The organism is Roseiconus lacunae (genome assembly GCF_008312935.1).
GTDB lineage: Bacteria > Planctomycetota > Planctomycetia > Pirellulales > Pirellulaceae > Stieleria > Stieleria lacunae.
Map to the genome: position 1 here is coordinate 1 of NZ_VSZO01000009.1, position 115,343 is coordinate 115,343.

Consider the following 115,343-nt stretch of genomic DNA (forward strand, 5'->3'; position numbering starts at 1 on the left):
GCAGTCTACGAAAAGCTAAAACTTGTGTAGATACCAATGCCCAGTGGGAGAGTGAAATGACTTAAGCCGAATCTTTCGTGTTCAACTGCTTAGCCCCTATCTTTGGGTTCAATAACTTTTGAGCCGACGGGCGTTTGCCTCGGTGATTGAACGGAATCCATGGCAAATGCCATTCGGCTATTCCAATTCCTGAGATTGCCGGAACACTCGCGCCGGGCCTTTCGTTTGCGATGCAAACTTACTCCTTGTTGCCGACACAATACAGCGTTGACTTGCTGCGTAAGATCATCTGATCGTCAACGACTGCAGGCGATGCCATGTAACCATCGCCGAGTTCGGACTGCGAAACTAAGTCGTACTCGCGTCCCGGTTTGAAGACAAAAATCTCGCCGTCGGTATTGAACGCATAGATGCGCCCATCGGCGAATACCGGTGACGCCGCGAACGCCCCGCCGGCTCGTTTTTGCCACAAGATCTTTCCGGTGTACGCTTCACGCGCCGAAAGGATGCCGTCATCACTGGTCATATACAACAGCCCGTCAATCAGGAGCGGCGAGGATTTCTTTGCGATTGATTTCCGCGAAGCCCATTCAATTTGGGTATCGGTGATATTTCCGGTCCCTTTCGGATGAACAGCCACCATCGATCCCATTCCATTGGTGATGAAAACCAAGCCATCACCGTAAACCGGTCTTGCCGAAGCGTTCATCCCCGCGTGATAAACCGTCCAAAGCGAGTCCCCAGTCTGTGGATCGTAGGCGACGGTAGCAATCGCACTGGGATAAACCAATTGAACCTGCCCGTCGACGTCGATGATCTGGCCGGTGCCATATGCCTTTTTCAAATCGCCGTTATCGGTGCCATACTCGATCGCGCGATCTTGTATCCAAACGGTCTTTCCGGTGTCCTTGTCGAACGCGACGACATACTGCACGTCAAAGCCATCGTAAGCCACGATCAGCTTTCCGTCGTATAGGATTGGAGAGGACGCGGGACCACGATGATGATCGCACTGAAGATCCTTGCGGGCCCATCGGACTTCTGCCGTTTCGGTGTCCAAACAAGCGGTCAAATAGGCACCAAAGTGGACATAGACACGCCCCTTCTCGATCACCGGAGTAGGCGACGCGTAACTGTTCATTGGATGGCAGAACGCAGGTGATTCGTTCTCGAGCAACTTGACGTCGTGCACGATTTTTCCGCTGTCGCGATCAACGCAAATCACGGACATCGAGGTTCCGTCCTCGGTCGCGGTGGTCAGCCAGATCTGATTGCCCCAGACAACGGGCGACGACCAGCCTTTGCCGTGAATCGGCGTACTCCACCGGACCACCGACGTATCAATCCGTTCGGGCAAGTTTTCCGCATCTGCGATCCCATTGCCTTGGGGGCCACGAAACTCAGGCCAGAAATCATCCGCGCGAGCGGTCGTGGCGTGCGCCGTGATCGAGGCGACGACAATCATCAAAAATGCAGAAGTCGATCGAAAAGATCGTGCGTGGCAATCAAGGTGTGGCATGGTGGGCAGTGAACGGCGAGGTGAGGAATTCAAGCACTCGCCATTCTATCCCTTTCATCAATCGTTTGCTGGACCGAATCGATGTCGGTCCTGCCGTGCCGCTTGCAACGATTCGACCGTGTCTTGTTCGGCACCGGGGTCGCCTTGGCCTTTCATCCAGCGTTCGAGTTCCGCTGAAAGCGACGACCGCACCTCGGCAAGCCCCGCTTGTCCGGCCAAGTTGTTCATTTCGTAGGGGTCAGCTTCGAGGTCGTACAGCTCTTCTGCCGGTCGACGCATGTAACGTTGGATCAATCGGTATGCATTCGGGTTGTCAAACGAGTTGTACACCCACGTTTGCCAGTACTTGTTATTCAGCTTGCCATCACCTTTGATCCCCATCAGATGTTTTTCGATATAGAGGTTCTCGTTGGTCAAGTTACGAATGTAGTGATACTTGCCGTCACTGATCGAACGCACCGGATAGGAGGGTCCCTCGGGGACATTGTTGTGAACCCCATAGACATAGTCGCGGTGTTCGTTGAGCTGTCCTTTTAACACCCCCGCGAAACTTTGCCCATCAAACGCATCGCGTTCATAGGGGAGTTCTGCCATCTCCATCATCGTTGGCAAAACATCGGCATACTGCACCAGTGCGTCGGTTCGCCGGCCGGCTGGCACAACGTTCGGAAATCGGGCGATCAGTGCGGTGTGAACGCCGGTGTTGTAATTCGTCCATTTGTTTCCAGGGAACTGAGACCCTTGTTCGGACGAAAACAGTACCAACGTGTCGTCGGAGTGACCCGCCGAATCCAGTGCTTCCAAGATCTCGCCGACTTGTGAATCCATATAAGTGATTTCAGCTAGGTAGCGTCCGAAAGCACGGCGGGTTTCAGGGGTGTCGGCAATGTTGGGCGGCAACTCGATCGACTTCGGCGGGTATTGACTCGCATCGCCCATCACCCAAGGCACGTGAGGCTCGACCAAGGCGATCACCAAACAGAACGGTTCGGCATCGCGGGTCATAAATTCTAGAGCCGACTGAAGCCGGTGCGGTTGCGTCGGATCACGAACGCAGTTTTTGTCAAACCCATCGACGGATTCAAAAGGAAACGCTTGCCGCGGTTGCACATGAACTTTGCCTGCCAAGCCAACGCGATACCCTTCCGCACCGAGGTGTTGTGGCATCGAGCGAATATCCGATCGGCTGGCTGAGTGATTCCAAGCGCAGCCGTTGCTCATCGGATACAACCCCGAATAAAGTTCGGCGCGACAGGGTTGGCAAATCGCCTCGGCAAGAAAAGCTCGATCGAAAACCAATCCTTGCGACGCCAAACGATCCAGATTCGGCGTCTTCGCATTTCGGCCGCCATACACCGGCAAGTCGTTGTGCGTGCAATCGTCCGCCAAGACGATCAAGAAGTTTGGCTTGGATTCTGCGCGAGCCGCATCGGCGAACAAACACGAGACGGTGAAGATCGTCACCGCAGCCATCAATTTCGATGCGAGTTTCATTAAGGTGCTCGGCAGAATGTTATGCAAGTTATGCGATGATTTCGTGAATCGGTTCGACGTGTTCAACGCCGACCAATTTTTGATCCAATCCGCCGTAAAAGTACGACAGATGGTTGGGGTCGAGTCCGAGCAGTTGCAGCGTGGTCGCGTGCATGTTTTTGACATGAAGCGGATTCTCGACCGCGGCGGCGCCCAGTTCATCGGTCGTGCCATACGAGACTCCGCCCTTAATTCCCCCTCCGGCCATCCACATCGTGAACCCAAAGGAATTGTGATCGCGACCGGAGCCTTTGGCGTATTCTGCCGTCGGCTGCCGCCCGAATTCGCCACCCCAAACGACCAATGTTTCATCCAACATGCCACGTTGCTTTAAATCGGCGAGCAATCCGGCGATTGGCAAGTCCGTGCGTCCGGCGTGTCGATTGTGGTTGAGCTCCAAATCGCCGTGGGCATCCCAGTTATCGTCGTTGTGAGCTCCGCCGCTATAAAGCTGAACAAACCGGACTCCACGATCGACCAACCGTCTTGCGATCAGACAGCGGGTGCCAAAGTCATTTGTCTCGTCATGATTGACGCCATACATTTCGAGCGTCCGCTCGTCTTCGTCAGCAAGATCCACCGCTTCAGGCGCCGCGGATTGCATCTTGTAAGCAAGTTCATAGCTGGAGATTCGTGATGCCAAATCATCGTTGTCTTGGCGTCCTACCAAGTGTCGTTCGTTAGCCGCTTGGATCGAATCGATCATCTCGCGTTGCACGGCTTCGCTCATGCCATCGGGTCGGTCCAAATTCAAGATCGGCGCGCCTTTGCTACGGAAGACGGTTCCGGCATACGTAGCCGGCATGTAGCCGCTACTCCAGTTCTTCGCACCACTGATCGGCCCGGCCTTGGGATCAAGCATGACGACATAGCCGGGCAAGTTCTCGTTGACCGATCCCAAACCGTAGTTCACCCATGACCCCATCGCGGGACTGCCCGAAAGAATTTTCCCACTGTTCATCATCAGCATCGCGGACCCGTGGATCGGCGAATCGGCGGTCATCGAGTGCAGGAACGCAATGTCATCGACATGTTTGGCGACGTTCGGAAACAGCGTGCTAACCCATTTTCCGCACTGGCCATGCTGGGCGAAGTCCCAACGTGGTTCAACAATTCGCCCGCCGTCTTTTCGACCGCCACGCCCAAACGTTTTCACATCGACGGTCTTGCCGTCCATGCCTTTCATCTTCGGCTTGTAATCGAAGGTATCGATATGGCTTGGCCCGCCATACATAAACAGGAAGATGACGCTCTTCGCCTTTGGGGCAAAGTGAGGCGGTTTGGCCGCCAGCGGGTTCAAACTCCCGGCGCCGGAACTACCGGCGGCTGATAAAAAACCATCTTGAGTCAGCATCGACGTCAGCGCGGCGGCACCGAAACCAGCGCCGGATTGCCAAAGGAATTCCCGTCGTGTTCGACCACAAAAGTTTCGTTGTTTCATCTCTAGTACTCCTTGTCTCGGTCCACGAAAGGTCAGTCCACGAACAGAAATTCGTTCCAATTCAAAACGCTCAAGCAATACAAGCGTTTGGATTCATCGTCGCTCAACCCATGTTTTTCGGCCAAACTTTGCATCAAACGAACGCCGTCACCGATTTCTGCGTCCGTTGCCGATCGCAGCAAAACGCGTGGGATCACGGCTCGCACGAGATCTTCATGGCTGAGGTCGTTCGCCCGGACCGATTCGGCGAGTTGCTTCGCTTGTTGGCCGGCAAAATCACCGTTGAGCAACGACAACGCCTGGGCAGGTTGCAACGTCATAAACCGAGCTTCGCAGGTCAGGTCGGGGTCTGGAAAATCAAAAGCTGACAACATCGGTGTAAGCAGTGAGCGTTTCACATAGATATAGACGCTGCGGCGATTCTGATCGGTGATGCTGGACTTGCCCCAACCATCGCCGGGCTTTGATTGACCGGCAAGGACTTCGGGCGAAAGTTCAGGGTAAATACTTGGCCCATAGGTCTTTCGATTGAGTGACCCGGTCGCTGCCAAGATTGAGTCTCGAATTTCTTCGGCACTCAGACGCCGGGGATCGAATCGCCAAAACAACTCGTTATCAGGGTCGATCCCTAGGGCCTTCTTGTCACCCTCGGACGACATCTGATAAGCCTGACTGGACAGGATCAAACGGTGCATCTGTTTGACGCTCCACCCTTCTTCGACAAATTTGTTGGCCAAATAATCAAGCAATTTTGGATGGGTCGGAGGTGTACCAAGCATTCCAAAGTTGTTGGTGCTGCGGACGATCCCGCGTCCGAAATGGTATTGCCAAATTCGATTGACCATCACCCGAGCGGTCATCATGTTGTCGGGGCTAGCGATCCAATCGGCTAGCACACGTCGACGTCCCGAGGAACGATCTTCACTCGGTTCGACGTCCGGGATCGCCGGCGGATCAATATCGAAAAGCGTAGGAAAAACCGGACCGACTTCGTCACTCGGCGAGTGGGCGTTGCCGCGGAACAGGACGTACGTGGGCTTGTCCACTTTGCGATACTTTGCCAACCCCATCACGCGTTCACGCTTGGGGAGGTTTTTCAACTCTTCTCGATTAGCTTCAAGGTCTCGTTTAAGCGACTCGTACTTCGCCCAGTCGGCGTCACTGAGGTGTTGACGAAGTTTCGCTTTAAGGACCCGGTTGCGATCACGGCGTGCCCCCTCGGTGGCCCGTTGATCGGGGGCCGACATTTTGACAATGCCAGACTGCTCCAGATCGTGCATTGCCTTTTCGATTTCGCGGCGTTTTTGATCATTCTCTGCATAGCGATCTTTCAGCGATTGCGAACTGACGTCCACTTGGCTGTAGATCGATAGATCACCGCGTCGTGCGTACGGGGTTAGGTCTTCGAAAAACGATAACATTCCGTAGTAATCCGTCTGCGGAATTGGATCGATCTTGTGGTCGTGGCAACGAGCACAGTTCATCGTTAGTCCGAGAAACACCTGCCCGGTCGTCAGGATGATGTCGTCCAAGGCGTCAAAGCGTGCTTGCAGTTCATCGGCAGGTTCGTCATCCCAAATCCCGAGCCGATAGTACCCCGTAGCGGTCATCGACTCTTTCGTGACCTCATCCAATTCATCACCGGCAAGCTGCTCGCGAATAAACTGATCGTACGGCTTGTCTTCGTTGAACGATCGGATGACATAGTCTCTGTATTTCCAAGCGTTCGCTTTCGGCCCATCACGTTCGAACGAGTTAGTTTCGGCGAATCGCACCAAGTCCAACCAATGCCGCCCCCAGCGTTCGCCATAATGCGGCGAGGCAAGCAATTCTTCGGTCAAATTCTTAAATGCGTCAGGCGACTGATCGGCGACAAACGCATCGACTTCGCCCTTGCTTGGTGGAAGTCCGGTGAGATCGTAGTAGACGCGTTTGACGAGGTCTCGTTTCGTCGCCGGTTCATTTGGTGTTAAACCTTTGGAAGCGACCGCGTCGTAGATAAACGCATCGATCGGGTTGGCTTGCCAACGAGCGTTATCGACGGTCGGCACTTCAGGGTGAGCCACCGGCTCAAACGCCCAGTGCTTCTCCCACTTCGCACCTTCTTTGATCCAGGTTTCGATCAACGCGATTTCTTCGTCGCTGACCGGATCGCCTTCCGGCGGCATTCGCTCCCATTCGTCTTCGGTTCGCATTCGTGCGATCATCACGCTGGCTTCGATATCACCCGGCACAATCGCGTGTTCGCCTGAATCGGTCTCGGCGAATGCCTCGTCTTGGCTCGCGAAGCTCAAACTGCTCTCTGCTTCGTCGGGGCCGTGGCATGAAAAGCACTTCTTTGCCAAAATAGGCTGAATCTGCTTTTGAAAGTCGACTGTCGAATCAGCGGCTTTGAGTACGGAATTTGCCGTGAAGCCGATTCCAAGCAGAGCGGCAGTTGCGATCAACGTTGTTCTTAAACGGAACCGATCAATCATTTCGGTATTCATCTCGGAGAGCAGTCGCCACGGCGGATTGGCTCCGTCCGAGCTTCGACGCGGCGTTAAGGCGGGGATCAGTGTGAATTCTGACGCCTTTATTGTCACACATCGAGGGCTGGATTCCAATGAGAATCGGGCCAATTTGGATAAGCAATGTTTCGCCGCGACGTTAAAGCAGCAATCCCGCCACCGCGCCGGTCATGCAACAGGCTAACAAGCCACCGAACATCGCTCGCAGCCCCAGTTCGGCGAGATCTTTGCGGCGACCGGGTTCTAAGCCACCAATCCCCCCCACTTGAATTCCGATCGCACCGAAATTGCTAAACCCGGCGAGCGCGTAGGTCAAAATCACAATGGACCGCTCCGAGAGCATGCTTTCGGACGACGTTGCCGCTTCGCCGAGCGCTTGATACGCGATGAACTCATTCGCAACTGTCTTTAGGCCGATCAAACGTCCCGCCTCGAGACACTCCGCCGCCGGGATCCCCAACAGCCACGCGATCGGCCAACAGCCATAGCCAAGCAAAATCCCCAGCGACAAAATGGGATCGCCAGCACCATCGATCCAGCCGACGGTCAAGCAAAGTTGGCCGAGCAACACATCGACCAAATTTAGAATCGCCAAAAATGCGATCAGCATCGCCCCAACATTCATCGCCAATTTCAGTCCATCGCTTGCACCGGCAACCGCGGCGGCGACCACGTTGACGTGACGTAATTCCGGTCCCTCATTAGGGGCGAGATCGTTTTCATTTGTTTCGCCTTCTGGGATCTGGCTTGTCTTCGGTTGAAACGCTAGTTCGGTTGAAACGACCGCATCGGGCTGCTCGGGCTGCATGACTTTCGCGATCAACAGCGCCGCGGGGGCACTGATGACGGACGCTGTCAACAAATGAGCGACGTCGATCCCCATCCCCGCGTACGCACCTAGTAATCCGCCGGTGACGGTTGCGAAACCTCCCGTCATCATCGCATTGAGTTCACTGCGAGTCATCTTGGCGAGGTAAGGCCGCACGACGAGCGGAGCTTCGGTGTGCCCGACAAAGACGTTCGCCGCAGCCGCCAAAGTTTCCGGACCGCTTGTTTTCAACGTGAACTGCATCACCCAAGCGAGCGCCCAAACGATCCACTGCATCACGCCAATGTGGTACAGAATGCTCATCAATGACGAAAAGAATATCACCGTCGGAAGCACACCAAAGGCAAACGTCGCGACAATCGATTCGCTAAACGGTTCACTCAGATGTGATGAAAATAAGAAACCGCTGCCCGCGTTAACGCTTTCCATCACCAGTGTGAACGCGTCACCGATCCAAGCGAAAAATTCCCTACCATAGCTGGTCCTCAAAACCAAAAACGCGAGCACTAGCTGCAGCAACAAGCCGCCAACAACCACTCGGACCGGGAATCGTTTGCGATCGCTACTGACCAGCCAAGCTAAACCGATGAACGCTACGATCCCGACGAGACAGAGAATTCGTTCCATCACCAGTAGGGCTCCGTCTAGATCAAGTGTTTGAGTACGGCTGATCAGCCGACGGGCGTTCGCCCCGGTTATTGCAACGAAACCGTGGCGAACGCCAAGCGGCTAATCCTAATCTCAGATGTTGACGAATCACTAGCCATGCTGGGGTGTATCAAAGATGCGATCACCGGCATCCCCAAGTCCCGGCACGATGTAGGACTGGTCGTTCAGCTCTGGGTCGATCGCCGCCACGTAAACTTTCACGTCCGGAAAGTCCCGCTCCACTCGATCGATTCCCGGCTGCGACGCGATCAAGGACATCACTCGAATCTCGTTGACACCCCACTGCTGCAATCGACGAATCACCAAGTCGATACTGCCTCCGGTCGCCAACATTGGATCAACGACCAAAGCGACGTTCGGTGCGTTTTCAAGCGGCAACTTGTCGTAGTAACCAACCGGTTCGGCCGTCTCTTCGTTTCGATACAACCCCAGATGCCAGACGGCCGCTTCCGGCAATAGTTCTAAGATGGGATCGACCATCCCCAAGCCGGCACGCAAAATCGGAACGATTCCGACATGGACCGAAATCTCTTTCCCGGTCGCATCACAGATTGGAGTCGCGACCAAACGGGGTTTCGTTGGTAAATCTTGCGTCGCATAAACCCCCAAGATCATCGACAAACGCTGGACCGCGCTACGAAATTCCCCCGGACGCGTCGTCTTGTCGCGAATGGCACACAGGTGGTGTTCGATCAGTGGGTGCTCAACACGATGAACCAAACTCACGGTGACATCTCCCCTCGTCGTTTCCGCTGCGTTAGCGCCGCTGCGACGCTCCCTTCGTTTTTGCGTACGCCAGTTTATAAACCGCAGCAGCGTTGAGATGAAGGACACGCGATCGACGAGGCAGACAACGCCCGGAAAAACTTCCAAACATTGTTCAGCTCGTCGAAAAACAAGCACTTCGTTTCATATGCGGGAGCGGCGGACGTACAAACGACCGGGAAGAGTGCCATTTCCGGGCCTGAAAGCCCGACTTTCCCGATGGGCAAGTACAATGACTTAAGCCGAATGATTCGTATTCAACTGCTTAGCGACCTTTCATTCGGTGCGGTTTGTCGGTTCGCATCGTTGGCGCGTGAATCTTGAGATGCGGCAACGACTCTTTGTCAATCGGTTGGTCGCCATCTACTTCCTGGTCTCCCCCCGGCGATGTCGGCGGGTCGTCGCTGCCTTCCTGATAGATCGCGACCGCATCACGTGAGTTCACACCATCGGGTGCATCTCCGGGGCTCGACGGCGAATCGATATCGGCAGGCAATTGACCGAAGGGCTCTTCTCCCGGCTGAGGCGTGCTGTCGCTGGCACCCACCCGAGGCTTGAAGAACTTTCCTAGCGGCCCGGCTAACAACGCCGGCAACAAGATCAAGTCACCAATCAATGCGGCGAACAGCAAGATCAACATCAGCGTGCCAAATCGCTGTGTCGGCGTGAAGGTAGACAAAGCGAAGACGAACAAACCTAAACCGCCGACGATGGTGGTCTGCGTCATTGCCGGTCCCACCCGCCGGTACGTCATCTCGACTGCTTTCAAACGATCGTAGCCCTTATCAAGAAAAGCTCGGAACCAGCTCAGGAAGTGGATCGTGTCATCAACAGCGACCCCCATCGCAACCGACGCCGTCATCATGGTTCCGATGTCAACCAAGCTGCCAAGGTGCCCCATGCATCCGAAAATCAAGAGAACCGGGAACATATTCGGAATCATGGAGATCGCACCGGACATGAATCCGCTGAACGCATTGCGAGGCCGGAGGAACCGCACGGGGTCACTCGCCGGATTGAGCAGAACGACCATCACGATCGCAATTAACACGAACGCCATCGCGATCGACTCGACTAAGCTGCCCAATAGAGTTCGTTGGGCCTTGTAGACGACTGGGACGACGCCGGTGTAAATCACTTCCATCGCCCCGGCACCTTCGCTGGCCGGAATCCGATCGTCAACTAACCCGTGCGTGATTGTCTTGTGAAAAATTTCGCTTCCATCGACCAGCGCATCTGCATTGGAAAGCTCTGCCGTGGGCGCGTCTGCTTCGCCGACCCAGACCATCACGTCCGAGATACCGACGACCTTATCCCATAGCTCTCCGCCGATTTCGATCGGTTTTTCACTCGAATTCGGGTCGAACCACTTTGGCTCTGGGATCCGCTCGCCTCGCAATAGCTCTTCGAGTACCGAAAGGTAGATCTGGTGCGTTAGGATTTTTGTTCGCGATTCACCAGTCTCATCATTCGGTTCTTGCTCGATCATGGTCGTCTGGTTCAGGGGAGCCGGTTTGGCTGCTCCCATCATGACAACAATCGGCTTTTTCTTGTTGCTAACCTGTCCGGATTCGATCGCCGCGAGAATCGCATCACGGGTATCGTAAGCCCTCAAAACCGGTTCGACCGATGTGCGCAACGTTTCGATGAATTGACCATAGTCGACATCGGAAAGGGCACTGACGCGTAAACTAATCCGCCACAGTTCGCTGCCTTCCATCGGGCCGTACTGCTCAAGGCGAACGTAATCGTTGGCCAACAACTCATCGCGCCCGGCGGTCAGTTCTTTGACAAACTGTGACCGCACCGGGCTCCAACTATTCGTGACATCCGGCAGCGGCTTGAGAAACGTGTTTACCGCCGTCGCCGAACCGACGATTCCCATTCCGGGTTCGCCCAAGGTCTGATGAACGACATGATTGATTCGCGCGACCGCTTCGACGCGTTCCAAAATATCAAGCGGAACCGAAGTGGCTTCACCGGGAGCCTCCGCGACTTCGGTTGCCTTTCCATCGACCGATGCGAGTTGCGATTGATGCGACGGTGGGACTCGAAGCACGAGTTCCATCGGAACAAGCTTGCCAAAGTTCTTTTCCAACCAAGCGTAATCTCGAATGATCCGAGCGTCCTCGTCGAACAGCTTTAACAACTGCACCGATGTTTTAATCTTTGACAAGCCAAGCGAAGCGCCGCCCAAGACCAACAAGCAAGCGGCGGTGACCCACCAATGCCGTCGGCAAATCCAAGCACCGACCGCGGCCCATTGATCGGACAACCACGATTCGCCGGACTCGGTTTGCTTGGGCTGTGACCTAGGTGCCTTTGATTCCGTCACAAAGGTCTGCAAGGCGGCCGGAAGGTACGTGAACAAAATCGCCAACGTCGCGATCACACCGATCGCTGCGTAGAAACCAAAGTTACTGATCGGCGCGAGATTACTTGTGTAAAGCGACCCCAAACCGATCGCCGTCGTCAGTGCGGCCAACGTACACGGGAACGCGGCGTGGCGGATCGCTCTGCCGGCGGCCCCGCGTCGGCCCCCGCTGCGAACCTCATCACGATAATAGTTGACCACGTGAATCGCGCCGGAGAGCCCAAGTACATACACCAGCGACGGCATACTCATCAGGACCGCATCGACACGCCCCCCAGTCCAACCGACGAACGCCATACTCAGCATCGCGGCGGCCCCACCGACGATGAACACCATCAGTGTGATTTTGAAGCTGGTGAAACAAAGGTACGACAACAAGACACCCACAAAGATGCTGTAGCCGACCAATCGGACCAACGTAATGGTGCCCTCTTCGTCGATCGCGATGTTGTCGACCGGCGGGCCACCGAGCCGCAGCGGTGGCAACCCGGCGACCGATTCGACCTCGGGCTGATTGAACGGAGGAGGCGCGACCGAAGGCGGCGACGCAGCTTTGACGCCGGAGTCTTCAGCCAATTGCAACAACCGACCACGTGGGCCACCCAACACTCCGCGTCCTAACGCATAGGCGAGGTTGTCCTGGGCCGCATCGGTCAGCGTGATCAACAAACACGTTTGCCGAGGCGGCGGGGGTAGTTCGGCGGCGTCAAAAACGGCATACCAAGCGTCCGTCTGGACATTAGTTTCCGCCTTGGCGAGTTGATCAAGATCGCCGCCGAATCGTTGGTCCGCGAAATCTTTCAATGTGGTTTCGACAACCGTCGCAAAATTTTCCGGGATCGCGTCCTGTTGGTCATCTGCGATGACACGACGAAATTCCTCGGCCGTCCAAGTAAATCCTTCCGGAACGGCGGGCGCAAAGAGCGAACCGGTTAATCGCTCCATCGCCCGTCGCCGAGCGACAATTGGGCGACGCGATGGATCGGTCAGATCAACCGGCCATAGCAAACCACCTTCCTTTGACAGTTCTTTGACCAGCGACACGCCTGTCTGGACGGTCCGGAACATCGGCGCGCAAACCAACGTCGGATCATTGTGGAACGGATTCGCGTGATCGTCTTTCGTCTCGGCCCCGAATGCGGCGATGAATGTCCCGCTAAGCTCGAATTGATTCAGCGTACGCTTGATTTCGCGTCCAAGTGCTGCGGGTCCGTTAGATGCTTCGTCCCAGCGAAACAGCCGGCCATCGGGGGTGATGTAATAATGTTTTCCATCGGCAGTGACGAGCCACTTTTCGTTCTTGCCACCCCAGTTGTTCAACTCGCGAGACGCGGGCAGTAACCCCAAGCGAACGCCAAGTTCCTTCGCACGCCGATAATCTTCGGCAAGCTTTGGATCCTTGATATGCTCGGCCGGATCGCTTTGACTGCTCTCGCGTTCTAGCTTTGACGCCAACAAGCGCAGTCGCTGGTCATCTTCGGTACATCCAGGCCACGTCGCAATGACAAAGCTCTCGCCAATGAAATGCTTGGCGAACCACGACAACTCGGACGTTTCGACGAAGTCAGATGGTAGCCAATCCTTGACGTCGTTTTCCTTCGATTTCAGACTCAATCGTGCCGATCGGAACGCGAACGGCATCATGAAGAAGAACAAAAACAAAATCACCAGCGACCACGATAGGCCGAGGATTGATCGGCGTTCCAGCAACGGCGGTTCCGCCTGGCCGCGCTTACGCTGGGAGGTTTGCATGCTGATTCAACGCGAAGGATGGATGATAAATAAGGCGTAGTGCCATTGTTTGTCCGACTTTGTGCCCGATCCACGCACAGCAATTGCGATGCCAGATCCGACGGCAGCAACACCGCCCCGTTTGTCCCGATCGCCCCGTTAACTCGGAAGCATCCGCCGACGCAAACCACAGAACGCATCGAAGGTAGCCTGAGATGCTCCCGGAGGCAGACAAACGACCGTGTTCACGATCGAATGCGATTGATGACACAGAACGAACTGAACGGTGGGCTATTTGAACGCAAAAATACAGGCCCAGCCGCCAGAGGTCTACTTCAAAGCCGACTCATTCGCATAGACGCGGCGCTATAAATGGACACAAAGTCGGGTGGGGAAAGCTTTTCGGTCACCGCGGACGGCTTGATCCGGACCGCACTGCCCCCCTCCAGAGAGCAGACTCAGGATGCGAGCGCGGAACCCAGCGGTCGCGAATCGTCGGCAACCAGTCGTTTCGTCATGCCCTGTCGCTGCTTCTGGGCCTCGACCAACTGAAACACTGCGGGAACAAAACACAATGCCAGTAACGTCGCGCCGCTGACCCCGCCGGCGATTGCGATTGCGAGCGGAGGCCAGAATTCTCCCCCATCGACAATCAGCGGCATGAATCCGGCGATCGTGGTCAACGTCGTCGCGACGACGTGACGGGTACAATGCATCACGACGTCGACCGTCTTTCCGACCGTCAACCAGCCCTCTTGCGATGCCTGTTGCAGGGCCGCCAAGACCACGATCGAATCATTGATCGCGACGCCGACCAGCCCCATGATGCCGATGATCGCCATGAAGCCAAACGGATAACCCCCGCCCCACAAACCAATCATCCCCAAGCCGCAACTGAAGACGGCTACCGCCAAGATCGTCGCCGCATACCGAAACGATCCGAACGAAAGCACTAGCGAAGCAACCATCAAAACGATCAACACTCCCGTGTTCGCCATCAGTTGCCCGACCGCGTCATTACGCTGAGATGCTTCTCCACCATATTCGATTGAATACCCCGCAGGCAGCTCAAACCCCACTTGTTTCAAGTTGTCCTGAAAACGCTCCAACGAAACCGACGGAAGCGTCCCGGCCCTTAAAAATCCGGAGATCAAGTTCATCCGCCTCCGGTTCATGCGTGGAATCACCGCGACCTCGTTTGCAAGCGAAACGTCGACGACGCTTTCGATCGGAATGCGTTCCCCGCCGGTGGTGCCAAGTTGAAGCGAATGAATCGCTTGAAGCCGACTTCGATCTTGTTCACGTACACGAACCACCACAGGAATCCGCTCGGTGTCTTCAAGGACCGATCCCGCTTCGACCCCTTCGAGCAAACCGAACAACTGCCGAGAAATCCCTTCCGGCCCAAGCCCCGCCAAACGAGCTTCCGTCTGCCGTACGTCGAATGAGACCGTCGCCAAGGTTTCGTTCAACTGAGCCTTCGTATGAATCACGTCAGGTGCGCGGGCGAGTGCAAGGCGGACCTCATCCCCCAATTCAGCCAAACGCTCCAAATCTGGACCGAACAATCGAATTTCGATCGGAGCATCGAAGGGTGGACCTTGCTCAAGCTGACGCACCAGCACACGAGCCTCGGGAAGCAAGCGATCTGCGCGAGCCTGCAGGGTCTGCAATACTTCGCGCATCCCTTCGATCGATTCCATCCGAACGATCGCGTTGGCAAAATTAGGTACCCCACGGCGATTCCCAATGACGTTGTAATAAAATGTTGGGGCGCTTTCGCCGAAGTACCAACTGACATGCAATGCACCGGCTTGCCTCAACAATTCGCTTAAGCGATCGGCTGCACGTTCGGTCGCTGCGAGCGATGCGTCGACAGGTAATTCGAGTTGGATATGAAACTGATCGCGGTCGGCTGGAGGAAAGAATTGCTCCGGCAACCGAGTCGCGACGTAAAACCCAATCACCGGCAACACCAAACTGACCAATAAAGCACGCGTCGGTTTGGTGAGCAGCCAATCAAGCACTTGGCGATAGCGATGCGCCATCCGGCGACTAGTGAAACCATAGCGAACCCACCGCCGTAGCGTTCCGACCGGCTGCGTCGATTCCCCGACCGAGAAGGCTGCGAAACGAGCCGCGAATACGGGGATAATGGTCAACGCGAAAAACAGCGATGCCGTGATCGCCAAAATAACACTGACGGCGATCGACCCGACGAACTCGCCGGCGTTCCCAGGCATCATCGCCAACGGGGCGAACGCCAGCATCGTCGTCACCGTCGAACCGGTCAAAGGCAATGCTAAATGCCGTACCATCTCGCCGACCGCACGAATGCGTGACTTGCCGGACTTGATCGCCGCGGTGACCTCGTCGACCGCGACGATCGCATTGTCGATTAACAATCCCAGGGCAATAATCAACCCCGTTACCGACATTTGGTGAATCGGTATTTCGAGGACTCGTAATCCGAACAACACCGTCAACATCGAAAGCGGCAAAGCGGCGGCGACGACGATCGCACTGCGCCATCCCATTAAGAAAAACACGACGGCCATCACCGCGATGACACCGATCACCAAATTTGTCGTCAGTGACCCAAGTCGCGCCGACACGTACCGGCTTTGATCCAACGAGATCGACACGCCAATTCCGGCGGGCAACTCCTGTTGAAAGGCGGCAATGACCTGCTCGGCTTTCGGACGCCAAATATCCAGTCGCTCTAGCGGTCGCACCATCACTCCCAAGCTGACGGCGGGCTTGCCATCGACCTTCGCCATCCGTGACAGCGGACTCGGTACGCCCCTGGTGATTGTCGCCAAATCAGACAATCGAATGAGCTCGCCGTCCGCCCCGACTCGGACCATCGTCTCGCCAATCCGATCGCTCTGCTCAAACTGATTCGCCATTTCCAACACGACGTTTTGATCGCCGGTTCGCAGGACCCCGGCGGCATTTTTCGCGTCAAACTGCCCCAACGCAACCGCAACGTCGCGGGCGTCCAGGCCCAGATCAGCGACCAAATCCGGATCAAGCTCAATCGTGATTTGCTCACCCGGATCGGCAAAGCGGTCGACGATCTCAGTCCCCTTCACTGCTTGCAACCCATCTTCGAGGTGTTTGGCATACCGCCGAAGCACACTCCAAGGCGGCGGCTCGGTGCGTTCCCAACACACTTCAATGATCATCGCATACGCTCGAACCTTTAGCTCATCGAACACCGGACGCTGAGATTCGACAGGTAGTGCAGGTAACACATCGTTGACCTTCGATCGCACCTCGCTCCACACTTCGTCCGTCTCGATCACCTCCTCACGAAGTTCGATCTGAATCGTGCTGATTCCAGGGCGACTTTCGCTGGTGATCTTTTTGATCTCTTCCACCTCCTGTAGCCTGTCTTCGATCGGCTCGGTTAGCAGTACCTCCACGCGTTTGGCATCCGCTCCCGGCATACGTGTGGAAATCAATGCCGCCCGCTGCCCGATGACGGGATCTTCCATCCGCGGCAATATCGCGTAGGAAGTCAGTCCGGCAACAACGACCAAACCGATCACGAGCATCAATGCACGCGGATGTCGATAAAACAAAGTTGTGATACGCCCCGGACGCCCCGATCGACTCATCGTTAGATCTCCTCGACCGAACGATACCTGTGCGATGCACCTTCATCGCGTCCACTGAACTCGGCGTTCAAATCCGAAAGACCGTTCAGCTCGGTTTCTTGAACGACGGGCAACACTTTTAAACCCGGGACGATCCGATGAAGCCCCTCGGAGACGACGCCATCGCCCGGGCGAATCATGCCTTGCACCAAAACGTAGGCGCCGTCGGTTTTCAATACTTCCACCGCACGCCGCTCGCACACAATCCCGGGATCGCCGTTTTCGTTCGAACCAGCAATTGTGTTTTGACGTCCCGAATGGTCCTCGGCTGTGGCCTCATCATGTCCCCGCTCGGCAAGCGTAGATACCTTCGATGCCCGCATCTCCAGTTCGCTTCGACCGACCAACTGATCTGCCGGAATCACAATCGCCATCCAAAGCCCACGCGTGCCTCGGACCAAAGCCGAAGTGGGCAACCATAAACCGTCGCTACTGGAGTCGCCCAGAAATCCCATCTGGCTCGATCGTTCGATCGCGTCTCGCTTCCCCGCGAGCTGATTTCCTCCCGATTTCCGCGACACCTCTCGTTCCGGCGGAATTAACTCGACGACTTCGCCGGCGACCCAACCGTGTGACTTCAGTTGCTCCCATGCGATCTCTTGGGCTTCGCCCTCTACTCGTTTCGATGGCGGCAACAACAACGATGCATAGACGACGCGGGTCCGAGTGTCGCGGCGTACATTCGGTTCAACGCGTTTAATAACAGCCGCTCTGGTCTCGCCGGCCAGTCGCAACTTGACCGGATCATCGGGACGTAAGAAAGCGGCGACCGATGGTGGCAGCCCGACCTGAGCTTCAAAATCATGGCTGAGTAGCTCCAGCACGGGCGTTCCCGACGAGATCACCGCCCCTTCATCGATCATCCGTCGCGCAACGACACCGTCATAAGGGGCAACGATCTTCGAGTCGTCGCGTTGCGTTTGGATCTCTTGCAATTGAGCGCGAATTGCATCGCACTGCGCCTGCTGTGCAGCGATTTGCTCCCGACGCGTGCCTTCACGAAGTTCACCCAACTCTGCCTGTGCGGCGGCCAAACGGTTTTGTTCGGCTTGCAAACCGAACCGCGCCGCATCGAAGTCTGACTGACTGGTTGCCAACCGATCGACAAGTTTTTCTTGCCGCCGCGATTGAATCTCCGCCAGTTTCACCCGAGATTCTGATTCACTCACCCTCGCTTCGGCGGCAGCGATCACCTGGGGACGCGGGCCGGCGATCAGTTCGTCTAGCTTGGCCTGTGACGATGCTAGTTCACTTTTAATCCGGGCTTCAGTCGCATCGAGTTCGGCCTCGTCCAAGCCGGCAAGTGTTTGACCTTGCCGCACGACGACGCCTTCTTCGACAAACACGTCTTGGACGCGACCGTCACGTTTGAACCCCAAAACACTTTGCTTCGAAGGGGCAAGCAAACCGGCATAGCTGGTGGTCATTTCGGGAGGACGCAGGGTCCCCGCGATCACCACGCTAACTGGCAAGGCCTTTGCCGAAAGTGCCCCCATGCCATCCGCGCGTTTTTCATTCGCCGATGTCTCGGCGCTCTTATCGCCCTCCCGTTCAAACCATCCTCTGCTGACGCCCCAGCCGACAAGTACCGCCACGCAGAAACCGACGACAAGGATTCGCATGGACCGACTCATTGGGATTCTCCGGTATCGGACGTCACGACTTCAGACATCCGCCGCCGCAGTTCATCCAGTGTCATTGAGAACGCGCCTTTCGCTGGGTCCAGTTCACTGACATCGAGATTCACCACCAACTCCGGACCGACGCATCGATTCAATCGATCGCGTACCTGATCGATTAACTTGCGATCGCGGACGGGCTCGTAAAGCGGTCGCCACCGGTACCCATCCATCAACGCGTGGCAGTTTCGCCGAATCGCCACGAAAGCGTCTTGAACCCCCACGCTATCGAGACCGGGGCTGGAACCGTCGATAATCATGCCACCGTAAGTCAATGACCACAGGCCGAACATGATGTCTTCGACCGGCGTTGCATCGGCCACCACAAGATCTCCGCACTGCACCGCTTCCTGACCGACGCCGGCAACGACTGACATGCAGTACTGTTCACACATCGCCATCGCTTCGCGCCGCTGCTCGGAAGCTTTTTCCCAAACCGTAGAATGACGCACGAGCGAATCGATGAAAAACAAATCCTCGAATCGAATTCGAAACTCTTGGCAAGCTACCCCGATCGCAGAAATCTTATCCCGCGGTGTCTCCATTGCTTCGACCGCGTTGACAAACAACTCCAAGCGTTTGTTGTTCGCACCAATCGCAAGTGCGAGCAGGATCTCTTCTTTACACGAGAAGTGGTTGTAGATCGTTCCTTTGGCATAGGACATCTCGCGGGCGATCGCCTCCATGCTCAAACCAGCCAATCCGCCGCGTGCCACCATCGGCCGAGCCAGTTCGATAATCTTTGCCTCGCGATTTCGAATCTCGGCCTGTTTGGGTGTCAGGGTTTGCTTCCCCGACCGGCTTTGCTTGGCAGATTGCCCCTGCTTGGCAGAACGCGCCTGCCCGAGATCGTTCGAAACGACCTCGCCGGCGGAGCGTTTGGCTTCGCGATTAGCAGTGGTGCTCATAACCTTTGTGCCGCGTTGAAATGGGAAGCGTCGGTGTGATTTGGCGGTCGCTGGTCGTCGTAGGGTTCATTTCCGTAGGACCGATCTCAAACCGGCCAGAGAAACGGCGCCACCCCAGCAACCTCGAAAACATTCAACGCCGCGCACGATGACGCGTCGAATCGAACGCAATCGCTGGAGTTTTTTTGACCCGCCGTCAGGATTGACGCTACGTCATTTTTGACACGCCGTCAAGTTCCTGACGAATGTTCCCGCTTGTAAACATTGCTCGTCCTGATTTCCCGCACCGGACCGACCGACTGCCTGAGATATTTTTCGCACTTCACATTGGCGTACTGGCGGCAAATACCGGAACCCGAACCCCCTGTTTCTTGTTGAATAGGGAGGACTGCTAAGATATATTCCTCCGCCGGAGTGGGACGGATCCCGATTCGCACCGGCCATTTGCCAAAACCGCTCCGATCGGGTTCGCATCCGAGTTCGCCGTTGGATGGCGAAGCCACCGCTAGCCGCAGTCGCCGCATCCCGGTCGTTTGGGAGCCGCTCGTCCAGCACCGTCCCGCTTGATCCCGTCCCGCTTGCCCCACGTTCATGACTAACTCGCACCCCGATCCCTCGCGCCCAAGTCTTTCCGATCGCAGTGTGCAGACGCCGGGAACTCCGGCTCATGTTCACCGCCCGAAGGTTTTGTTGTTGGTCGAAACGACCATGGCTTTCGGACGCGGCGTGCTCGAAGGGATCAGTCGGTATCGAATTGAAAAGCAACCCTGGTCGGTACAGCTTGACCTGAGGGACTTGATGGCGGGACCACCGGCATGGCTGAACTCTTGGGACGGTGACGGAATCATTACGCGTGTACTGCCTCCGGAAATGCTGCAATTCGTGCATGACCGGGGCGTTCCAACGATCAACCTGGGCGACATTCGAAATGAGACCTCGTTGCCATCGGTGATGAATGATCACGACGCCATCGGTCGCTTGGCGGCAAACCACCTCGCCGACAAAGGACTCGAACACTTTGCCTTCGCAGGGTTTGACGACCATCTTTGGTCCCAACTCCGTCTCGACGGCTTCCGCGCCAGACTCGACGAGCGCGGACTTGCAAGCGGCGAAGAGATCCACTTACATCTATCGGAATGGTCGCGGGCGAAGACTCATGGCTGGCAGGAACAGCAAGATCAAATCGTGGAGTGGGTACGTAGCTTGCCGCGACCGATCGGGATTTTCGCCTGCAATGACTTCCGCGGCCAACACATCCTCGAAGCCTGCCAAACAGCCAAGGTCTCAGTCCCAGACGAAGTCGCCGTACTGGGGGTCGACAACGATCACGTGCTTTGCGATTTCTGTGACCCGCCACTTTCGAGCATTATTCCGGCGGCCGAACGAATCGGATTTCAGGCCGCCCAACTGCTCGACCAATTGATGCGAAGGGAACAGCCGCCGGACCTTCACCTCCGCATTGATCCGCTGGGAATTGCCGAGCGTCTGTCGACCGACGTAATGGCGATTGACGACGAAGACGTCGCCGCGGCGATCCAGCTGATTCGCTTCCATGCCTGCGAAGGGCTGACCGTTTCGGACATTCTAAGAGAGGTACCGATCGCCCGCAGCAGTCTCGAAAGACGGTTCCGCCAATACCTCGGACGGTCGCCGCAAGCCGAAATTCGCCGTGTCCAAATCAAGCGGGCGTGTCAATTGCTGCGTGATACCGAACTCAGCCTCGTCAAGATTTCGCGACTAACCGGTTTTAAACACGCGGAGTACTTCAGCGTCGTCTTCAAACGCGAAGTCAAGCAGACCCCCGGACGCTATCGCGAAGCCAGCCGCGCCAAAGCACGAAAACTTTAGCGGACTGTCAGCACCTAAACATCACGAGAAAACCTCGGTACCGTCGTAGCTATCGCCCGAGTTCTGACCACAGGCTGTTCGTGCCAAATACGACTTGGCGTAACGGCCTCGTTCGCTGGTTCAAATCCGAGTAGTGGTTCAGCCGCACCGTGTTCCCGTAGACGTGCAGCAAGCGTCCAGGGCGTTTCTCGATCGGCATCGATTTGATTTCGCTGCGATAGTCCCCTAGCGGGACCACGACGGCACTCCACCCCGTTGGCGACTTTGCCGAAGCGGCGACTGGCAGAACCAAAGACAAACTTACGAAGATGACGAACAGGGTGATCAAACGGGCTGTGTATCGCACAACATTGACTCCAAGGCTACATTCAACTGCGACACTCTAGATCAACGTCAGTGCCGAAGTGGGTGAAGACGTTCATTTTTTTAGCAACAAACAGATCTTAGTCATGGCAAAAAAGATTTTGATGATTGTGGGTGACTTCGTGGAAGACTACGAAGCGATGGTTCCCATGCAAATACTGCAAACGATGGGCCATCAAGTCGACACGGTTTGCCCTGATAAAAAGCCCGGCGAATGGGTCGCCACGGCGATCCATGACTTCGAAGGCCACCAGACCTACAGCGAAAAACCTGGACACCGATTTGCGATTACAGCGGACTTCGAATCGGTCAGCGTTTCTGAATACGACGCGTTGGTTTTGCCAGGCGGGCGTGCCCCAGAGTACTTACGATTAAACGATCGCGTGATCGAGATCGTCAAACAGTTCGACGCCGAACAAAAACCGATCGCCGCGATTTGCCATGGGCCGCAAATCCTGGCAGCCGCGGGGGTCTTAGTCGGCAAGCAATGCAGCTGTTATCCGGCTGTCCAATACGAAGTCGCTGCCGGGGGTGGACAATACATCCAGCCTGCCGCTTCGATGGATTCGGCGCACACGCACGGGCACCTAGTGACAGCGCCTGCATGGCCGGCACATCCGGCATGGATGCGTGCGTTCCTGGACGTTCTCGAAGGCTAACCGCCGAACTCTCCGCCGCTTTCGCGATCGCGAACGCTCAATCGCCACCGTTTTTGTGCATAATAGAGAGTGATAGCCGAGACGCGCATGGAATCGCGTCTTTCCCGCACCGCGAAATTCGAGGAGCCGACCACATGCTTACAACATCCTTCCGCCCCCTGGCCCTTTGGTCGATGGCCGCCTGTTTTTCTGTCGCCGTGTCACTAACCGCCTCGACACACGCGCAGGCACAAGAGAAAAAGAAAAACAACCCGATCCCGAAACCACGTAAAGTCGACTTGGCGACCAAAGATGGTGTCGAATTAAGTGGCGTCTATTTCGGATCGAACAAAGGCAAAGAAGCCATTCCGGTGCTGATCATCCACGAATGGCGCGGGCAAAAAGCCCCCTACGGATCACTGTGCATGATGCTGCAGCGAGCCGGCTGCGCCGTTCTCGCGTTTGATTATCGCGGACACGGTGGGTCACGCGAATACACCGATCCACGCACCGGAACGAAGAAGGAATTCAAGATCGAAACGATGCGTCGTAAATCGGTAAACGAGATCGCTCGATTTGATCTCGAAACTGCCAAACAGTTTTTCAAAGATGAGAACAACGAAGAAAACCTCAATCTGAACGCGCTCGTCATCATTGGCATTCGTGAAGGTTGCGTGATCGGCACCAACTGGGCAATGGTCGACTGGCGCTATCCCAGCGTCGGTAGCCGCAAACAGGGCCAAGACGTCAAAGCTCTCGTGATGGTTTCACCCAAGCGTCTCGCCCAAGGCGTTCCGATTGACCAAGCACTGAGCGATCGAAATATCGGACAACTGCCGACGATGGTGATCTACGGACAAGGGTCCAACGAAGAAGACGACGCCAAACGAATCCAGAAACTACTCGAAGCGAATAAACGTCGACTCAGTGGCTCGCGTGAAGCCGAAGGCCTTGAAGTCATGGAAGTCAGCGAACCGCTCGGCGGGCCGGCCCTGATTAGCGGCCAGTCTTCGGTGATTCCGGCAATCGTCAAGTTCATTACCGAGCAGGTAAAGATCAGCGACAACGAAAACCCTTGGATCGAACGTGATTAGTCGATCAGCATTCAAAACTGGGACGCGTCACGGCTTGGGAACGTACCGATAACGGCCGCCATTCTTGGCGGCGATACGCTTCATCCGTGATTCGCCGACTCGGCTGTGGTAGCCGATCGTGTGCACCAAACTGATCGGCCCCTCATCGCCGAACAGGTTGTCCAGGCGATTGATTTCCGACAACATCTCTTCGATCCGCTGCGGGAACTCACCGTCGGAAAGCAAGAAAATCACATCGGGCCTTTGCTCGATCGCAAACGGCAACACTTCATACGGCGCCCGGCCGAGATCCATCTGAATCGACATTGCCCAACGGCGAAGCGCGCGTTTGTTCTCATCGGTCGCATAGACGCTACGAGGTTCGTCGACGCCCGGATCGGCCAGACGCATGTACTCTGGTTCTTCATCAAAGAACACGACATAGAAGCGCTGCGTCGGCTTTAGCAAACTGATCGATCGTAGCAATGCGTCACGGGCCGATTCAAAACCATCCCCCATACTCTTGCTGCTGTCGACCAAATAGATGAAGTGGTTCCCGCCGCCTTCGATGCCGCAAAACTCCATCTGCTCACTGGGATTGCGAGACATGGCCATCGCCATCGCGTCAACGACCGCGGCTTCAGACATCACAGGCACGAACTCTGACGCACTTGGTGCCACTGTCGGGCTCAGGTCGCGAACTTGAATTTCGCCGAGATCCGTTAGCGGTGAATCTACCGGGCTAGCCTCAGGCTCCTCCTCGGAAACCTGTGCCGTCTCAGTCTCCAATTTGACCGACTGAACTTCCGCGACTTCAGATTCGACCATCGCCCCGGCGATCGCCATCTGATCGCCAGGGGTTGAAGTCGAGAACGTGACCGCCGCCAATCCAAGGATCAGCATCGCATGGACGAATAGGCTGACGCCCCAAACGCCTCCACGACGACGTCGACCATGTTGACGCCCGCTCACCGACCGGCGCGTGAGCACGACTGCTGATGCCAAAGCGTTCGACGCTTCGGTTGCCTTGCTGCCTGGTAACGGAACGCCGGACGCTTTGCCGCTGGATTTCACCGAACTGACGCGAGTCGATTTCGCTCGTCGATGGTCACCCGCTTCGGTTCCCCGACGCTCGCGAGATTGCGGTTTTGTCTTCGGCGTGACCGATCCGCCGTGGGTCTGACGAGCACTGGACCGCATCCCAAGAAGTACCGCGACATCATCCCAGTTTGAGATGCGACCGGGCGACTGAGTTTTCGCCTCGGCCGATGGTCCACCTGTCGCAGGAGCACGTTGCCCGATCGAGTCGTCGTTGGCTCGGAAGGCCACAGCGCTGCGGATCGAACGGTTTCGCGGCAGGGCGGGGACTCGCAGCTCGGCTCGCTTCCTCGAATTGGATGCCGAAAGTTGCGATTCCGCTTCCTGTGATCGGGACGAGGCTGATTGACCAGTTGCAACACCACCGGCCGCAACACGACTGGATTGAACCGTTTCGTTGCGAATTCGCGACTCAACTTTCTTTTGGGTCAATGCGACCTGTCGCTCAAGACGTTGAATCCTGATTTCCAAGACCGCCGCTCGGGCATCCAATCGGGCCGCCGCCGCTTCGCTTCGGGTCTGCTCTAGCTCGAGTTGAAGTTCGCGCAAGTGATCAAGATCGGACAAATTGCGATCGGGTCGGCTAGATTCCCGATCCAAATCATCATGTTCTTCCGTCGAATCTTCCGCAGACAATGACATTTCGAACGCGCCAGCCTTCCTTTGGGAGGGAGCAGTCTACGATTGAATTTTCGGTGGCGGAAGTCGCCGGGAGATTGATTGGCACCGGCGAGTTGCCGAAAACCTCGGCGGCTTCCGCCTTCATACCTCCGCAGGCCAACATACCCCGCACTATCGCCGCTCAATCGCGATCGATACAGTACCACAGACGGGGTCCAAGCACAAAACGTGAGTGATTTTTGAGTTCTATTGACGACTCAAAATTCAGACTCGTATACTCCTTGGCTCGACTGAATGCGCAACCATCGCAGCCAAATACGCACGAAGAACTTATGAATACCCGCCAGGAAGAGCTGGAAACCAACATTGTCGCCGACCAGCTCGCAATTTTTTACAAGAAGATCGAGCCCTATTCGAAGCTGATCGCTGCCGCGGTGGTTGCCGTCGTCGTTGCTATGCTGGCGTATGGTTTCTACAGCAGCAGCCAGACGGCGACACGCAGTGACGCGACATTCCAGTTGCTAATGAATAACCCCGAAGTCGCGTCACGTTACCCCGACACGACCGCGGCGGCATGGTCACAGCTGTTCCAAGCCAATCAAAATTTGGCTCAAGGTATTAGTTCTCTGTATCGCGACAAAGCGGAAGCCGAAACGCTTCTGGCCCAGGCAAAAGACGAGTTCATCAACGCCCGTGTTTCGTCGGACGACGAAATTTTGATCTCGCGAGCCAACTATGGGTTGGCACTCGCCCACGAGGCACTTGGTGAAGTCGACGACGCGATGAAAGCGTACGAAGCGGTCGTTTCGGCAAACGAGTCCGAAGAAATGGTCGAAGTCGCAGAGCAGCGAATCGCAACGCTTAAAAGCTCGACCGCAGGTACCTTCCTGACTTGGTTCAATGAACAGGATTTCGCGCCTGCCGATCCTTCGCTACCACCGGAACTGCCCGGATCGACTACGTTGCCTGATCTACCCGACTTGGAACTTCCCGATCTCGACCTCGACAGTGAGCTAAGCAGCGAGTTCGACGCATTACGAGGGGAAGCTTCAGACGCCGAAATGACCGGTGGCATTGAATTACCCGAAGAGCCCACTGCCGAAGAAAAAGGCGACGCCGAATCGACACCAGCCGAAACGTCTTCGACCGAACCGAGTGAAACGACGCCCGAAGACGACGCCTCTAGCGAAGCGGCACCCCCGGCCGAGTCGGAATAGTCGGCTGCACTATTAATGTCCAGCGACGAGAGCGAATCGCAATCCAGTTCCGATGAAGCGGAGCTACATGAACCTCCGGTCACACGCGAATTCACCATTCCTGAATCAGCCGCGGGACAGCGGATCGACCTGTTTTTAACCGCCGCCTGCGATGGCTACAGTCGTAGTCAGATACGGCAGGCGGTTCAAAACGATCAGGCGGAAGTTGATGGCCGTGTCATACGGCCGAGTTTTCGTGTTCGGGTGGGACAACAGGTTCGCTTCCAGCTACCCGAAGAGTTCTCCGATGAAGTGATCCCGGAGAACATTCCTCTCGACTTGCTCTACGAAGACGATGGCTTCGTCGTTGTTAACAAGCCACCCGGAATGGTCGTTCATCCGGCCCGCGGGAACTGGAAAGGCACTTTAACGAGCGCGCTCGCCTATCGATTTCAATCGCTTTCCGATGTTGGCGGACCGACGCGCCCGGGAATTGTTCACCGCCTGGATCGCGACACAAGCGGCGTGATCGTGGTGGCCAAAACCAATGCCGTCCACATGGCCCTGGCCGAACAATGGCACGATCGTTTGGTCGAAAAGGAATACCTGGCAATCACCGTCGGCCGGATCGACCGTGATCGCGATGTCATCGATGCCCCGATCGGACGCCACCCCTACCAACGGGATAAAATGGCGATCCGCGAAAACCACTCGACTTCTAAACCTGCGAGCACTTTTTTTGAGGTCGAAGATCGTATCAGTCGCTTTTCGATCGTCCGAGCGTTCCCTAAGACGGGGCGGACACATCAAATCCGTGTGCATCTTGCACATCTCGGTTGCCCGATCCTCTGCGATCGCCTTTACGCCGGGCATGCGGTCGCCGACGAAGCTTGGCTGGAAGGCAAAGGCAGTGTCGAGGGAAGCCCAGTTGTCTTGACCCGCCAGGCACTTCATGCGCGCCGCCTAAAGCTTCGCCACCCCCAATCCGGTGCGTGGATGACCTTCGAAGCCCCCGTGCCAGACGATTTAGATTCAACAATAAAAACGATCCGTAAGGCATCGCAATCGCGGTGACGGATGACGAGCGGCTACAATAGAACTCGTTGCACCCGATGCGACGTGAGAACCATTTTTCACGACCCACCCACACGTGCCTATGTCGTCCGCAGCCAGCGATTCAAAAACGGAAGTCGGAAGCTATTTCATCTCGAACTACCCTCCCTACAGTCAATGGAAGAAGGGCTCACTTGATGAGGTTCAATCCGCGCTTCACAACCCGCCGCTCGAGTCAACTCCGCTGGGGCTGTACCTGCATATCCCATTTTGCCGGAAGCGATGCAAATTTTGCTACTTCAAGGTCTTTACCGATGTGAAAGCCCCCGAGGTTCAACGTTATGTCGACGCGCTGTGCAATGAAATTTCAATGGTCAGCCAATGTGAAATCATGGGCGACCGTCCGTTTCGATTCGTTTATTTTGGCGGCGGAACTCCCAGTTTCCTGTCACCTAAACAGCTAACCAAGCTGGCAAATCGCCTGCGCGAACACATTACCTGGGATGGCGCCGAAGAGGTGACGTTCGAGTGTGAACCGGGCACCTTGAGCGAAACAAAGGTTAAGACCCTCCGTGAAGAAATGGGCGTGACTCGGTTGAGTCTAGGCGTTGAAAATTTCTCTGACAAAGTACTCGAAGAGAACGGCCGAGCTCACCTATCCAAGCAAGTCTTCCGCGCTTGGGAATGGATCGCCGAAGCGGAATTCCCGAACGTCAACATCGATTTGATCGCTGGAATGGTTGGCGAAACTTGGGACAACTGGAAAGACAACATCCGCCAAGCGATCGAGATGTCGCCGGAAAGCGTTACGATCTACCAGATGGAGTTGCCCTTCAACACCGTCTACAGCAAAGACATGCTGGACAAGTCAAGTGAAAGCCCCGTCGCCGATTGGGCCACCAAACGCGCTTGGGTCGATTACGCTTTCAGCGAATTCATCGACGCCGGCTACAGTGTCAGCAGTGCTTACACGGTCGTCAAAGATCCCAGCAAAGTCAACTTCTCATATCGCGATAACCTTTGGCTAGGTGCAGACCTGTTGGCCACCGGGATTGCGAGTTTCGGGCATGCCAATGGCGTTCACTACCAGAACGTCGCGGATCTGGAACAGTACCTTTCGACCATCGAATCGGGGACCATGCCTCTCGGTCGTGGATTCGTCCCGACGGATCACCAACGATTGATTCGTTCGATGATCTTGCTACTCAAAAAAGGCTACCTCGATCGGAGCTACTTCCAACAAAAGTACGGTGTCGATATCGTCGGTCAGTGGCAATCCGAATGGGACAAGTACGTCGAAGATGGCTGGGCGACGATCAATGAGGATCGCATCGAATTGACTCGCTATGGGCTACTTCGCGTCGATGCGATGTTGCCCTCCTTCTTTGAACCAGAACATCAGAATGTCCGATACACGTAGCCCCGATTCCTTCACCTTCGCGATGGGGGAATTCGATGCCACGTTTCCGCTGGATCGATCCTACGCAAAGAACCATATGTGGGCCCAGCGACGGGACGGTTCGGTGTGGCGTTTCGGCTTGTCGGCCTATGCCGTTCGTTTGTTACAAGATGTGTACTTCCTCGATTGGGAAGTCGATCTCAATGCCCCGATCGCCCATCGCCAAATGATCGGGGCGATCGAAAGCAAAAAAGCCGAAAGCGATCTATACTCGCCGATCGCCGGATCATTGATCGCGATCAACCAAGCCGTGCTTAGCGATCCTGCGCTGATCAATGCGGATACGTACGAAAGCGGTTGGTTAATTGAGATACGATCCGACGATGTCGTTCTAGAGGACGCGCTACCAACTGGTTTACTAACCACGGATGAGTATAAAACCCATCTCGAAGGAGCCTGGGTAATCGCCCAACGCACCATCAAGGGACAGGCGAACAATTAGGCGAACTTGTCGCCCACGGTCATCGCGTCAATACTATTGCGATTGTCTTTATCCGCCATCGCCCCATTGGCGATTCGTGACGATCGATGACACAGCACTCCTCTTCCACACTGACGCGAGCGACACCGACACAGTTCTTGGTCGGCGTCGGACCATCACGTGCCGATCGGCTTGCAAGGATTGGCTTGCGCACTGCCGGGGACTTGTTGTTTTGCTTCCCTCGTGACTATGAATTCCCCGCTCCGCCGGAACGAATTGACCGGATCCGCGAAGGCGAGCCGGTTTCGTTGGTCGGCACCATTACCGATGCCGAGCTGATTTCGCGAAGCCCGGGAAAGAGTGTCTTCGGGGCAATCGTCGAAAACGAAACAGGGGCGGTTCGTTTACTGTTTTTCAATCAACCGTTTCGTGCCGAACAACTAACGATTGATCGACGCGTCATGATCAGTGGCGAAGCAAAACTCAACGGGCTCCGCTTCGAATTTGTCCATCCGAAGGTCACCTACCTGGATGACGACCAAACGATGACGACGCCCCAAATCCTTCCCGTGTATCCGCTTACCGAAGGAGTCAAACAGCTTGAAATGCGGCGGATCGTCGGCGGCATTGTCGATGAACTGGCCTCGCAGTTGAACGAGGTCTTGCCAGAATCGCTGCGAGATCGTGCGACCGATGCTCTGCGAAATTCGGGAATCAATTTACGTCAACCGCTACCGGACATCACAACCGCGATGCGTCAAATCCATTCGCCGGACGATCGTGACCAGCTCCGCGGTGCGCGAACCCGACTGGCGTTTCAGGAATTGCTGGTCATGCAGTTGGCGCTGGCAATTCGTCGCCGACGGCTGACGACCGATCTCCGCTCCTCCGCAATGCCAGTCGATCCGATGCTCGACGCACGCATCACCAATCGATTCCCGTTTAAGCTAACCGACGATCAGGTCGCAGCGATCCGTCAAATCAGCATCGACATGTCGCGGCAATTCCCCATGAACCGTCTTCTCCAGGGCGATGTCGGTAGCGGCAAAACTGTCGTCGCAATCTATGCAATGATGCTCGCCGTCGGCCACGGCAATCAAGCGGTGCTGATGGCGCCAACGGAAGTGCTCGCCCGGCAACATTATCAAACACTACGACAAATCTTGGACGCCAGTCGCGTGCGGATTGGCCTGCTTTGCGGCAGCCTTTCGGCGGGTGAAAAACGACAAACTCTCGCCGACACCGCTTCCGGTAATCTCGATTTGCTCGTCGGAACCCAAGCTCTACTGCACGGTTTGGAATTCAAACGCTTAGGACTCTGTGTGATCGATGAACAGCATAAGTTTGGGGTCGGTCAGCGAGTCCGGCTTCGTGGCGGTGGCGTCGATCCGCACTACTTAGTGATGAGTGCGACGCCGATCCCGCGTTCAGTCGCGATGACGATCTTCGGCGATACGGACCTGACGACAATCAAAGAAAAACCGCCCGGACGCGGTGCGGTGAAAACCTACCTGGGGCGTGACGAATGGCGCAAACGTTGGTGGGATTTCGTGCGAACTCAACTAAAGGAAGGCAGACAAGCATTCGTCGTCGCGCCGCGTGTCACCGCTTCGAAGGAACCTTCTTCGGCCGAAGATGCTTCGTCCGAAGATATTTCTTCTGTCGAATCGATCTATCAACAGCTCCGGGCCGACCAGTTCAGTGAATTCACTGTCGGCCTGCTGCACGGACGACTTTCTCCTGACGAAAAACAATCCCTCATGCAACAGTTCGCGGAGGGTGAAATCGACGTCCTCGTCACGACGACGGTCATCGAAGTTGGAATCGATGTTCCCAATGCAACCGTGATGACCATCATGGGTGCCGAACGCTTCGGTTTGGCACAACTGCACCAGCTTCGCGGACGGGTCTCACGAGGTAGCCATACCGGACACGTCTGCGTTTTTACCGATGGAAACCAATCCCCAGAAGAATACGAACGCTTGACCGTCTTTGAATCAACCGATGATGGTTTCGAGCTTGCCGAAGCTGACTTCAAAATGCGTGGACCCGGCGACGTTTTTAGCGCCAAACAAAGCGGGATGCCGCCGATGCGGATCGCCAACGTGATCGAAGATCTTGATGTTTTACAAGTCGCCCGTATGATCGCTCAAGAACTGGTGGACGAAGATCCGGAGCTCGACAACCCCGATCTTGAGGGCCTAAAGAAACAGCTCATGAGCCGCTATGGCAGACAGCTCGAACTCGGCGACGTCGCTTGAAACTTGCGATGGGGTATCGCTGGAAGTGATCGGTTGAGGCCATTAGGCTGAACTTCACAGTGCATGGGATCTGATGCCGAATTTGGAAGCACCGAATCCCCCCACCGGCAATTTCGGAATTCCGCGGACTTAGATCTCGCAGCACGCTCACTCTAAAACAAACCAAATCAGGACGTGCTCACCATGTCCGTTGGCGATTCAAAAACCAGCCGAATGGGGTTAGCCATGGTCGCTTTGCGTTGACCGAGACGAACTCCCATCGGCTGCTGAATCACACCTGAATTTTTATCGGACCGACGGGTTAGCCTTGAGCGATACGCTCGGCAACGCGATCGAGAAGTTCTTTTGTCTTCTTGATCCCTTCATACTCCGACACTTTACCGCCTTCGTATTCGATCCCGACGTAACCGTGGTAACCGTGGGCCAGGACGATGCCCATCATCTTGAAAAAGTCCGTATGAACTTCGTTGCCCTTTTCGTCAAAGTCATGGGCTTTGGCGCTCACCGCTTTCGCGAACGGCATCAATTCTTCGACGCCTTTGTAGCGATCATACTCTTCCGGGTCTTTTCCGCGACGGATGTAGAAGTTACCGAAGTCGGGAAGCGTTCCACAGTTGTCCATCTCCGTTTTGGCAATCGTCCCGGCCAACCAGGCGCCGTTGCTGCTCAATCCGCCATGATTTTCCACGATGACATTCAAACCGTGTGGCTTGGCATATTCGCTCAGCTTGCGAAGTCCGTCCGACGCAAGCTTCATTTGTTCTTCGTAGCTTCCACGGCTTTGAGCGTTGACGCGGATCGAATGGCAGCCCAAGAACTTAGCGGCGTCGACCCACTTGTGATGGTTCTTGACGGCTTGTTCGCGTTTGTCCGTGTCGGGATCACCGAGAGCCCCTTCACCATCACACATGATTAGCAAACTCTTGACGCCCTGGTCTTCGCAACGTTGCTTCAGTTCGGTCAGATACTTTTCGTCGTGCGCTTTGTCTTTGAAAAACTGATTGACGTACTCAATCGCGTCGATGCCGAATTCTTCTTTAGAGACCCGCGGGAAGTCCAAGTTGGTCAGCCCCTTGCTTTCGTCCCGCAAGGTTCGGTGCAACGACCACTCGGCGAGCGAGATTTTAAAGGGCGGGGTAACCTTGAGGGCATCCGCGGCGAATGAAAACTTGCTGGAAAGTCCGGTCGCCGCCGCAGCGGCTGCACCGTAGGCGAGGAATTGTCGTCGATTGGTCATGGTGAACTATCGATTGAAGAGGGGTGGGGACAGATGTCAATTCGTAGGATCTGAATCGGTAAACGGGCTGGCAAAGTTCGACGATCATGCGACATCGACGCCCAGAAACCAATTGCGTAACCGATTATTCTACTCGAATCGGTAGCCCACTCCGTAGACCGTGTGAATGATTTTTGGGTGTTTCGGGTCACGCTCGATTCGCTTGCGTAATTGGCTGATCGTTTGATCAATCGTCCGGCTGTTGGGAAGATGGTCATCCTCCCACGCCAGCTGAAACAGTTCGCGTCGGGTAATCACCTCCCCCGGTTTTGCGGCAAGCGTTTGCAGAATCAGCACCTCACGTCGTGTCAGTGTCACCGTGTCGTCTTGCCGCCGGGCACGCAGTTCTTTCGGCAAGACCTCAAGATCGCCCATGCGAAATGGTTCGTCCGTAAACTCCGTTTGGCAATTTGTATCCGCCGAAACAAAACTTCGTCTGGCAACCGCGCGAATCCGGGCAACCACTTCTTTGGTACCGAACGGTTTGACGATGTAGTCATCTCCCCCCAGTTCTAGTCCGACGACTTTGTCGATCTCCTCAGCCTTTGCAGTGATAAACAGAATCGGCATCGTCGGTGACTTTTGACGAAAATATTTACACACGTCATAACCGCTCATGCCCGGCATCATCACGTCCAAGCATGCCATGTCTGGCATGTCGCGATCAAACATCGCCTTTGCGTTCAGTCCGTCCGCGGCTTCGATCACCTCGTAACCTTCGGCGGCAAGCACTTCGGCCAAAGCTTTTCGTGTGTGCCGATCGTCTTCGGCAATCAAGATACGATGTGTCATCCCCCAATCCCCTCGACTAAACGGGTCCCGTGGCTAACAACAAACGGAATCCCGCCCCACCGAGACGCCGCACGTCCTTGGAGGAAGAATTCAACAATACCAGTTCGCCGCCATGTCGTTCGGCGGCCCGTTGCGCGATCGTTAAACCGATGCCTGTGCCGCTGGGAGCACTGATCGAATCATCGATTCGCGCGAATGGGCGGAAAATTCGCTTGGCATACCGCCTCGCAATGCCGGGCCCGTTATCGATGACCGTCACGGCAACGAAAGTCTGGCCGGGCTTGTCACCACAAGATGATTCAAGTCGACAATGAATCTCACAACGTCCCGCGTGGTCGCTATCGTTGTCAGCCCCGGTTTGTCGGGGCACATACTTTTCGACGTTGCTTAGCAAATTTACCAAGATCAGCTCAAACACGTCCGGATCAATTTGAACAGTTTGCTCGATCAAACACTGGACTTCCAACTCGATACCGGCGCCCGCGAAACTGGGCGCAAACTGCTGCGCAATCTGGTCGACCAATTCGCAAACCCGACACTCTTGGTAACGAACGCCACTACGTTTGCCACTGGGGCGAATCATTTCCAAAACGCCTGAGACCAATCGCTGAAGACGTCGACTTTCATAATCGATCACTTGGAGCCGTTCAATAAGCGTCTGCTGTTGGGGACTTTTGTCGAGTCTTTCTAAGTCGAGTTCCGCCAATTCCGTATAGAGCCGAATGTTCGTCAGCGGGGTTCGCAATTCATGCGACACTTGGCCGGCAAAATTCACTCGGCTACGCGCGTCGGCAATCTGTCGCCGGACCGATGACAATACATACACGCCCACCGAACAGACCAACAATCCGATCCCCCCCAGGGAAAAATACAGCGGCAGCAAACTCGAAACCGGCGTCAGCGATTCGCCGACGTGGACCTGCAGTTGCCAGCTTGCCAACGGTTCGCTCAGTACATGAACCGCAAGTGCGGGTTGCTCAAACGCCGCGCGATCGCCCCATCGATAGACGACCTGCTTGGCCTCATCGACCAATTGAATGCTACCGATGGTCGCACCATTTAATGGTTCACTGGTCGTCAGATCGGTTCGTCGTTGCGTTTGACCAGACAGCGCGGCAACGTCGTCTGGCAAAACTGCAATCAAGTCTGCCAGCCAACGACTGCGATCGAGCAAAATCCCGGCAAAGCGTCCGCCGGGGAGCGCGACCCAGTACAACACCTGCGCGCCATCGCCCATGTACCATCGCTGCCAACCACTCGGCGGATTGACCTCGCTGAACTGACTGTCGCCTCCAAAGGCTCTAGGCTCCTCGCCTTTCGAAAACCCTTGTTGACCGATCTCAGGGGGCGCCACTCCTTTGACCGCCATTACCGTTCGACCAGAAGTCCTATTGGCGTGTTGCAATGGAGGTCGACTGTCGATGATGCCCGAAAGCGATGCAGCGATCTCTGCCCCATCACGACCGTTCAGGTCGATGTTGGTCGGGAATACCAATTGTCCCTCACGACCGATGACGATTCCTTGACGAACAATCGGATGATTACGCCGCATCTCCTGCAGCGTTTCGATTACATCGCTTGACTCGTTAAGCCGATCGTCGAAATCATCGGCATACGCTTCGAACACGCCAATCACTTCGTCGTTGGCGGCAAAAAGCTGCGTTGACAACAGCTTCGCGAGTGCATCTTTCGCCGCCTGTTCACCTTGCCTCGCCGCGTTCGCACTTAACCAACCGAGCATCACCAGTGGTGTGATGACTAGAAGTAGCAGGGCGACGAAAAGCTGACGTGGCATAAAGTGATCGGCGGCGTAAAACGAGGTAGTCGGCTACGGTTTGTCCGCAGACGGTGCTTCGACGCGATAGTCTTGCTGAGCCGCATTTCGACTCTGCTCGAAAATCATCATCTTACGCGATCGATTCCAGTTCGCGGGACTTTCGATAGTCTGTGACTGAGCTCGATTCAAATTAGCGTTGCGTTTAATTTCTTTGGCAAGCGGTTCGGCCAGTGAAGCTCCGTATTGATCATCGAGTTGTTCCAGTTCGGCACAATTCCTCAGCAACAATTCCTTGGCTTCTTCGATTTTTCCTTGGTCACGCAACAATGTCGCACGGACGTTCGCGTCGTTTGCCAACTGAATCGCGCACTGTGCGAGCGTTTCGGTATCACGATACTTTTCGACCATTTTGGCATCGCTGGAAAAGCGAACTTGAACGCTGCTGGACAATGAGTCCTTTGTTTCGCTCACCATATTTCGATAACTCACCTCAACGGTCGCCAATGGCATTTCGCTACCATCTTTTCCGGTTGGTACTTCGACTTCGACGATGAAGTAACGTTGTTGACGGGCGTAAAGCTGGGTCAGTGGAATATAGATGTCCTGTCCGCTGATGTCAGCTTCATGATTCAAGACACGGATCGGGCGCACTCCTTCACCGATGGTCGTGTGGATTTCGAAATCACTGGCGACGACGCTTAGCAGGTCGTTAAATTCTTGCTGAAAGACAGCGACCAAATCATCTGCCTGCTCGACAAACATGTGGTTCCCACTCCCTGCCGAAGCCAAACGGCTCATCAGGTCTTCGTTGTACCCCAGCCCTAGGCCTAGCGTACTGACGCTGATCCCCTCTTTGACGAGCGACGTTCCTAGTCGCTCTAATTCGCGCGGACTTTTCGGACCGACATTGGCTTTTCCGTCGCTTAATAAAATCACACGGTTGACGTAGTCTTCGTCCAGAAACTTTCGCACTTCGGCCGCCCCTTTGCTGACACCGGCGAAGAGAGCCGTGCTCCCTTGGGCGCGAATGGATTGGATTTTTTCGATGATCGCTTCGCGGTCGGACGCTTTGGTCGCCGGTACCAACACGGAAGCGGAATCGGCATACAGGACGACCGACACAATATCATCATCACGAAGACGTTGGACGGCGGCGATCGCGGCACGACGTGCCTGCTCGATCTTAGCTCCGTTCATCGAGCCACTTTGGTCGATGACGATGGCAGTATTCACCGACGGTCGCCGCTGCGACTTGGGAAGATCAAACCCTGTCAGTGATATCCGCAAGTGATTGATTTGGTTCTTTTTCCCTGAAAGCATCGTCGGGTTCGCGACACCAACATCGAGTTGCACTTGCGACGAGGTCTCCCCGGAACCCGCATTGACGGTATGGACAGGAAACACCGCGGTCGCCGCAAACACTCCGACCAGAAGCACTATCGCAAGCGAAACGAAACCCGGCACAAACTTTGTCCAAGAGACTGCATGCCTCGAGGGCGCAGCACCGGTTGACTGAAACAGGGCACCCATTGTTCAACTCCATCGATTGGCCGATTACTGGACCGCGGATCAATCGTCACCAACACTGGTCACCCGCCGCAGCCGAGGAATGGAAGTCACTCCTCATTCCAATAAACCATGAGATGCCTTTTTCATGGTCGGAATCGCTTCAAAACAATGTAAAAGAATTGTCAGGGCAAAATTCACTCGGGTTTCTGATCAGGATCTAGCGTTTTTTGCGACCGAAGAACCCAGACTTCTTCGGTTTATCCGCAGGTACTGAAGCTTTTTCGTCTTTGTTGGTGACGATCAACGGGACATCCAGTTTCGATGACGTTTCCTTTTCATCGCCGGCAGAAAGTGCGGCCAACATGGCCAAGTCATTCGCATCAGCTTTCGTCGAAGGTGTTTCGGTCCCCACATCGATCTGAGGCTTTTCGCGAACCACCTGAACTTTGCTCGATTCGTTTTCGACCCGCAGTTGTAAATCCGCGGCCCCGACTTTCGCCGCGTTCTCATCTGCAGGCAAGCCGGTGTCAATTTTTAGATCGCTCGCTCGATGAGTCTTTCGTGTGGCGACGATCGGTTCCATCTCCACAGAAGCAGCGGTCGCAGTTCGATCAGTACCGCTCGGTTGACTTGACTGATCCTCCAACCCCGCATTCTCTGTCGCAGCTTTCGCTTCCGACTTCATCAATGCTGCCGGGGCGAGCAAACTGTCAGGAATCGACGGTGTCGAATGCGCCGTCGATCGATCAGGGGTAAGTTCCTGCAGTTCAGAAAAGTCAGGAAAGCTATCTCCCGAATCACTCATCTCGCCCGATGAATCAGCGGCCTGTTCGGAAGCTTCCCCCGTCGCCGGCTCTGCCCAAGACTCTGTCGTTTGTCGTTGTTCGGCCTTTGTCGACTCGGTCGACTCGGTATCTTGGCCAGATGGGACGTCGATGGCATCGAGTCTTTCTCCGAGAGCGGCCAACATCGCATCACTCACCCCTTCGTGCAAACGTTCAGACCAAAACGCCATTTGATCATCCGTCAATCCGGCGGCGCGGTCGAGCGTCATTGTGATCTTGCGATCTATCTCAGGAAGTGATGCCTGGACGGTCAATCGCCCGTCACGAGCGTAATCAAAGCGAACATCTACGTTCGTTCCCTTGGGTGTTCCACGTGGCAGATCGTCGACGACACAGCGCCCGATTCGAGTGGCGTTGGTACCGCGATCATCGCCGCCTTCGACGATTTCGATTTTGACGTTTGCTTGGTTATCCGAATGAGTTCGAAAGCGGACCATTTTCCGTGCCGGCAGATGGCTGTTCCGTGGAATCATGATCTTTCGACGAGGCTGACCGGTTTTCGGATCGACCGCTAAGATTCCCAGGTCATGCGAGTTGACGTTGCTAACTGAAATACCACTCTGGTCGTCTGTTCCCGCCATCAGCATGCCGGCATAGAGTGCGGCGCCATGACAAACCGCTTCATCCGGTGAAAGCGATCGATCGAGTTCCATCCCACTCAGGCGTTCGAGTTCGCGGCGGATCATTGGCATGCGAGTCGACCCACCGACGAGGATCAACCGCGTCAGATCCGGCCATGCGACACCGGCATCATCGAGCACCAACTGGACCGTCATCAACGTTCGCTCCACCAAGTCATCACATCGTTGGGAAAACTCTTCTTGTGATAACTCCGTCCGCAAACGCTTTCCGTCGTGGGCAAACGCAACGGTGACAGACTCGCGTTGTGTCAACGCATGTTTCGTTTGGTTGGCTTTCCGCAGCAACTCTTGCTCGGCCTGCGGATCTTCCCTCGGGTCGACACCATGTTCCTTCAGAAACGCCTCGGCAATAAAATCGACCACGCGTTTGTCCCAATCGATACCGCCCAAATAGACATCACCGGCGGTCGCGATTGTATTGAAGTTACCGTTTTCGATCTTCATCACTGTCACGTCGAAGGTTCCACCACCGAGGTCATAGACCAAGACGGTTTCGGGATTTCGACTGGCACCGTCAGGCGACAAGAATCCTTGCTGCACGCCATAAGTGATCGCCGCCGCGGTGGGTTCGTTGATGATGTCCAGGACATCCAGGCCGGCCAATCGACCGGCATCCTGAGTCGCCTTCCGACACGGCTCGTTAAAGAATGCGGGGACGGTGATCACCGCTTTTTCGATCTCGCCAAGCTTTAGTTCAGCGTCGGCTTTTAATTTCCGCAGGATCAACGCCTCGATGACTTCGGCGGGCAGATGCTTTCCACGAATTTGTTTTTCGTACGAAGCTTCCCCGACATCACGCTTCGCATACAACGCCAAGCGATCCGGTTCCAAAAGTCCAGCTTCGACCGCTTCGATTCCCACGATCGGTCGATTGTGATCGAAGAACACCGCGCTCGGCGTTGTCAGGTCTCCTTCTGAATTGCGGATCGTTTCCGGCTTTCCGGAAGCATCGAGAAACGCAACTGCTGAGAACGTGGTGCCAAGGTCAATCCCCACGGCGGGCTGGCGAGATGAATCAGACATCGAAGAAAAGTCTTGGGCGAGATTATTGGGAGAAGACGTAGTCCTAGTTTACCTCTTGGGACCGTTTTTAAACGTCGATTGCCCCCGCTTTGTACCCATCGGACACGCGTATGATGGGGTTCTTCTGGTTCGATCGACCATCGTAAACACAGGCATCCTGACGCATCGGTTACACTGGTCGTTACCCATTTGTGCCTCAGGTTCAATGCGTTGGTCAGTCAGAATCAAACCTTCCGAAGGGCTGACCACAAGCCAAAGGTTTCGCATCCGACTCCACCCTTGCGGCGACATGCAGTACCCCACGCTTCCCGATTACGGGTGTTTCCTACGTTGGCCTGAGAACGGGCAAGCGTTCATTCATCCCGATGATGTCGCTGTGGCAACGAAGGTCATCCCCAGCCCACGTGTCCTTAAGCGGACTAATTTTGACGGTACGTACTATCACTTTCAGTACGGTAACTTGCACTTTCGTCTTCGTCCGGCGATGTGGCTGAAGCTCCCCGCTGCTGAGATAGAGATTGGCGACCAAGTCGAAACAGTCGGCATGGGATTCGATCGCGAACACTTCGTAGCGACCGTGTGGGGGATGTACTACGTGGCCCGGAAAGGCTGTATCCTCTATCGTTTGAAACGCGCCGATCGCGTGATTCCGAAGCTTTTCGCAAGCGAACACCTGCGATTGATCACCGATAAAAACACCGTTCGACCGGGGAACACCAAATACCGTTCGCCGACCTGGAGCGGCGACGGCGAAACCGTGTCCGACCTATCGTTCGAGGAGTAACCGTAGAGATGCAACTTGGATTTGTGACCGCCATCGTGCCAGACGCGAGCTTGGAAGACGCGTTCTCGATCGCCGGCGAAATCGGTTACGACTGCATGGAAGTGATGTGCTGGCCGCCGGGAAAAGCCGAACGTCGGTACGCCGGGATCACCCACATCGATGTCCTCGCACTCGACAACGCAGAAATCGATCGTTTGCAGAAACTGCAGTCCGACACAGGCGTCACGATCAGTGCCTTGGGCTATTACCCGAATGTCCTCTCCCCCGACGAGGCCGAAGCCGATCAAGGCTGCCAGCACATTAAAGCGGTGATCAAAGCGACCGCGCGATTGGGGCTCGCGACGATGAACACGTTCGTCGGCCGCGACTGGACCAAAAGCGTTGACGACAACTGGCCTCGATTCTTAGAAACCTGGAAACCGATCATTGACGTCGCCGAAGAGCACGGTGTTCGTGTCGGCATCGAAAACTGCCCGATGTTTTTCACCGCCGATGAATGGCCGGGGGGAAAGAATCTGGCAATCTCGCCAGACATTTGGCGACGCATGTTTGACGATATCCCCAGCGATTGCTTTGGACTGAATTTCGATCCCTCGCATTTGGTGCTTCAGCAGATGGACTACGTCAAACCCTTGGCCGATTTTGCGGACAAGCTGTTTCATGTTCACGCCAAAGATTTACGAATCGATCGCTTGCGTCTTAACGAAGTCGGCGTCTTTGCGAATCCGAATCGCTGGCACTCACCGAAACTGCCCGGGTTAGGCGATATCGACTGGGGACGGTTCTTTGGCGCATTGGTCGACACGGAATACGACGGCCCGGTGTGTGTCGAAGTCGAAGACCGCGCTTACGAAGGCTCCCACGCTGACTGCCTCCGTGCCCTTCGACAAAGCCATAATTTCCTCCGTTCGTTTGTGGTGTGATTGATCAATCACCTTACGATCGATCATGATTGACAGAGAACTCGAATCCACACGTTTGTTTTTACAGGACCTTTGAAATGGATGATTGGGCGATTGGCGTTTTTGCTTCCGTCGACGCCGGCCTCGGAGTTAAGTGGGATGTAATCTCTGAACTCGGGTTGCCGACGATTCAATTGCACGCCCCACACCAAGGCCAACGGAGTGCCGCCGATGCCGAAAAGCTAAAGCAACAACTCGACCAAATGGGAGTCCAATGCACCGCGGTGTTTGGAGGATTCGAGGGCGAAAGTTATGCCGATATTCCGACCGTCGTGCAAACGATCGGACTCGTTCCGCAGGCCTCACGCGAATCTCGCTTTCGCGAAATGTGCGAAATCTCCGATTTTTCCAAAGCACTTGGCTGCGATACGATCGCGCTTCACCTGGGATTCATCCCCGAAGATTCATCCGATCCACAGTACGATGCCGTCGTCGCGATCACCGCGAAGCTTTGTGATTACTGCAACGAAAACGGTCAATTTCTGCACCTCGAAACCGGACAGGAAACGGCCGAAGGTTTGATCGAATTCATCGCCGCGGTCGGCTGCTCGAATTTGAAAATCAATTTCGACCCCGCCAATATGATCCTCTACGGGACCGGCGAACCGATCGAAGCATTGCGACTGCTCGCACCCCATGTGCGCAGCGTTCACTGCAAGGACGGAACATGGAGCGACCAGCCGGGCAAGACTTGGGGATGTGAAGTTCCGCTCGGCCAAGGCGACGTCAATATCGAAGCGTACCTGAAAACTCTTCACGAAATCGGCTACAGCGGGCCGCTCACCATCGAACGTGAAATCCCCGAAGATCCCGAACGCCAAAAAGCCGAGATCGGCGGCGCGATCGAATTGCTCTCCCGGTTGCGCAGCGAAATACTAGGCTAGCTTCCCTGCTGGCTCAGCGGTCTGTTGACTTGAATGAGCAAGTATTCGCAACAACCATGGCGAACGCCATTCGGATGATGGCTAGATCAGCCGCCGAGCGTTAGCTCGCGGTTACGTGTCTCGTTCGCGTTCGCTTCCAGTCGCATCAGCAAACACTCGCAACAACCATGGCGAACGCCAATCGGCTGATTGTTCATGTTGATTACTGACAAAACCCTACCGGGCCTCCGCTCGCATGCGTTCCCGGAGCGGACGTATGATTGCTCGCGGTACAAATTTCGCGAGCATCTCGTCGTCTTCGCTTACCCCAGCGATCTGTTTTAACAACGAGCTACTGACGTGCGCGAAACGTTCATCAGCCATCAAAAATACCGTCTCGATTTCACTATCGAGTTGCCGGTTTGCCATCATCATCGTGAACTCCCCGGCGATGTCGGTCAAAGGCCGAATGCCACGAACCATCACCCGCGATTGCTGCGAACGAACAAAGTCGACCGCTAATCCGTCAAAAAATTTGACCTGAATGTTGGGCAAGTCTTTGGTCACCGTTTCAATCAGGTCACGGCGTTGGTCTGGCGTAAAAAGTGAACGCTTTTCCGCATTGATCCCGATCCCAATGATCAGCGTTTCAAACAGACGGCTCGCTCGGTCAATGATGTGCAAGTGCCCGAGCGTGATCGGATCAAACGAACCGGTGTAGACGGCGACTTTAGGACCAGGAGCAGACATTGGGTTTCCAAGAAAAGTAGAGCGTCACGCGAGCGGGTATGCACCAGAATAACGCATCTGTGCCAGATTGAATGGGGGGCAATGCACCGGGACTGGCCAACCACAACATGAGGCACCCCACGAGGATTGCCAGTGGATAGTCTGAAATCAATATCCGATGAATAGCGTCTAGCGAAAGCCGCGATCATTGCGAATGGAATTAAGACGCGTAACCGTAAACGAGAACTCCGCGACCGATCCGGTCTCAGAAACTTACTTTCGATGGAACCCTATCTGCAAACGCCCTCAATCAACCGTTCTAGATCTTCGCCGTCGTTGTAAGCATGGACACTCACGCGGACGCCTCCGTCACGACAACTCACGACACAACCGACATCTAGCAGGCGTCGTCGGACCGTCGCGGGATCTTGTCCGGGAACTTCAAAGGTCACGATCCCAGAGCGATGCCGTTTCTCCGGCGCTTGTCGCGTTTGGATCCCATTGGCGTTCAGCTGATCTCCCAAGATCGATGTAAGTTCGACAACACGCGTACCAATTGAGTCGGATCCGTGATGACTACGGATCGTCGAGAACAAATTCAAACTCGCAGCCAGCGCGGCGGCGCCTACCATATTGGCCGATCCCGGCTCAAATCGCTCGGCGGTGTTTTTTAGTGTGAGCGCCGGATTAGCATAGTTGAACGCGTTTTGAACGCTGTTCCAGCCCACATTGCCACATCGCAAGCGTTCCAAATGCCGGCGACGAATCATCGCAATCCCCATCCCTTCCGGTCCCAACATCCACTTGTGCCCGTCGGCAGCCAAAAAGTCGATGTCGATCTGGCTTAAATCAAGATCGAACACCCCCAATCCTTGGATCGCGTCGAGGTAAACGAGAATTCCTCTTCGGTGCGCCCGCTCGACCAGGTCTTCGATCTCAACGCGATACCCACTCGAATAGCCAACCCAGGAGAGCGCAATCATTTTGGTGCTTTCATCGGCCGCTTCCAGAAGATCGTCCACCACCACGGCCTGTTCTCGGCGCGGGACCTTTCGGATCTCGACGCCCCGCGCCACCTGATTTTCCCATGGGAATAGATTGCTGGGAAATTCACCTTCGGGTACCACTACGCTGTCGCCGGGTTGCCAAGGGAAACCTTCGGCGACCAAGTTGATCCCGGTCGAGGTGTTGGGGATCAAACAGATTTCGTCGCGACTGGTCCCCAATAACTCTGCCGCCACACGCCGAAGTTCATCAAGTCGACCGGCCCATGTGGGCCACATGGTGTCTCCCTGTTTTTCGGCTTCATCGGCATAACGTCGGATCGCATGGGCGGCCGGCGCCGACAACGGCCCCACGGCTGCATGGTCCAGATACGCCCACTTTTCACTGACCGGCATTTGCCGCCGCCACCAACCCCAAGGATCTTCTTCGACGGTTGGTTGCGAGGATGTAGTCACGGAAGACGCCACGTGAGTGCCCTTTCAATCGGTATTTGCAGAAAAATTGTTGTCGTCCCCGCCGGATGTCCAAATCGGTAAACTAGCGATTTAGCGTAGGCTTGGGAAAATAGCGGTCAGGTAACTATACTGCTGACCTTCCATGGCCGCGATTGGACGATTAACTTGGTTCCGCTTCCAGATTTTCAACTACTTCTGAGGTTTGATTGATGCCCAAGGCCCTATGTCTCTTCAGCCTTGTTGCGTCGATCTTGGTGGTCTGCCTGTTCCTGGTGGATTCGGTCGCCATTATCGCCGGTGTCGAAGCTCTCCAGATTTTGGGCGGTGCAAGCCTGATGATGGACCTGACGTTCGCCATTCTAGGCGGAGTGCTGATTTATCTCAGTTGGTCGACCTACCGCGAACAGCGATAGACCGGCACAAGTTCGACAAACTTCTCAGTCAGCACTGACCGCCGTCAAGCCCATTGGCGACAGTCAGACGCAATGCTGCGCGAGTCCCGGTGGGCGTTCTTGCTTATTCGCCAGGCTAGCGAGCTTGCTGGCGATCGATCTCACAGGTTTTCGCCCGCGGTTGATTGCGGATCGCTCTTGCGATGGGACCGTCCGGCTGGGATGCTTCGCCGGTTTGACGCTGCCAATGTTCCGCCAAACGCGTTTGCTCGACCGTGACGCAAATAGATCGATATATCCTGAACTTGTACTTACGCACGTTTATCGTGTCGTTCTTGTCGCTTTCGGGCATCTTCATCGTCTTTCACGCGTTCACGAACATGACGGACTTGGCCGAACTGGCCGAGAAACGGGCCCTCTCGCTGGCCTACGTCATGGCCGAGTTCTACGGGCCTTATTTGCTGCTATTATTCGACTGGACCGGCGCCATCATTGCGTTGATGTCTGTGCTCTTCGTCGTCGGCTGGCTACGCCGCACCGGCGAACTAACGTCAACGCTTGCTGCCGGCGTTTCACATGGCCGACTGTTCCGCGCGATGGTCGTCGCGTCCGGGTTGATCATCCTGGTCCAATTTGCCAGTCGCGAGCTGTTGTTGCCTTCGATGCGTGATGTTTTATCGATGAAAAACCGTGACATCACCGGTGACAATCCGCAGCCCGTTTTGCCCAGCTACGACAACATCAGCGGAATACTGCTCCAAGGCGAATCGATCAAACCGCGGAGTCGCGTGATGATCAATCCGCGATTTAGTATCGACGGCGATTACGAAGGCTTCGGTGATGCGTTGATCGCAAAAACGGCACAGTGGCTTCCGGCAAACGCGTTGCACGATGAAGGCTATTTGATGCAGCAAGTCCAAATCCCCAAGCACATCGAGACGCTCGATTCGGCAGGGGTGGGTGAACGGGCGGTCTTGATGACCTCGAAGCAACACGATTGGATCGGTTCGGATGAGTGCTTTGTGGTCACTCCGGTGAATGCAGAAATTTTGCAAACCGATCAGTCTTCGACTCGGCTGTGCAGCACGATGCACTTGGCCAAGCGACTGCGAAATCCCGCGGTGCACAATTCGATCTCAATTTCGGTGCTGCTACACGAGCGACTCATTCGTGTGCCATTGGACTTTGCCTTGGTCCTTCTAGGGCTGCCTCTGGTCGTCAACCGACGTGACAGAAAGCTATTCGTGACGATCGCCGCGGCGATGGGATTGGTCGTGTTTTTCTTTTCACTGAAAACAATCGGGAGCGCCCTCGGTGGCGCAGGGATCTTGTTTTCTCCCGCGATCGCGGCTTGGCTACCACTTTTAGTCCTTGGACCATTCGCGTTCATGCGTTACCGCGAAGTCCAGACACTGTAGGCAACCTTTACGATGGCGCCACAGGACTTTAGCGTTGTCATCGCGACCCTGAATGAAGCGGAAAATGTATCGCGGTCGATCGAGTCCGCGTTTCGCTGCAATGCCGGCGAAGTCATCGTGGTTGATGGCGGAAGCGGTGATTCGACCGTCGCGATCGCAAAACGTTCCGGTGCGAAGGTAATCACATCGGAGCGTGGCCGTGGCATGCAGCTTCGCCGTGGCGCCGAACGGGCGCGAGGCCGCATGCTGTTGTTCTTGCATGCCGACAATTGGCTCGATCGCGAGTGCCTGACTACTGCGTGCCGTCTTTACGACATCCAACCGGATCGCGACGGTTTTTGGGGCGGGTTTCGGCAGCGAATCGAGGCGGACGGAATGGCTTACCGCATGCTGGAAGTTGGCAACGCGATGCGAATTCGATTGCGTGGAATACCCTTCGGTGACCAGGCGATATTTGTCCAGCGATCGTTATACGACATCGTCGGCGGTGTTCAGCCACTTCCTCTGATGGAAGACGTCGTTTTGGCACAATGTCTTCGCCGTCACCGCTGGCCAACTTTGGTCGACGCGACAGTGCATGTCGACCCGCGCCGCTGGCAGCGTTGTGGAGTGATCCGACAAACGGTCCGCAACTGGGGGATTCAGACGGCCCATTGTCTCGGCATCTCCGAGGGCAGATTGTCGCAATGGTACCGTTGATTTCTGCGGTGAAAACCAATGCCAGACCTTGCGACTCGATCGTTGGAACTTAGAATCGAGATGTGGCATGCAACGCGTGATTGGCGACGATTTGTGTTTGAATGGGACGAACACCCCCGCGCGTTTTCAAGTCGCAGTAGCCCAACGAGGAGTCCGTTTTGCTAACCGAAGCTACCGTTGAAGAGATGTTCCGCAGCCTGATTAACGACCCCAATCGCGGGGAAGACGTATTCGACAAGGCGGAGGATCTATTGGACGAAGAATTGCGTCCGGAAAGCCCACTTCGTCATCGCCTGACGGTGGAACTGGAAGAATTGCGAGAGATGGCTGAGAAGAAGTAGACGTTTTAGTCAGCCTCACCTGCCAACGCATCACAGAAAAAGCCACGACGGAATGATTCCGCCGTGGCTTTTTTCTTACACCATGGATGTACTCGACCGGATGTGTTGTTTACCTGTTGAGCGTCAACCCGAACGTGTAACCGACCATCAAGTAGTCTTGTTCGTTGTCGCCACCTGGAACCGTTCCGCCAACGGCATCGCCGCCTCGCCACAGTCCGCGTTCGATATCGATCAACTGGAATCCAGCTCGGATGGTGAAGTCACGGGTCAATTGATACGCAAGGTCCGCTCGCACATCGAATCCGAGAAAGAATTCTTCGTTGCGAGAATTGACCGGTGAGGTCTCCTCACGAATGATCCGAGCCACCTCGTCACCCTGAGAGATCGGTGCAGTCGTGTTGTCGTACACGACCGCTTCGGTCCAAGTATTCTTGTAGCTGCTCTGCCAGTTTCCACCCGAGAACACTCGGAAGTCACCGGTGGCGACAAAGCGATCGATGAATTTCATGTAGCGGAAACCGAATTGCGCGGTGATCGCCTCATTCTCAGTGAAGGCCTGATTGATTGTCAGTTCCTCGGCGAGAGCGCCATACTTGTTCAACAAGTTTGAAGAGATAACGTTGTCGGGATCGTTCGAACTTTCGAATCTCGACGCCGCATAGGTATCCTTCAGCCGGAACCAACGGATGCCAACCAGGGGCTCTAGAATTCCACCATAGTGATAGGGCTCCATTCGCCAGGTTTTACTCAATTCGTAGCTGTCGAATGAAATCACGTTCAAGCTGTCAAGTTCATCGACGAACCGGTAATTGAAGCCGATGTTGTTGCTGATGCCGGGGATCGCTTCGAGTCCAAACGGGGGCGCCGCGTTGGTTGCTTCACCGTCGAGTTCGTCCTCGTTGATCCGGTTGCCACGTTCGTGACGTATGCGATGAAACTCACCGACGTCATTGTCGACCCAGCTGAACAACCAACCGCTGTCCGAATCGGGCAACATGAACCCGACTTCATAACGGTGACCGGCGCCACCATCTAAGCGACTGTCATCATCACCGAAATTCAGGTCATTGTTGTCTGGTCGGCTACCGTAAAGGTAAAGCCGATCGTAAGTCGCGAACCAACCAGTGTTGGCTCGCTTTTTGGGCTTAATGTCTGCCAAGTCCGCGTCATAAATCGGCTCGAACCAACGAAAATCTGGTTCGAACTGAAATGGATCGGCAACAGGGAGGTGTTGTTGAGCCTGAGCCGAAGCCATGCCGCAAAGCAACACGAGAGATCCAATAACTCTAGCCGTCAGCTTCCGTACCGACATCGCTGTTCCACCGTCTAATTGAAGTCGTCCGTAGCGGCCGTTTGGAAAGCGACAAGGCTCCCCCCCGCGGCACGCGCCAAGGTGCAAAATAGATTTTTGTGCGTTCCTCGCACAAAGATCCGGTCGTGACGGTCTTATCGGACATGACACTCACCAGTGCTTAGCCTGTTTATCGCCAGATGCGCCAAAAGTGCGAGAATCTTGGGAATCGGCACAGCTTAACATCGCTATCGCAAGACCAGTTCGACGAGCCTCCGGCGGTTTCGATGCCTATTTTTTCCCCATCGCTCGTTTGCTGGCAAAGAAGTCGGTGAGGATTTGCCCGCAGCGTGCGCCTAGAATCCCCGCCTCGATTTCGGCCTGATGGTTTAGCCGGACGTCACTCAAGAGTTTGAATAGGCTTTCAACCGCACCTCCCTTGGGATCACTGGCACCGAAAACGACACGTGGGATGCGACTTTGCAGAATCGCCCCCGCACACATCGGGCACGGCTCTAAGGTGACGTACAACGTACAGCGTTCCAGCCGCCAATCACCGACTGCGGCTGCGGCTTGAGTGATCGCGATCATTTCGGCGTGGGCCGTGGGATCCTTGAGCGCCACGCGTTCGTTACCGGCAGCGGCAATGATTTGATGATCGCGTATGATGATTGCGCCGACAGGGACCTCGTCCGCGACGGCGGCTTGCATCGCAAGCTCGAGCGCGCGTCCCATGAAATGCTCGTCAATGTCGTGCTGGTTCGGACTATGCATCAAAGGTGGCCAAGAAAAACCGTGTAGTAGTTCGGCGTGCTCGATCACCGCCGAGCTTTAGCTCGCGGTTACGTGCCCTAGCTCCTGACAATCCATCACTATTGGTCAGACTCTTCTTTGGCCAGTTCAGCGGGGTTCAAACGTCGGATCGCAAGATTCCGAAACTGGGAATCGCATTCGAAATTGGCAATTCCCATTGGCGTGCAGGGATCCATTTCGAAACGGATGTCAAACTTTCGATCTTTGCGTGGCACGTCAAACATTTTTACTTCGTCGATCCAAACAGTGATCTGAGCCTTTTCGACACGCACACGTGCCTTGTACCAACGCTCGTCGTCATACGCTTTGAACATGGTTGTTTCATTGTCACTTGCGTCATGCCCATCGATGCTACTGATGCCCGTGACACCGCCCCCCCAGCCCCCCATGACCAAACTGGCGACCTCTTTTCCAACCGGGAACGTATACGCGCAAACAAAGTCGACTCCCCGATCACGCCGACATTCCCAACGCACCTCATAATTGTCGCGGGGAAGCACTGGCGGCTGTTTTTTTTTCGTCTCAGCCGATGCTTTTTTCTCTTCGCCCTCGAACGGCCCGGACCAGCGCACTCCGGTTAACGGTTGACCAAACTCCATCTTGATCAAGCCATCCTTCATGGTAATTTCGCCATCACCACCGAATTCGCATGGCTCCCAATGATCGTTCAATGAAATCCAGCGTTGGTTGTCTTTCGCTGTTGCAGTTTCTTTTGAACTAGGCTTTGACTCTTCAGACGCCGCGGAAGAGTTAGCACTCACTTCCTGTCCGCGTGCGGGCTTGCCCTCGACGACGAACGCACTGATAAACAAGGTTGCAACCATCGCGGTGGCAGTCAACGCATTAGAGAGTTTTGTTTGGCTGTCGGTCAACGCAGAATCCTCGGCAAATGGGCTAGGGCACACCCTGATCGGGCGATTGGGGGGAAGCAAAATTCAATGTTTCATTCACAGACAAGATAGACAGTCACGATGCGTCCTGTCACCGGAATCAAGATACTCGGAATGCGGCTTGGCGTCGTCCTGCTGGTGTCATACTGGATTGTACTCTTTACCGGGACGCATTTACCATCGACCCGTGTGATCGCGCCGCAAATGAATGATAAGTCAAAGCACTTTGGCGGCTACTTCGTGCTGGCTCTGTTGCTGTGCTATGTCTCACACACCAATCCAAAGCGGACATATCCAAACGCTTCTCGCTTCGGGAGCATCGCCGCCGTTTTATTCCTTTACGGGTGCTTGGATGAATGGAGCCAACAATTCGCTCGTGGACGCCACCCGGATGTTTGGGACCTCTTCGCAGACGCGTGCGGGATTACCTCTGCGATTCTTTTTTACATCGTCGTGAAACGACTCCAGAGATCGATCAGCACGCCCTCGACGTCAAGTTCCGGATCTTGAATTGATCGGGGCCGGCTCACCGAGATAACCGCGAGCTAGCGCTCAGCGGCTGATCGGAATCAATCAGCCGAATGGCGTTAGCCACGGTTGTTGCAGATGTTTGTTTCGGGGATTGGTTGTGGACGAAACTAAGACACGTAACCGCGAGCTAGCGCTCAGCGGCTGATCGGGCGGACCCAAACAGTGGGTTTAGACGGATCGTTCGTCTCGCAAGACCCCATTGCCGGCTGAGCGTTCACTGCGCCGAAGTCTCGACGGCTGATTCGGCGTCCGGCTGATCCTCCGCTGCCTCTATTTTCAACTTGGCAATTCGTTGACGCAAAAGCCGGGATTGCTTTTCGAGTTCCTGAAGCTCAAGCTCCATCTTTTCGATCCGGCGTTCACAGCTTGGTCGCAAAATCCGATCGAAGATGTCAAAGAGCACCAAAACACGAAATGCTTTAATCGCGGTCCCACGCAATCGATACGCCCGCAACGCATTGGAGAGTTGTTGAAAGCGAACGACTTCGGTCAGCCGGATCGTTCGCGCGAGACTGAGTGAACGCAGAAATGAAATCAACGGGATCAAGATGATCGCCAGGTCAATCCAATGATCTTTGCAGTATTGGATTTTTTTCTCGGCGATCGAAACCATCAGAATGAACTCGGCGGCAAACGCAAACCAGATCACGCCGGTCCCAAAATGCAACACCAGCCGTAACCATCCATACGCGGCGACCTGATCTTTCAAGAAAAACTCGATCACCAAGATCGGCATGATCAGCAGCGCGACGATCATCATCGGGACGCTAAACTGCCGTTCGAGCTGCCGCTGCAAACGACGGCCACCTTGGCGCCACCCTAACCCGGGCAACCAGATTCGCCCATGCATTTCTGGGCTTCGAGCCCCCATTCGTAATGCCGGACAGATGCAGAACAACAATCCTTGCAAATGTTGCTTCCGCATTTCATTGTTCCAAGGTCGCGTCATCCAGTGCACGATCGACTCGGCGATCACGACGCACCAGACGATGCCCATCGTCCAAAGGACAAACACTTCTAAAGTGATCGCGTAACGAAACAAAGACGGTTCGTCCAAATTGGATTCACCCAGGACCTCGACCGCACGTTTTTTCAAACTGGGCATGTCGACCCAAATGACCACCAAAATGGCAACGCAAATCAAGTAAATCAGCGCAAGGCTGAACATCAAGACTTCGTTACGCCCGGCGAACCAACGTCGCCAGCCTTTCGAATCGAACGATTTCAATTCCACCGGAAACGTCCCTCCCAGCGGAGCGTCACTTTCAAAAGTATCCGTTGAACATTTGGTAGTTTCCCACAAATCCGCCGCCCAGTTCAACAGGCACAAAACCGACGCCTCGTCGGGCGCCGGTGAAACCCCTGTTTAACGACAACCGATCGCCATTGCGTGAATCTTCGCCTACCGAACCTATCGCTATTTCGCTTCGCGGTTGAGCGGTTCATCGACCACGATTGACTTCGGAAAGTCAGCGGCGTCATTCCCGCCGCGATCGTCCCACCGTTTATTTTGACTACGCCCACTAGGTTGATTCATCGGAATATCCATCCCGCCGGCCTCGCCCAACATCGCGTAGAGTTTGTCTTCCATCTCTTTGGCGACCGAAACATAGTCTGGATCGTTGATAAGGTTTTTTGTTTCGCCAGGGTCAGTCGTTAAATCGTAAAGCTCGTCAACGTCCCAAAGTCCATAGTAGGTGATGTACTTGAAGCGATCACCGCGAAGGGCGAACTGTGTTGGCGACTGAGGAAAGTTCTTTTCCCAGTAGTAGACATACAAAAAGTAGTCACGCCAATTCATCTCGGGGTGGTTAGGAAGTTCCAAGAAACTTTCGCCGTCCATGTAACTCGGGGTTTGCAGGCCTGCGGCGTGCAAGATCGTTGGTCCGATGTCGATGTTTCCGATCACTTGTTCGACAACTTTGCCGCCTTCATAAAGCTCCGGACATTGCATCATCATTGGGACCCGAATCGACTCTTCGTAAGAAACACGTTTGTCGATCAGCCCGTGTTCGCCCCACATGAAACCGTTGTCGCCCATGTAGACAATCAGTGTCTCGTCGTGGATTCCCATTTTCTTCAACTGATCGACCACACGTCCGACGCTGTCATCGACCGCGAGTACCGATTCGCAATAGCGTCGATACAGGTAGTCGAGCCCTTTATCACTGTGATAGGAAAAATCGATTCCGTGCCAACTGTTCCGTTGATCCCGGACCCATCGTGGCGCGTCGTTTTCGGCTTTGATTTCTTTCCCACGCGGCAGGAAGCTCAAGTCGGCGTCGGCGTAGCGCCCCTGGTGACGCTCGGCCGGGGTGAAGTTTGCGTGGACCGCTTTGTGTGAGAGATACAAGAAGAATGGCTTGTCGTCGGAACGCTGTCCCAACCAGTCGATCGCGTAGTCGGTCAGTTCATCGGTGATGTAGCCTTTTTGTTTGACACGTTTACCGTTGACATTCAACGTGTACTTCGGTCCCGGTGGTAGATAGTTTCCCTGGCCGCGAAAACTGATCCAGTGATCGAATCCGGGGCGAGGGTCATCGTGGGCCCCACCCATGTGCCATTTACCGATAAACGCAGTGTCGTACCCTGCACGCTGCAAATACTGCGGAAAAAACAAGGTTCCGTCGGGGACCAGTCGGTTGTTGTCGATCACTCGATGCTTGTGGGTGTAGAGCCCCGTCAGGATTGACGCTCGGCTGGGCGAACACAAACTGGTGGTCACGAACGCATTCTTCAGGTGAACCCCCGACGACGCCAATGAATCTAGGTGAGGTGTCTCCAAAAAAGGATGCCCCATGAACCCCATCGCGTCATATCGATGGTCGTCGGTCAATATGAAGACAACATTTCGCGGTTTGACGCCGTCTCGCTTCGGCGTCGCTGGCAATTCGGCGGCTTCGACCGAAGCCGAACACCATAACACAGCAATTGCAGCTACAAACCAACCGGAACAGGAGAACCAACCTCGAAGGGATTTACGCGACATATGAATTCAGCACACCAGGGGGGGAAGGGACAGTCGGGACGAGCCGGATAGGAGCAGTCCGTTGAGGAATCGACAGTTTATACAACACTGGGGGACTCGTCGATTTTTGACAACGTGCGTAGACTTAAATAGAAGCACGGGCCGGGTCGACCGGCGATCGTTCTGGTGACCGCACCTCCCCTACCGCCCTGAATCCACGCACGATCCGGGGTAGCGTCAAACCTTTCTTGGTTTCGAGATGGCTAACGAGCAGGATATTTACGAAGAACACGTCCTAGATCACTACGAAGACCCTTATCACCGTGGCGTCTTAGAAAATGCCACACACGAGGACGAGGGGAAGAATCCGCTGTGCGGGGACGTCATCCAAGTCACACTTCGACTCGATGACGAAGGTCGCGTCGCCGAAGCGTGGTTCGACGGCGAAGGCTGTGTCATCAGCCAGGCTTCGGCGTCGATGCTAATCGAAAAAATCGAAGGCAAAACGCCGGAGGAAATTCGCGACTTTTCGGCCAACGAAATGTTGGAATTGTTCGGTCCGAAGCTCACTCCTAACCGTCAAAAATGCTGCTTGCTTTCATGGCGAGTCCTGCAGTCGGCGCTGCACTCGCCGATCGAGGATGACGACGAAGATGATTCCGATGGTCCCAGTTTTGGTGGGCCGAGTTTGGGTGAGGAGAGTTAACCGAATGTCATTTGACCCGATTGAAATTCGAAAGGATTTCCCCGTTCTCGCTCGCGCGGCCGCCTCCGGGGAGCCGCTGGCGTTCCTTGATAACGCCGCTAGCTCCCAACGACCATCGCAAGTCATCGACGCGATGTCGCAGTGTTATCGCAACTACTACGCTAACGTTCATCGGGGAATTCATACGCTGAGCGAAGAATCGACGGCAGCGTACGAAGCAGCCCGAGAATCAACACGACGTTTTCTCTCGGCGTCATCGACTCGCGAGATCATCTTCACTGCGGGAACGACCGCCGCAATCAACCTGGTCGCCCACTCTTGGGGTTCAGAATTTATCGGTCAAGACGACGTGATCTTGCTGACGATTGCCGAGCATCACGCCAACATCGTTCCTTGGCATCAGCTTGCCGAACGCGTCGGCTGCCGGATCGAATTCGTTCCACTCGAAGACGACTTCACGATTAGCGACGACGTCCTTCGTGATAAATTTCAAACGCTGAGCCCCAAACTGTTCTCGTTCGTTTCGAGCAGCAACGTTTTGGGCACGAACTTTCCCGTCGAGCGATGGACAAAGATCGCGAAAGAATTTGACGCGACGGTTTTGGTCGACGCTGCCCAATCGGCCCCGCATCAAGCCATTGACGTGACTCGGTGGAATGCCGATTTCGTTGTCTTCAGCGGGCACAAGGCGTGTGGCCCATCTGGGATCGGTGTACTTTACGGACGCGAATCACTGCTCAATGCCATGCCTCCGTTCCTCGGCGGTGGTGGCATGATTGATCGGGTCACAACCGAAGGATTCACATCGACGCATCTGCCCGAAAAATTCGAGGCCGGCACGCCGCCGATCGTCGAGGCGATCGGGCTCGGGGTCGCGCTCGACTACCTTTCTGACATCGGACTGGACCGGATCGCCGAACACGAACACAAACTCTGTGAAGCTGCCGATGGTGCCCTACGGCAAATCGATGGCGTCGAAGTGATCGGGCCAACACCTGACAAAAAATCTGGCATCGTCAGTTTTTCGATCGACGGTGTTCACGCACACGATGTCGCACAGTGGCTCGATACACGAGGCATTGCAGTGCGGGCAGGACACCATTGCGCGATGCCACTGCACGAATCACTGGGGAAAACCGCAACCACGCGAGCAAGTTTCTATCTCTATAACACCGCCGACGAAGCCGAACGGTTTGTCACCGCGGTTCAAGAAGTGCAATCAAAATTTGCGAAACGTGGGCGAAGACGACGCCGACGCGAAGTCCCGTCGTAGTCAACATTCGACGTCGTTTGAGATGATCGCGAAAAGACGAGCGATAATGTGACCAATCAGCCGATTCGCGATCATTGCATGTGCTTGCTCAATCGATTGACTATGACCTGAGCCAAGACACGTAACCGCGAGCTAACGCTCGGCGGCTGATCAGAACCATCAGCCGAATGGCGTTAGCCACGGTTGTGTCACGACAACGCAGGCCGCCTTGCAGCAAACAATTAGGCCTCCTCGTCGCCCTCTTGCTCATCGGCGCCGGCTTCATCTTCTTCAACCGGTCCGAGAAGTTGCTCCAGCTGACGTCCGAGTTCATCGCCGCGGGCGCTCAGGGAAACGACCTTTCCTTCTTTGTCCACCAACCAGACTGACGGGATCGCGTTGATCCCATACTTGACTGCCATTGGGTGTTTCCAGCCGGCGCCTTCCTTGAACAGGTTCACCCATGGAACCGATTCCTTTTCCACATACGCTTCAAGTCGTTCGCGATCGGAATCTAGGCTGATCCCAACGACATCGAAACCTTTTTCGTGATAGAGGTCATAATTTTTTCGAACGTTCGGCGCCTCGGCGATACAAGGACCACACCAGGTTGCCCAGAAATCAACGAGGACGACTTTCCCGCGGTATTGTGACCAGTCGAATTCCTCTCCATCGACTAACGCGCCTTCGATTTCAATTTCCTTTCCCAATAGCGCGAGGCGTTTCGCGGTTGATTCAAATCGACTTTGGTAGGGGCGAAGCTGTGTGTTTCCGGACTCACGAATCATGTCGGCAAACGCCTGGTTTGCTTCCAATGCGACCTCCGGGTCACCGCCCCGTTCCAAATAAGTCGCCAAGCCCATTGCGTTCGCTATATTCGGGCGTGCCTCGCCTTCTTCAAGAATCAAACGTAGTTGACGTTTGGTTAGCTCCAGCAATTTTTTTTGCTCTTCTTTGCTCGCGTCGCGAACGCCACGAATCCGTTCTGGCAGTACCATTTTGGCCGCAAGCATGAAGTGCCGGTCCGAAATTTCCTCATCGCTGGCCAGGACTTTCTCAGACGCGTCGCGGAGTGCACCGTTGATTTTTGACTGAGCTGCGTTGTACTGGCGATCGAGTTCAGCTTGCAGTTCGCTGAGTTCCTCGACGTACTCGATGACCTCATCAAGATCGCCTTCGGGTACGACGAATTCGCCGACGTCTAATAGCAACGATGATTCCACCGCTTCGCCCGGCTCGGCTTGCTGCGCCGATGCAGAAGTCGACGACGCTGCGATGACCGCTGCGACGATCAAAGTCATTAGTTTTTTCTGGCTCATCACAATGCCCTGCTAGTTACGAAAGTGGCGGTTGGAGTCAGTGCGAGCAAACAAACAAATCGTTCGCATCAGCATTCAGAATACCAATTTCTAAGTGAATCACCGCGCATTCGTTCGGCATTTTTCGGACTCACGCGATGTTTTTATGGGAGAGACAGGATCACGACCGCCAGGATGTGCTTTGGTCGTGATCTGCCCCTCTGGATGTTGGACATTTGATAAACTAGGCAATACGTTTTCGAAAACCAACGAACGCCAACAAGCAAACCGACGGCGGAACCGTCCGCATCGGATCGTATCGAGTTGGGCGACTCTGCCCCACAGACGCCGCATTTGGATCGCGGTTTTCAGAAACGCTCTGAGCTGAAATTCGATCCATCGTGCAACTTCAACTCTCTCCTCTTACCCCCGCTACCTCGACATGTCCCCCTCCATCAATCGTCGACGCTTTTTGGCTACAACAGCAGCGATCACGGCCCCCGCAATTATCACTTCCAAACGCACGCAAGCGCAAGATGTGATCGGCTCAGGTGACTATCAGTTCCAATTTCAACACGGTTGGCCACAGCTCCCCGACCAATTTCGCTGGCAGACGACACACAACGTGACCGTCGCCCCCGACAACCGTCTGTTCGTAATCCACGAGGGCAAGTCGGACTTGAAGGATCATCCTTCGATCTTTGTGTTCGATGAAGACGGACGCTTTATCAAAGCTTTCGGTCAGCAATTCCAAGGTGGCGGACACGGCCTGGACATCCGCGTCGAATCGGGGACGCCCTACCTCTATGTCTCCGGCTACCAGCATCTAAAGACGATTTGCAAATTAACGTTGGACGGGGAAGTGGTTTGGCAACGTTTTGCCCCGATGGAGTCGGGCAAGTATGCCGAAGGCGAAGCGTCGAACCCCGAAGGCGTCTGGGGACGGGATCGATTCATGCCGACGAACTTTGCGTTTCTCGACGACGGAGACTTTCTGGTCGCAGATGGTTACGGTGCGTATGTGGTTCATCGCTATGATGCCGACGGGCAATGGAAAGGCTTCTTCGGTGGTGCCGGAAAGGGCGACGGGACATTCAATCTTCCCCATGGCATATGGATCGACAAGAGGAACGAAGCCGCTCCCACGATCGTTGTCGCCGACCGCGCGCATCACACCCTGCAGCTCTTTGACATGGAACAGAACTACTTGCGCACAATCGATGGCTTTGGATTGCCGGCCAACATTGATACCCACGGCGACTTAATGTTGGTGCCAGAGTTGGTCGCCCGCGTTTCGCTGCTCGATCAAGACTACAAGACGGTCGTCACTCTCGGCGACGATCGTGACCGAGTTTCGGCGGACAAGAAACGAACGATTCGGTCGACCCCAGACAAATGGCAACCTGGAAAATTTGTTCATCCGCATGACGCATGCTTCGATAACAATGGCGACCTGTTTGTCGCGGAGTGGGTTGCGACCGGGCGAATCACGAAGCTGACCCGTGTTTAATTCTTCCAGCCGAAAATCCACACAAGTAGCGGAACCCACCCGAGGCGGATCAAACGATCAGCCGAATGGCGTTAGCCACGGCTGTTGCGAGTGCTTGCCGATGCGATCGATGGTGAACCCAATCGGAACACCTAACCGGGAGTCAACCCTCGGCGGTGGATCAGACAGACGATCGCCGGCGAAAATCCACCGCTGCACCGTTCACTTCTCAAGAAAACATCAAATGATTCGATCACTGGAATCACTTTGACGCTTCGATCTTTGCCAAGATCGGTCGAGGCTGTTTGGCCTGCCAGCGACAAACGGTTTCGCCAAGATAACGCCTGCAATGAAGCCACCGATGTGGGCACCATAGGCAACGCCTCCATCGCGACCGCCGAAAATTCCAAGCCCGCTTACGAGCTGGAAGGCAAACCAAACACCGACGGCAACATAGGCCGGGACGTCGGTGATGATTCTCAGCAAAATCACCGTGACTCGACGATTGGGATGCAATAACACGTACGCTCCCATGACCGCGGAAATGGCTCCCGACGCGCCCAAACTGGCAGTCAACGACGAAGCCCCCTGCGAATTCAGCGCCACATGGACGAGTGAGGCGATGATACCTGTCAATAAATAGAACACGAAGTACCGGACTCGTCCCATCGCGTTTTCCAAGTTGTCACCAAAAATCCAAAGGAACCACATATTGCCGAGCAAGTGTGCAATCGATCCATGCATGAACATGGCGGTGATCAATGTCAGATAGACGGGGACCGGGGTTGGTTTTAATCCGGGTTTGACGGCCTGCGAACGCCCCTGGGGTGTCGAAAATTCAATCAGTTCGTCATCGGTTTGATAGTCCTGACCACTGACAATTTCTGCGGGAACGACCGAATAGGCGAAGGTAAAGTCATTATTTTGGCCCATCCCTTGCAGGAGTACGAAAACGGCGATGTTGACTGCAATGAAGGCAATATTCAGCCAAGGAAAGATCGTGCGATCCGAATTGTCGTCGTGAATTGGAAAAACCATGGCCGAAACTTATCTTTTTCAACACGGGAAGAAAATTGATTGATCTAGGGTCGCTCAGCGTGAGCCGCACTGCCGAAAAATTCCTTCGTCTGCGACACCTGCACCAGTATTCACCTTAGGTAAGCTGAAGCACCAGTCCCGATTGACTTTCAACTGAAACCATGAACGCCACACCGCACGACGGCAGCTACTTCGTTTCCGATCTCCATTTGTTTTCTAGAAGATCGACCGGTGATCTGATGCTCGCCGAGTTGCAACGCAGAGCCAACGAGGGGCACACGATCGTGCTCGGTGGAGATATCTTTGACTTTAAATGGAGTTCGGACCCTTGCCCCGATCGCACGTTGAACCGTGCCGAGGAGTGGCTTCAAACATTGATCGAACAGAACGAGCACTGTGAATTCCACTACGTTCTCGGCAACCATGATTCACATCCATTGTTTGTCGAGCGTTTAAGGCGACTCACCGAAAACCACTCTGGATTCCAATGGCACCGTTATTTCGCACGGCTCGATCACTGTCTGTTCCTGCACGGTGACGTTGCCGATGGTTCACTCGATCACGCCCGCCTGGATGCCCGTCGCGAGCGTATGGAAAAGAAAAAACGGCGTCACCCCATGCTCCATTATGCGTATGACCTCGCCATTCATGCGCGGCTGCACCGGTTGGCGATCTTGTCGATCCGCGAAATTGTGGTGCTAAATCGTATCCGTCAATACGCTCAACAAATTGGTCACGGGCCGGACGAGGGAATTACGGACGTTTACTTTGGACACACTCATTTTGATCTCGATGGCGTCGACTACCAAGGACTGACCTTTCACAACGGGGGTGCCGCGATCAAAGGGTTGAGATTTCGGATTGTCCCGACATCGTTGTCATCGCCGGCAAAGCGACGAGCCTAAAGAACACTGCGACGATCGCAACAATCGCTGTTTACCGTTTCGCGACATCCGGTTCATCACATCGCAACGTCAGCACTCGGCTACCTTTGCCGACAGCCTGATCGACAGCCACGTCGATGCTCTGCACCTTCCCCGCAATGGGCGCCTGAAATTTCCACGTTGACTTGGCTCGCAACATCGCGTCACGTTTATCGAGCAAGCTTGTCAGGTAGAGCTGACTTTCGTTGATCGAGCTTTCCAAGTATGCGAGTGAGACGACATTGGGATCCGTGGACACCACAGTATCTCCGAAGTCATGCAAAGCAAGCTTGGCACGCTCGAGTTGCCCGCGGCGAGTAGCAAGTTCCGAGTCAGCCATTTCAATATCTCGATAAAGTCTCTCGGCGGCTTCACGTTCGACAAGGCGTTGTTTGATCTGCGGAACCATGCGGGTAATCCGATGCTCCAGAGCCACGACACGTTCTGCGGCCAATCGGGCCGCTTCCCTCGATGCTTGGACCTCGCTTTCTAGACGCCGTTTGGCGAGAAGTTGGTTCTGGCGAATCTCTTCGGATCGTTCTCGCTGAGTTGCAATGAACTCCCGGACGGTCAAGATTTGTTGATCAAGTTCATTGACGATTCTTCGATCCACGGGCCGTGAAAAGACGACCAATGGATCACCGATCTTTATCGACTGACCGACCGCGACCGATACCGTTTGAACCTGGCCATCCTGGTCCGTCAACACCGGCACCAGACGTGGGAAAAGGAGACGCGGTGATTGAGCGGCGGTCTGTGATTGGCGTGACATCGCGAAATGCATGACGGACCAGCCGATCGCGATCAGGGTGGACGCGGCGAACAAACGGCCCAAAAGAGCAAGTCGAAACGGCCGTCGATGATCCGGCGCGGTGATGACCGGCACAGCAGGTGATACTTCAGCAGTCTCGTTCGCGGCTTCGGTTGTCGACGTATCTTCAGCCGCGATGACCGAAGCCTCGAAGTCGTCCTCCGATCGGCCATCACTTTCGGCGAGAACCTCATCCGGCTCGGACCGGTCATGGGATCTGTTCGTTATCGCTGGGGCGTTCGTTTCTTCGATTGCTCTGGCGGTTTCTTCTGTATCTTCGACGGCCGCGGCTTCGGCAGGGTCTGCGTCGCTGGGGGTCTCGGTGTTCGCGTGAGCGTGTTCGGCGTTCTCTAACGTGGATGAGGGGGCAAACGCCGGCCCGGCGTCCTCCGTGGGTTCCTCCGTGGGGCTTTGCGACAATGGAACCGGTGCCTGGGGTGCCATCACCGAAACGGAGACTTCGGCAGACGCAGACATCACATCGAAGGAGGTCGCAACCACCGGCTCTGTCACTATCAACGTCGACTCCGCCAACATCGAAACATTATCAGAGAGCACAACGAACGGTAGAGGTTGGGTTGACGACGCCGTTTCGTCCTCCGCCACCGGAACCGGTTCGTCGCGCACCTGTGGCTGTGTTTCTGGATCTTGTTCGTTGGCTTGAACCGACGGATTCGTTTCGCCCGATGAGTCGTCGGCGCTTGCATTCGGCGTCACATCTGCATTCGGCGTTACATCGACTCGTTGCCCGTCTGCTTTTGCTTCGCGACGTTCGTCTTCTTCGATGCTTTGCTGCGTGATTGCCGATTCCACCGTCGGCTCAGGCTTGCCCATGGAATTGGCGTCTTCAATTTGTTCCTCACCGTGGTCAGGATTCACTCGATCCGGTTGCGGAACAGGAACCGACGGCAAGTCCGAGATCAACGCGGTGAGCATCGCATGACTCTTGGCCGGCAAATCGACCAGCTTTGCCGCGATAGTCGATTCGGTACAGTCGTCTGCCGAAAATCGTATTGGAACGATCGTCCCAGAAGCAGTCTTGAGAATTGCCGACCGACTCTTAGAATCCCCTACAGAAGTCTGCAAAGCGATCAGTCGATCTTGTGGCGATCGGGTTAAATCGATCGTGGCGGTGAATTGATCTTCACTGATCAAGGTCAATTCAAACCGGCAGCCCAACCACAGCACCTCTGCCCAATGGGGTGGTGCTTGGCGAAGCGTCCGTTCTCGTGAATTGAAACGGTGCGGTGATGTTCTAGCGAGATCCTCAGCCGATCCCATGATGGACAACGATGAAAGGTTGGTCTTGGGGCAGACCTATAACCCTTTGTCGTCGCCGATCGCATCGACGATTGATAGAAATGCGTGAAAGCAGATTCGGGCGTACGATGGCGAAGCGATCGAACGATCTGTACCGCTTAGAACTGATCCGGAGAACCGGTTGAGAACGCGATAACGCCGAGCACCACGTACAGCACCATTCCGAGTGTGATCGATTCGCCGACAGATGTTCGCGTGGGTTGTTGCTGGGCAACCGTGGCTAACACCAGTCGGCTGATGATTGGATCAGCCGCAGAGCGTTAGCTCGCGGCTAGGTGTTCCGATTGGGTTCACCATCAATCGCATCGGCTGATCACTCACAATAACCGTGGCTAACACCAGTCGGCTAATTTCAATATCGAACTGGAACGATGCGTTAGCGAGCCGTCGAGGTAATGACGCCCAACCGACGGAGCCATTGGTCACAGAGACTTGGCCACTCCGATGCCCCCGGTTTTCCGACCGCCAGCCCCAAGCCATGACGCCCTTCGGGAAACACGTGCATTTCCGCTGGTACGTTATGATCGATCAACGCGTTGTAGTAGTCGAGTGCATTGCGAGGCGGAACGACGGTGTCCGCTTGAGTGTGAAACAAAAACGTCGGCGGTGTTTGCTCAGTCACGTGGGCTTCACCTGACGTGTCCGCGATGAGGGATTCTTCCGCATCGGCACCGAGCAGGTTGCGCTGGCTTCCCTGATGCGTGTGTGGCTTTCCGAATGCAATCACGGGATAGCAAAGGATACTGAAATCGGGACGTGAAGAAACGCGATCGATCGGATCATCCGAATCCGCGTCGACGTCGAAGTAACGTGTCGAGACGGTCGCACACAAGTGACCACCGGCGGAAAAACCGATCACGCCGATCCGTTCGGGATCGATGTTCCACTTCGAAGCGTTCGCGCGAACCGTCTGGATCGCTCGTTGAGCATCGCGAAGCGGAATGGGGTGTCCGTAGCCTTCTCCGTTGTTCCCTTTCCCACGCAATCGGTACGTGCAAATGGCGGAGCTTACACCGCGGTCTTTAAACCATTCAGCGATCTCGTAACCCTCGTGCCCGATGGCATGACCGCCGTATCCTCCGCCGGGCAGAATCACGATCGCCGCCGTCGGTTGATCCGCTTCGACAAACGTGCAGGTCAATTCCGGAACGTCGCCTTGACCTTGGAATTTTGATCCAGGAGGCATACCGTCCCACAGCGGCATCTTCACTTGTTTGGCCGCGTCGATTTGATCGGATTGTTGCGTCGCAACGTTATCTTGGGCAAGCGCCGTTGCCGACGAAAGTTCAACAAGGAGCGCAAAGATGCTGAGGGTCAAAAAACATTTCATGGGTGGGGAACCTAGGTGGTAACGAGTTGTCTGACCGTCACAGTCTAGCCGGTCATGCCTGCGTTTGTCCGCACCCCATTTCGGTTACCCTATTGCCGCCGGAGAAACGATCTCGCCTGAGTTCCAGGGCCCCTGTTTTAAGAATCCTGCAGTAGCAATGAGAGATAGCTTCGCATTTCGGCATGCACAAATCCCAGTTCGCCGGCGAGCCGTTGAATTTGTTCGCCCGCTTCGGCGAGTCCATCCGAATCGCCGTCATCGATCAAAAGCTCGATCTCCGCATAGGTACCAACTTGATCCACTCGATCGACCGTCACCGTGAAGGATGATCGCGGCGATGGTTCTTCGAAGCGGAATGTTTGACGTTGTTTTCGAACCGTCGCAACCGGTTCAAACCCTAGCGATTCGAACAGCGTTTGCATCTGCATTCCGTCAGCATCACCGGGGGCCAAGCACCATTCGATTTCCTTTCTCGCTTTCAGTCCGATCGCGGCGACATCAAGCTTAGGCCCCTTGTAAGTCACCGATGCTATCCCGTTGACTCGTCGCACTCGCAGTGCTTCTTTGGTCTGTACGAAATCCCGACACGGGTGACGCAAATACGTGTCCGCATGGGATTCGGTCGGTCCGCCCGATGCGCCTAACCGAACCAATCGCTGCTTCACCACTTCGGGATCGTCAATTCGGAACTTAGTCTCTACTTCAAGCATGCGAGGTTACTTCCCAACTCTTTCGTCAAGAATGTTGCGGATCAGATGGGCTACCTTCACATCACGCTCTTCCCGATCGCGTAGATGGGCACGCAGACAGTCGCAGACTCGGGGGTCATCAATCTTTGAAAGCTTCACGACGGCAGCCAAGCGAACCAGGCGACTCGGATTTGCCAGTTCTTCGTAGCATTGGCGAATCTGATCGCCGCGAACGTCTTGTTCTCTTTGACTTGATTGCGTGTCGTTCTCATTGTCGTTTGGCGATGTCGCAACGGTCGGTCGAACCAGTCGCGGTTGACTAGCGTGGTGTCGCGACGCAGCCACATCATTCCCAGACGCTTGTCGGAGTACAACGTCCGATGAAGCGGCATGGTCGAGTGACGCGACTTGCTTTCGATAAATCGTGGGTGTGGTCGACGAAGTCGGCGGCCAATCGGTCCAACTCGAATCGGTTTGACTGATCATCGATGATTGTGGATGCGATTCGCGGACCGTCCGCACCACTTCGGACGGACGCATGTCATGGTCAAGCACCATCGCGATCGCTTCGATCGCCGATTTCCGTGACTTCAGAAGTTCGTCGTTCAATCCCTCTGGTGACTCAATCAAGTCCTCAAAGACTGCCTGGGCAATCGTCCGAGCGTGTTTCTGAACGTGTACCGGCATGTTCTCGCGACTACTTAGCGCCTCGGTCAAGTGTCGCGCAAGTTCGCTTCTTTGCCGCACTTGTATGTCCGTCGGTACCGTCGTCCAGCCGACGTTCAATTCGAACAGCCGTTCGGATGCCAAGGTCGATAGTGCGGTGTCATCGCTACACATTGCCTTGACCAGCAATTCCGCTTTGTCAGAATCGCTTTCCAGCGTTTCGATTTTTTGTAATGGATCGGTCGATGCAGCTTGGCCGCCGTCATCGAGGAATTGTTTCAAGTCATCGAGCTGCAATTTTCGCAGCCGCCGCTGGCCGTAACTGACGACGCCAAACATCACGACCGCGATCACCAACCATTTTAAGGTCGAAACGAACGTCGCACGCGAACGCCGGCCTTCATCGGCAAACGGAGAAAATGGATTGGGCATCCGATCCAAGTCGCGATCATCCATGGTCAATCAGTGCTGTGGGTGAAGACAAATTGCAGATCGAGCATCTTCGCCAAGTCGACGATTTGACCGCAAGATCAGCTGATTTGCTGTCAAAACCGCTCGGGCTTCGTCGACATTCGAAATTAGGGGACGACACGCAACTCTTTCACCTTAGCTTCGTAGGCCTTGCGGTCTGTTTCCCACTGCCGTCGCATTTCCGCCGGTAGATCGCCCCCCGACAGTGCATCGGAAATCGCACCGGGAAGCGTCGTCAGCTGACCCGCCATCTGCTGTTCGGCGACGAACAACACTTCACCGCGAGCATTGACTAGCACCACCGCAGGATATTGCTGAAATTCACTTAGGACCGTCGGGGCCGAAACGATGAACCATTCTGATCGATCGATTCCAATTTGACGCAGTTGTCTCGCGCGTTCTTGTCCGGCGACAACTACCGGACGCACCTTCGCTCTTAAGGCATCGTTAAGATTCGCCAATTGTAACGAGGCGAAACTGATCAACTGCATGTCGTCGGTCACATCGCTAGCGGACGACGGGTCTGTCATCACGAACAGCGTGAACGATCGATCGACACCTCGCTGAGTCACGTCAACCTGATCAGAGATATCTCGAACTCGGAACGTAGCAAGCTTTGATCCCAACAACCGATGTGGTGGCCGAGGCGGTAGCGGCAACAAGGCTCGAAGGTATGTCGGTCGCTGGGGAAAGTCCTGCTTCGGCGAAGAGGGAAAACTTGCTGCGTCAGGTGCGAACGTAGCCCCTTCGAGTACCAGCTCTAACGATTCGAATTCATAGCCTCCGACGGTCACACTCGTTTCTGCCACCGAGGTCGGCAATTCAACTAACTTCATGATTGAACGTCTCCGATCGATCCAAAATCGATACTGCTCGCCGTCGACTTCCGCCAGAACGACGACACAGGGGACGTCTCGAAGCATACGAATGCCGACGTATTCGATCCGTTCGGCTTGCTTACCACGAAACAGATTTGCCATCGGGTCGGCTTCCAGCAACCACTCCAATTGGGGCGGAGGCCCACCCAACCCGGCTTTCATTTTCGCAGTTAAAATGGGGTCGCGAAGCAATCGATCCAGGCTTGGCCGCCGTACGTTCGACGTTGCGTCATGAAGCGATCCGCCGACGACAACCTGTTGATCGTGCAATGATGTGTTCGGGTCGGCAATCCAGCCGAATGTTTGGGAGCCGTCGGACCAGAGCCGCGCGTCGTAGGCTGCCAAATCCAGCTTCGCACCTTGAAGGTGAACGCTCATCGGCGCGGTTTCCTCGCTGCCTTTTCCGTCACGCGTGACCACCATCCGGACATAGCCGCGATCTTGATAGGCATTCTCGCTACGGTAGCGGCTGATCACCTGCTCCAAAAAATCGGCGGCCGGTATCGCCGGCAGGGTGACCTGAGGTCGATTTTTTGCCGCCAAAACGTCTTCATCAGCTCGGTCTTTCCCGCCACATCCGATCACGCCCAGCAGCAATGCCAGCACGACGAGTTCGCTTGCCGTTAGTCGCCTGGCAAACGATGCAGTGAGGCCTTTGGAAACCCCAGCCGAAGCAATCGCGCGAACCGCCGGAGCGGGAAATTCAGTCAGGCATCGATCGGATCCTTCGTCGCTGCGGGATCGCCAAAGGCTGCGTTGGAGCATTGGAGTTGTCTATCGGGATGCGGATGAACGGAAATAGTGATACCAAATGTTTGGGATTGGACGCGAGGCGGTTGCGTTTTGCGATCGGAGTCGACATAACCGCGCCCGTAGGATTTCCAATCGCCACGTCCGTCACGTTTCATCTCTCCTCGCTGACCGCCAAGGATTCAATGCTGCATTTTTCCGTCCAAGAAGCCCAACTTTCGTCGAGCGAGATTTGGGAATCCAAACGACCGCTCGGCGACGCTCCCGCGATCGCCACGGAATCAGAAATTGCCGGCCGAACGAAAGCCGCACTGGCATCTCCACTTGATTTTCCAGCGTTGTCGGATGCGGTGGTTCCTGGCGACCGAGTCGCCTTGGCGGTGGACCCCAATGTCCCTTCGATCGACAAGGTGGTCGCCGGCGTCCTTTCTGCAATCCGGAATACCGAAGCGGGCGAGATCGACGTTGTGCTGTGGGACGAAGCAAACTCGCAAACCATCGACTCGATCAAAGCCGCCGCGCCGGGTTGCCAAGTGGTAATTCATCAATGTGACTCACGTGCCGAGCTCAGTTACCTTGCGGCCGATGCGGCGGCCGACCCCATTTATTTGAACCGTCACCTTGTCGAAGCAGACTTGGTCCTGCCGATCATCGCCGTCCGCTCAGGCGACCAATCGGAATCGGATGTTACCGGCATCTTTCCTATGTTGACCGATTCGGCGACGCGGCATCGGGCGATCAAGCAGTGCATCGACGGTGAACCGGCGCGACAAATGCAAACCGGTAATCGCATCGACAAAGAAATTCCGTGGGTGTTGGGCGTCCAACTGGTTTGTGCCGTCCGAGTGAACGACGAAGGCCAATTTCACGACGTGATCGCTGGCACGATTGAATCGATCGAACGACAGGTCGCACAAGTCGCCCCCCCGACACAAGCAGACTTGGTCATCGCTTCGCTTGACGGCAATCCTCAACAACAAACATGGGACAACGTCCTGCGTGCGTTACGGACCGCCACTCGGATCGCCGACTCGGACGCAACGATCGTTTTATGGACCGAACTGTCTACCGCGCCCGACGGCTTGCTGTTGGCGATTGATCAAGATTCGTTTGATGAAGAATCGGCACAAGCTGAATCGGACGAAGCCGCGGGACTTGACCAAGACGGGCTACCGACCTGGAACCGTTTCGGAGCCTACGCAAGATTGATCCGCCCGTTGCTCCAAAATCATCGCGTGCTCCTTTACAGTCGACTTGATTCCGAAGATGTCGAGCGAATGGGCCTTGGAGTCATCGATTCGGTCTCGCAACTCGCAACCCTTTCGCGCGGTTTCTCCAGTTGTGGAATCGTCCGATCGGCCGGTTACACGGTCTAGGACGATGGCTCGCTACCCACTATCTTTGGTGGCGACATTCCACTGAACTTCGCGACTTGAACGTCTCGCCGGCTTCGTTCCATCACGAACGGATCAATCCCCGTCGGCTGCAATGGCCAGGGTCTGAGATCGCACTCGACCTTGGACGAAGCATTCGGCGCGGCCATGACGGGCGACATCACCATCGATGAACGTTCCCCTATTACTTGCGGCCTTGTTGTGACCCGCGTCACAAACCATCTCGCCGTGTGTTCCGCCCCGCCACACCCGATCGTCATGACGACCGCAATCGAAAACACGTTTCTGTTTTGCCCGCGCTGTGGGGCCTCTCATCCCCACCCCGGAAAGATCCCGTTTCGCTGCCCCAAATGCGAATTTACACTGTTCTTTGGCCCCGTCGCTGCCGTCGGAGGATTGGTAGTGGATGATCACGAGCGACTACTGCTCGTTCGCCGAGCTCGCGACCCCGGAAAAGGACTATGGGGATTACCGGGCGGGTTTGTCGACGCGGGGGAAACAATCGAAGAAGCGTTGTCGCGTGAAATCGACGAGGAAACCGAACTACAAATCACGGCGACGGAACTGCTGATGACGTTCCCGAACCAATACAACTACAAAGGCGTCGTCTCGCAGGTGATTGACCTGTTCTACATTTGTCGCGTTGCCGATTCGTCCAAAGTGACACTGGAGCCGAGCGAATTGGATGATTTCGTTTGGACGGTCCCAGGAGCAGATTACCTTGACGAGATGGCATTCGATTCCAATCGACGAGCCGTCCAACGCTGGCTTGAGCAACGGGGTACGGCGTGAAAACGCTTTTGCTGATCCCGACTAAGCCGGAACGAGACGCCATAACCGCGACGTTCAAGCCACGACGAAGTGACTGGATCATCGAAACACTGGGTTTCGGTGTCATTGCCGCTTCGGTTTGCGCCACCGAATTGCTGGACCTGCACCAGCCCGATCGCGTCATTGTCGCCGGAATCGCAGGGCTCTATCGGTCCGATACGGATCACAAAATTGGCGATGCAGCCTGGTTTGACTCGGTTGCCATTGATGGGATAGGCGTCGGTGAAGCGGCGACCTATCAGGCCGCCGAAGAACTTGGCTGGGCTTGGTTCCAACCGGACGCACCGGCGTCATCGTCACTCACGATACCCCGTCCTGACTTCAACCATGACCATCAAGGCACCACTCAATTAGTGACCGTTTGCTCGGCGTCGGCGACGCTGCATGAAGCCGCCGCTCGCCGGTTGCGTTTTCCAAACGCCGTCGGTGAAGACATGGAATCCTTTGCGGTCGCCTTTGCCTGCCAGCGCAGAGAAATTGCGGTTCACGTGATTCGTGGGTTCTCCAACCTGACCGGTGATCGCGATAAGTCCCACTGGCGAATCGGTCCGGCGCTTCATTCAGTCGCCGATCGACTCAGTCGCCTTTCCAACCTTTGATCCACCGTCTCATGAACACACCGATTCGACTTGGAATTTCAACTTGCCCCAACGATACGTTTGCCTTTCATGCCATCTTGGAGCAAAAGGTGGATCACAGGGGACTCGAATTCGAAATCGAATTGCTCGACATTCAACAACTCAACGATCGCTTGTTTGCTGGGGATTTCGACGTTGCCAAGTGCAGCTTCCACGCGGCGTTACTGCTCGCCGAACAAATGACGGTGCTGCCGAGCGGATCGGCACTCGGGTTCGGTGTTGGCCCTTTACTTTTATCAGCTCATACGGGCAAGCACGGCCCGACGACATCGCCCGATGCGGCTCCTACACCGGAAACGCCCGGGATGCTAACGCTTTGCCCCGGACAACAGACAACGGCGACGATGCTTCTGAAGCTGTTCTACCCGGCGGCATCAAAGCTCGAGCAGGTTGTTTTTTCCGACATCATGCCGAAACTACAAAACGCGACGGCCGACTTCGGAGTCTGCATTCACGAGGGCAGATTCACCTGGCAGGAACAGGGCCTCGCGCTCGTCGAAGATCTAGGCGCCCGCTGGGAGTCTGAAACCAAGGCCCCCTTGCCGCTCGGCGGATTGGTCGCGAACAAGACGCTTCCATCGGACGTTTTACGAAACGTTCAAGCAACGGTTCGAGATTCGTTGCTGTACGCCCGCACAAATCCGGATCGTGCCATTCCGACGATGCGAAAGTACGCCCAGGAATTCGATGATGACGTACTGATGAAACACGTGGATCTGTACGTCAACGACTGGACGGTCGACCTGGGAGAAGTTGGCCGCAATGCCCTGGATGAATTGAATCGACGTGCCGTCACCGCCGGCCTGATCGCCTCATCGGCACCACGTTTGGACATCCTGCCCGGTTGAGTTCGACGCGTCTGGCTGGCACTCCGCTGGCGTTCACCGCTCTAAGCATGCAGATCGTGGGAGCGGATGCCCCCAAAAGGGATCGACGTTCCTGCGAACGGAAATTCCTCTTCGCGGCTCTACACACTCCTTGACCGGATCCACCGCAAAGGGGAGGACCATTGATCGAACATCGATCAATCGAATAGGCTATTGTGATCGAACGTTCCTCTGGCCGAAAAAGATCAATGTCCAAAAGCGTGCTATTTGTCTGCATGGGAAATATTTGCCGTTCCCCTGCAGCAGAAGCGGTGATGAAACGGTTTGCCGAGGAATTCGGCGCCGACGTGTCCGTCGATTCCGCCGGCACCCATGGATACCACGTTGGGGAACGGGCGGACGCGCGAATGCGTGCTGCCGCCGAAACACGCGGCTATGAATTGACCAGCATTGCCCGCAAAGTCGACAAGGCCGATCTCAAACCCGGCAAGTTCGACCTCGTGTTGGCGATGGACAATGAGAATTATCACGAACTAGTCAATCTGGCCGGTCAACCGAGTGACCACATTCGCGTGTTCAGCGATTACCTAGACGACACGTGGCCCAACGACGTTCCCGATCCATACTACGGCGAGGACGAAGGATTCACCGAAGTTCTCGATATGCTCGAAGAAGGCTGCCCCGCGATTTTGCAAACGCTAACGGGAGAAGAACTGTTTGACGACGGCTTTTAGTCACGCACTCGGATGCTGCACCTGGTCATCATCAGGCTCTCTGACGGAACCGAGGACTCCCGATAAAAGAGCACGGACGAAAGAAAAGCACTGCATCAAGAATTAAGTCAGCTCTGACTATTGGACAGCCCAACGTTTCCCGCTGTGATTCTGGCTTTTTCGTTCAACCTTCGGCAAGTTCCCGCTACTGGCGTCCCTCACTACGCGTAGCGCTTGATGCGGATCGCGCTCGCTTGGCCCTGTGGCGTGACGTTGACGTTGATGAATTGGTCACCCGCGGGTGTTGAGTCATTCAGACAAGCATTAATCGGGCAATCGCTGGCCAAAGGATCGGCGTTGCGAATCGGAAACAATTCCCCGCCAAGGCTGATCAAGCTGGCGATCGTTTCCACCATCCCACCGCCGGCACCTAGGTTTCCGAAGTGCCCCTTGGCGGTTGTCACTGGGGGCTGCTTTGCCGCATCGCCGAAGACATCGGCGATTGCAGCGGCTTCTTGTGCGTCGCACTCGACGGTGCCAAGACCATGCGCATGAATGTGCCCGATCGCCTTGGGATCTTCTTCACCAAGTGCGGCGCGCAGGACATTGGCGATTGCCGTGCGAAGAAACGCTTTGCCACCCAGCGGACCAACGGCACTACTGCCATAGCCGACGACTTCGCCGAGGATGGTTGCCCCGCGGCCTTGAGCGTGTTCGAGAGACTCGCAAACCATCGCCCCGGCGCCTTCGCCCAAGACACTGCCGTCACGACCTTCGGCAAACGGGCGACTCATCATCGTTGGATCGTCTTGTTCGCCGGCTAATGTTTCCTGCATCGCGGCGTGTAGCGAACGCAATGGGTGGATCCGTGATCCCGTTGCTCCGACGGTTAACACATCAGCATGACCACGCGAAATTGTCGAATATGCTTCGGCGATCGCCGCCCCGGCAGACGCTTCGCGAACGGTGATCGAGTTATTCGGCCCACGTAAATCGTTGTAAATTGCAATGTGGCTTGCCGGCATGTTTGGCAGGTACTTTAGCAACCACAGTGGATTGACTTCCGGCTTGCCGAGTTCGCCCCATTTTTCGAACTCAAAATTGCCGTCTTGATCGAGGCACTTGGCGATGCCCGCTGCAAACTCTTGGGGCAGCGACATGATGTAATCCGAGCCATAGACGACTCCGAACCGAGCCCGATCGACTTCGCCATCGTTGATCGCCGAATCATGCATCGCGAGCTGAGCCGCCGCGACGCCCATTTCGATCTCGCGGCACATCACTTTGCTGCCCTTGCGGATCGTCCGCTGCAGCTTCTTATCCATCGGTCCGTATTCGCTGATATCACCGGTGAATTCCGATGCTTCGGCGGCACTGTCAAACGGCAATACGCCATGCGGGACCTGGGTTAGCGGAGCGATTCCGCTTTCCAAACTCCGCAACCGGGTCACCAGACCTTGTGGATCGTTTCCGAGGGGCGAGATAACACCGGTACCGGTAATCACAACCCGGCGATAAGCGACGCTGTCCATAAATCAATTGCAACGACAGGGGGAACGTAGAATCAGCACGGTCATTCTACGCTTTAGGGGAATTAGCAAAGAGGGGGCATGCTGGCCGAACCGACCAAGCTGATCATTGAATCTTCATCTTGCTCGGCAGCGTCGCTCGCGATCAATAGCGACCTCGGTTGGGGGCAACCACACCCTGCGAAATCTGTGGTACCAATGGCGTCGTCGTCAAGTTGTCCGATGCTCGGCCGCGGTATTCGATAAACATCAACGCATCGGCCCGGCCGGCGGTTGTCCCGGTGATCATCTCAAGATTAAGCAGCGGCACCGCAGCCTGCGGGCGTTCGGGGCTGGCGATCACGCCGCACGAGAGCAGTAGCACCATGTCTGACGGCCAGCGGAACCGCTCGTGCAGACGCCAACTAACCACTTGCGGAACATCGATCTTCGTTCGGTAAGCGGTACCATCGGGAAGTGGTAAGTCCAACTCGACGGGTTTGAGTTTATCGACTTGGTCAATCTCCGCCTTGATCACGCAATCAAGTGCGGTGCGATCGACCGTCAGCAGCGGACTGATTTCCAAGCGATAGCCTTCTTGGATCTCGCCGGTTTCGGGTTCATACGGTGGCCATCCGGTCGATGCGGGCTTCACATTGCGAACATAATTTCGCCCACGCGTACTGGCCAGCTTTTGGGTTTGTCCGTTATAGGTGACCAAGTCGAGCGACTGGACCAAGCGGGTATCCGTTCGTTGCCGCAGAATGTTCATCACCAACGCGGCATTTTCTTTGCTTAAAAGCCAAGCTTGAACGCCGGGGGAATCGACCGCCACGTGCTGCATCAACAGGTGCGCCCGGCTTCGCCAATTTGGATTGCCAACGGTCATTACCTTTAGCGACAGCAGCTGTGGGTCTTTCTCGCCGGCGACGAATCGGTCCACAATGCCGGCAACCACTTCGTGCATTTCATCGGTATGGTAAACGGACAGCTTGTCACGACTGGCGTTCAAGAAACCCAACGGGGAAGTGAACCACGCGTCGGTGCCTGTTTCTCGCAAAATCCAATCAATCACCGCTTGTTCGGGGCGATCGTGGTTTCGCAAGTACCCGGTGTAAGGTCGCAGATCCCAGTCACGCTTCCTTTGCCCGGCGTCGTTTGGCAACGACGAGCCTTGTGAACCGCTTTGCATCGCGGCCCGCTGCATACTCGGCGGGGTCTCCGGTGCTTGGACATTACGTGCTGCCGGGGGCGACGGATTCGCAGGGAGGGCGTTGTTTGCCGGAAGTGAATTCGGAGCCGCCGCCACGGCAGGCGGGGCAGCCATATTTCCTGGCAAACCCAAGGCCTGTGCAGAGACCGGTGAGGCGTCGATTGCCGACATCCCAGCACACGCGACCGCCATCGCGACGATGCCGCGGCGAATTGCTCTTGGAGTCATTAAATTCGAAAGAGAAGTACGCATGTCCCAACCGGTTTAGCGGAAATCGAAGGCGATTTGGAAAAAATTTTCAATCGCTCTAAAGACGCTATAGCGGGATCGCGGCACCTGCGGCAAGGCGTTTTCGAAAACTGTCGCGAAGTCCTGGCCTTCTGTTTAGCAGCAGGCCAAACGATTTGCTCCGTGCGAATGGTTAGTTTCCGGATGCTTCGTCGAAATCCAGAAACGAGGACTTGGGTTGTCGCAGAAACTGCCAAGGCAATTGGCGCGTCGCTTCGATAGAGAACCTAGCTGTTTCCCATCACCCGACGGGTGCTCGCGTCCGTGATTGCGGCACAACCGTGGCTAACGCCATTCGGTTTGTTTCCATAACCGTGGCTAACGCCATTCGGCTTATTCAGAACTTAAAAGAAGCCTACGTGAACGCCGGCTCAATGATGCGGCGGCGGCAGGATCACGCGTCGGCGGCGTGCTCTTGAAGCTCTTCGAGCGACGCGAATTCAAGCGTCGAAATGTGCGTCGCGTCCAGCACGACCCGGGGAGCCATCCCGGCGTCATATGCTTCTTTCCAACGTGCCGCACACAAGCACCAACGATCGCCGGGCTTGAGCCCCGGAAAACGGTAGGTGGGGTTGGGGGTCGAGAGGTCATTCCCGCGCGACTTGCTGAATTCCAAAAAGTCTGCCGTCATCACCGCACAAACGGTGTGCAATCCAGAATCGGAGGCTCCAGTATTACAGCACCCATCCCGGTAGAAACCGGTCATCGGATCGGTCCCACACTCGCCTAAATCTGTCCCCAATACATTCTTCGCCATCAATTCCCGCCCGTCGCTACCGTGTGTCACCCCAACGATCAACTCAACGCTGTCAAGTGTAACCGGTTGGCACAGGGTGTGTCATCGGTCGACCACCCACCAGCAGCAAACGTAGCCAACGGGGAGCAGATTGTTATGATGTTGGGTGCCACCGGTCGGCGCCTGGTACTGCTGCGCTCGCCCGACCCGCAACTACGCCCCTCTCTTGTTTAGTTTTTCAAGCCCATGGATGAGCCCAGCACATCGAATTCGACGCTTTTACGGCACTTGACGCCCGAGCAGCAAAGTGCGGTCGTACATATCGATGGACCGATGCTAACGCTGGCCGGACCTGGAAGTGGCAAGACGCGCGTCGTCACACACCGGATCGCCCACCTGCTCGAACACGGCATCCCCGAATGGCAAATTGCGGCGTTGACGTTCACCAACAAGGCCGCCGACGAGATGCGTGCCCGAGTCGACGCGCTGGTTCCCGGCAAACAAGTCTGGATGGGTACGTTTCACCGTTTTTGCGCGCAGCTACTGCGTCGCTACGCGTCGATGGTCGGGCTTCAAGAAAACTACTCGATCTACGACACCAGCGATTCCAAGCAAGCAATGAAACGTGCGATTGCTGCGGCTGGCGTGTCGACCTCGCATGCCTCACCAGACATGATCGCCAATCTGATCAGTAAGGCGAAGAACAAGCTGATCACACCGGACGTCTGGCAAGCTCAGATGCTCAGCCCTCAGGAAAAGGTCGCATCGCAGGTTTATCCGATCTACCAACAACAGCTGTTGACCGCCAACGCCGTCGACTTTGATGACTTGCTGCTACATGTCGCGAACCTGTTGCGACAAAATCCCGAGTTGCGATCCGACTTGGACGCGCACTTTCGATACATCATGGTCGATGAGTACCAGGACACGAACCTTGCGCAATACGCCATCGTGCGCGGCTTGTCGGTCGATTACCCGAACTTAGCGGTCACCGGAGACCCCGATCAATCGATCTATGGATGGCGAGGCGCGGACCTGAATAACATCCTGGATTTCGAAAAGGATTACCCGGATGTTAAAACAGTACGTCTGGAACAAAACTATCGTAGCACGCCAAATATCCTTCGCGCCGCCGATCAATTGATCCGGCACAATCGCCGCCGAAAACAAAAAGACCTCTTTACCGACAACGACGAGGGCGCACCGGTCACCCTTCGGATCTGTTCGGATGGTTTTGACGAAGCCGACTCGATTGCCGACGAAATTGTCAACCTGATCGCGTGCGAAACGGCTCGCCCGAGCGACTTCGCGATCTTCTGCCGCATGAACTCGCTAACGCGATCGGTCGAGCATGCGCTGCGTGGCCGTGGAGTCCCCTACCAAATCGTCAACGGCGTTGAGTTCTATCAACGCAAAGAAGTCAAAGACGTCTTATCGTACCTCCACTTGGTAAACAATCCCGGTCATGATGTAGCACTGACCCGCGTGATCAACACGCCCACACGCGGTATCGGCGCGAAAACAATTGAACGACTTCAGGGATTCGCAGACCGCAACGCGATCCCGATGCTCGAAGCGGCACGCCGAGTCGACGAGATCGACGCGCTTGCCAAACGTAGCCGCACCATGGTCAGCAAATTCGTCGATCTGTACGACAAAATCGCAACCAAAGCGACCGCGTCTTTAGAGGACTTGATGCGGTACCTGGTCCAAGAAACCAAGTACGATCAGTACCTCGAAAAAACGGCCAGTGACAGCGATGACTCCAGTCCCACGGCCAACATCGACGAGCTGATTACTGCGGGTGCCGACTTCGATCGTCGGCACCCCGAGGACGGATCGCTTGACACGTTCCTCGAACAAGTTGCCTTGGTGAGCGACACGGATGCATTCGACGATAGCGACGAACGCGTCACGCTGATGACACTGCATGCATCGAAAGGCTTGGAATTCCCTCGCGTCTACATCATCGGTGTCGAAGACGACCTGTTGCCTCACAAGCGTTCCAAAGACGACGATTCACAATTCGAAGAAGAGCGACGACTGTTTTTCGTTGGCATTACCCGTGCCGAACAAACGCTGCAAATCAGTTGCTGCAAACGGCGGATGATTCGTGGCGAACGACGTCCGGTGATCCCCAGTCCATTCCTCAATGAACTTCCGCTCGATGAAATTAAGCGCGTCGACACGTCGGTCAATCGAGGCCCCTGGTTCGACAGCGTTGACCAGAGCACGCCGTCGGACTGGGACATGCCCGAGATCCAAGTCAACGCGAACGAGGACACTTCGTTCGACTTTGGTGCGAACACCAACCAAACCAATGAAGCCGTCGCGGCGTTCGATGGTCCGGACGATTCAGACATTACGATGACGCCGGACGAGCCCCCGACCGAGCCTTCAAGTACTGCAGCCGTCCCAGAGATCGGTGCGTTGAAAACGGCAGCAGATTTGATGACCGTCAACCGACCGCCGATCACTGCGTTTCAAGAAGGAACCCAAGTACGACACATGGACTACGGAGTCGGTACGATCATCGCTGTCAGCGGACGGGGCCCCAAACGGATGGCACGCGTTCGCTTTGGCGAAGAAGAGCACAGCTTTCGCTTGGCCTTCGCTCCGCTACAGATTGAAGATTAGTTTTTTGTTCCCCTCCAATCGATCGACCGATTTGCTCGGTCGATTCGAGCAACCAATGACCGACGCAAGGCTCAGAAACACTTGTGATTCGAAACACTTGTGATTCGACGCCCACTACCCGATCGGCGAGATGTAGTAGCGTCCGGACACTCCTTCGATGTCATGGTAGTAGTGAAAACAATCGGGGTCGGCGGACTCGACAGCCGCCATCACTTGCGGCAATTCTTCATGGGTGATGATCGTACGCACGATGACAAACGAATCACCACTGCGTCCACCGGTCCCTTGATGTGTCGTGTAAGTTCGGTGCTCGGATGCTTGGGTAATCGCGTTCCCAACTTCTTTCTCACACCGAGTAACGATCGCAAACATCGTGATTTTGAACTTCCGATATAAGTTATTCAGGGTTTCCGCAGACGCGAAGATATAAATGCACGTGTACATCAACGTGTTGACAACCGACTCGAATTGTCCGTTTTTCAGATAGTCCATCAGCAACCCAAAACCGGTTGAACCGATTGCCGCCACGATCGCAATTGAGCCGACCGGTTTGAGATACTTCGCGGCGAAGTAGGCTCCCAAAATGTCCTCGTCCCCGGTGGATCCACGATGGGTGAACGCGAGTGCTTTCGCGACGCCCGCGAGCAGACCACCGAAAAGTACCAAAATGATCCGCTCGTTTTGTGGTTCTGGCTGGGCAAATTGCAGTTCAGGCAAAAATGCAAGTCCGGCGACCACCGTCGCGACGACGATGAATGACCGCCACGCAAACACCCGGCTGACGCGAAAGAACGCAAACGTCAACAGCACCAATTGAAACAACAGGTATAGCCCGATAAATAGCCAGTAGCTGTCATAGTAGTAGGACAGGGCCGTTGCGATCCCCTCGGTCCCCGTCAGCACCACCTTGGATGGCAAAACAAAGTATTTCAGGGCGAGTGCATACAAGAAACCAGCCAAGAGAATCGCGGTATAGTCGATCAAGTATCGACGCATAGGGGGTCGTCCGTGCAAGGAAGGCGAAAGTGTGAGAATACAAATACGAATACATCGCTCGATAACAAAGCCTGTACATCGCTCGATAACAAAGCCTGGCGACATTTAAAGAAAGATAACGGCTGTTGGGCAAGTTCACCCACCGGTCGTTGGTAGCAGAATCTTCACCGTGGTCCCCTTTCCGACCTGACTGTCGATCTCGATCTCACCACCATTCTTTTCCAGGATCAATCGGCACAGGGGAAGCCCCAGCCCCATGCCACGCGATTTGGTCGAATAAAACGGCTCCATAATCCTGCCGAGCAACTCGTTCTCGATCCCCATTCCTTCGTCCTCGATAACTAACGTCAAACCATGGTCCTCTGCCGCGATACGAACTGTGATGGTGCCTTCGTGCGACATCGCTTCGATGGCGTTGCGGAATAGATTCCGAAAAACGATCTGCATCTGTGCTGAATCGACCATCACGGGGGGCAGATCCGAAGCATGATCGAACTGAAAACGAATCGTCGCGGGGAACGCTTCCTTAGTAATCAGAGTCTTGATCAACCAGATCAAGTCGGTCTCTTGTCGTTCGGCATCGCGCATTCGTGACGTCGCGGACAAGGCCGACACGATAGTATCGATCACCGCGACCTGCCTCTCGATTCGGCGAAGGTGCTCCTGTCGCTTAGCCTCACTAACCTCAGTCGCATTAAGCAGAAAGTACGCCGAACTTTTGAGTACGTTCAAAGGATTGCGAATCTCATGGGCGATCCCACCGGAGACCCGTCCCATTGCCGCAAACTTTTCTTCGTGGCTAAGTTCGACCTGTGTTTGCCGCAACTCTTCCGATCGAGATTGAACCTGTCGTTCCAAATCGTGACTGAGTTCTTCGAGTCGGCTTTCGGTCGCTTTGACGTCACTGATGTCGCGAAGGATCCCCGTAAAGAATCGATCGCCATCGACGACGGACTCGCTCACGGCGAGATGGACAGGAAAGATGGTGCCATCTTTTCTGCGGCCCTGGACTTCTCGGCTGAGCCCCAAAATGTGAGCTTCACCGGTTCGCAAAAATCGATCGAGAAACCAATCGTGTTCCCGCTGCTCAGACTCAGGAAGAAGCACACCGACGTTGAAACCGATGACTTCGTCAGGTCGGTACCCAAACAATCGCTCGGTCGCCGGATTAGCGGATAAGATGATCCCCGCGGTGTCGATGGTCACGATTGCGTCGACCGCATTTCGCAATAGCGATTCCAGTAATGCGAGGCGGCGTTCGGAGGAATCGGAAAAAGCGGAGCCCATGAAAATCAGTCCGGTCCGTGCGGCGAGAATGAGTGACACAGCAGACGAAGGCACCCCACCATTCCACCAGGGTGATCCGTATCGTCACACAGCTGCGGATTGTTGTCTCGCGCACCCTAACTTCGCCAGCCCACGACTGAAAGTCGCAATCCGATTTGGTAGATTAGCGCCCGCGATTGTTCACTTCCCGAACGCACGTGACCACGCGACACGGTGGAGCCAATACGCACACTTTTGATGAGATTTTCCGGCGAAAACACGGGTAAAAACACCAGAATCACCTTCGGCATTCGTCTTGCATACGACGATCAATGTACACATCAAGTTCCTCCGACTGTAGTTTCAAAGATGACCGACACGCCCATCAAACTGTTGCTTGTCGAAGACGAAGACGACATCCGTGAATCCTGTGTTCGCTGGATGGAACGCAAAGGTCACAAGGTTGATGCGGCGGCAAGCGGAGCCGACGCACTCAGTCTCTGCGAACAGAAAAATTTCGACGTTGCCGTTTTTGATATGAACATGCCGGGGATGAGCGGCATCGAATTATTACAACGAGTGGTGCAAAAAAAGATCGAGATGGAGGTCATTATATTGACCGGCCAAGGCACCATCGAAGCGGCCGTCGCTGCGATGAAAATGGGTGCCTGCGATTTCTTGACCAAACCATGTTCATTGGGAGACTTGGAGCATCATTGCGTTTTGGCGCGTGATCGTGGAAGGCTGCGGAGAGAAAATCAACAGCTGAAAGCGATTATCTCGCGAAGTAAGCCATCGGTTGACTTGATCGGCGACTCGCCGTCGATGTTGCAAGTTCGCAAAATGATCACGAAGGTAGCGCCCACCGATAAACCCGTCCTGATTTTGGGCGAAAGCGGCACCGGGAAAGAAGTGGTCGCCCGTGCGATCCAACAGAATAGCCCATTGGCAGACAAGCCGTTTGTCACGATCAATTGCGCGGCCCTACCGGAGCAGTTGGTCGAAAGCGAATTGTTCGGCCACCAAAAAGGATCTTTCACGGGCGCGACAGCAGACAAGCCGGGACTGTTTGAAATCGCCGATGGCGGAACCTTGTTCATCGACGAACTGGGAGAATTGCCGCTCGCGCTACAACCGAAGTTGCTTCGAGTGCTTGAAGACGGTTCGATGCGTCGAATCGGTTCACATCGCGAGCGGATCGTGAATGTACGCATCATCGCGGCAACGAACCGCAGCTTGGCCGACGAAGTGTCTCAGGGACGTTTCCGCGAAGACCTGTACTATCGAATCAACGTCCTTTCACTGGAATTGCCGCCACTGCGTGATCGTCCCGGCGACATCGATCGACTGATCGACTATCACTTGCCGGTCCCCTGGCACATCGACGACGCCGCACGCGAAGCCTTGAACCGCTATTACTGGCCGGGAAACATTCGTCAGTTGATCAATGTGATTCAACGGGCGACGATCCTTGCCGACGGAAACGATATCACTCCAGACGACTTACCATCGGAAGTCGTCCGCGTACTCGACGGCGCCGATCATTCTTCGCCTCCAACGAGTCCGAACGCTACGGCGCCGATCGAATTACCCAGTTCTCTAAAACTTGACGATGTCGCCAAGCACCATGTGCTTCGTGTGCTGGAACTCGAAAACGGTAACAAAGCCAAAACGGCTCGCGTACTGGGAATTCACCGTCGAAAGCTGTACCGATTGCTCGAACGCTTTGCTAACCTCGAAGCGGAACGGGCCACGCCAGCGATCGAGTCTTAGAAAGCAGCATTTGGGATCGGCTGTGGTTCATCAGCCGATAGGCGTCCGTCGCGATGGTTGCGACACAATTACGGCAAGAGCCATGCCGTGGCAATCAATCGGAAGCGTCGACGCGGACGATCGGTTCCGTTCGAGGTGGCAATGTTTCTCTAATCGCGTTGAGGATCTTCTGCTCGGCATTAGACGTCTTTCCGATGCCAAGCACACCTCCGGAAGCTTCCGCAACGACACGTGCGTTGTTCTCTAGTTTGGATGCCAACGTGTCAGCGGTTTCCGCGGGCAGCGTTTGATGTAGTCGGCTCGCGTATTCCTTCCATGTCTCCCAGAGTTCACGCGGGGGTCGCGTCCCGAGCCACTGCTTCAGCAGCATAAAAGCGAGCGGATTGTCGGAAACGCCACGAGTGAGCGCGGCGCTCATCACCGTCTGCCGTTCGCCGCTGGTGACGCTGCCGTCGGCCCATGCGACAAATACCAGCGGTGTCAGCGTAAACGCAGCGATGGTGCTGGCATTGATATCAAGATCCAACATGTGGTCAAGCAACTCGGTATCGTCGATCGCGGCGACATCGGACAATTCCTTTGTCATCTGCTCACGCTGTGATTTTTCACGCATCTTTTGCAATAAGGTTTCGTCGATGTGACGAAAATAAAGATCCTCCAATGCGTGACCTCGCTGATGGATAGCATCGGTCGTGTTCATCGTTGGCCTATCGTTGGGAAGGAAGGTGAAGTGCGGTATCAAATTACGTCGGTGATGTTTGGTCCGTCCCGGAGCCCAGATGGTTTTAGCCTTCGCCACGGCTCTCCCTTGACGTCTGAGCGGAACGCCCAGAGATTGACCAAGCCCCCAGCTAGAGCAGCAAGTGAAATGCCGATTGCTAGCCGATCATGTGATGCGTCGTCGGCTGCCATGCCGAGATCAGTTGCCTGTTTGCAAGAATCGACGACGGAAAGCCTTACGGGCTTCGTGATTAAGCGACACGACGATCGAAGGCATCGCGCGAAGCACGCCTCGCCGGGGCAGAAAAAGAAAAATTTTGCGTGACGACCGCCCCATGTCTCACCACCGTTTCCCGAGACAATTCGCACAAACTGCCGTGACGCTGCGTCACCAAGTGGGCGATGGGGCACGGCAACGAATACAAGCGAACTCAGACGCGACCGGAGTGTTTGGAGGATTTCAGCTACACTAGCGGGCTGCCTGCACTGTTTTTTCTAGATGCGATTGTTGAAATGAAACGCCCATCAAATTGGCTCTTTCCGCTGACCGTCCTCCTAGGTATTTCCACCGCGCTGAATGGTACGTCACAAGCGACCGCTGCCGAAAAAGCGGAGCGGTTGGCATTCTTCGAAAACCACGTCCGTCCTCTGCTGGCAAAGCATTGCTTTGATTGTCACAACGCCGAAAAACAAGAAGGCGGGTTGCGACTGGACGTGCGTGAGAATCTGTTGCGTGGCGGTGATAGTGGTCCCAGCCTGGTCATCGGAAAACCGGAGCAGAGTTTGCTGATCGAAGCGGTTCGGCACGAAGGATTGGAGATGCCTCCGGAAAAGCCGTTGGCCGACGAGGACATTGCCAAACTGGTCCGCTGGATCCGTGACGGAGCCAATTGGCCCGACGATCAAGTCGCATCGAAGCCATCTTTAGGCGACCAGGAAGCAATTCGCTCGGCCGCGGACCAGCACTGGGCATTTCGCCCGATCGAGAAGCCACCGATGCCGATGGTGAGCGATCCGGATTGGGGTTCGCAGCCGATTGATCGATTGATACTCGCCAAACTCGACGAAAATCAACTCCGCCCCTCGGCACAAACCAATCGGCCAACGCTGATTCGTCGAGCCTTCCACGACTTGATCGGCCTTCCTCCGACGCCGGCTGTCATCGACGCGGTGTTCGGGCAGTCGAATCTTCGAGGTATGAACTATCGTCAGATCATCGACGGACTGCTCGCCAGTCAACATTATGGCGAGCGGATGGCAAGGCACTGGATGGATGTCGCACGTTATGCCGACACTCGCGACTTTCTCGCCGCCGCCGATCTGCGTTATCCATTTGCGTTCACTTACCGGGACTGGTTGATCCATGCATTCAACGAAGACGTGCGGTTTGACGATTTCGTCAGGTTGCAACTCGCGGCAGATCATTTGACCGATCAACCCGACGATCCCAATCTGGCCGCGTTAGGATTCTTGTCTGTCGGCCCCCTGTTTCGCAACAACGTCCCCGAACGGGTTGCCGATCGAATCGATGTGGTGACCCGAGGATTGATGGGGATGACCGGGTCTTGTGCTCGTTGTCATGACCACAAGTACGATCCGATTTCGATTGAAGATTACTATTCGCTTTACGGAATCTTCCGTGACAGCCAGCGTCCGGACACGCTGCCTACCATCGAAAGCCCGCTGGGTAACGAAGTGCCTGAAGCGTTGGCGAACGACTTTTCGATCAAATTGCAAACCGAAAAGGACAAGCTTGCCGCTTACGAGGCGGAATTGGCCAATACGGCAATGAAAGCGTTCGCCGAAAACGCTTCGGACTATCTGATCGGCTATGTCGAACTGAACATCGACAAGACGGAGACCACGCGAGGACTGAAGACGAAGCGAAAATTGGAAGAGACGGCGCTCACACCGATTGCTCGAAATCTGGATGCCTTTCGGCGTGAAGCGGCCAATCGTGACCACCCCATCCTCGGGCCGATCGCGGATTTGATTGCCGTACCGGACCAGTCCTTTCAGGGACGACGAACCAAGTACATCCGAACCCACCCAAACTTGTACCCGACCATTCGCGAAGCGGTTGAACAATCATCAACGCGGATGGAACTGGCCGAACGAATCGGTGCCGTTTTGGAGGCTGCCGCGACAGAGCCCGACGGTAGTCCCGTCGGTGATTTCGTCGTCGCGCAGACGAGCGGACCATTTTTCATCACCCCACAGGCCGCGTCGCAAGCCTCGCGTTTGCTGGGCAAAGGCCGACAAGCCTTACTTAAATTTCAGCGTGCCATCGCCGATGTCGAAGCGACTCACCCAGGCGCACCCGACAAGGCAATGGTGGTTCGCGACGCGGAAAAGCTCGCTCCGACGTTTGTCATGTTTCGAGGCGAACCGTCGCGACGCGGCCCCAAAGTCGAACGGCGTTTCCTGTCCTACTTCGCCGGTGACAATGCCCCCTTTGAAAACGGCAGCGGCCGTCTGGAGTTGGCCGAACACATCGTGTCGCCGGACAATCCACTGACCGCACGTGTGATCGTTAATCGCGTTTGGCGGATGCATTTTGGACAGGGCTTGGTCGACGATGCCGGTGACTTTGGATTGCGTAGCGACGCTCCAGTGCAAGGTCCACTGCTCGATTTCCTTGCCGCTTCGTTAATGGAGCATGACTGGTCAATTAAGTGGTTGCATCGGACAATCATGATGTCCAAAACGTATCGACAATCCTCATCGGCGATGAACCCGCCAGTACGTGATGACGGAATCGGGGCGGACGAAATCGATTCGACAAACAGATTGCTCTGGCGACAAAACCGTCGTCGCCTAGATTTTGAATCGATGAGAGATTCGATGCTAGCCGTTGCCGGAACGGTGGATTTAAAGATCGGCGGCCGATCGGTGGAACTTTCCCAAACACCTCATCCGGTCCGGCGAACGTTGTATGCCTACGTCGACCGCGTCGACCCAAATCCCCTGTTCGCGACCTTTGACGTCCCGTCTCCCGACGTGTCTTCGGCGCAGCGAACCGAGACTCTAGTGCCCCAACAAGCGCTTTTTGCGATGAATAACCCCTTCGTTACCGAACAGGCACGGGCGATGACTGGGTCGAGCGAGTTTCTGGCGGCGGTTGACGATGAATCGAGAATCCAAGCCTTGTTTCAAATGTCGCATCAACGTGCCCCTCGCCCCAATGAAATGGCAATGCTGAAACGGTTCGTTAACGAAGCGGAAACGCTCACGCCACAAACGGGACCGATTTGGAGCTATGGATACGGACCCGTAAAAACCGAATCGGACGAAGATGATGGTTTCATTTCGCTGTCTCACTTTGACGGTAAACGCTACACCTACGAACCCAAGTTCCCTTCACCAGACAAAGGGTTTGTGATGCTGTCCAAGACCGGCGGTCATCCCGGAAAATCCTCGAAGACATGTAGCATTTTGAGGTTCACGGCCCCCGAGGCAATGACGGTACGAATAGCTGGCACACTGCAACGAAGTAGCGACCGTGGTGATGGCATTGCCGCCCAAGTGCGTCTCGGCAATGCCGTGGTGTTCGCAACAACCACCCAGGACGACGAACCAATAAAAACGGTTGCCGGCTATCACCAAGTCGACGCGGGTGAGCACGTCGACTTTGTTGTCGATCCGATCAAGACCTCCACATCGGACGGTTATCGGTGGACGGTGCTCGTAGAAAAACGCAGTGACGATCGGAAAGACATCCTGCACTCGTGGCATTCGGCTCGCGACTTCGGCGGCCCCCCACCTCCGGCGATGACACCGTGGGAACAAACCGCGCAAGCCTTATTGATGACCAATGAATTTTTGTTCGTCGATTAGTGCTTCGTTCCATTTGAAAATACGGGTTGGACTCATCAGCCTACAGGCGTTAGCCCCGGTGATTACACGGAAACCGTGGCGAACGCCATGCGGCTGATCCTAAAATTGAGATCCGCCTCACGCCCCTCGCAACGCTTGACCAACCGTCAAGACCGTCAGGATCGCCACACTCTCGTTGATTTTCCGCATCATCCGAGGTTGCCTTTTCGCATCATGCCCCCAATGAGCGTGCTACGTTTCCTCGGACGAGGTCTACAAGTACTGCGGGCCGCGTTCGGAAGATTTCCAATGTCCTGTGATACCTTGGCAAGCGACCATCGTGCGAGCGAAACGGCCACATTCAGCGATCCTCATCGGCAACGTTGCGAACGATTCGCATCGTCCGCGATCGATTGCTGCGCCGTCGATGATCGCTTGGCTGGGTGTGATCAGCATGGTGGTTTTGATCATCTCCCACAGCGGTTGCTCGCGATTACGCTTGCCGGCGGTGGACCCGACAGGGCGGCGAATCTTTAACCCGCTTCCGGCGACAACCGAATTGGCGTTGCCCGGATCTGGCGGTGAATGCAAACTCGGCAATTGTCTGAAACGACTTGGCGATCCACTGAACTTGCAGCCCTTCAGAATTCCCGAACCGGCGTTCACCGAGCCGGAGACGCCACCGACCTGTTTGACGCCACAACCGGCCGAGCAAGCACCGGCGATGATCGGTGCGCCGATCGGTGGTTGCAACACGGAACCTCGTGTCCCTGGCCCCACGTGTCCGGGCGATTGCTTGAATGGTCCTCCAGCCGTATTGATCGGAAACGAAACCGGTGCCCCGCGCCATGGCTGCTTACCCAAGCGTGGCAAGAAGGGTTGCATCCTGCTATCGCCACAAAAGATCGTCGCGCCGGTCGGCGGTGAAGTAGTCTTGTTGTCTGGAATCTGTGGCGACGGCGGCTACTTGCAAATGGGCGAACCATTGGAATGGATGTTGACGCCGGATAGCGTCGGAACATTTATCCAAGTTGGCGACGACGATCCCGGCTTGGTGCATAAGCTCGCGCGGATCAAGAAGGCCGAAAAACAAGATCCGTCCTATGCCCATGGAGTCACTAGCACTAAACGCCTCAAAATCACGCGGGGCAACTTGAACCCGAACGACGACATTCAACTGGAAAAAGGCCAAACGTGGATCAGCATCAGCAGTCCTAGCGAAGGCACCAGCCATGTGACGGTTTTGGCGCCCGAAAGCGATTGCTGGGATCAACGTAAAGCGACGGCGACGATCTACTGGGTCGACGCCTCCGTTCAGTTTCCTAAGAATGAAATTCTTCCTGCCGGACAACCGGTCACGCTGACCACGCGCGTCACGCGAACCGAAGGTGCGTTGCCGGCCCGTGGCTGGAAAGTGATCTACAAGTCGCTACATCCCGAACTGGGGTTGTTCCAAAGCGAAGCCGGCGGAACGGCCAAAGCCGAGGTGATCGTGGATAGTAACGGCAATGCGCCCATCCAATTGGTTCCTGTTCCTGGTACCTCCGGGACCGCGACAATCGAGATGACGGTGGTTAGGCCCGGCGGTGAAACCGATAACATGCCACCGCTCGATTTGTTCAGAGGCCACACGTTCGTGACGTGGAGCTCGCCACAATTGACGATGGAATCGGTTGGTCCCGAGGTCGCTTCCTTTCGATCGCCGTTTAAAGTCGTTACGCGGGTTTCCAATCCCGGTGACCAGTCGGCTCAAGACGTGACCGTTGTTTTGACGTTGCCCCCTGGGGTGCAGGCTCAAGACTTGGAATCCGATTTCGTACAAAATCTTCCCAACCAGTTAGTCTGGAATATCGGAGACCTGCCCCCCGGACAATTTATCGATTTGACCGCCGACGTGGTCACTGACAACTCGATGGTGCTGGGATTCGAAGCTCGTGCGAGCGGCGGCTTGTTCGCATCTAGTTCGGTCTCGGTCAACGTTTACCGTCCATCGATCGCACTGACGGTGACACCTCGAGAAGGTAACCACATCGCCGGGCAACCGGTGGAATTCGAGATCGATGTGACCAATACCGGTGGCCGCCCGTTGGAGAATGTCCAGTTGTTCGCCGAGGGAGACGGCGAGATGATCCATCAAGAGAGCAACCAAACTCGCGTGCGATTGCCGAAGTCCGACGGTCCACTTCAAGCCGGGGATACCTGGAGTGATGCGTTGGTCGCGTTTGTTCCATTAGGTTCGGGACGCCGTTGTATCAAGGTCGAAGTGACAGCCGACGGAGGCCAACGCGCCGAAGCAGAATCATGTGTCGTTGTGATTAACCAACCGGTCGCGACGCCATCGGTCAGCGTCACACTTGCCGGGCGATCACGGATGTCTGTGGGAGGCCAGGAACTGTTTCGCGCCGTTGTGAGTAACGACGGGCAAATCCCGCTCGAGAATGTTCAAGTCTCGTTGGCCTATGATCCGCAAGTCATGCCAATCGCAGCGACCGAAGCGTTCTTGGATAGTCAGCAAACGACCGGCCAGTTCCGCCTGCAGTGGACGATCCCGCGTCTTGATCCTCAAACCAGTCAGACATTGGAAACTCAGCTCCGTGCCCTTGCCACCAATCCTCGCAGCAGTCTGGTACTGACGGCGGTCAGCCAGCAAGGTGCTCGCGCGAGCGAACGGCTAGAATTCCAAATCCTAGCCGGCGCGGTCGAACAGCCGGCGCCCCAGCCCAGTCGTCCAAACCTGCCTCCGGCTCAGCCACCACCGACGATTCCCGACCCGTCAACGCGACCGGCCCCCACACAGCCGTCCGCTCCCGTGCAACCCAGCCAACCCCGGCCCGAACCGGAAGCGTTAGGACTGATCCTTACCGGCCCACAAACCCGAGTGATCGTGAACCAACCGATCCGGTACGAATTGCGAGTGACAAACCCGTCGATCCAGCCGGATTCAAATGTCTTGGTCCGCTTCAATTTGCCCGATGCCGTCAAAGTGCGTCGGATCGTTGAACGGATCAACCCTCTCAACGAAGCGGCAACGCTAAGTGAAAACGGGAATTACGCGTACATCGAAATCCGCACGCTCCGCGGAGGCGAAACGTTGGTTTACGACATTGTTCTGGAATCCAATCGCCCGCAGCGATTCTCAATCTCGGCAGAAGCGGTTAGCGCAAACAAGACTAGCGGTGCGCGGTCGACCGTCCAAACCGAAGTTGTGCCGCAGCCGTAACGCACACCACGAAATTCTTCGTTGATTGCCGAAAGCCTGCTACAATTTGGGGGTCCCCCATCACCGGAGTGCTCAAACAACGCCGGATCAAGGTCCACCGACCGGATCGGACGATCTACCGGTATTGAGATTCGACAGGCCAATCGCTTCGTCGAGCATGACTGGGCAACCTGAACCGGCAAGGAGAACATCGTGGCGAATCGTTTCGCTAGCTCGACTCCCTTGAGTGCTCGTGCATCGATTACCTCATTCGCACTGGCGATCTTGACCGCTACCGGTGCGATGGCCCAATCTTCGCAAGTTGGTGTGCCACCGGATTCAGACCTTGCAATCCCGTTGGTGATGATCGATCGCCTTCTAGATCAAAAGCTGGAGAGCGAATCTCAAACGCCAGTCGGCCAGAGTAATGATGCTGAATTCTGTCGTCGTCTTTGGCTGGACTTGGCAGGCGTGGCGCCTCCGGTGTGGGAACTGAGATCGTTCCTAGCGGACGAAAGCGATGACAAACGATCACGATTGATCGATCGCCTGCTCCATTCGCCACGCTTCGCCGACCACATGGCGACGCGATACACGAACTCGTTACTCCCCGGCGATGTCGAATCGGTTCCTCAGCCCGACGTGGAAGCGTTGCAGCGGTGGCTGCGGCAAGCGTTTTTAGAAAACAAGCCTTACGATCATTTGGTCGGAGCATTTCTGACCGCCGGAGGAGGGACCGATACCGGACCGGCGATCTTTTACACGTCGCGTGAGGCGGATCCGATCAAAGTTGCCTCGGCGACTTCACGTTTATTTTTAGGCATCGGAATCGATTGTGCTCAGTGCCACGATCATCCGTTTGCCGATTGGAACCAGAACGACTTTTGGTCCTTTGCGGCATTCTTTTCCCAATTGGAACTCGGTGAAAATGCGATGCCGAACAATCGTGTCGTCGAAGATCGCATCGGAAAAGAATTGACGTTGATGGACACTGACCAAATTATCCAGCCAAGGTATCTAGGATCGGACGAGCCTCCTGAGCCAGACCCAGAAAACCTCCGTCGCCGTCAGTTAACGATCTGGCTTGCCTCGCGAAGCAATCCCTATTTTGCGACGGCCGCCGTCAATCGCGTTTGGGCTCACCTGTTCGGCAGAGGATTGGTCAATCCGATTGATGAAATTGATTCGATCGAGCATGCCTCGCACCCTCAGTTACTACGGTATCTATCTGCCTACTTAATCGAAGAACGTTTCGACCTCCGCAAAGTGTATCGGGCCATTGCGAATACGCGCGCATACCAACGCACCAGTCGCTTCGATGGTCTGCGTCCGCCACAGAATTCGTATGCGATCATGCATCCAAAGACGCTCTCGCCGGAACAGTATTTCGACAGTCTGCGACAAAACATCATTCGTCGTCTCGATCCCGTCCTTTCCGAGACCGGAATGATTGATCTTCAACGACAACGATTCGTCCAAAGAATGCGTGATCGAGGGGCCACACCGATGGACTATCCCCACGGAGTCGTACAAGTCTTGGGAATGATCAATGGCCCCGAAATGATGCTCGCGACGACCGACAGTTCGAGTGGAATCATTGCAGCGATCGAGGCACCCTTTCTCGACGACCGTCAACGAATCGAAGCATTGTTCTTGGCGTCCCTGTCCCGACCACCGACCGAAGCGGAATCGAAACGCTTCCTGGATTACCTGACCGATGACTCGATCAACGCTTCGAAGCCACAGCGTTGGGGAGATCTAATTTGGGTATTGGCAAACTCTGCCGAAAGTTTTGTCTGTCCCTGATGCAAACGCCGCTTCGTCTTTTCGTCCACCCACTCGCGCCGGCTTAAGGAAATGAACATGCTGACCTCACGCCGCTCCATCCTCACTCGGATCGGTCCCGCGGCCGCGATCGGAATGTCATCGTGGCGACAATCGTTGTTGACCGCTGCGTCCGAAGCGACCGCCTCTGAAGGTGCTACCAGGGCAGGACGACACTGTGTCGTGTTGTGGATGTCCGGTGGCCCAAGCCAACTCGATACATTTGACATGAAACCGGGGACGGCGGTTGGCGGTCCGTTAAAAGAATCTCAAACCAGTGTCCCGGGACTGCGATTCAGCGAACACCTCCCGAAACTAGCGAAACAGGCCGAGCGTTTGGCGATCATGCGCGGTGTTTCGACCAAAGAAGGTGACCATGCCCGCGGGACAACGCTAATGCATACCGGTAATCCCGTCGGTACGTCGTTACGCTATCCATCGATCGGCAGCTCTCTCTCGAAAGCACTGGCCCTCCCCGGCCAACCACTCCCCGGATACGTTTCTATCAGCCCCCCGCCGATCGCACCGCAGGCTCAAAGCCCGGGATTTCTTGGCCCCAAGTTTGCGCCCACGCGAGTCTCTTCGGCAATCAACGAAGCCGATCAGAATTTCGCAACACTGCGAGTCGATCACTTGCACTCGCCGCTGTCGACTGAATCTCCACGCTACCGAAAAAGGCTCGAACTCTGGCGTCAGCAACAACAAACATTTCTGGCCGACCGAAACGTTGCTAGTTTGGATGCCCAACAAACGACCTATGATGCCGCATTTGAGATGCTTGGCAGCGATGCCAAAGACGCATTCGATCTAACGAATGAACCCGATCGAGTCCGTTCGGCCTACGGTGCGGGAACGTTTGGTCAAGGCTGTCTGATGGCGCGTCGACTGATCGAACGCGGTGTACCTATGATCGAGGTCGCACTCGGTGATGGTCTGGGCTGGGACACCCATGCCGACAACTTTGAACGAGTCAAGACACTCAGTCGCGAACTCGATTCCGGGTGGGCGACGCTGATGGATGAATTGGCGGATCGCGGATTGTTGGAATCAACCACGTTTCTTTGGGCTGGCGAATTCGGTCGGACTCCGACGATCAATCGTAGCGGAGGTCGCGACCACTTCCCGCAAGCGTTCACTTGTGTCCTGGCAGGCGGTGGAATCCACGGCGGCCAAGCGTTCGGCGCAACTGCCAACGATGGGGCCGAGGTCGTCGAGGGAAAAATCGAATGCAAAGATTTGATGGCGACCTTGTGTGCGGCCGTCGATGTGGATCCCGAGCTTGAGAATGAAACCGAAGAAGGTCGACCGATCAAAATCTCCGAAGGCATTCCCGTCGACAATGTCCTTGCCTAAATGATGAAGCTCAACAACACAGATCATGCAACGAACATGCGAACGGGGCTCCGATTCTGCCATGAAGCCACAGCCCTTCGATCGCTAAAGTGTTGTCTCTCGATCATAGGCGTGATCGTGTTGCCTCTGACCGGCTGTGGTACGCGATCGTCGGATCCCCCAACGCCAAAAGCTCCGACGAAAACAGCTTCGAAATCCACGGAACAGACGAAAACAACCCCGGAAGCACCGCGCAGCGATTTGACAGCGATCTCCCCGGAACCAACGCACGCCAGCCCGCCCACACCTCTCGGCGACGCCCCGACGACTAGCGAGTCAAACGTTGGCAATTCCAATCAGATTGAGTCCCCGACCAGCCAAGCAATCGATCCAGCTCCCTTCGATGAGCACTCGATGCTCCTCTGGGTTCCTACGGGCAAAGGAGTCGCCTTGCTCGGACTGAACCTAAGCCTCGATGGAGTACCGTTGCACAAGGCTTTCGACGCTCGTCTTGACCGTCTCATCAACGCGATTGACACGGACGGAAAACAATCGTTCGACTGGAATCAGCTCTTTGACTACGTCGACAACAACCCAGCCGTATTTGGTACATCGCCGAGTCAACTTGGCAATCAAACAAAAAATCTGATACGGCGATACGACCGAAATGGAAATCGGCTTGTTGAACCGGATGAACTTACTCGATTCATTTTTCGCGAGGCGGCGACGTCAAAGCCGTTTCGCTTGTTTGGCACCGACGCGTTGACGTGGCCAAGCCGACATGCCTCGCCGATTTTCGTGGCGATCGACAAAAACAACGACAGCGTGATTGATGATCAGGAAGCCTTTCAAGCGGGGCAATCGATCTTGCGAAAACTAGATGCCGACAACAATCAGACGATCACCTTGTCGGAACTCACCGCATTCGAATCGGTTGACGAGCGAGCTTGGGCGACAAGCCGTTCGTCTCGCCGAGGCGAAGTTGCAATGGATTTGCATACGACCAGCGACTGGTCGGACTTCGCCTATTCCCTCGGCGGTATGATCGACCAACCGTTTTGGTACGGATCGAAAACGATTGGCGATTGGATCGATACAGATCATGATCGTTGGATCTCGACTAACGAAGCTCAAGCAATCGATAGTCAGGTTCCAACGGTGATCATCTCAGTCGACTTCTCCGATACGAGCAAAACATCGCTCGAGGTTTGGATCGCACCTCACACCGGCAACCAAATTCGCGTTCACCGGACCTCACCGGATCTAATTTGGATCGAATCGATCGAGGGACAAATCTGCGTCGATCTCACCCAAATGAATTCGGGCGATTCCGCGATGATGACGCAACCCAATGAATCAGAGGTGACAAGTGTAGAGACGGATTCAATTTGGGAATTTCAAATCCGTGGTCGTGCGGCCAGCCATCGCGACCTACTGTTTGCGTTCTTGGACCAAGACCGAAACCACCGACTTTCGACACGCGAAATCCGTCATGTCGGCGATCAAATAAAACATCTCGGGAATACGGTCACTCCGGAGGATCTACCGCAGTCAACCGTCATTCAATTGGTCCGCGGTCAGCCACAACAAGACGAAGAACGCTTTCGACTTAGTCCGGTCTCTTCGGTCGACATTCAGCAGCATCCACGTTGGGTAACCAGATCGGATCTTAACGGCGATGGCGATCTGTCCGAGTCTGAATTCATCGGACCGATCGACGTTTTTCGTCGTCTGGATCAAAACGGAGATGCGTTTTTATCAATCCATGAAATACTGTCAGCAGAAGGATCGTCAGCAACCGAGAACGTTCAAGAACACTGACCAAACGATCGTCACGCTCGACAGGCGATGCTTTGTTCGCATCTGAAATTGGGATCAATCGCATGGAGATAGCGATGTTTCTTTATGCGAAGGTTCCCAACGCAGACGGTTGCCGTATTAGAACCGGATCGAACGCCCGTGATGGGTCAACTTAACGGTTTCCAAGCGACGAGTTCAGACTCTAATCTGTCAAGTTGCTCATCCAACTGCGGAACTTTTGTGACACTACGAATCTGTTTGATCGTCTCCTCTAGGTGCGCCTTCACGTTTGCATCGGTCAACGCATACGGCAATAGCACGTCAATGGATTCCTCGATAATTTGTTTCCAGTCCAGACCAACGGTGACAACCCGAAGGTGCCCTTCATCATCGACACGAAAAGGATTGGGCAGCTTTCTTAAACTGATCAGAGTGATGGAATTCGCAATTTGATCGATGCACTGAATTGCAGTGAATGGATCGTTCACACCTGGACTAAGCGCGCGAACCGCAATCTCGACAAACTGATGCAGAATAAAAAACAAATCCTGTGTCGGCGTCCGACTATTCCCAATCGCAAGACATCGAATCAACGCATCGATCAGTGGCGTCGTGTCCGCATCGGCGACACCGTTAGAAGGCTTGATAGTTGCAATTTGTTGCCCCAGCAAAACACGGTCCCCGGGCCGGATCAGCAAATGTATCACCGCCCCATGCTGAATCGCAGTCTCCATCAAGCCCGATTCATCGATACCTTGAAGATAACCAAACCGCGTGCTCCTCACCGCGAGGCCATCCGACCAATCGATCGCTTCAATACTGTCCGATGATCGAGGTTCGCCGAGCATTTCAGGAAACAGCTCACCGACCTTGGACTCAGCCATCCGCGAGATGTTATCGAGAACGTTTGAGATATGAATGCTCTCGGGGATATGATGGATGAAATAGATCAGGACTCCAACGCTGGCAAGCGTGAGAAGAAACGCAATAAGGACGGATAGGTGCGGAACAAAGAGAGTCGTTTGCAGAGCCTCATTATCGGGGTCACCTGAACGAACGGTTCTCAAGACCATCAAGCAGTACAAGAAGGTCGCGACAAACGTACCGAGTGTGACTTGATTCCCACGATCCCGCATCATGTTGTCAAGCAATCGCGGACCGTAGTGTGACGTCGCGTGTGACACGGTCACCATTGTCAGGGAGAATGTGACCCCGGCGACGGTGATCATTGAACCGGCGACGGTTGCCAACAGCGCCCGCGCTCCCTCGGGTTGGTTCAGTGCAGCGATCGGCACCATCTCCACCCAGTCGACGCCGATTGAACGATCGATCTCAATGGTGAATCGACTGGCGATCAATGAAATAATCGCCATGAGGGTGGGAACGAACCAATAGCTGCCGCTAATCCGATAAGCCACTTGCTGAATTTGAGCTTTCACCGATTCCGAATTAGCCTCGATCGCCTTAAATGTGGTTTGGTATCTCGTTTGCCACTACTCGTCATCCTGTTTGGTACAAGCATTTTATCTTGTTTGGAACAGGCTTTTTTTCTTTTCTGAATTGCATTCTTTGTGCCAGGGCATCATTCACGATGCCAAAATCAACGATACCCCAGGACGATCATGAGCCCCCCCCAAGAAACATCCGAACAGCGAATGGACTTAGCGATCAAGATCGCCGAAGTCGGAATTTCACTGGGTCAAAGTCCTTTCGGCGCCGCAATTTTCGATGATCGCGGAACCCCCATCGCGATCACGCATAACGTAGTGAAATCGAATACGGATCCCAGTGCCCATGCCGAAGTGATCGCTATTCGCACAGCCTGTGCAAAACTCGGCCAAGCCAATCTGCGGGGCTACCAATTGGTTAGCACGTGTGAGCCCTGCCCGATGTGCGCTGCTACGATTGTGTTCTCCGGAATCCGATCGATCGTTTTTGGCGCAAGTGTCGAGGACGCAAAAAAAGCCGGATTCGATGAACTTCAACTCGCATCGAAATTAATCTTTGATGAGGCATCGGAGCCAATCGAAGTCTACGGCGGAGTGCAGATCGAGCGTTGTGTCCGCCTTTTCAAACAATCCAGACGATAAAATCGCCCCGCGGCCTGTAAGGTCCAAATCTCAATGGGGTAAACAGAGAAGTCGTGAAGCCGCCAGTGGGATCGCATGAATGCGAGTTCGCTCCTACCCTATGGCCTAGAAGTTGCAACACTGGCTGAGAAGACGTGGTGGTAGAAACCTGTCAAGCCTGTTTGATTTTCCGGTTGGCTTGGTCAGGCAAACCCATGCCAGCGTGCTATGGCTGCCCGTGAACGGTGAAGGTTCACCAGCCCCTCGTTGTCCGATTTAACAAACCGTTTTTCCATTCAGCCAACTCTTCGAATCGTTTTATATTTCGGCTTTGTTGGCTTGAACGGATGGACGCTACGATAGCGTCGCTGACAAAGAACTCGATGGAACACCTCGGTAGCACCTAACCTCTGGACCACAAACCGAGCAACGATCTAATCGAAACTTTTTCACCCTGTTTTCCCACTATTGAGCCCCTCAAGTAATCGTGCGTCAGTTCGTTGGAAGTTGTTTGATTGTCGATGATGTGCGAAGCACACGCTTGGCGATCCGGTCGTGGCTGTCGAGCCTCGGCTTCGAATGCTTCGAGTGCGGCAATGGCGGTGAGGCGGCAACTCTGATTGAGACGCTGCGTCCGAGCATTGTTGTCACCGATATCGACATGCCCGGTGGGGACGGAGTTCAGTTGATTCGGAACATCCGTGAGTCGACCGAGCCTGAACTTATCAAGATGCCGGTGCTAGTCATCAGCAGCTTGGAAGACACCATGATCGAAGACTTCGTCCAAAAGGTCGGGGGCAGCGCGTTCGCATCAAAGCCATTGGACCGGGACCAGTTCCTAATGGCATTCTTCGCAACTCTGCGTGGTTCGGAATGCTGGGGATCGTTCACGCAGGCGTTTCAGGTCGCAACGGTATCCCCTAAACTTCGCCGCTACGTTGCCCAGTACGAAGCGGACTGGATTTAGGCCGTGGCAGACAATCGTTCGATTGGCATCGGAGTTGCTCTTTCGTTCAGTGAACAACGCTTCTATGTGAAGCACGAAACTCATTTGAACATTACGGGAGTAACGTCATATGTCAACGAAAGCAACACCGTTTAAACGTCAGATCCTTGAGGGCGAGAAACTCGAATCGACGACGAACTTGTTGCAGCAAAACTTGGTCGACCTGATCGATCTTGCATTGTTGCTAAAACAAGCTCACTGGAACGTGGTCGGCAAAAACTTTCGCTCAATCCACCTTCAACTAGACGAGATTATCGAGTCTGTCCGAACCGCGAGTGATGAAGTCGCCGAGCGAATCGCGGCGCTGGGAATCCCAGCCGACGGACGCGCGGCAACGGTCGCGAAGAATACCGACTTGAAGGAATACCCAAGCGATTTCCAAGACGTGCAAGCGACGGCAACTCATGTCGCCGACTCTTTAAAAACCGTCATTGACGGCTTGCGTAAATCAATTGAGCAGGTCGGCGACCTTGATCCGGTTAGTGAAGACCTGCTCATCGGTATCTCTGCGCCCCTCGAAAAACATCTTTGGATGGTACAGGCACAAGAGGAGTAACGACCCTTTCGCCGTCACCGAATCAACGACGGCCTGCGACAAACCAGGTCCGCAATGGCGAGTGCCCCGCTTAATCGGGTACTCGCCTTTTTTAATGCGCCGCGGATGTCGGTGTCGCCCTGGCCCCTCGCCACCTAACCCTATCGATTGGCGGCACACATATTACTCAGATCTGGGCTCGGCGAAGGCCGCTGCCCCGAGTGTCCGGTGGCATTCTTCTGCACGGCAGTCCCTTCTGCTTGATCAGCCCACAACATGGCTGTTGAACGCCCAGATTAGTAACGCGATCACTAGCTGCACGGACTCAGTTCGACCGCCTTCTCTCGGGCTGCTCACGGAGCCGGCGTTCAAACGAGGCATCTGAATGCCGCGACTATGGGAATTGCGACTTCTTTGCCGATTCGTGCAGAAGTTTTTAGCAGAGCCTCAGCTATGGCATGGCAAGTGCATTTTCAAATGTATTGAAACTGAAGGTCGCAACCGCGACTCACCAACAAACAGACGGAGTAAACCGATGGTAAACCGAGAACAACTACACGGACAATGGAACGAAGTTAAAGGACGCCTGCGTGAACATTGGGGTCAGCTGACTGAAAACGATTTGCAGCGGGCGCGTGGATCGGCCGAACAACTCGTCGGCGTCGTGCAACAAAAAACTGGCGCGACCCGAAACGAGGTTGAAAACTTCCTCAATGGAATTTTGGATCCTTCGTTTGGCGAGAAAGTTTCGGCAGCGGCACAGCAGTATGGTGAAGCTGCTCAACAAGCTTACAGCGATACCGCTGATTACATGAAGCATGCTTGTGCGGACGCTGCCGCCGTGACTGAGGATTACGCCGAGCGATTTGTGCATACCGTTAAAAGCCGCCCCAAGGAGTCAATCGCGATCGCCTTCGGGTTAGGAATTGCCGCCGGAGCGTTGTTCTTCTTTGGCAAACGACGGTAACGCTCGACTCCATGGCTTTTGGATTGGCAAGGCCGTTGCCGATAGCCACCCGCGGGTCGGTTGTGGAACGTGAGTGGTTTCCAGACCAAACGCAAATCTATCGTGAGGGCTTGGCACCTCGTCGCCGTTCCCTACCAACCTCAACGACCATCATTCGAAAATGGTCACGGATCAAAACGCAGACAGTTAAACGGCATGACTACAACACTCGCAACTGAAAAACAAGCTGAAGCAATCAAGCAGCGCATGCGAGAGATTCGCACCAACCTGCCTTACGAAGTTGACCAGGCTCGTGATCAGGTCAAAGAACTGTCTGATTGGAAGTATCACTTCCGTCGGCACCCCGCAGCAATGCTGGGAGCCGCCGTGGCCATTGGTTTTTTGTTGGTTCCGTCGCCATCGACGCCCAAACAAGTTGTCGTCGAGCGCGATCCTCGTCGACGTGACTCAGACGCGGAGCCAGCAAAGAAAGGCTTGGTCGGTGGCTTGGTCGGTGCCGTTGCGACAATCGCCCTGCGGCAGGTTGCTTCAATGGCCGCTAATCAAATCACCTCGATGATCCAGCCGCGGTCTCAACCGATGAGAACCGAGACACACTCCCCGCGGTCAGTGCGATGAAATCCACGTTAACCGATTCAGTCAACATGATTGCTCCTTTAGAACAACGTTCGAAGACATTTCCAGACGTGCCCAATGTGCGGGCTTACGATGGGTCAAGGCACATCACCTCACAGGATGAGAACCCGGTAGTGCAGATGGTTACCAGCCATCCGAAAGCCGCGATGGCTGTCGCCGCCGCCACAGGGCTCGCCTTAGGTTGGTTTGTGAAGCGGGTGATGCGATGAGCGAACACACCTCTCCGTCACCAATGCGAGTCGTACTTCGCGACATCATCGACTTGATGGAACTGCAATGGCAGTTGTTGTCCGTCGATTCGCAAGAAGCTCGGCGGAAGCTGACCAAGGCCATGATTGCCGGGGTATCTGCAGTGACGCTTGCCGGATCAGCACTCACCGTACTTCTGGTAGGAGTCGGGTTTCTTATCCGCGACCTTACGCCACTTGGTACCGGCGCCGCCATCATTGTCACGTCGGTCACCGCATTCGTTGTCGTCGTCGTACTTCTGTGGCTCGCCGCTGGTGCCGCATCTAAGGCATCGCAGGCGATGACGGAAAGCAAGTCTGAGTTCGTCGAAAGCCTGAAGTGGCTGAAAGCAACCCTGGTAACTCCGAGATCATCGGCGAGGAACCAAATACGGGCGGAAAGCTTCGGCCCCTATAGCAGTGGTCACTCACCAGAAATGAAAGAAATGAATGACCACATGTATCGATCCCAAGTCTCTCAATCAAATTAACACGATTCCTTTAGGAGATAGTTATGTCCACGAGTAAGCAAGCAACCGCCGCCTCTTCCAACACCACCAGTTCGTCGAGCAGCCAAGCCCACGAGACTGCAAATCGTGTTGCGGAAAAGGCGGTCGAGTACGGTCAAGATGCGGCGACGCACTACGTCAAAGAACCAGCGCGAGATCTGCTTACGCTGGCCAAAGAGTATGCGAAAGACCACCCTGATGTCGCGGCCTGCTGGGCCTTCGCCGCCGGTATCGTTGTCGGGTGGAAACTCAAGCCGTAGTCGACTATCGGGCACCTCGCGGGGCTCTTCCCCGCGTTTTTTTCAATCGAGAAACAACGGAGTACACCGTGTTAGAGCAGATCCAAGAGCGTGTCGATGAGGCACGGACGTCACTCAGCGAACACGTTGGTGGTCATCATGAACCCGACGGAGTCAACGAGGGCATCACAGCGACCGAAAACCTGCTCGCGTATGGTGCGGCGATTGCCGCCACCTTTGTCGCTCGTCAGGCGCTTCAGGCGAGCTGGCGGAGTGCGCTCGACCGCGATCCACCGGTGAACCCGTCATCACCGGAGGTCAATTGGAAAGACGCTCTTTTATGGGGCGCTATTTCTGGTGCACTTGTCGGTATGACCAGGATTGCGTCGCGGCGATCAGCGTCAGCATTTTACGACCGCCTCTAGCTCAGCGTCGCCCGTAGCCGGCCGAGCTATCACATCCGATTGGCTTGTTGCCCCATCCCCTCGCACCCTATGCAACCATGAACGATCCTCTTCGTCTACCACTCGCCCTGTTCTTTCTCGTTCTCTGTGCGTTCGTAGCCTCTAAGGCAAAGTCGGACGATCCGCCAACGGAAGTGGCCGCTACAGTCCAAGCTGAACAGTCACAAACTGTACAGCCACAAAGCAAATCGCAGCCTTCGTCTGACGCGGCTGAGCAATCGAAGCAATCGACGACGCAACAACTCCCGGCAGCGATTAAGTCTGAGATGGACGACGGTCGGATCAGCGAATGGGCTTGGGCGGGTGTATTGTGGAGCGATGCTAACCTTGTTCGGACGGCCGCCGCTAAAGCGGCTTCTGATACGAAAGATAGTGACCAGCGGGCAAAGTTCTATGCCATTGCCGACAAAGCTGATCGATTGATCGTCCAGATGGAGGACCTCGGTTGGAAACGGGTGGCCCGTCCTTCTAATTCAGCGGCTGAGACCGCGGCCTCGGAACAAGCGTCCCTCAGAAAATCGAAACAATCGATAGACAATACCGGGGTCAATCAAGCCGATATTGATCAATATCGGGTGGCCGATGCAGAAGCGACGCCCCGAGAGCAGCAGTCTCTTGCCGAAAAGGTCGAAAGCCAAGTAGAAAAGGCAGTTGCGGCGAGTAGTGACCGCGGAATCGCGGAACCCTATGGAGCTCACATTAGTAACCGGGAAACGCAGACGCGCAGCAACACGCTTCCCTATTCTGTCGACTCGATCTACGACGTCGACGACTACGATCAAGATGGCGACTACTATGTCGACAACGAGAAGGGTAAATATGCATCGTTCGATGACGAAGACCTAGACGAAACGGTGGACCCCGTTAGAACGATCACTCCGGACGTCGCCGAGGTTAACCCGGAACCAAAAGCAACACTCGTCCCGGACAACCAGACGCGTCCCCAGTCACAACGGGCTCCGATGATTGACCGCTTTACGGACGTCTCAAATCGTCAGGTCGAAGATGCCCGTTGGGTGCAGCTTCACATTAGTACGAATCAAATGCTTTTCGATCGCTTGAAGAGCGGCGGGATTAGCCCATCCGAGGTTCAATTGGTGATCGATCAGCTTCGTGTGCACCTTGCGCTCGCTGACGAAGAGGGACTGTCAATTGGATCCTTCGAAGTCTCGGAATCGGTTGCCGCGAACCAGTAAGGGCACGCTCTATCAGCAATTCGATGCATTAAATCGTTAACGAACCAACGACTTCTTTGACTGACGTCGCGTTCAATTCGGAGAGTGCAGCAGGCAGCTCATCAATCAACCGTGTCGACACTGTTGGGTCGTAATAGTTTGCGGTGCCGATTTGAACGGCCGACGCCCCGGCGACGAGGAACTGCATCACGTCATCGATGTTTGAGATACCACCAATGCCAATGATGGGAACGTCGACCGACGATCTGACTTGATGGACGCAGCGTAGCGCGATCGGTTTAATCGCCGGTCCGCTCAGTCCGCCCATCCCATTACCCAGCACCGGCTTTTGTCGCCTCCAATCGATCGCCATCGCGAGCACGGTGTTGATCAAACAAACCGCATCCGCACCTCCATCGGCAGCACCTTTTGCGACTTCTGCGATCTTGGTCACGTTGGGGGTCAGTTTCGCTAGGATCGGAGCTGAACAAGCTTTCCGTGCCGCCGCGACAACCTTTCTACAAGACTCGGCATTGATTCCAAAATCAATGCCCCCACTCACATTAGGGCAGGAAAGGTTCAGTTCGACGGCATCGGCCCCGTGCTCTGCGACCCGCGCGGCAAGACCGACGAACTCGTCTTCAGTTCGACCAGCAACGCTGACGACAATTGGCGCCCCGATGGTTCGTAAATAAGGAAGGTGGTGTTCTAAGAAGGCATCAATTCCGTCATTGTCCAAACCGATCGCATTCAACAAACCAGCCGACGTCTCAACAGTCCGCCACGGAGCATTGCCGACACGAGGTTCGGCGGTGATTGTTTTCGGTAGCACACCACCGAGTCGCGAAACGTCAATGACGTTCTCCATCTCGCGAGCATAACCAAAGGTGCCTGACGCGACCAGAATTGGATTGGGCAACGAGAGTCTGCCCAAGGTCGTCGTTAAGTCCACTGTGGTGGTGGATTGTGTCATCGTTCGAGAGCCTCGATACAACGTATCTTCTAGGGAATCAGTCGTTCTTGGATAACTTGCAGAATGCGATCCGCGACCGACTGTTTGTCCGCGTGGATTTTCATCAGAACGTCGCCGCTACGCCCAATCAATTCGACTTCGTTTTCATCGGAATCGATTGCCGTGGGACCATTACTGACAATGAGGTCGCAATGTTTCTTCTCAAGTTTGACGGTCGCGCGAAAGCGACGATCTTCGGATTCCAGCGCAAATCCGACGACCCATTGCGAAGCGGTTTTGTTTTGTCCCAACGTCGCGACGACGTCGGGCGTTTCGATCAATTGCAAGGTCAGCGGATCGCCCGTTTTGGCGATCTTTTGGTCGTTGACAAAACGTGGCATGTAATCGCACGGGGCAGCGGCTCCGATGGCACCGTCGCAGTCGCGGAACGCTTGCATCGCCGAGTGCAACATTTCGTCGGTCGAGACGACCGGGATCACGGTCGCCCGCGAAGGATACTCGATCGAAACCGGTCCGGAAACGATCGTGACCTCGTGTCCGAGATCAATCGCAGCCTGTGCGAGTGCCGCCCCCATACGCCCACTGGACGCGTTGGAGAGGTAGCGAACGGGATCAAGGTATTGCCGGGTCGGACCAGATGTAATCAGAATCTTCGCCACGAAACTATTGATCCAATGTTTTCAGCGTTTCGTCGACCAATTGGTTTAGCCGCTCGGTAGAGACTTCCATCTTGGCCGCGGCGAGTGCGAACAAACGTTTTTCGTTTTCATCCAAAACGCCGTCGGCGGCCATCACTTTGATCAAATCAACGAGTAACTCTTCTCGGCTATCCGGCGCGACGGGAAGCTCCAACGCCGCGTCATCACCAAGTCCAAAGCGGATCGCGTGTGACAGCTCAGATTCTCCGAGGCCGAGTTCATGGCATCGTTTGGCGACATAGTCGACCTCACGTTCACCGAGGGACCCATCGGCGAACGCCATCACGACGAGATTGCGTAATTGACGGACCCGTTCGCTAAGTTCTTTTTCGCTCATAGTGGCAAGTTTATCATCAGGGTGAAACGATTGACCATCCCAGGCAAGCCGCCGACAGCACACAGTCATCTGGCGACGTTGGCTGACTACTCTTCTTGGCTCCCGTGGCACTCACGCGGAACCCTGCGGCCGGGGCCATCAGGCACGAAGTGACTGTGGAGAACATTCTCGAAGTCAGCTCTGGATTTGATCCGAGCGAACTCCAGCCGCACGGACTCGTGACGCGGGTGCGATTGGCTGTACTTAATGCCAAACTTTCGCATCAGCATTGGAGCCCGTTTTTCGCCATAGCTTTGTTCACAGAGATCGAAATGCTCTCGCATTAGCGAGGCTTGTTCACCCAGCGACGGCGGTGTCGGCAACGGAAGCCCATTTGCCAGGGCCAGGGCATCAGAGAAAATCCAAGGGTTTCCGATCGCCCCACGAGCGACCGTGACGCCATCGATTCTGGTTTCACGCATCATCCGCAGGCAGTCTTCGGCGGAGAATAGATCCCCGCTACCGAGGATCCGCATTCGATCGCCGACGTGCGTTTTGACTTCGCCAAGAAACGCCCAACGACTCGGACCGACGTAGCGCTGCACCACTGTTCGTCCATGGACCGTCGCGGCGGCGAGACCGGCATCAAGCGCGCCATCGAGAATTTGAAAGAACGCATCTCGCGATTCGTTCGAGTCATCGATGCCACGCCGCATTTTCACCGTGACCGGAATCGAATCCGGCACCATCTCTCGCGTTCGTTTTAAAATCTCGATCGCGACCTCCGGTTGAGAGAGATGAAACCCGCCGCGGCAACGACCGAGAACTTTTTTGACCGGGCAACCAAAGTTAACGTCGATCACATCAAAACCGGCTTCGACCAGCTTCATCGCACCGAGTGAAAACTGTTCCGGCTCGGCCCCCATTAATTGGCCACCGACAGGATGCTCGTCGGGATGGATATCGAGAAAGTGCTTCGTTTTTTGCCGTTTATTGAGCGCCAGAAGAAACTGATCGAGCATCACTTCGCATACCGAATAGCTCGCCCCACTCTTGCGAGCGATTGCTCTCATGGGTAAATCGCTATAACCGCTGAGGGCCGCCTGAACGACCGGGAAACCGATTTGAACCGCCCCAAGCTGCAACGGCGAAAACTCGTTTTTCCAAGTGTCGATCGCGCGTAGGTCTTCGACCGCCGGGCGAGGAATAGCGGCCGCCTTGTGTTGCCCACCGTCTACCGGCGGTACACTATCAGCCCCGGTGGCGTCGGTAACCGCTGCACCGGAGCCGGGCCGATGTGATTGAGCTTCTGAAATCGACTCGGCCCCGCCGAACTCCGCACCGCGAATCGTTTCCCCGTTCAATTGATCTCCGTGAATCGTCATGATGAAACAATCACTGCCTGGACTGTCGTCCGTACTTGTGGGAGCCGTGGCGATTGGTGTAACACTGACACTCAATTCACCTCTGGTTAGTTTTTTCGTTTCCAATTCACACGCCCAACCGCCAAAGAACGAACGTTCGATGATGATAGAAACCGCTCCGTTTGGAACAGCCGATGATCAGCCGATCACTCGATACACGTTGGTCAACTCCAAAGGCCATCGGGTTCACGTGATGAACTTTGGTGCGACGTTGCTGGAAGTCGAGGTCCCGGATCGTGACGGTCAATTGGCGAATGTGAATTTGTGCTTCGACTCGCTGGAGCCCTACGTTCAGGGACATCCGTATTTTGGGAGTACCGTCGGGCGATTTTGCAACCGAATCGGGAACGCCACTTTCACAATCGATGGCACAGAGTATCCCTTGGTTGTGAACCACGGAAAACACCAACTGCATGGCGGAAAGAAGAATTTTTCCTACCAGGTCTGGTCTGCCGAACCGATTCAGGCGTCTGATCACGTCGGTGTCCGCTTCGAATTGACCAGTCCCGACGGTGATAACGGATTTCCAGGAACGGTCCATGCGATCGCCGAATATACGTGGAACGACGCCGACGAGTTGAAACTGACTTATTCGGCGACCACCGATAAACCCACCCATGTCAACTTGTGCAATCACAGCTACTGGAATCTCGGCGGCGCCGGATCAGGGACGGCCAAAGACCATGTCGCGACGATCGAAGCGGACCATTTCCTGGATGTCGACGATGATTTGATCCCGACTGGAAAACTGAACGAGGTTGCAGGCACCCCGCTCGATTTCCGATCCCCGACCGAATTAGGAAAACGCATCGACCAGTTGCCGGCGACCAAGGGATATGACCACTGCTACGTCGTGCGAGGACAGGCCGGTACGCTACGCCCAGCTGGCATCGTCGTTGACCCCGACTCGGGGCGCTCGCTGGAAATCGAAACGACCCAACCGGGGATGCAGCTTTACACGGCAAACCATCTCGGCGGGGGACCTGGAACCGCCGGTGCTGCTTCGCACGATGCGTTCTGCTTGGAAACACAGCATTACCCCGACGCCCCCAATAAACCTGAATTCAAGTCAACGTTGCTCAATCCGGGTGAAACGCTAAAGGAAGTCACGATCCACCGTTTCGGAGTGCGCCCCTAGCGTGGCGATTGCCTTCGTCGAAGGAATTGCCGAACGGCTTAGGGCAAACGCGGTGCCGCGAGACGCGGGGAGTGCGTTGTACCATGCGAGACTTCGGACGCGAGTCTTCAGCCGAAGGGCATTCGCCCCGGTTGCTGCACCGAAACCGTGGCTAACGCCATTCGGCTAATCAAAGCTCACGCAAGCGGACATTGCGGTAGAGAACTTCCAATTGCGGTCCACTGTGAACCTGCAGGGCAATCACACCGTCCTGCTTGATATCGGCGTCCTGTTCGGTGTAGTCGACGGTGCGGACGCCGTTTAGGAAAATCTGAATCCGCTTGCCTTTGGCGACAACTCGCAGTTCGTTCCATTGGCCTTTTTTGACGACCTTAGCGGCGAGTTCCTGGTCTTCGGCCAAGAATTTACGCCGGCGTGATTCGTCATAGAGTGCCCCCCAGCAGGTCCCGTTCTGCATCCAGCCGATATCCGCCTGATAACCGATCACTTCGGTATCATCAGGCAGACGTTCGGTTCGGAATTGCACGCCAGCGTTGTTTCCTTTACCGACCAATTTTGCTTCAACGACCAATTCGAAGTGTTGGTAACGTTTTTCGGTACACAGGAAGTAATTGTGCGGGATCGACTCGCTCGCACTCCCGGCGACGATCATCCCATCGCGGACTGAAAACCAACGTTCGTCACCTTCCCAGCCCTGGAGTGTTTTTCCGTCGAAGAGCGTTTGGAATGCTTGATCCGGTGATTCCGCTGACGTTTCCTCGGCCGTTGCGGCAGGTATCGTCAGCGTTAATGCTGTGGCCAGGGAAACGGCGATGACAAAAACGCCGTTCCGGAACACAAGACGCTCGATGAGCAAAGCGGGGCGGAGGAAACGCGAAATCCGGTGACGCATGGTGATGACCTGGCCAAAAAAGGGACGGATTGTGAAATAGAATCCGTTCATGATAATACGTCACTTCCTCGGTCGCCTCCCTTCGCGACACGACAAGCTAATCCATCCCCCCAACCCGATCCTTCGTCCATGACTCAACTGAACAAATACTCGAGCAAGATCACCCAGCCGAAAAGCCAAGGTGCGTCTCAGGCGATGCTTTATGCGACCGGCCTGACCCGCGAGGACATGGACAAGCCACAAGTCGGTATCGCGAGCGTTTGGTACGAGGGGAATAGCTGCAATATGCACCTGCTGGATTTGGGGGCCGAGGTCAAGCAGGGTGTGGAAGAAGCGGGTATGGTCGGAATGCGATTCAATACCATCGGGGTCAGCGACGGCATCTCGATGGGTACCGACGGAATGAGTTTTTCGCTACAGAGCCGGGACCTGATCGCCGACTCGATCGAAACGATCATGGGTGCACAGTGGTACGATGCGTTAGTAGCGCTACCCGGTTGTGACAAAAACATGCCGGGCTGCTTGATGGCGATGGGTCGCTTGAACCGGCCCGCGATCATGGTTTACGGAGGAACGATTCGGCCCGGTTTCCGCAACGGTGAAAAACTGGACATTGTCAGCGCGTTCCAATGCTACGGGCAATTCATCGCCGGTCAAATCAGCGACGAGGAGCGACAGGAGATCGTCGAGAAAAGCTGTCCGGGCGCCGGCGCTTGTGGCGGGATGTACACGGCAAACACGATGGCTACCGCGATCGAGGCATTGGGCATGTCACTGCCCTACTCGGCGAGCACTCCTGCCGAAGACCCGATGAAAAAGGAAGAGTGCAAGAAGGCCGGGGACGCAATTCTTGAATTGCTGAAAAAAGACATCAAACCGCGCGACATCATGACGCGACAAGCGTTTGAAAACGCAATGGTCACCGTCATGGCACTCGGCGGAAGCACGAATGCCGTCCTGCACTTGATCGCGATGGCACGCAGCGTCGACGTACCGCTTTCGATCGAAGACTTTCAATCGGTCAGCGATCGAATTCCCTATCTCGCCGATCTGAAACCAAGTGGAAAGTTTGTTCAAGAAGACTTACATTCGATCGGCGGTACTCCGGCGGTCATGAAGTACCTGCTTGAAGAAGGACTCATGGACGGTTCCTGCATGACGGTCACGGGCAAGACGTTGGCCGAAAACGTCGAAGCGGTACCGGGCCTGAAGCAAGGCCAGTCGATTGTCCGTCCGGTGAGCAACCCGATTAAATCGAGTGGCCACATTCGCATCTTAAAAGGCAGCCTGGCTCCCGAAGGTGCCGTCGCCAAGATCACCGGCAAGGAAGGACTTCTCTTTAGTGGCCCCGCCCGCTGCTTTGACAGTGAAGAAGAAATGCTGGCCGCCTTGGAACAAAAGAAAATCCAAAAAGGCGATGTCGTTGTCATCCGCTTTGAAGGCCCGAAAGGCGGCCCCGGCATGCCCGAGATGCTCACTCCCACAAGTGCGATCATGGGGGCCGGACTCGGTTCGGACGTCGCCATGATCACCGACGGTCGATTCAGCGGCGGCAGCCATGGATTCATCGTGGGACATGTCACGCCTGAAGCACAAATTGGTGGACCGATCGGATTGCTCCGCGATGGCGATGTCGTCACCATCGACGCCGAAACCAATTCGCTGAACGTGGAAGTCTCGGCAGAGGAACTTGAAAAGCGTCGCGAATCATGGAAAGCCCCCGAACTAAAAGTCAAACGGGGAACGCTTTACAAGTACATCAAGAACGTCAAAACGGCGAGCGAAGGCTGCGTGACCGACGAATAGTCGCCCACCGCTATCGCAGCCTCTATGCAGAAACCAACGGCCCGCGTGTGTCAGCATCATTCTCCAAAACGACCACGCGACACGTTGGAGAGTTTGCTACAATCGAAACCCTTGTGTTTCGTCTCGACCCCATCTCCGGGTTCGGCTGATCAGACGTCGGGCGGTAGCCCCGGTTGCTGCCCTTCAGCCGATAGGCGTTAGCCTCGGTGAGTGCCCATCAGCCGATGGGCGTTGCCCCCGGTTACTGACCGAAACACCATGGCTAGACCCATTCGGCGAGCCCTGTTTCAGATCTTGACGAACCACTAGCTTGATCGGTTAAAGAACGACAACGGAATGTTTGGCGGCGTCCCCTGTCTGCGACATGAGGCTTGTCTCGTTTTTCTGATCCGGCGACGAGTTTTCTTTCCTACTTCTCGATCGATAGCAACCGATGAAATTCACTCTCCGCACCACGATTGCGCTGTTATTGGTGGCAATTCCATTTGCATCGGTCCGTGCCGACGACAGCGATAAAGCGTCGAAGTCGATCGACTCGGAATCACTTTGGATTACCGCAATCGATGGCTTGGATAATCAGACGTTCGTCGCCGGAACGGCCACCGGACTTTTGTTGCGACCGTCCGCCGTCGTGCAGTTCGATTCTGACACGCCGAACAAATTCGAGGAACTGTATCAACACCCCGCCGCCGTCTGGACAGTTGCGACATCCTCAAACGGAAAAACCATTGCAAGCGCGGACTACAAAGGCAATCTAGTTGTCTACGACGTCGAGTCAAAACAGCCGACCCAACATGACAACGCATTTGAACGCTGGTGCCAAAAAATTGTCGTGTCACCCGATGACCAGCACGTCGTCGCAGGAAACGAATCGGGAAAGCTATTTGCATGGAGTCTGTCAGAGTCGAAAGTGTCCAAGTCGGTTGAACTTGGAAAAGCATCGATTACTTGCTTGGCATTCTCACCCGATTCAAAACAAGTTGCCGCGACCGATGGTGAAGGCAATGTCCATCTACTCTCGTGGCCGGAACTGGAAATCGTCGCAAAGGTTGTGATCAGTGACGAGACGGCCTGGTGTGTCGCGTACGAGAACCAGTCGTCGTTGATCATTGGATCAGGCGATCGGAATCTTTACCGGGTCGAAGCAAAAGCGGATGCGACGCCAGAAGCGATTGCCAAAGGCACCGACTGGATCACGCGAATTGCGGTGTCGGCGAGCGGTCAAGTTGCGGCCGCGGAAGTCAGCGGACGTGTCCACTTTGTTTCCGGCGGCAGCGTCACAACGGTAGGTGCGGACAGTGGTGTGTGGGCACTCGATTTTGCGAGTCCGGAAGCATTGTTGGTCGGCACGCGGAAGGACGGCATCGCGATCGCCAAGCAGAGTTGGACCCTGACCGCACGGACGCCCGAGTCGGATACTGCGACTGAATGAGTGAGTCTTCAAAACACTCCGATCTATCAAGTACCGAAGCAACCACATCGACGACCGGCTCGATCGCGAGCGGCTCGCCGGTCGAGTATGTCGTGCGCTATGGAACAATGCGAATCCTCGGCGTCATGAAAGCCCGTGAGCCGTTTCAATATAACGATCAGGTCGTCATCCAAAGCGACCGTGGAACCGAAATTGGCACCGTCCTTTGCGAAGCGACCCCGGCATCGCTTGACTCGATGGAGGAACCGACATCGGGAAAGATCCTGCGACGGTTGACCGACGATGACAAGACGCAGTGGCGGCATATTGAAACACTCGTGCGAGACGACTTGGCGGTTTGCCAACGCTGTGTCGATTCCCTGCGTCTGCAAATGGACCTGGTCGACGTCGAACGCTTGCTCGGCGGCGAAAAACTGGTGGTTTATTACCTTGCCGAAGGCCGGGTGGATTTTCGTCAACTGGTGCGCCGACTCGCCAGCGAATTCCAGACACGGATTGAGATGCGCCAAATTGGGGTCCGCGATGAGGCGAAACTGATGGCGGATTACGGCGATTGCGGACAACCGATTTGTTGCGCGACATTTCTGAGTAAGATGCCACCGGTGTCGATGAAAATGGCAAAATTGCAACGGTCGACCCTCGATCCGACAAAAATTTCAGGACGTTGTGGCCGATTGAAGTGTTGTTTGCGGTATGAATTCGAGACGTACGAACAACTCGCGGCGGAGCTTCCTCCGATCGGGGCACAAATTTTAACGCGAGATGGACGAGCGACGGTCTTGGCTCAGGACATTCTTTCGCAACAATTGGTTGTGCGTACCGAAGACAAACGCCGGATCATGATTGGCGGTGACCAAGTGGTCAGCATCACTAAAATGCCACCGCCACAAAAATCGGGGGGGAGGCGAAAACCGTCCGCCAACCACTCCGGTGCTCGCAACCGGAAATCAAATACAAACCCAGAATCTCGTCCGCCAGATCATCGCGACGCCTAGAATAGGTGAATTAGACTGTTACTTGCTGTCCGATTGCCGTCCTACGGATCCGTTGACCGAAACGCTGCAAAATCGAATAGAGTCATTGCACGATGAGTCATGAATTGTCCAACTCGCCCCTCCAAGCAATGCGAAAGCTGCTCAAAGAGGACGCCCGTTTCAAATACGAAGCGTACCAATTTGTGCGTGAGGCACTGCAATTCACCCAAGAGCACTTGCCCGAATTAACGGGAGCTTCGGTCAGCGGTGAGGCCGCGAGCAGCTCCATTACACGGCACATCACCGGACAGCAACTGTGCGAAGGCTGCCGTCAATATGCGATTGACCAATACGGCTATCTCGCGCGCATGGTACTTTCAACCTGGGGAATTCGCTCGACCAGCGACTTTGGCGATATCGTTTACAACCTCATCCGAATCGAACAGATGCGGAAAAGCGATTCCGATCGCCGCGAGGACTTTGACGACGTCTATCCATTTGACGGCGCCTTCGAACCAGACTTCACGCTGCCCAAACCTGTCGACGAGCTAGATTGCTAGGGCTTTGTTCCAGCCCAATCTTGCGATCAGCCGTATGCGTTCGCCACAATCTCTGACCAATCACCAGTTCGAACGCCCGCCGACGGAAGACTCGCACCTGTATTTTCAGATGCCACAAGCACGTGGGTCTAGATTGTACGGCCTCCGTCCCTAATCATCGCTTGGGTGCGACTTCTTATCCGACTGCAACCGCAGCCGGCGCGTCCGCCATGCTGGTGCTAGCCACCTTAATCTTGGGGCCCAACGCACCGTTGCGTCGATGGTTCTCGATCATTCGCAAAGCTGATTCGGTCAACCGCTGCCCCTTGCTCATCAGCAACGTGCCGGATTTGCCGCATAGGTCTTCGGCAAGCACATGACCTTCACGCAAGGAGTTGATCGGAACTTCTTTGATTGCGGTATGACGCTCACGCTTAACGTAGTCGGCTAACGCATCAAAAAGGTCTTGATCATATTTCGTGGCCGTCTTCCTCATCTCGTCGAGGGCATGCAACGACGAAGGACTGAGAAGTTCTGTGAAATCAAACTCTAACGCCATCCGTAAGATTTGTGACTTTCGCTCGAGTTCCGGGGACAACGCTTCTCGAGACCGGTCGTCTACCATCTGAGAAGCGATTATTTCGGAGACTTCATCGAGTCGCGGAATACTGCGTAGCAGTCGACTCGCTAGTTCAGGATGATGACGAAATTGCGATTCCTCTTCCTGATTAAACGGCAGTCCGCTGAACTTCTTTTTCAATAGATCGGTCGGCAACGCAACGCAACCGAGCGAAGCCAACACCGCCGCGATTTCTAGCTGCCAAGCGTTATCGATCGAGACGCGCTTAAGCACTCCTTCCACCGTGGTGCGAAGTCGATTTGACTGACCGAACGCAAGTGGATTGATTAACGAGAGAATATCCGCCAAGACATCCACGCTCCCCCGCAAAGTTCCTTCGACGAGTTCCCGCTCGGACTGAATCAATTCGTATTGCCTGAGTGCGGCGCTCAATGACGTCGCCATCTCCTGTTCGCCGCAAGGCTTGGCAAGGAAGCGAAAGATGTGTCCATCGTTGATCGCTTGGATAGTTGTGTCCAATTCGGCGAATCCCGTGATGATCATTCGCACGGTATCCGGCGACTGCTTTCGGATACGCTTGAGCAACTCCACACCATTCATTTCAGGCATCCGCATATCCGAGACGACTACGGCAAAGGGCCCGTCGTCTTGGAAGATTTCGAGCGCTTCTACCGGCCCGAGCGCCGTTGTGATCTCAAAATCTTCGCCTTGCTGCCTCTGGATTCCTTTCAGAATACGCTCGTCATCATCGACGAACAGGATTTGATTACTGGTCATGATGTCGGTGCTTGTTGCGTTTCGCGATAATGGATTGACCACCGCTTCAATTGGCAGAGGAATTTGGTGAGTTTCTTCGACATCGGGGACTGAATTTCCTCGACATCGATCGGTGTCGCTCCGTCCGGATGCGTCGCGATCCAATTGGCCGCATAAACGATCTGCGTTGCGATCTCAGCACGCGAGCAAATCCCCAAACTGTGATGTGCCGCGACCGCATCAGTCAATTCTTTCGGCACACCCCACCGCTCCAAAAGGTACGCCCCAATTCCAGGATGAGAGCAGCCAAATTCTTCCTTTTCTAAGTCGACAGCCTGATGAAGACCACGCTCTGATCGACTGATTAACGAGGTGTAGCGATCGCTAAATGCGTTGAAAAGGATCATCTTTCCAATGTCATGGAGAAGTCCGGCCGAAAGCACGGTGTTAAGCGTCGTAGAATCAACTTCTTCAACACTGGCGATCGTTCTTGCAATATTGGCGACATCAACGGAATGCTCAAACAGCTGCGTCGCGGTCTGAAGCGTCGCCCTATTTTCTGTGGAAAATACAGCGAGTGAAATAGCGAGAGAACGGACCATCTCGACACCGAGCAATGACAAACCATGTTCAACGTCGAGAATCGGCTGGCGAACACTAAAAATGGCCGAGTTAGCGATCTGCAATATTTTAGCTGACAGAACGGGATCACGCGAAACGACCGACGCAATGGTCGCGATCGTTCCATGGTCAGAATCGATCTCCTGGTTGATTTCGGCGACGATCGAAGGGAGCGTTGGCAAACAATTCGCACGCCCGACTGCGTCGAGAACTTCTGAAGACGTGATCGTATCCTTATATATTTCCGCTCGACGGATCGCGGCAAGCAATACATCGGGATCGCATGGCTTTGAAAGATATTGATGCATCGGCTTGATCGCTCGCAATACGGAGTCTCGATCCGCTTGCCCAGAAAGCACGATCCTCAGCACATTTGGAAACCGTATTTCTACGATCTCAAGCAATTCAGCCCCGTCCATTTGAGGCATGCTCATGTCAGTGACGATGACATCGATCTTTTCAGAGTCGAGACATTCGAGGGCTTCGGCCGCTGAATTCGCCGAATGGACTTCCCATTCCTCGGCTTCGCACTCAATCGTACGGGCGACACCTCGTAGCACTTGTGCCTCGTCGTCAACCA

At 55.2% G+C, this 115,343-nt stretch carries 94 protein-coding genes (1 of these 94 running past the window's edge); 48 read left to right on the forward strand and 46 right to left on the reverse strand.

The window, feature by feature from the left end:
• Positions 1–238: 238 nt before the first annotated feature.
• The 10 genes from FYC48_RS12760 to FYC48_RS12805 form a co-directional block, all read right to left on the reverse strand.
• A complete protein-coding gene (locus tag FYC48_RS12760) occupies positions 239–1,465 on the reverse strand; it encodes a PQQ-like beta-propeller repeat protein (RefSeq protein ID WP_149497107.1) in 1,227 nt (408 codons plus the stop codon).
• Between the two features lie 111 nt (positions 1,466–1,576).
• On the reverse strand, positions 1,577–2,992 hold the full coding sequence (locus tag FYC48_RS12765) for a sulfatase family protein (protein WP_390622133.1): 1,416 nt from the start codon (positions 2,990–2,992) through the stop codon (positions 1,577–1,579).
• Positions 2,993–3,041: 49 nt separating this feature from the next.
• Positions 3,042–4,493: a DUF1501 domain-containing protein gene (locus FYC48_RS12770; RefSeq protein ID WP_149497109.1), complete on the reverse strand. Its 1,452-nt coding sequence runs from the start codon at positions 4,491–4,493 to the stop codon at positions 3,042–3,044.
• Between the two features lie 32 nt (positions 4,494–4,525).
• Positions 4,526–6,970, reverse strand: a complete 2,445-nt coding sequence (locus FYC48_RS12775) for a DUF1553 domain-containing protein (RefSeq protein ID WP_235034228.1) — start codon at positions 6,968–6,970, stop codon at positions 4,526–4,528.
• A gap of 172 nt (positions 6,971–7,142) precedes the next feature.
• Positions 7,143–8,459, reverse strand: coding sequence for a NupC/NupG family nucleoside CNT transporter (locus FYC48_RS12780; RefSeq protein WP_149497354.1), 1,317 nt, complete (start codon positions 8,457–8,459; stop codon positions 7,143–7,145).
• Between the two features lie 132 nt (positions 8,460–8,591).
• Positions 8,592–9,227 carry a uracil phosphoribosyltransferase gene (upp, locus tag FYC48_RS12785; RefSeq protein ID WP_149497111.1) on the reverse strand — a complete coding sequence of 212 codons (636 nt, stop codon included), beginning with the start codon at positions 9,225–9,227 and terminating at the stop codon, positions 8,592–8,594.
• 304 nt (positions 9,228–9,531) lie between these two features.
• Entirely contained in the window at positions 9,532–13,392 is a 3,861-nt protein-coding gene (locus FYC48_RS12790; protein ID WP_149497112.1) for an efflux RND transporter permease subunit, read from the reverse strand.
• 437 nt (positions 13,393–13,829) lie between these two features.
• A complete protein-coding gene (locus tag FYC48_RS12795) occupies positions 13,830–16,994 on the reverse strand; it encodes an efflux RND transporter permease subunit (RefSeq protein ID WP_149497113.1) in 3,165 nt (1,054 codons plus the stop codon).
• A 2-nt stretch (positions 16,995–16,996) separates the two neighbouring features.
• On the reverse strand, positions 16,997–18,667 hold the full coding sequence (locus FYC48_RS12800; RefSeq protein ID WP_149497114.1) for an HlyD family secretion protein: 1,671 nt from the start codon (positions 18,665–18,667) through the stop codon (positions 16,997–16,999).
• Positions 18,664–19,620, reverse strand: coding sequence for a TetR/AcrR family transcriptional regulator (locus tag FYC48_RS12805; protein ID WP_149497115.1), 957 nt, complete (start codon positions 19,618–19,620; stop codon positions 18,664–18,666). The genes FYC48_RS12800 and FYC48_RS12805 overlap by 4 nt, the downstream gene beginning before the upstream one ends.
• A gap of 591 nt (positions 19,621–20,211) precedes the next feature.
• Here FYC48_RS12805 and FYC48_RS12810 point away from each other — a divergent pair.
• Entirely contained in the window at positions 20,212–21,468 is a 1,257-nt protein-coding gene (locus FYC48_RS12810) for a XylR family transcriptional regulator (RefSeq protein ID WP_149497116.1), read from the forward strand.
• Positions 21,469–21,517: 49 nt separating this feature from the next.
• Here the strand turns inward: FYC48_RS12810 and FYC48_RS12815 are convergent, their stop codons facing one another.
• Entirely contained in the window at positions 21,518–21,814 is a 297-nt protein-coding gene (locus FYC48_RS12815; RefSeq protein ID WP_235034229.1) for a hypothetical protein, read from the reverse strand.
• A 103-nt stretch (positions 21,815–21,917) separates the two neighbouring features.
• Between FYC48_RS12815 and FYC48_RS12820 the strand changes: the two genes are divergently transcribed.
• Positions 21,918–22,490, forward strand: coding sequence for a DJ-1/PfpI family protein (locus tag FYC48_RS12820; protein WP_149497117.1), 573 nt, complete (start codon positions 21,918–21,920; stop codon positions 22,488–22,490).
• A gap of 134 nt (positions 22,491–22,624) precedes the next feature.
• Positions 22,625–23,563, forward strand: coding sequence for an alpha/beta hydrolase (locus FYC48_RS12825; RefSeq protein WP_149497118.1), 939 nt, complete (start codon positions 22,625–22,627; stop codon positions 23,561–23,563).
• A 27-nt stretch (positions 23,564–23,590) separates the two neighbouring features.
• Here FYC48_RS12825 and FYC48_RS12830 read toward each other — a convergent pair whose 3' ends face one another.
• Complete coding sequence (locus tag FYC48_RS12830; protein ID WP_149497119.1) at positions 23,591–25,282, reverse strand: vWA domain-containing protein; 1,692 nt, start codon at positions 25,280–25,282, stop codon at positions 23,591–23,593.
• 311 nt (positions 25,283–25,593) lie between these two features.
• Between FYC48_RS12830 and FYC48_RS12835 the strand changes: the two genes are divergently transcribed.
• The 5 genes from FYC48_RS12835 to recG all read left to right on the forward strand — a co-directional run bounded on the left by FYC48_RS12835 (position 25,594) and on the right by recG (position 31,651).
• Positions 25,594–26,478, forward strand: a complete 885-nt coding sequence (locus tag FYC48_RS12835; RefSeq protein ID WP_149497120.1) for a YfgM family protein — start codon at positions 25,594–25,596, stop codon at positions 26,476–26,478.
• A 15-nt stretch (positions 26,479–26,493) separates the two neighbouring features.
• Positions 26,494–27,531, forward strand: coding sequence for an RluA family pseudouridine synthase (locus tag FYC48_RS12840; RefSeq protein ID WP_149497121.1), 1,038 nt, complete (start codon positions 26,494–26,496; stop codon positions 27,529–27,531).
• A gap of 82 nt (positions 27,532–27,613) precedes the next feature.
• On the forward strand, positions 27,614–28,930 hold the full coding sequence (locus FYC48_RS12845) for a coproporphyrinogen-III oxidase family protein (RefSeq protein ID WP_149497122.1): 1,317 nt from the start codon (positions 27,614–27,616) through the stop codon (positions 28,928–28,930).
• Positions 28,914–29,411, forward strand: a complete 498-nt coding sequence (locus tag FYC48_RS12850) for a glycine cleavage system protein H (RefSeq protein ID WP_149497123.1) — start codon at positions 28,914–28,916, stop codon at positions 29,409–29,411. Before FYC48_RS12845 ends, FYC48_RS12850 begins: the two co-directional genes overlap by 17 nt.
• A gap of 86 nt (positions 29,412–29,497) precedes the next feature.
• The gene (recG, locus tag FYC48_RS12855; protein WP_149497124.1) at positions 29,498–31,651 is read left to right on the forward strand and encodes an ATP-dependent DNA helicase RecG; all 2,154 of its coding nucleotides are present in this window, start codon (positions 29,498–29,500) and stop codon (positions 31,649–31,651) included.
• Positions 31,652–31,952: 301 nt separating this feature from the next.
• Here recG and FYC48_RS12860 read toward each other — a convergent pair whose 3' ends face one another.
• The 5 genes from FYC48_RS12860 to FYC48_RS12880 form a co-directional block, all read right to left on the reverse strand.
• A complete protein-coding gene (locus FYC48_RS12860) occupies positions 31,953–32,888 on the reverse strand; it encodes a sugar phosphate isomerase/epimerase family protein (protein WP_149497125.1) in 936 nt (311 codons plus the stop codon).
• Positions 32,889–33,017: 129 nt separating this feature from the next.
• A complete protein-coding gene (locus FYC48_RS12865; protein WP_149497126.1) occupies positions 33,018–33,719 on the reverse strand; it encodes a response regulator transcription factor in 702 nt (233 codons plus the stop codon).
• Between the two features lie 16 nt (positions 33,720–33,735).
• Entirely contained in the window at positions 33,736–35,514 is a 1,779-nt protein-coding gene (locus tag FYC48_RS12870) for a sensor histidine kinase (protein WP_149497127.1), read from the reverse strand.
• A 33-nt stretch (positions 35,515–35,547) separates the two neighbouring features.
• Complete coding sequence (locus FYC48_RS12875; RefSeq protein ID WP_149497128.1) at positions 35,548–37,026, reverse strand: vWA domain-containing protein; 1,479 nt, start codon at positions 37,024–37,026, stop codon at positions 35,548–35,550.
• Positions 37,027–37,222: 196 nt separating this feature from the next.
• Positions 37,223–39,514: an Hsp70 family protein gene (locus tag FYC48_RS12880; protein WP_149497129.1), complete on the reverse strand. Its 2,292-nt coding sequence runs from the start codon at positions 39,512–39,514 to the stop codon at positions 37,223–37,225.
• Between the two features lie 289 nt (positions 39,515–39,803).
• On the opposite strand from FYC48_RS12880, the gene FYC48_RS12885 reads away from it, so the two are divergent.
• From FYC48_RS12885 to FYC48_RS12895, 3 genes are all read left to right on the forward strand, one after another.
• A complete protein-coding gene (locus FYC48_RS12885; protein ID WP_149497130.1) occupies positions 39,804–40,298 on the forward strand; it encodes a hypothetical protein in 495 nt (164 codons plus the stop codon).
• Between the two features lie 8 nt (positions 40,299–40,306).
• Positions 40,307–41,221, forward strand: a complete 915-nt coding sequence (locus FYC48_RS12890; RefSeq protein ID WP_149497131.1) for a sugar phosphate isomerase/epimerase family protein — start codon at positions 40,307–40,309, stop codon at positions 41,219–41,221.
• Between the two features lie 77 nt (positions 41,222–41,298).
• The gene (locus tag FYC48_RS12895) at positions 41,299–42,144 is read left to right on the forward strand and encodes a sugar phosphate isomerase/epimerase family protein (RefSeq protein ID WP_149497132.1); all 846 of its coding nucleotides are present in this window, start codon (positions 41,299–41,301) and stop codon (positions 42,142–42,144) included.
• Positions 42,145–42,360: 216 nt separating this feature from the next.
• Here FYC48_RS12895 and coaD read toward each other — a convergent pair whose 3' ends face one another.
• Together coaD and FYC48_RS12905 are read right to left on the reverse strand one after the other, a co-directional pair.
• Entirely contained in the window at positions 42,361–42,873 is a 513-nt protein-coding gene (coaD, locus tag FYC48_RS12900; RefSeq protein ID WP_149497133.1) for a pantetheine-phosphate adenylyltransferase, read from the reverse strand.
• Between the two features lie 269 nt (positions 42,874–43,142).
• Positions 43,143–44,312, reverse strand: coding sequence for an aminotransferase class V-fold PLP-dependent enzyme (locus tag FYC48_RS12905; protein WP_235034231.1), 1,170 nt, complete (start codon positions 44,310–44,312; stop codon positions 43,143–43,145).
• Positions 44,313–44,521: 209 nt separating this feature from the next.
• On the opposite strand from FYC48_RS12905, the gene FYC48_RS12910 reads away from it, so the two are divergent.
• The 4 genes from FYC48_RS12910 (at position 44,522) to FYC48_RS12925 (ending at position 47,162) form a co-directional block, all read left to right on the forward strand.
• Positions 44,522–44,725 carry a hypothetical protein gene (locus FYC48_RS12910; RefSeq protein WP_149497134.1) on the forward strand — a complete coding sequence of 68 codons (204 nt, stop codon included), beginning with the start codon at positions 44,522–44,524 and terminating at the stop codon, positions 44,723–44,725.
• A gap of 254 nt (positions 44,726–44,979) precedes the next feature.
• On the forward strand, positions 44,980–46,122 hold the full coding sequence (locus FYC48_RS12915; protein ID WP_149497135.1) for an LptF/LptG family permease: 1,143 nt from the start codon (positions 44,980–44,982) through the stop codon (positions 46,120–46,122).
• Between the two features lie 12 nt (positions 46,123–46,134).
• A complete protein-coding gene (locus FYC48_RS12920) occupies positions 46,135–46,821 on the forward strand; it encodes a TIGR04283 family arsenosugar biosynthesis glycosyltransferase (protein ID WP_149497136.1) in 687 nt (228 codons plus the stop codon).
• 158 nt (positions 46,822–46,979) lie between these two features.
• Positions 46,980–47,162, forward strand: coding sequence for a hypothetical protein (locus FYC48_RS12925; protein WP_149497137.1), 183 nt, complete (start codon positions 46,980–46,982; stop codon positions 47,160–47,162).
• A 109-nt stretch (positions 47,163–47,271) separates the two neighbouring features.
• Here FYC48_RS12925 and FYC48_RS12930 read toward each other — a convergent pair whose 3' ends face one another.
• The 3 genes from FYC48_RS12930 to FYC48_RS12940 all read right to left on the reverse strand — a co-directional run bounded on the left by FYC48_RS12930 (position 47,272) and on the right by FYC48_RS12940 (position 50,138).
• Positions 47,272–48,474, reverse strand: coding sequence for a hypothetical protein (locus FYC48_RS12930; RefSeq protein ID WP_149497138.1), 1,203 nt, complete (start codon positions 48,472–48,474; stop codon positions 47,272–47,274).
• Positions 48,475–48,744: 270 nt separating this feature from the next.
• A complete protein-coding gene (tadA, locus tag FYC48_RS12935) occupies positions 48,745–49,227 on the reverse strand; it encodes a tRNA adenosine(34) deaminase TadA (RefSeq protein WP_149497139.1) in 483 nt (160 codons plus the stop codon).
• A 98-nt stretch (positions 49,228–49,325) separates the two neighbouring features.
• Positions 49,326–50,138, reverse strand: coding sequence for a family 16 glycoside hydrolase (locus tag FYC48_RS12940; RefSeq protein WP_160149496.1), 813 nt, complete (start codon positions 50,136–50,138; stop codon positions 49,326–49,328).
• A gap of 99 nt (positions 50,139–50,237) precedes the next feature.
• Between FYC48_RS12940 and FYC48_RS12945 the strand changes: the two genes are divergently transcribed.
• Positions 50,238–50,666 (forward strand): VanZ family protein, encoded by a 429-nt coding sequence (locus FYC48_RS12945; protein ID WP_149497141.1) that lies wholly within the window; start codon positions 50,238–50,240, stop codon positions 50,664–50,666.
• Positions 50,667–50,901: 235 nt separating this feature from the next.
• Here FYC48_RS12945 and FYC48_RS12950 read toward each other — a convergent pair whose 3' ends face one another.
• Both FYC48_RS12950 and FYC48_RS12955 read right to left on the reverse strand, forming a co-directional pair.
• A complete protein-coding gene (locus FYC48_RS12950; protein ID WP_160149497.1) occupies positions 50,902–51,921 on the reverse strand; it encodes a prefoldin domain-containing protein in 1,020 nt (339 codons plus the stop codon).
• 183 nt (positions 51,922–52,104) lie between these two features.
• Positions 52,105–53,676, reverse strand: coding sequence for a sulfatase family protein (locus tag FYC48_RS12955; RefSeq protein WP_149497143.1), 1,572 nt, complete (start codon positions 53,674–53,676; stop codon positions 52,105–52,107).
• A 238-nt stretch (positions 53,677–53,914) separates the two neighbouring features.
• Between FYC48_RS12955 and sufU the strand changes: the two genes are divergently transcribed.
• Together sufU and FYC48_RS12965 are read left to right on the forward strand one after the other, a co-directional pair.
• Positions 53,915–54,361 (forward strand): Fe-S cluster assembly sulfur transfer protein SufU, encoded by a 447-nt coding sequence (gene sufU, locus FYC48_RS12960; RefSeq protein WP_149497144.1) that lies wholly within the window; start codon positions 53,915–53,917, stop codon positions 54,359–54,361.
• A 4-nt stretch (positions 54,362–54,365) separates the two neighbouring features.
• A complete protein-coding gene (locus FYC48_RS12965) occupies positions 54,366–55,634 on the forward strand; it encodes a SufS family cysteine desulfurase (RefSeq protein WP_149497145.1) in 1,269 nt (422 codons plus the stop codon).
• A 221-nt stretch (positions 55,635–55,855) separates the two neighbouring features.
• Here the strand turns inward: FYC48_RS12965 and FYC48_RS12970 are convergent, their stop codons facing one another.
• Positions 55,856–56,932: a peroxiredoxin family protein gene (locus FYC48_RS12970; RefSeq protein WP_149497146.1), complete on the reverse strand. Its 1,077-nt coding sequence runs from the start codon at positions 56,930–56,932 to the stop codon at positions 55,856–55,858.
• Between the two features lie 421 nt (positions 56,933–57,353).
• Here FYC48_RS12970 and FYC48_RS12975 point away from each other — a divergent pair, with 421 nt between their 5' ends.
• Entirely contained in the window at positions 57,354–58,421 is a 1,068-nt protein-coding gene (locus FYC48_RS12975) for an NHL repeat-containing protein (protein ID WP_149497147.1), read from the forward strand.
• A 219-nt stretch (positions 58,422–58,640) separates the two neighbouring features.
• Here FYC48_RS12975 and FYC48_RS12980 read toward each other — a convergent pair whose 3' ends face one another.
• Positions 58,641–59,438 carry a rhomboid family intramembrane serine protease gene (locus FYC48_RS12980; RefSeq protein ID WP_149497148.1) on the reverse strand — a complete coding sequence of 266 codons (798 nt, stop codon included), beginning with the start codon at positions 59,436–59,438 and terminating at the stop codon, positions 58,641–58,643.
• Positions 59,439–59,599: 161 nt separating this feature from the next.
• Here FYC48_RS12980 and FYC48_RS12985 point away from each other — a divergent pair, with 161 nt between their 5' ends.
• Entirely contained in the window at positions 59,600–60,343 is a 744-nt protein-coding gene (locus FYC48_RS12985; RefSeq protein WP_149497149.1) for a metallophosphoesterase, read from the forward strand.
• A gap of 31 nt (positions 60,344–60,374) precedes the next feature.
• Here FYC48_RS12985 and FYC48_RS12990 read toward each other — a convergent pair whose 3' ends face one another.
• From FYC48_RS12990 to FYC48_RS13010, 5 genes are all read right to left on the reverse strand, one after another.
• A complete protein-coding gene (locus FYC48_RS12990; RefSeq protein ID WP_149497150.1) occupies positions 60,375–62,327 on the reverse strand; it encodes an HlyD family secretion protein in 1,953 nt (650 codons plus the stop codon).
• A gap of 541 nt (positions 62,328–62,868) precedes the next feature.
• Positions 62,869–63,822: an alpha/beta hydrolase gene (locus FYC48_RS12995; protein WP_235034233.1), complete on the reverse strand. Its 954-nt coding sequence runs from the start codon at positions 63,820–63,822 to the stop codon at positions 62,869–62,871.
• A gap of 137 nt (positions 63,823–63,959) precedes the next feature.
• Entirely contained in the window at positions 63,960–64,532 is a 573-nt protein-coding gene (cyaB, locus tag FYC48_RS13000) for a class IV adenylate cyclase (protein ID WP_149497151.1), read from the reverse strand.
• 6 nt (positions 64,533–64,538) lie between these two features.
• Positions 64,539–65,633, reverse strand: a complete 1,095-nt coding sequence (locus FYC48_RS13005; RefSeq protein ID WP_149497152.1) for a HEAT repeat domain-containing protein — start codon at positions 65,631–65,633, stop codon at positions 64,539–64,541.
• Positions 65,634–65,755: 122 nt separating this feature from the next.
• On the reverse strand, positions 65,756–67,291 hold the full coding sequence (locus FYC48_RS13010; protein ID WP_149497153.1) for a hypothetical protein: 1,536 nt from the start codon (positions 67,289–67,291) through the stop codon (positions 65,756–65,758).
• Positions 67,292–67,314: 23 nt separating this feature from the next.
• Here FYC48_RS13010 and FYC48_RS13015 point away from each other — a divergent pair, with 23 nt between their 5' ends.
• From FYC48_RS13015 to FYC48_RS13035, 5 genes are all read left to right on the forward strand, one after another.
• The gene (locus FYC48_RS13015; protein WP_149497154.1) at positions 67,315–68,652 is read left to right on the forward strand and encodes a nickel-dependent lactate racemase family protein; all 1,338 of its coding nucleotides are present in this window, start codon (positions 67,315–67,317) and stop codon (positions 68,650–68,652) included.
• A gap of 276 nt (positions 68,653–68,928) precedes the next feature.
• Positions 68,929–69,462, forward strand: coding sequence for an NUDIX hydrolase (locus tag FYC48_RS13020; protein ID WP_230774758.1), 534 nt, complete (start codon positions 68,929–68,931; stop codon positions 69,460–69,462).
• The gene (gene mqnB, locus FYC48_RS13025; RefSeq protein ID WP_149497155.1) at positions 69,459–70,100 is read left to right on the forward strand and encodes a futalosine hydrolase; all 642 of its coding nucleotides are present in this window, start codon (positions 69,459–69,461) and stop codon (positions 70,098–70,100) included. Before FYC48_RS13020 ends, mqnB begins: the two co-directional genes overlap by 4 nt.
• Positions 70,101–70,111: 11 nt before the next feature.
• Positions 70,112–70,987 (forward strand): 1,4-dihydroxy-6-naphthoate synthase, encoded by an 876-nt coding sequence (locus FYC48_RS13030; RefSeq protein ID WP_149497156.1) that lies wholly within the window; start codon positions 70,112–70,114, stop codon positions 70,985–70,987.
• 227 nt (positions 70,988–71,214) lie between these two features.
• Positions 71,215–71,700 (forward strand): low molecular weight protein-tyrosine-phosphatase, encoded by a 486-nt coding sequence (locus FYC48_RS13035; RefSeq protein ID WP_149497157.1) that lies wholly within the window; start codon positions 71,215–71,217, stop codon positions 71,698–71,700.
• 200 nt (positions 71,701–71,900) lie between these two features.
• Here the strand turns inward: FYC48_RS13035 and FYC48_RS13040 are convergent, their stop codons facing one another.
• From FYC48_RS13040 to FYC48_RS13050, 3 genes are all read right to left on the reverse strand, one after another.
• Positions 71,901–73,211 (reverse strand): beta-ketoacyl-[acyl-carrier-protein] synthase family protein, encoded by a 1,311-nt coding sequence (locus FYC48_RS13040; RefSeq protein ID WP_149497158.1) that lies wholly within the window; start codon positions 73,209–73,211, stop codon positions 71,901–71,903.
• Positions 73,212–73,353: 142 nt separating this feature from the next.
• A complete protein-coding gene (locus FYC48_RS13045; RefSeq protein WP_235034234.1) occupies positions 73,354–74,628 on the reverse strand; it encodes a hypothetical protein in 1,275 nt (424 codons plus the stop codon).
• Between the two features lie 454 nt (positions 74,629–75,082).
• On the reverse strand, positions 75,083–75,445 hold the full coding sequence (locus FYC48_RS13050) for a DUF2237 family protein (protein ID WP_149497359.1): 363 nt from the start codon (positions 75,443–75,445) through the stop codon (positions 75,083–75,085).
• A gap of 225 nt (positions 75,446–75,670) precedes the next feature.
• Between FYC48_RS13050 and FYC48_RS13055 the strand changes: the two genes are divergently transcribed.
• Positions 75,671–78,061 (forward strand): ATP-dependent helicase, encoded by a 2,391-nt coding sequence (locus FYC48_RS13055; protein ID WP_149497159.1) that lies wholly within the window; start codon positions 75,671–75,673, stop codon positions 78,059–78,061.
• A 114-nt stretch (positions 78,062–78,175) separates the two neighbouring features.
• Here the strand turns inward: FYC48_RS13055 and FYC48_RS13060 are convergent, their stop codons facing one another.
• On the reverse strand, positions 78,176–79,057 hold the full coding sequence (locus FYC48_RS13060) for a YitT family protein (RefSeq protein ID WP_149497160.1): 882 nt from the start codon (positions 79,055–79,057) through the stop codon (positions 78,176–78,178).
• 135 nt (positions 79,058–79,192) lie between these two features.
• Positions 79,193–80,344 (reverse strand): two-component system sensor histidine kinase NtrB, encoded by a 1,152-nt coding sequence (locus FYC48_RS13065; RefSeq protein ID WP_160149498.1) that lies wholly within the window; start codon positions 80,342–80,344, stop codon positions 79,193–79,195.
• A gap of 348 nt (positions 80,345–80,692) precedes the next feature.
• Here FYC48_RS13065 and FYC48_RS13070 point away from each other — a divergent pair, with 348 nt between their 5' ends.
• Positions 80,693–82,096 (forward strand): sigma-54-dependent transcriptional regulator, encoded by a 1,404-nt coding sequence (locus tag FYC48_RS13070; RefSeq protein WP_149497162.1) that lies wholly within the window; start codon positions 80,693–80,695, stop codon positions 82,094–82,096.
• A gap of 94 nt (positions 82,097–82,190) precedes the next feature.
• Here FYC48_RS13070 and FYC48_RS13075 read toward each other — a convergent pair whose 3' ends face one another.
• Complete coding sequence (locus FYC48_RS13075; RefSeq protein ID WP_149497163.1) at positions 82,191–82,796, reverse strand: hypothetical protein; 606 nt, start codon at positions 82,794–82,796, stop codon at positions 82,191–82,193.
• Between the two features lie 533 nt (positions 82,797–83,329).
• On the opposite strand from FYC48_RS13075, the gene FYC48_RS13080 reads away from it, so the two are divergent.
• Positions 83,330–86,653 carry a PSD1 and planctomycete cytochrome C domain-containing protein gene (locus tag FYC48_RS13080; RefSeq protein WP_160149499.1) on the forward strand — a complete coding sequence of 1,108 codons (3,324 nt, stop codon included), beginning with the start codon at positions 83,330–83,332 and terminating at the stop codon, positions 86,651–86,653.
• Positions 86,654–86,905: 252 nt separating this feature from the next.
• Here the strand turns inward: FYC48_RS13080 and FYC48_RS27775 are convergent, their stop codons facing one another.
• Entirely contained in the window at positions 86,906–87,388 is a 483-nt protein-coding gene (locus FYC48_RS27775; protein ID WP_160149500.1) for a hypothetical protein, read from the reverse strand.
• A gap of 40 nt (positions 87,389–87,428) precedes the next feature.
• Here FYC48_RS27775 and FYC48_RS13085 point away from each other — a divergent pair, with 40 nt between their 5' ends.
• The 5 genes from FYC48_RS13085 to FYC48_RS13100 all read left to right on the forward strand — a co-directional run bounded on the left by FYC48_RS13085 (position 87,429) and on the right by FYC48_RS13100 (position 94,808).
• The gene (locus tag FYC48_RS13085; RefSeq protein WP_160149501.1) at positions 87,429–89,852 is read left to right on the forward strand and encodes a COG1361 family protein; all 2,424 of its coding nucleotides are present in this window, start codon (positions 87,429–87,431) and stop codon (positions 89,850–89,852) included.
• 192 nt (positions 89,853–90,044) lie between these two features.
• On the forward strand, positions 90,045–91,637 hold the full coding sequence (locus FYC48_RS13090; RefSeq protein WP_149497166.1) for a DUF1549 domain-containing protein: 1,593 nt from the start codon (positions 90,045–90,047) through the stop codon (positions 91,635–91,637).
• Positions 91,638–91,694: 57 nt separating this feature from the next.
• Complete coding sequence (locus FYC48_RS13095) at positions 91,695–93,008, forward strand: DUF1501 domain-containing protein (RefSeq protein ID WP_235034236.1); 1,314 nt, start codon at positions 91,695–91,697, stop codon at positions 93,006–93,008.
• A 92-nt stretch (positions 93,009–93,100) separates the two neighbouring features.
• Positions 93,101–93,319 carry a hypothetical protein gene (locus tag FYC48_RS27780; RefSeq protein WP_160149502.1) on the forward strand — a complete coding sequence of 73 codons (219 nt, stop codon included), beginning with the start codon at positions 93,101–93,103 and terminating at the stop codon, positions 93,317–93,319.
• 82 nt (positions 93,320–93,401) lie between these two features.
• Complete coding sequence (locus FYC48_RS13100; protein ID WP_149497167.1) at positions 93,402–94,808, forward strand: EF-hand domain-containing protein; 1,407 nt, start codon at positions 93,402–93,404, stop codon at positions 94,806–94,808.
• 146 nt (positions 94,809–94,954) lie between these two features.
• On the opposite strand, the gene FYC48_RS13105 is transcribed toward FYC48_RS13100, so the two are convergent.
• Positions 94,955–96,226 (reverse strand): DUF2254 domain-containing protein, encoded by a 1,272-nt coding sequence (locus FYC48_RS13105; protein WP_149497168.1) that lies wholly within the window; start codon positions 96,224–96,226, stop codon positions 94,955–94,957.
• 183 nt (positions 96,227–96,409) lie between these two features.
• On the opposite strand from FYC48_RS13105, the gene FYC48_RS13110 reads away from it, so the two are divergent.
• The 10 genes from FYC48_RS13110 (at position 96,410) to FYC48_RS13150 (ending at position 102,635) form a co-directional block, all read left to right on the forward strand.
• Positions 96,410–96,877 (forward strand): nucleoside deaminase, encoded by a 468-nt coding sequence (locus FYC48_RS13110; RefSeq protein WP_149497169.1) that lies wholly within the window; start codon positions 96,410–96,412, stop codon positions 96,875–96,877.
• A gap of 466 nt (positions 96,878–97,343) precedes the next feature.
• A complete protein-coding gene (locus FYC48_RS13115; RefSeq protein ID WP_160149503.1) occupies positions 97,344–97,823 on the forward strand; it encodes a response regulator in 480 nt (159 codons plus the stop codon).
• A gap of 109 nt (positions 97,824–97,932) precedes the next feature.
• Complete coding sequence (gene dps, locus FYC48_RS13120) at positions 97,933–98,418, forward strand: DNA starvation/stationary phase protection protein Dps (protein WP_149497171.1); 486 nt, start codon at positions 97,933–97,935, stop codon at positions 98,416–98,418.
• 514 nt (positions 98,419–98,932) lie between these two features.
• Positions 98,933–99,364, forward strand: coding sequence for a CsbD family protein (locus FYC48_RS13125; protein WP_149497172.1), 432 nt, complete (start codon positions 98,933–98,935; stop codon positions 99,362–99,364).
• A 195-nt stretch (positions 99,365–99,559) separates the two neighbouring features.
• Complete coding sequence (locus tag FYC48_RS13130) at positions 99,560–99,982, forward strand: hypothetical protein (RefSeq protein ID WP_149497173.1); 423 nt, start codon at positions 99,560–99,562, stop codon at positions 99,980–99,982.
• Positions 99,979–100,209 carry a hypothetical protein gene (locus FYC48_RS27785; protein WP_160149504.1) on the forward strand — a complete coding sequence of 77 codons (231 nt, stop codon included), beginning with the start codon at positions 99,979–99,981 and terminating at the stop codon, positions 100,207–100,209. Before FYC48_RS13130 ends, FYC48_RS27785 begins: the two co-directional genes overlap by 4 nt.
• Positions 100,206–100,718: a phage holin family protein gene (locus tag FYC48_RS13135; protein WP_149497174.1), complete on the forward strand. Its 513-nt coding sequence runs from the start codon at positions 100,206–100,208 to the stop codon at positions 100,716–100,718. Before FYC48_RS27785 ends, FYC48_RS13135 begins: the two co-directional genes overlap by 4 nt.
• A 23-nt stretch (positions 100,719–100,741) precedes the next feature.
• On the forward strand, positions 100,742–100,996 hold the full coding sequence (locus tag FYC48_RS13140) for a hypothetical protein (protein WP_149497175.1): 255 nt from the start codon (positions 100,742–100,744) through the stop codon (positions 100,994–100,996).
• 68 nt (positions 100,997–101,064) lie between these two features.
• On the forward strand, positions 101,065–101,400 hold the full coding sequence (locus tag FYC48_RS13145) for a DUF4235 domain-containing protein (protein WP_149497176.1): 336 nt from the start codon (positions 101,065–101,067) through the stop codon (positions 101,398–101,400).
• 77 nt (positions 101,401–101,477) lie between these two features.
• Positions 101,478–102,635: a hypothetical protein gene (locus FYC48_RS13150; protein ID WP_149497177.1), complete on the forward strand. Its 1,158-nt coding sequence runs from the start codon at positions 101,478–101,480 to the stop codon at positions 102,633–102,635.
• A 28-nt stretch (positions 102,636–102,663) separates the two neighbouring features.
• Here the strand turns inward: FYC48_RS13150 and FYC48_RS13155 are convergent, their stop codons facing one another.
• The 4 genes from FYC48_RS13155 to FYC48_RS13170 form a co-directional block, all read right to left on the reverse strand.
• Complete coding sequence (locus tag FYC48_RS13155) at positions 102,664–103,587, reverse strand: dihydroorotate dehydrogenase (protein ID WP_149497178.1); 924 nt, start codon at positions 103,585–103,587, stop codon at positions 102,664–102,666.
• Between the two features lie 29 nt (positions 103,588–103,616).
• Positions 103,617–104,246, reverse strand: a complete 630-nt coding sequence (locus FYC48_RS13160) for a phosphopantothenoylcysteine decarboxylase domain-containing protein (protein ID WP_230774708.1) — start codon at positions 104,244–104,246, stop codon at positions 103,617–103,619.
• A 4-nt stretch (positions 104,247–104,250) separates the two neighbouring features.
• Entirely contained in the window at positions 104,251–104,622 is a 372-nt protein-coding gene (locus tag FYC48_RS13165) for a tellurite resistance TerB family protein (protein ID WP_235034237.1), read from the reverse strand.
• Positions 104,623–104,708: 86 nt separating this feature from the next.
• A complete protein-coding gene (locus tag FYC48_RS13170; RefSeq protein ID WP_149497180.1) occupies positions 104,709–105,986 on the reverse strand; it encodes a tRNA dihydrouridine synthase in 1,278 nt (425 codons plus the stop codon).
• Between the two features lie 139 nt (positions 105,987–106,125).
• Here FYC48_RS13170 and FYC48_RS13175 point away from each other — a divergent pair, with 139 nt between their 5' ends.
• Positions 106,126–107,163: an aldose epimerase family protein gene (locus FYC48_RS13175; protein ID WP_149497181.1), complete on the forward strand. Its 1,038-nt coding sequence runs from the start codon at positions 106,126–106,128 to the stop codon at positions 107,161–107,163.
• Positions 107,164–107,332: 169 nt separating this feature from the next.
• On the opposite strand, the gene FYC48_RS13180 is transcribed toward FYC48_RS13175, so the two are convergent.
• Positions 107,333–108,055 (reverse strand): 3-keto-disaccharide hydrolase, encoded by a 723-nt coding sequence (locus FYC48_RS13180; protein ID WP_149497362.1) that lies wholly within the window; start codon positions 108,053–108,055, stop codon positions 107,333–107,335.
• Positions 108,056–108,184: 129 nt separating this feature from the next.
• Here FYC48_RS13180 and ilvD point away from each other — a divergent pair, with 129 nt between their 5' ends.
• From ilvD to FYC48_RS13200, 4 genes are all read left to right on the forward strand, one after another.
• Positions 108,185–109,861, forward strand: a complete 1,677-nt coding sequence (gene ilvD / locus FYC48_RS13185) for a dihydroxy-acid dehydratase (RefSeq protein ID WP_149497182.1) — start codon at positions 108,185–108,187, stop codon at positions 109,859–109,861.
• Positions 109,862–110,294: 433 nt separating this feature from the next.
• On the forward strand, positions 110,295–111,293 hold the full coding sequence (locus tag FYC48_RS13190; RefSeq protein WP_149497183.1) for a WD40 repeat domain-containing protein: 999 nt from the start codon (positions 110,295–110,297) through the stop codon (positions 111,291–111,293).
• Positions 111,290–112,288, forward strand: a complete 999-nt coding sequence (locus FYC48_RS13195) for a PSP1 domain-containing protein (RefSeq protein ID WP_315853775.1) — start codon at positions 111,290–111,292, stop codon at positions 112,286–112,288. The genes FYC48_RS13190 and FYC48_RS13195 overlap by 4 nt, the downstream gene beginning before the upstream one ends.
• 92 nt (positions 112,289–112,380) lie before the next feature.
• Positions 112,381–112,827: a Minf_1886 family protein gene (locus tag FYC48_RS13200; RefSeq protein ID WP_149497184.1), complete on the forward strand. Its 447-nt coding sequence runs from the start codon at positions 112,381–112,383 to the stop codon at positions 112,825–112,827.
• A 175-nt stretch (positions 112,828–113,002) separates the two neighbouring features.
• On the opposite strand, the gene FYC48_RS13205 is transcribed toward FYC48_RS13200, so the two are convergent.
• Both FYC48_RS13205 and FYC48_RS13210 read right to left on the reverse strand, forming a co-directional pair.
• Positions 113,003–114,163: an HD domain-containing phosphohydrolase gene (locus FYC48_RS13205; RefSeq protein ID WP_149497185.1), complete on the reverse strand. Its 1,161-nt coding sequence runs from the start codon at positions 114,161–114,163 to the stop codon at positions 113,003–113,005.
• A protein-coding gene (locus tag FYC48_RS13210) for a response regulator (protein WP_149497186.1) crosses the window boundary here: on the reverse strand, positions 114,160–115,343 show its 3' portion. It continues 13 nt past the right edge of the window; only the last 1,184 of its 1,197 coding nucleotides appear in the window; its start codon lies off the right edge, out of view; its stop codon occupies positions 114,160–114,162. The genes FYC48_RS13205 and FYC48_RS13210 overlap by 4 nt, the downstream gene beginning before the upstream one ends.

Excerpts from the sequence above, each read along its gene's own strand:
- FYC48_RS13150 (WP_149497177.1), top strand. The coding sequence starts at position 101,478 with ATGAACGATCCTCTTCGTCTACCACTCGCCCTGTTCTTTCTCGTTCTC.
- FYC48_RS12890 (WP_149497131.1), top strand. The coding sequence starts at position 40,307 with ATGCAACTTGGATTTGTGACCGCCATCGTGCCAGACGCGAGCTTGGAA.
- FYC48_RS12995 (WP_235034233.1), bottom strand. The coding sequence starts at position 63,822 with ATGAAATGTTTTTTGACCCTCAGCATCTTTGCGCTCCTTGTTGAACTT.
- FYC48_RS13125 (WP_149497172.1), top strand. The coding sequence starts at position 98,933 with ATGGTAAACCGAGAACAACTACACGGACAATGGAACGAAGTTAAAGGA.
- FYC48_RS13065 (WP_160149498.1), bottom strand. The coding sequence starts at position 80,344 with ATGGGCTCCGCTTTTTCCGATTCCTCCGAACGCCGCCTCGCATTACTG.
- FYC48_RS12820 (WP_149497117.1), top strand. The coding sequence starts at position 21,918 with ATGGCAAAAAAGATTTTGATGATTGTGGGTGACTTCGTGGAAGACTAC.
- FYC48_RS13075 (WP_149497163.1), bottom strand. The coding sequence starts at position 82,796 with ATGAACACGACCGATGCTATCCATCAGCGAGGTCACGCATTGGAGGAT.
- FYC48_RS12800 (WP_149497114.1), bottom strand. The coding sequence starts at position 18,667 with ATGAGTCGGTCCATGCGAATCCTTGTCGTCGGTTTCTGCGTGGCGGTA.
- FYC48_RS12830 (WP_149497119.1), bottom strand. The coding sequence starts at position 25,282 with ATGTCATTGTCTGCGGAAGATTCGACGGAAGAACATGATGATTTGGAT.
- ilvD (WP_149497182.1), top strand. The coding sequence starts at position 108,185 with ATGACTCAACTGAACAAATACTCGAGCAAGATCACCCAGCCGAAAAGC.
- FYC48_RS12770 (WP_149497109.1), bottom strand. The coding sequence starts at position 4,493 with ATGAAACAACGAAACTTTTGTGGTCGAACACGACGGGAATTCCTTTGG.
- FYC48_RS12975 (WP_149497147.1), top strand. The coding sequence starts at position 57,354 with ATGTCCCCCTCCATCAATCGTCGACGCTTTTTGGCTACAACAGCAGCG.
- FYC48_RS12775 (WP_235034228.1), bottom strand. The coding sequence starts at position 6,970 with ATGATTGATCGGTTCCGTTTAAGAACAACGTTGATCGCAACTGCCGCT.
- FYC48_RS13180 (WP_149497362.1), bottom strand. The coding sequence starts at position 108,055 with ATGCGTCACCGGATTTCGCGTTTCCTCCGCCCCGCTTTGCTCATCGAG.
- FYC48_RS13200 (WP_149497184.1), top strand. The coding sequence starts at position 112,381 with ATGAGTCATGAATTGTCCAACTCGCCCCTCCAAGCAATGCGAAAGCTG.
- FYC48_RS13015 (WP_149497154.1), top strand. The coding sequence starts at position 67,315 with ATGAACGGAAATAGTGATACCAAATGTTTGGGATTGGACGCGAGGCGG.
- tadA (WP_149497139.1), bottom strand. The coding sequence starts at position 49,227 with ATGCATAGTCCGAACCAGCACGACATTGACGAGCATTTCATGGGACGC.
- FYC48_RS13175 (WP_149497181.1), top strand. The coding sequence starts at position 106,126 with ATGATGATAGAAACCGCTCCGTTTGGAACAGCCGATGATCAGCCGATC.
- FYC48_RS13020 (WP_230774758.1), top strand. The coding sequence starts at position 68,929 with ATGACGACCGCAATCGAAAACACGTTTCTGTTTTGCCCGCGCTGTGGG.
- FYC48_RS13190 (WP_149497183.1), top strand. The coding sequence starts at position 110,295 with ATGAAATTCACTCTCCGCACCACGATTGCGCTGTTATTGGTGGCAATT.
- cyaB (WP_149497151.1), bottom strand. The coding sequence starts at position 64,532 with ATGCTTGAAGTAGAGACTAAGTTCCGAATTGACGATCCCGAAGTGGTG.
- FYC48_RS12965 (WP_149497145.1), top strand. The coding sequence starts at position 54,366 with ATGTCATTTGACCCGATTGAAATTCGAAAGGATTTCCCCGTTCTCGCT.
- recG (WP_149497124.1), top strand. The coding sequence starts at position 29,498 with ATGACACAGCACTCCTCTTCCACACTGACGCGAGCGACACCGACACAG.
- FYC48_RS13195 (WP_315853775.1), top strand. The coding sequence starts at position 111,290 with ATGAGTGAGTCTTCAAAACACTCCGATCTATCAAGTACCGAAGCAACC.
- FYC48_RS13170 (WP_149497180.1), bottom strand. The coding sequence starts at position 105,986 with ATGACGATTCACGGAGATCAATTGAACGGGGAAACGATTCGCGGTGCG.
- FYC48_RS12840 (WP_149497121.1), top strand. The coding sequence starts at position 26,494 with ATGTCCAGCGACGAGAGCGAATCGCAATCCAGTTCCGATGAAGCGGAG.
- FYC48_RS12895 (WP_149497132.1), top strand. The coding sequence starts at position 41,299 with ATGGATGATTGGGCGATTGGCGTTTTTGCTTCCGTCGACGCCGGCCTC.
- sufU (WP_149497144.1), top strand. The coding sequence starts at position 53,915 with ATGGCTAACGAGCAGGATATTTACGAAGAACACGTCCTAGATCACTAC.
- FYC48_RS12920 (WP_149497136.1), top strand. The coding sequence starts at position 46,135 with ATGGCGCCACAGGACTTTAGCGTTGTCATCGCGACCCTGAATGAAGCG.
- FYC48_RS13030 (WP_149497156.1), top strand. The coding sequence starts at position 70,112 with ATGAACACACCGATTCGACTTGGAATTTCAACTTGCCCCAACGATACG.
- FYC48_RS13130 (WP_149497173.1), top strand. The coding sequence starts at position 99,560 with ATGACTACAACACTCGCAACTGAAAAACAAGCTGAAGCAATCAAGCAG.
- FYC48_RS12930 (WP_149497138.1), bottom strand. The coding sequence starts at position 48,474 with ATGTCGGTACGGAAGCTGACGGCTAGAGTTATTGGATCTCTCGTGTTG.
- FYC48_RS12790 (WP_149497112.1), bottom strand. The coding sequence starts at position 13,392 with ATGCAAACCTCCCAGCGTAAGCGCGGCCAGGCGGAACCGCCGTTGCTG.
- FYC48_RS12760 (WP_149497107.1), bottom strand. The coding sequence starts at position 1,465 with ATGATTGTCGTCGCCTCGATCACGGCGCACGCCACGACCGCTCGCGCG.
- FYC48_RS12860 (WP_149497125.1), bottom strand. The coding sequence starts at position 32,888 with ATGACCAATCGACGACAATTCCTCGCCTACGGTGCAGCCGCTGCGGCG.
- FYC48_RS12880 (WP_149497129.1), bottom strand. The coding sequence starts at position 39,514 with ATGTCTGATTCATCTCGCCAGCCCGCCGTGGGGATTGACCTTGGCACC.
- FYC48_RS13005 (WP_149497152.1), bottom strand. The coding sequence starts at position 65,633 with ATGGATGATCGCGACTTGGATCGGATGCCCAATCCATTTTCTCCGTTT.
- FYC48_RS13035 (WP_149497157.1), top strand. The coding sequence starts at position 71,215 with ATGTCCAAAAGCGTGCTATTTGTCTGCATGGGAAATATTTGCCGTTCC.
- FYC48_RS13135 (WP_149497174.1), top strand. The coding sequence starts at position 100,206 with ATGAGCGAACACACCTCTCCGTCACCAATGCGAGTCGTACTTCGCGAC.
- FYC48_RS12845 (WP_149497122.1), top strand. The coding sequence starts at position 27,614 with ATGTCGTCCGCAGCCAGCGATTCAAAAACGGAAGTCGGAAGCTATTTC.
- FYC48_RS12945 (WP_149497141.1), top strand. The coding sequence starts at position 50,238 with ATGCGTCCTGTCACCGGAATCAAGATACTCGGAATGCGGCTTGGCGTC.
- FYC48_RS12955 (WP_149497143.1), bottom strand. The coding sequence starts at position 53,676 with ATGTCGCGTAAATCCCTTCGAGGTTGGTTCTCCTGTTCCGGTTGGTTT.
- FYC48_RS12875 (WP_149497128.1), bottom strand. The coding sequence starts at position 37,026 with ATGGGTGCCCTGTTTCAGTCAACCGGTGCTGCGCCCTCGAGGCATGCA.
- FYC48_RS12780 (WP_149497354.1), bottom strand. The coding sequence starts at position 8,459 with ATGGAACGAATTCTCTGTCTCGTCGGGATCGTAGCGTTCATCGGTTTA.
- FYC48_RS12805 (WP_149497115.1), bottom strand. The coding sequence starts at position 19,620 with ATGAGCACCACTGCTAATCGCGAAGCCAAACGCTCCGCCGGCGAGGTC.
- FYC48_RS12985 (WP_149497149.1), top strand. The coding sequence starts at position 59,600 with ATGAACGCCACACCGCACGACGGCAGCTACTTCGTTTCCGATCTCCAT.
- FYC48_RS13100 (WP_149497167.1), top strand. The coding sequence starts at position 93,402 with ATGCTCCTCTGGGTTCCTACGGGCAAAGGAGTCGCCTTGCTCGGACTG.
- FYC48_RS13070 (WP_149497162.1), top strand. The coding sequence starts at position 80,693 with ATGACCGACACGCCCATCAAACTGTTGCTTGTCGAAGACGAAGACGAC.
- dps (WP_149497171.1), top strand. The coding sequence starts at position 97,933 with ATGTCAACGAAAGCAACACCGTTTAAACGTCAGATCCTTGAGGGCGAG.
- FYC48_RS12850 (WP_149497123.1), top strand. The coding sequence starts at position 28,914 with ATGTCCGATACACGTAGCCCCGATTCCTTCACCTTCGCGATGGGGGAA.
- FYC48_RS12980 (WP_149497148.1), bottom strand. The coding sequence starts at position 59,438 with ATGGTTTTTCCAATTCACGACGACAATTCGGATCGCACGATCTTTCCT.
- FYC48_RS13010 (WP_149497153.1), bottom strand. The coding sequence starts at position 67,291 with ATGCTCCAACGCAGCCTTTGGCGATCCCGCAGCGACGAAGGATCCGAT.
- FYC48_RS13050 (WP_149497359.1), bottom strand. The coding sequence starts at position 75,445 with ATGGCGAAGAATGTATTGGGGACAGATTTAGGCGAGTGTGGGACCGAT.
- FYC48_RS12825 (WP_149497118.1), top strand. The coding sequence starts at position 22,625 with ATGCTTACAACATCCTTCCGCCCCCTGGCCCTTTGGTCGATGGCCGCC.
- FYC48_RS13045 (WP_235034234.1), bottom strand. The coding sequence starts at position 74,628 with ATGACTCCAAGAGCAATTCGCCGCGGCATCGTCGCGATGGCGGTCGCG.
- coaD (WP_149497133.1), bottom strand. The coding sequence starts at position 42,873 with ATGTCTGCTCCTGGTCCTAAAGTCGCCGTCTACACCGGTTCGTTTGAT.
- FYC48_RS12870 (WP_149497127.1), bottom strand. The coding sequence starts at position 35,514 with ATGCCACGTCAGCTTTTCGTCGCCCTGCTACTTCTAGTCATCACACCA.
- FYC48_RS13055 (WP_149497159.1), top strand. The coding sequence starts at position 75,671 with ATGGATGAGCCCAGCACATCGAATTCGACGCTTTTACGGCACTTGACG.
- FYC48_RS12910 (WP_149497134.1), top strand. The coding sequence starts at position 44,522 with ATGCCCAAGGCCCTATGTCTCTTCAGCCTTGTTGCGTCGATCTTGGTG.
- FYC48_RS13040 (WP_149497158.1), bottom strand. The coding sequence starts at position 73,211 with ATGGACAGCGTCGCTTATCGCCGGGTTGTGATTACCGGTACCGGTGTT.
- FYC48_RS13165 (WP_235034237.1), bottom strand. The coding sequence starts at position 104,622 with ATGAGCGAAAAAGAACTTAGCGAACGGGTCCGTCAATTACGCAATCTC.
- FYC48_RS13155 (WP_149497178.1), bottom strand. The coding sequence starts at position 103,587 with ATGACACAATCCACCACCACAGTGGACTTAACGACGACCTTGGGCAGA.
- FYC48_RS13080 (WP_160149499.1), top strand. The coding sequence starts at position 83,330 with ATGAAACGCCCATCAAATTGGCTCTTTCCGCTGACCGTCCTCCTAGGT.
- FYC48_RS13140 (WP_149497175.1), top strand. The coding sequence starts at position 100,742 with ATGTCCACGAGTAAGCAAGCAACCGCCGCCTCTTCCAACACCACCAGT.
- FYC48_RS12885 (WP_149497130.1), top strand. The coding sequence starts at position 39,804 with ATGCAGTACCCCACGCTTCCCGATTACGGGTGTTTCCTACGTTGGCCT.
- FYC48_RS12795 (WP_149497113.1), bottom strand. The coding sequence starts at position 16,994 with ATGAGTCGATCGGGGCGTCCGGGGCGTATCACAACTTTGTTTTATCGA.
- FYC48_RS12765 (WP_390622133.1), bottom strand. The coding sequence starts at position 2,992 with ATGGCTGCGGTGACGATCTTCACCGTCTCGTGTTTGTTCGCCGATGCG.
- FYC48_RS13110 (WP_149497169.1), top strand. The coding sequence starts at position 96,410 with ATGAGCCCCCCCCAAGAAACATCCGAACAGCGAATGGACTTAGCGATC.
- FYC48_RS12865 (WP_149497126.1), bottom strand. The coding sequence starts at position 33,719 with ATGACACATCGTATCTTGATTGCCGAAGACGATCGGCACACACGAAAA.
- FYC48_RS12970 (WP_149497146.1), bottom strand. The coding sequence starts at position 56,932 with ATGAGCCAGAAAAAACTAATGACTTTGATCGTCGCAGCGGTCATCGCA.
- FYC48_RS12835 (WP_149497120.1), top strand. The coding sequence starts at position 25,594 with ATGAATACCCGCCAGGAAGAGCTGGAAACCAACATTGTCGCCGACCAG.
- FYC48_RS13060 (WP_149497160.1), bottom strand. The coding sequence starts at position 79,057 with ATGCGTCGATACTTGATCGACTATACCGCGATTCTCTTGGCTGGTTTC.
- FYC48_RS27785 (WP_160149504.1), top strand. The coding sequence starts at position 99,979 with ATGAAATCCACGTTAACCGATTCAGTCAACATGATTGCTCCTTTAGAA.
- FYC48_RS13205 (WP_149497185.1), bottom strand. The coding sequence starts at position 114,163 with ATGACCAGTAATCAAATCCTGTTCGTCGATGATGACGAGCGTATTCTG.
- FYC48_RS13095 (WP_235034236.1), top strand. The coding sequence starts at position 91,695 with ATGCTGACCTCACGCCGCTCCATCCTCACTCGGATCGGTCCCGCGGCC.
- FYC48_RS12810 (WP_149497116.1), top strand. The coding sequence starts at position 20,212 with ATGACTAACTCGCACCCCGATCCCTCGCGCCCAAGTCTTTCCGATCGC.